Origin of the sequence: Bradyrhizobium viridifuturi, from assembly GCF_001238275.1 — a bacterium.
Classification (GTDB): domain Bacteria; phylum Pseudomonadota; class Alphaproteobacteria; order Rhizobiales; family Xanthobacteraceae; genus Bradyrhizobium; species Bradyrhizobium viridifuturi.
The window spans coordinates 1-93,837 of the sequence record NZ_LGTB01000044.1; the positions used below are offsets into that span (position 1 = coordinate 1).

At 65.1% G+C, this 93,837-nt stretch carries 85 protein-coding genes, 1 tRNA gene and 9 pseudogenes; 65 read left to right on the plus strand and 30 right to left on the minus strand.

Annotation, left to right across the window (positions count from 1 at the left end):
- Positions 1 to 432 (minus strand): acyl-CoA dehydrogenase family protein (locus ALC15_RS43635; RefSeq protein WP_200914714.1); only part of this gene is annotated, 432 nt, incomplete at its 3' end.
- A 101-nt stretch (positions 433 to 533) separates the two neighbouring features.
- On the opposite strand from ALC15_RS43635, the gene ALC15_RS32500 reads away from it, so the two are divergent.
- The 5 genes from ALC15_RS32500 to ALC15_RS32515 all read left to right on the plus strand — a co-directional run bounded on the left by ALC15_RS32500 (position 534) and on the right by ALC15_RS32515 (position 6,588).
- Positions 534 to 2,099, plus strand: coding sequence for a winged helix-turn-helix domain-containing tetratricopeptide repeat protein (locus ALC15_RS32500; RefSeq protein WP_050630822.1), 1,566 nt, complete (start codon positions 534 to 536; stop codon positions 2,097 to 2,099).
- 207 nt (positions 2,100 to 2,306) lie between these two features.
- On the plus strand, positions 2,307 to 2,873 hold the full coding sequence (locus ALC15_RS32505; RefSeq protein ID WP_050630823.1) for a cytochrome b: 567 nt from the start codon (positions 2,307 to 2,309) through the stop codon (positions 2,871 to 2,873).
- Positions 2,870 to 3,037, plus strand: coding sequence for a hypothetical protein (locus ALC15_RS44965; RefSeq protein WP_167350187.1), 168 nt, complete (start codon positions 2,870 to 2,872; stop codon positions 3,035 to 3,037). Before ALC15_RS32505 ends, ALC15_RS44965 begins: the two co-directional genes overlap by 4 nt.
- Complete coding sequence (locus ALC15_RS32510) at positions 3,034 to 5,574, plus strand: cation-translocating P-type ATPase (protein WP_050630824.1); 2,541 nt, start codon at positions 3,034 to 3,036, stop codon at positions 5,572 to 5,574. The genes ALC15_RS44965 and ALC15_RS32510 overlap by 4 nt, the downstream gene beginning before the upstream one ends.
- A gap of 144 nt (positions 5,575 to 5,718) precedes the next feature.
- Complete coding sequence (locus ALC15_RS32515; RefSeq protein WP_050630825.1) at positions 5,719 to 6,588, plus strand: DMT family transporter; 870 nt, start codon at positions 5,719 to 5,721, stop codon at positions 6,586 to 6,588.
- Here the strand turns inward: ALC15_RS32515 and ALC15_RS32520 are convergent.
- Together ALC15_RS32520 and ALC15_RS32525 are read right to left on the minus strand one after the other, a co-directional pair.
- Positions 6,585 to 8,048 carry a cryptochrome/photolyase family protein gene (locus ALC15_RS32520; protein ID WP_050630826.1) on the minus strand — a complete coding sequence of 488 codons (1,464 nt, stop codon included), beginning with the start codon at positions 8,046 to 8,048 and terminating at the stop codon, positions 6,585 to 6,587. The genes ALC15_RS32515 and ALC15_RS32520 overlap by 4 nt on opposite strands.
- A gap of 21 nt (positions 8,049 to 8,069) precedes the next feature.
- Entirely contained in the window at positions 8,070 to 8,729 is a 660-nt protein-coding gene (locus ALC15_RS32525; RefSeq protein WP_050630827.1) for a peroxiredoxin, read from the minus strand.
- A 103-nt stretch (positions 8,730 to 8,832) separates the two neighbouring features.
- Here ALC15_RS32525 and ALC15_RS44305 point away from each other — a divergent pair, with 103 nt between their 5' ends.
- The gene (locus tag ALC15_RS44305) at positions 8,833 to 9,027 is read left to right on the plus strand and encodes a hypothetical protein (protein WP_157860959.1); all 195 of its coding nucleotides are present in this window, start codon (positions 8,833 to 8,835) and stop codon (positions 9,025 to 9,027) included.
- A gap of 90 nt (positions 9,028 to 9,117) precedes the next feature.
- A complete protein-coding gene (locus ALC15_RS32530; protein WP_050630828.1) occupies positions 9,118 to 9,699 on the plus strand; it encodes a hypothetical protein in 582 nt (193 codons plus the stop codon).
- 61 nt (positions 9,700 to 9,760) lie between these two features.
- Here ALC15_RS32530 and ALC15_RS32535 read toward each other — a convergent pair.
- The 5 genes and pseudogenes from ALC15_RS32535 to ALC15_RS32555 all read right to left on the minus strand — a co-directional run bounded on the left by ALC15_RS32535 (position 9,761) and on the right by ALC15_RS32555 (position 16,965).
- Positions 9,761 to 11,601, minus strand: a pseudogene (locus tag ALC15_RS32535) (alkaline phosphatase family protein).
- Between the two features lie 139 nt (positions 11,602 to 11,740).
- Positions 11,741 to 14,965: an efflux RND transporter permease subunit gene (locus tag ALC15_RS32540; protein WP_050630829.1), complete on the minus strand. Its 3,225-nt coding sequence runs from the start codon at positions 14,963 to 14,965 to the stop codon at positions 11,741 to 11,743.
- Positions 14,958 to 16,181 (minus strand): efflux RND transporter periplasmic adaptor subunit, encoded by a 1,224-nt coding sequence (locus ALC15_RS32545; protein WP_050630830.1) that lies wholly within the window; start codon positions 16,179 to 16,181, stop codon positions 14,958 to 14,960. The genes ALC15_RS32540 and ALC15_RS32545 overlap by 8 nt, the downstream gene beginning before the upstream one ends.
- Before the next feature lie 113 nt (positions 16,182 to 16,294).
- Positions 16,295 to 16,663 (minus strand): hypothetical protein, encoded by a 369-nt coding sequence (locus ALC15_RS32550; protein WP_050630831.1) that lies wholly within the window; start codon positions 16,661 to 16,663, stop codon positions 16,295 to 16,297.
- 74 nt (positions 16,664 to 16,737) lie between these two features.
- Positions 16,738 to 16,965, minus strand: coding sequence for a hypothetical protein (locus ALC15_RS32555; RefSeq protein WP_050630832.1), 228 nt, complete (start codon positions 16,963 to 16,965; stop codon positions 16,738 to 16,740).
- A 93-nt stretch (positions 16,966 to 17,058) separates the two neighbouring features.
- Here ALC15_RS32555 and ALC15_RS32560 point away from each other — a divergent pair, with 93 nt between their 5' ends.
- The 4 genes from ALC15_RS32560 to ALC15_RS32575 all read left to right on the plus strand — a co-directional run bounded on the left by ALC15_RS32560 (position 17,059) and on the right by ALC15_RS32575 (position 21,554).
- Entirely contained in the window at positions 17,059 to 17,565 is a 507-nt protein-coding gene (locus tag ALC15_RS32560) for an ArsI/CadI family heavy metal resistance metalloenzyme (RefSeq protein WP_050630882.1), read from the plus strand.
- A 300-nt stretch (positions 17,566 to 17,865) separates the two neighbouring features.
- Entirely contained in the window at positions 17,866 to 18,312 is a 447-nt protein-coding gene (locus ALC15_RS32565) for a hypothetical protein (RefSeq protein WP_128089649.1), read from the plus strand.
- A 113-nt stretch (positions 18,313 to 18,425) separates the two neighbouring features.
- Complete coding sequence (locus ALC15_RS32570; RefSeq protein WP_094194243.1) at positions 18,426 to 21,137, plus strand: bifunctional diguanylate cyclase/phosphodiesterase; 2,712 nt, start codon at positions 18,426 to 18,428, stop codon at positions 21,135 to 21,137.
- 120 nt (positions 21,138 to 21,257) lie between these two features.
- The gene (locus tag ALC15_RS32575) at positions 21,258 to 21,554 is read left to right on the plus strand and encodes a septal ring lytic transglycosylase RlpA family protein (protein ID WP_050630834.1); all 297 of its coding nucleotides are present in this window, start codon (positions 21,258 to 21,260) and stop codon (positions 21,552 to 21,554) included.
- Positions 21,555 to 21,574: 20 nt separating this feature from the next.
- Here ALC15_RS32575 and ALC15_RS32580 read toward each other — a convergent pair whose 3' ends face one another.
- Together ALC15_RS32580 and ALC15_RS32585 are read right to left on the minus strand one after the other, a co-directional pair.
- Complete coding sequence (locus ALC15_RS32580) at positions 21,575 to 24,043, minus strand: PAS domain-containing hybrid sensor histidine kinase/response regulator (RefSeq protein WP_050630835.1); 2,469 nt, start codon at positions 24,041 to 24,043, stop codon at positions 21,575 to 21,577.
- Positions 24,044 to 24,133: 90 nt separating this feature from the next.
- Positions 24,134 to 24,886, minus strand: coding sequence for a thermonuclease family protein (locus ALC15_RS32585; protein WP_430649214.1), 753 nt, complete (start codon positions 24,884 to 24,886; stop codon positions 24,134 to 24,136).
- A gap of 185 nt (positions 24,887 to 25,071) precedes the next feature.
- Here ALC15_RS32585 and ALC15_RS47340 point away from each other — a divergent pair, with 185 nt between their 5' ends.
- From ALC15_RS47340 to ALC15_RS32605, 5 genes are all read left to right on the plus strand, one after another.
- Positions 25,072 to 25,200 (plus strand): hypothetical protein, encoded by a 129-nt coding sequence (locus ALC15_RS47340; RefSeq protein WP_283806324.1) that lies wholly within the window; start codon positions 25,072 to 25,074, stop codon positions 25,198 to 25,200.
- Positions 25,201 to 25,253: 53 nt separating this feature from the next.
- Positions 25,254 to 25,460: a hypothetical protein gene (locus ALC15_RS32590; RefSeq protein WP_050630837.1), complete on the plus strand. Its 207-nt coding sequence runs from the start codon at positions 25,254 to 25,256 to the stop codon at positions 25,458 to 25,460.
- A gap of 177 nt (positions 25,461 to 25,637) precedes the next feature.
- Positions 25,638 to 27,653: an acetyl-CoA carboxylase biotin carboxylase subunit gene (locus ALC15_RS32595; protein WP_050630838.1), complete on the plus strand. Its 2,016-nt coding sequence runs from the start codon at positions 25,638 to 25,640 to the stop codon at positions 27,651 to 27,653.
- Positions 27,654 to 27,756: 103 nt separating this feature from the next.
- The gene (locus tag ALC15_RS32600) at positions 27,757 to 28,623 is read left to right on the plus strand and encodes an isocitrate lyase/PEP mutase family protein (protein ID WP_050630839.1); all 867 of its coding nucleotides are present in this window, start codon (positions 27,757 to 27,759) and stop codon (positions 28,621 to 28,623) included.
- The gene (locus ALC15_RS32605; RefSeq protein WP_050630840.1) at positions 28,620 to 28,919 is read left to right on the plus strand and encodes an acylphosphatase; all 300 of its coding nucleotides are present in this window, start codon (positions 28,620 to 28,622) and stop codon (positions 28,917 to 28,919) included. The genes ALC15_RS32600 and ALC15_RS32605 overlap by 4 nt, the downstream gene beginning before the upstream one ends.
- On the opposite strand, the gene ALC15_RS32610 is transcribed toward ALC15_RS32605, so the two are convergent.
- Positions 28,916 to 29,728 carry a class I SAM-dependent methyltransferase gene (locus ALC15_RS32610; RefSeq protein ID WP_050630884.1) on the minus strand — a complete coding sequence of 271 codons (813 nt, stop codon included), beginning with the start codon at positions 29,726 to 29,728 and terminating at the stop codon, positions 28,916 to 28,918. The genes ALC15_RS32605 and ALC15_RS32610 overlap by 4 nt on opposite strands.
- 175 nt (positions 29,729 to 29,903) lie before the next feature.
- Between ALC15_RS32610 and ALC15_RS32615 the strand changes: the two genes are divergently transcribed.
- The 4 genes and pseudogenes from ALC15_RS32615 to ALC15_RS32630 all read left to right on the plus strand — a co-directional run bounded on the left by ALC15_RS32615 (position 29,904) and on the right by ALC15_RS32630 (position 33,022).
- Positions 29,904 to 30,461: a GbsR/MarR family transcriptional regulator gene (locus ALC15_RS32615; RefSeq protein WP_050421614.1), complete on the plus strand. Its 558-nt coding sequence runs from the start codon at positions 29,904 to 29,906 to the stop codon at positions 30,459 to 30,461.
- Between the two features lie 26 nt (positions 30,462 to 30,487).
- Entirely contained in the window at positions 30,488 to 31,153 is a 666-nt protein-coding gene (locus ALC15_RS32620; RefSeq protein WP_050630841.1) for a DUF4166 domain-containing protein, read from the plus strand.
- Positions 31,150 to 32,585: pseudogene (locus ALC15_RS32625) on the plus strand (TIGR01777 family oxidoreductase). The gene ALC15_RS32620 and the pseudogene ALC15_RS32625 overlap by 4 nt, the downstream one beginning before the upstream one ends.
- 11 nt (positions 32,586 to 32,596) lie before the next feature.
- Entirely contained in the window at positions 32,597 to 33,022 is a 426-nt protein-coding gene (locus ALC15_RS32630; RefSeq protein ID WP_050630842.1) for a hypothetical protein, read from the plus strand.
- An 18-nt stretch (positions 33,023 to 33,040) separates the two neighbouring features.
- Here ALC15_RS32630 and ALC15_RS32635 read toward each other — a convergent pair whose 3' ends face one another.
- A complete protein-coding gene (locus ALC15_RS32635) occupies positions 33,041 to 33,898 on the minus strand; it encodes a LysR family transcriptional regulator (protein WP_050630885.1) in 858 nt (285 codons plus the stop codon).
- Between the two features lie 115 nt (positions 33,899 to 34,013).
- Here ALC15_RS32635 and ALC15_RS32640 point away from each other — a divergent pair, with 115 nt between their 5' ends.
- The gene (locus ALC15_RS32640) at positions 34,014 to 34,439 is read left to right on the plus strand and encodes a tautomerase family protein (protein ID WP_050630843.1); all 426 of its coding nucleotides are present in this window, start codon (positions 34,014 to 34,016) and stop codon (positions 34,437 to 34,439) included.
- Between the two features lie 3 nt (positions 34,440 to 34,442).
- On the opposite strand, the pseudogene lipB reads toward ALC15_RS32640, so the two are convergent.
- Positions 34,443 to 35,169, minus strand: a pseudogene (gene lipB / locus ALC15_RS32645) (lipoyl(octanoyl) transferase LipB).
- Between the two features lie 60 nt (positions 35,170 to 35,229).
- On the opposite strand from lipB, the gene ALC15_RS32650 reads away from it, so the two are divergent.
- The 3 genes from ALC15_RS32650 to ALC15_RS32660 all read left to right on the plus strand — a co-directional run bounded on the left by ALC15_RS32650 (position 35,230) and on the right by ALC15_RS32660 (position 36,278).
- Positions 35,230 to 35,475: a FliM/FliN family flagellar motor switch protein gene (locus ALC15_RS32650; protein ID WP_021080574.1), complete on the plus strand. Its 246-nt coding sequence runs from the start codon at positions 35,230 to 35,232 to the stop codon at positions 35,473 to 35,475.
- 92 nt (positions 35,476 to 35,567) lie between these two features.
- Positions 35,568 to 35,652, plus strand: a tRNA-Leu gene (locus ALC15_RS32655).
- 251 nt (positions 35,653 to 35,903) lie between these two features.
- Positions 35,904 to 36,278 (plus strand): hypothetical protein, encoded by a 375-nt coding sequence (locus ALC15_RS32660; protein ID WP_050630844.1) that lies wholly within the window; start codon positions 35,904 to 35,906, stop codon positions 36,276 to 36,278.
- Between the two features lie 8 nt (positions 36,279 to 36,286).
- Here the strand turns inward: ALC15_RS32660 and ALC15_RS32665 are convergent, their stop codons facing one another.
- Both ALC15_RS32665 and ALC15_RS32670 read right to left on the minus strand, forming a co-directional pair.
- The gene (locus ALC15_RS32665; protein WP_050630845.1) at positions 36,287 to 37,660 is read right to left on the minus strand and encodes a polysaccharide deacetylase family protein; all 1,374 of its coding nucleotides are present in this window, start codon (positions 37,658 to 37,660) and stop codon (positions 36,287 to 36,289) included.
- Between the two features lie 96 nt (positions 37,661 to 37,756).
- Positions 37,757 to 38,572: a polysaccharide deacetylase family protein gene (locus tag ALC15_RS32670; RefSeq protein ID WP_094194246.1), complete on the minus strand. Its 816-nt coding sequence runs from the start codon at positions 38,570 to 38,572 to the stop codon at positions 37,757 to 37,759.
- An 83-nt stretch (positions 38,573 to 38,655) separates the two neighbouring features.
- On the opposite strand from ALC15_RS32670, the gene mgtE reads away from it, so the two are divergent.
- Positions 38,656 to 40,077, plus strand: coding sequence for a magnesium transporter (mgtE, locus tag ALC15_RS32675; protein ID WP_050630846.1), 1,422 nt, complete (start codon positions 38,656 to 38,658; stop codon positions 40,075 to 40,077).
- Between the two features lie 94 nt (positions 40,078 to 40,171).
- On the plus strand, positions 40,172 to 40,492 hold the full coding sequence (locus ALC15_RS32680; protein WP_050630847.1) for a helix-turn-helix domain-containing protein: 321 nt from the start codon (positions 40,172 to 40,174) through the stop codon (positions 40,490 to 40,492).
- A 130-nt stretch (positions 40,493 to 40,622) separates the two neighbouring features.
- Here ALC15_RS32680 and ALC15_RS32685 read toward each other — a convergent pair whose 3' ends face one another.
- Positions 40,623 to 41,150 (minus strand): DUF6428 family protein, encoded by a 528-nt coding sequence (locus ALC15_RS32685; protein ID WP_050630848.1) that lies wholly within the window; start codon positions 41,148 to 41,150, stop codon positions 40,623 to 40,625.
- A gap of 49 nt (positions 41,151 to 41,199) precedes the next feature.
- Here ALC15_RS32685 and ALC15_RS32690 point away from each other — a divergent pair, with 49 nt between their 5' ends.
- The 6 genes and pseudogenes from ALC15_RS32690 to ALC15_RS32715 all read left to right on the plus strand — a co-directional run bounded on the left by ALC15_RS32690 (position 41,200) and on the right by ALC15_RS32715 (position 44,665).
- A complete protein-coding gene (locus ALC15_RS32690) occupies positions 41,200 to 41,559 on the plus strand; it encodes an ArsR/SmtB family transcription factor (RefSeq protein ID WP_050630849.1) in 360 nt (119 codons plus the stop codon).
- A pseudogene (locus tag ALC15_RS32695) lies at positions 41,559 to 42,244 on the plus strand (aquaporin). Before ALC15_RS32690 ends, ALC15_RS32695 begins: the two are co-directional and overlap by 1 nt.
- Complete coding sequence (arsC, locus tag ALC15_RS32700) at positions 42,241 to 42,663, plus strand: arsenate reductase (glutaredoxin) (RefSeq protein ID WP_050630850.1); 423 nt, start codon at positions 42,241 to 42,243, stop codon at positions 42,661 to 42,663. Before ALC15_RS32695 ends, arsC begins: the two are co-directional and overlap by 4 nt.
- Entirely contained in the window at positions 42,660 to 43,823 is a 1,164-nt protein-coding gene (locus ALC15_RS32705; protein ID WP_050630851.1) for an MFS transporter, read from the plus strand. The genes arsC and ALC15_RS32705 overlap by 4 nt, the downstream gene beginning before the upstream one ends.
- Before the next feature lie 128 nt (positions 43,824 to 43,951).
- Complete coding sequence (locus ALC15_RS32710) at positions 43,952 to 44,161, plus strand: hypothetical protein (RefSeq protein ID WP_050630852.1); 210 nt, start codon at positions 43,952 to 43,954, stop codon at positions 44,159 to 44,161.
- Positions 44,162 to 44,236: 75 nt separating this feature from the next.
- Positions 44,237 to 44,665 carry a DoxX family protein gene (locus ALC15_RS32715; protein WP_050630853.1) on the plus strand — a complete coding sequence of 143 codons (429 nt, stop codon included), beginning with the start codon at positions 44,237 to 44,239 and terminating at the stop codon, positions 44,663 to 44,665.
- Positions 44,666 to 44,708: 43 nt separating this feature from the next.
- On the opposite strand, the gene ALC15_RS32720 is transcribed toward ALC15_RS32715, so the two are convergent.
- Positions 44,709 to 45,596 carry a LysR substrate-binding domain-containing protein gene (locus tag ALC15_RS32720; RefSeq protein WP_050630854.1) on the minus strand — a complete coding sequence of 296 codons (888 nt, stop codon included), beginning with the start codon at positions 45,594 to 45,596 and terminating at the stop codon, positions 44,709 to 44,711.
- A gap of 80 nt (positions 45,597 to 45,676) precedes the next feature.
- Here ALC15_RS32720 and psrA point away from each other — a divergent pair, with 80 nt between their 5' ends.
- The 17 genes and pseudogenes from psrA to ALC15_RS32795 all read left to right on the plus strand — a co-directional run bounded on the left by psrA (position 45,677) and on the right by ALC15_RS32795 (position 63,943).
- Positions 45,677 to 46,798, plus strand: coding sequence for an iron-containing alcohol dehydrogenase PsrA (gene psrA, locus ALC15_RS32725; protein ID WP_050630887.1), 1,122 nt, complete (start codon positions 45,677 to 45,679; stop codon positions 46,796 to 46,798).
- Positions 46,799 to 46,831: 33 nt separating this feature from the next.
- Positions 46,832 to 48,079: a phosphonoacetate hydrolase gene (phnA, locus tag ALC15_RS32730; protein ID WP_200914716.1), complete on the plus strand. Its 1,248-nt coding sequence runs from the start codon at positions 46,832 to 46,834 to the stop codon at positions 48,077 to 48,079.
- Positions 48,080 to 48,102: 23 nt separating this feature from the next.
- A pseudogene (gene phnY / locus ALC15_RS32735) lies at positions 48,103 to 49,550 on the plus strand (phosphonoacetaldehyde dehydrogenase).
- A 189-nt stretch (positions 49,551 to 49,739) separates the two neighbouring features.
- Positions 49,740 to 49,979, plus strand: a pseudogene (locus tag ALC15_RS47345) (MFS transporter); the annotation flags it as partial.
- 37 nt (positions 49,980 to 50,016) lie between these two features.
- Positions 50,017 to 50,949 (plus strand): MFS transporter, encoded by a 933-nt coding sequence (locus ALC15_RS32740; protein ID WP_283806325.1) that lies wholly within the window; start codon positions 50,017 to 50,019, stop codon positions 50,947 to 50,949.
- Positions 50,950 to 51,326: 377 nt separating this feature from the next.
- Positions 51,327 to 52,631: an MFS transporter gene (locus ALC15_RS32745; RefSeq protein ID WP_050630856.1), complete on the plus strand. Its 1,305-nt coding sequence runs from the start codon at positions 51,327 to 51,329 to the stop codon at positions 52,629 to 52,631.
- Between the two features lie 55 nt (positions 52,632 to 52,686).
- Positions 52,687 to 53,465 (plus strand): annotated as a pseudogene (locus ALC15_RS32750) (maleate cis-trans isomerase family protein).
- A complete protein-coding gene (locus ALC15_RS32755) occupies positions 53,458 to 54,252 on the plus strand; it encodes a GntR family transcriptional regulator (RefSeq protein ID WP_063781904.1) in 795 nt (264 codons plus the stop codon). Before ALC15_RS32750 ends, ALC15_RS32755 begins: the two are co-directional and overlap by 8 nt.
- Entirely contained in the window at positions 54,249 to 55,013 is a 765-nt protein-coding gene (locus ALC15_RS32760; RefSeq protein ID WP_050630857.1) for an aspartate/glutamate racemase family protein, read from the plus strand. The genes ALC15_RS32755 and ALC15_RS32760 overlap by 4 nt, the downstream gene beginning before the upstream one ends.
- Positions 55,013 to 56,425, plus strand: a complete 1,413-nt coding sequence (gene hydA / locus ALC15_RS32765; RefSeq protein WP_200914715.1) for a dihydropyrimidinase — start codon at positions 55,013 to 55,015, stop codon at positions 56,423 to 56,425. The genes ALC15_RS32760 and hydA overlap by 1 nt, the downstream gene beginning before the upstream one ends.
- Before the next feature lie 284 nt (positions 56,426 to 56,709).
- Positions 56,710 to 57,354, plus strand: coding sequence for an alpha/beta fold hydrolase (locus ALC15_RS32770; RefSeq protein ID WP_244486346.1), 645 nt, complete (start codon positions 56,710 to 56,712; stop codon positions 57,352 to 57,354).
- Between the two features lie 152 nt (positions 57,355 to 57,506).
- Complete coding sequence (dapD, locus tag ALC15_RS32775) at positions 57,507 to 58,478, plus strand: 2,3,4,5-tetrahydropyridine-2,6-dicarboxylate N-succinyltransferase (protein ID WP_050630858.1); 972 nt, start codon at positions 57,507 to 57,509, stop codon at positions 58,476 to 58,478.
- A 124-nt stretch (positions 58,479 to 58,602) separates the two neighbouring features.
- Positions 58,603 to 58,791: pseudogene (locus tag ALC15_RS46660) on the plus strand (helix-turn-helix transcriptional regulator); the annotation flags it as partial.
- A 130-nt stretch (positions 58,792 to 58,921) separates the two neighbouring features.
- The gene (locus tag ALC15_RS32780; RefSeq protein WP_050630890.1) at positions 58,922 to 60,622 is read left to right on the plus strand and encodes a phospholipase C; all 1,701 of its coding nucleotides are present in this window, start codon (positions 58,922 to 58,924) and stop codon (positions 60,620 to 60,622) included.
- 78 nt (positions 60,623 to 60,700) lie between these two features.
- Positions 60,701 to 62,017 (plus strand): cytochrome-c peroxidase, encoded by a 1,317-nt coding sequence (locus ALC15_RS32785; protein ID WP_162240530.1) that lies wholly within the window; start codon positions 60,701 to 60,703, stop codon positions 62,015 to 62,017.
- 43 nt (positions 62,018 to 62,060) lie between these two features.
- On the plus strand, positions 62,061 to 62,846 hold the full coding sequence (locus tag ALC15_RS32790; protein ID WP_050630859.1) for an aldo/keto reductase: 786 nt from the start codon (positions 62,061 to 62,063) through the stop codon (positions 62,844 to 62,846).
- A gap of 212 nt (positions 62,847 to 63,058) precedes the next feature.
- Complete coding sequence (locus ALC15_RS32795) at positions 63,059 to 63,943, plus strand: hypothetical protein (RefSeq protein WP_244486347.1); 885 nt, start codon at positions 63,059 to 63,061, stop codon at positions 63,941 to 63,943.
- Between the two features lie 209 nt (positions 63,944 to 64,152).
- Here ALC15_RS32795 and ALC15_RS32800 read toward each other — a convergent pair whose 3' ends face one another.
- Entirely contained in the window at positions 64,153 to 64,830 is a 678-nt protein-coding gene (locus tag ALC15_RS32800; protein WP_050630891.1) for a DUF599 domain-containing protein, read from the minus strand.
- A 121-nt stretch (positions 64,831 to 64,951) separates the two neighbouring features.
- Between ALC15_RS32800 and ALC15_RS32805 the strand changes: the two genes are divergently transcribed.
- From ALC15_RS32805 to ALC15_RS32825, 5 genes are all read left to right on the plus strand, one after another.
- Entirely contained in the window at positions 64,952 to 65,605 is a 654-nt protein-coding gene (locus tag ALC15_RS32805; RefSeq protein WP_050630892.1) for a glutathione S-transferase family protein, read from the plus strand.
- Positions 65,606 to 65,721: 116 nt separating this feature from the next.
- The gene (locus ALC15_RS32810; RefSeq protein ID WP_050630861.1) at positions 65,722 to 66,090 is read left to right on the plus strand and encodes a YidB family protein; all 369 of its coding nucleotides are present in this window, start codon (positions 65,722 to 65,724) and stop codon (positions 66,088 to 66,090) included.
- Positions 66,091 to 66,308: 218 nt separating this feature from the next.
- Positions 66,309 to 66,512, plus strand: coding sequence for a hypothetical protein (locus ALC15_RS32815; protein ID WP_094194249.1), 204 nt, complete (start codon positions 66,309 to 66,311; stop codon positions 66,510 to 66,512).
- 153 nt (positions 66,513 to 66,665) lie between these two features.
- Complete coding sequence (locus tag ALC15_RS32820; RefSeq protein WP_050630862.1) at positions 66,666 to 67,619, plus strand: hypothetical protein; 954 nt, start codon at positions 66,666 to 66,668, stop codon at positions 67,617 to 67,619.
- 130 nt (positions 67,620 to 67,749) lie between these two features.
- Positions 67,750 to 68,190 (plus strand): DUF1489 family protein, encoded by a 441-nt coding sequence (locus ALC15_RS32825; RefSeq protein WP_050630863.1) that lies wholly within the window; start codon positions 67,750 to 67,752, stop codon positions 68,188 to 68,190.
- Positions 68,191 to 68,232: 42 nt separating this feature from the next.
- Here the strand turns inward: ALC15_RS32825 and ALC15_RS32830 are convergent, their stop codons facing one another.
- A complete protein-coding gene (locus tag ALC15_RS32830) occupies positions 68,233 to 68,979 on the minus strand; it encodes a hypothetical protein (protein ID WP_050630864.1) in 747 nt (248 codons plus the stop codon).
- Positions 68,980 to 69,123: 144 nt separating this feature from the next.
- Positions 69,124 to 69,975 carry a pantoate--beta-alanine ligase gene (panC, locus tag ALC15_RS32835; RefSeq protein ID WP_050630865.1) on the minus strand — a complete coding sequence of 284 codons (852 nt, stop codon included), beginning with the start codon at positions 69,973 to 69,975 and terminating at the stop codon, positions 69,124 to 69,126.
- A 274-nt stretch (positions 69,976 to 70,249) separates the two neighbouring features.
- Here panC and ALC15_RS32840 point away from each other — a divergent pair, with 274 nt between their 5' ends.
- Positions 70,250 to 71,173: a division plane positioning ATPase MipZ gene (locus ALC15_RS32840; protein WP_050630866.1), complete on the plus strand. Its 924-nt coding sequence runs from the start codon at positions 70,250 to 70,252 to the stop codon at positions 71,171 to 71,173.
- A 227-nt stretch (positions 71,174 to 71,400) separates the two neighbouring features.
- Here the strand turns inward: ALC15_RS32840 and ALC15_RS32845 are convergent, their stop codons facing one another.
- Positions 71,401 to 72,486: a zinc-binding dehydrogenase gene (locus tag ALC15_RS32845; RefSeq protein ID WP_050630867.1), complete on the minus strand. Its 1,086-nt coding sequence runs from the start codon at positions 72,484 to 72,486 to the stop codon at positions 71,401 to 71,403.
- Positions 72,487 to 72,589: 103 nt separating this feature from the next.
- On the opposite strand from ALC15_RS32845, the gene ALC15_RS32850 reads away from it, so the two are divergent.
- The 3 genes and pseudogenes from ALC15_RS32850 (at position 72,590) to ALC15_RS32860 (ending at position 75,461) form a co-directional block, all read left to right on the plus strand.
- Complete coding sequence (locus ALC15_RS32850; RefSeq protein WP_050630868.1) at positions 72,590 to 73,366, plus strand: helix-turn-helix transcriptional regulator; 777 nt, start codon at positions 72,590 to 72,592, stop codon at positions 73,364 to 73,366.
- A gap of 321 nt (positions 73,367 to 73,687) precedes the next feature.
- Positions 73,688 to 74,632 carry an alpha/beta hydrolase family protein gene (locus ALC15_RS32855; RefSeq protein ID WP_050630869.1) on the plus strand — a complete coding sequence of 315 codons (945 nt, stop codon included), beginning with the start codon at positions 73,688 to 73,690 and terminating at the stop codon, positions 74,630 to 74,632.
- A gap of 89 nt (positions 74,633 to 74,721) precedes the next feature.
- Positions 74,722 to 75,461, plus strand: a pseudogene (locus tag ALC15_RS32860) (vWA domain-containing protein).
- Positions 75,462 to 75,471: 10 nt separating this feature from the next.
- Here ALC15_RS32860 and ALC15_RS32865 read toward each other — a convergent pair.
- Complete coding sequence (locus ALC15_RS32865) at positions 75,472 to 75,783, minus strand: DUF302 domain-containing protein (RefSeq protein ID WP_347336339.1); 312 nt, start codon at positions 75,781 to 75,783, stop codon at positions 75,472 to 75,474.
- 223 nt (positions 75,784 to 76,006) lie between these two features.
- On the opposite strand from ALC15_RS32865, the gene ALC15_RS32870 reads away from it, so the two are divergent.
- The gene (locus tag ALC15_RS32870) at positions 76,007 to 76,726 is read left to right on the plus strand and encodes a DnaJ domain-containing protein (protein WP_050630870.1); all 720 of its coding nucleotides are present in this window, start codon (positions 76,007 to 76,009) and stop codon (positions 76,724 to 76,726) included.
- Between the two features lie 242 nt (positions 76,727 to 76,968).
- On the opposite strand, the gene ALC15_RS32875 is transcribed toward ALC15_RS32870, so the two are convergent.
- A complete protein-coding gene (locus ALC15_RS32875) occupies positions 76,969 to 78,756 on the minus strand; it encodes a D-alanyl-D-alanine carboxypeptidase (protein WP_050630871.1) in 1,788 nt (595 codons plus the stop codon).
- A gap of 422 nt (positions 78,757 to 79,178) precedes the next feature.
- Here ALC15_RS32875 and ALC15_RS32880 point away from each other — a divergent pair, with 422 nt between their 5' ends.
- On the plus strand, positions 79,179 to 79,514 hold the full coding sequence (locus tag ALC15_RS32880; protein WP_021078275.1) for a phasin family protein: 336 nt from the start codon (positions 79,179 to 79,181) through the stop codon (positions 79,512 to 79,514).
- Between the two features lie 73 nt (positions 79,515 to 79,587).
- Here the strand turns inward: ALC15_RS32880 and ALC15_RS32885 are convergent, their stop codons facing one another.
- Together ALC15_RS32885 and ALC15_RS43645 are read right to left on the minus strand one after the other, a co-directional pair.
- A complete protein-coding gene (locus ALC15_RS32885) occupies positions 79,588 to 81,489 on the minus strand; it encodes a TadE/TadG family type IV pilus assembly protein (RefSeq protein WP_050630872.1) in 1,902 nt (633 codons plus the stop codon).
- A 168-nt stretch (positions 81,490 to 81,657) separates the two neighbouring features.
- The gene (locus ALC15_RS43645) at positions 81,658 to 82,023 is read right to left on the minus strand and encodes a hypothetical protein (RefSeq protein ID WP_128089651.1); all 366 of its coding nucleotides are present in this window, start codon (positions 82,021 to 82,023) and stop codon (positions 81,658 to 81,660) included.
- On the opposite strand from ALC15_RS43645, the gene clpS reads away from it, so the two are divergent.
- Both clpS and clpA read left to right on the plus strand, forming a co-directional pair.
- Complete coding sequence (gene clpS, locus ALC15_RS32890) at positions 82,016 to 82,348, plus strand: ATP-dependent Clp protease adapter ClpS (protein ID WP_050630893.1); 333 nt, start codon at positions 82,016 to 82,018, stop codon at positions 82,346 to 82,348. The genes ALC15_RS43645 and clpS overlap by 8 nt on opposite strands.
- Positions 82,349 to 82,608: 260 nt before the next feature.
- On the plus strand, positions 82,609 to 85,017 hold the full coding sequence (gene clpA / locus ALC15_RS32895; RefSeq protein WP_050630873.1) for an ATP-dependent Clp protease ATP-binding subunit ClpA: 2,409 nt from the start codon (positions 82,609 to 82,611) through the stop codon (positions 85,015 to 85,017).
- A gap of 87 nt (positions 85,018 to 85,104) precedes the next feature.
- On the opposite strand, the gene ALC15_RS32900 is transcribed toward clpA, so the two are convergent.
- From ALC15_RS32900 to ALC15_RS32910, 3 genes are all read right to left on the minus strand, one after another.
- A complete protein-coding gene (locus ALC15_RS32900) occupies positions 85,105 to 86,526 on the minus strand; it encodes an MFS transporter (RefSeq protein ID WP_050630874.1) in 1,422 nt (473 codons plus the stop codon).
- Between the two features lie 162 nt (positions 86,527 to 86,688).
- Positions 86,689 to 87,042, minus strand: coding sequence for a PilZ domain-containing protein (locus tag ALC15_RS32905; protein ID WP_050630875.1), 354 nt, complete (start codon positions 87,040 to 87,042; stop codon positions 86,689 to 86,691).
- Between the two features lie 232 nt (positions 87,043 to 87,274).
- Complete coding sequence (locus ALC15_RS32910; protein ID WP_050630876.1) at positions 87,275 to 88,231, minus strand: AraC-like ligand-binding domain-containing protein; 957 nt, start codon at positions 88,229 to 88,231, stop codon at positions 87,275 to 87,277.
- A 208-nt stretch (positions 88,232 to 88,439) separates the two neighbouring features.
- On the opposite strand from ALC15_RS32910, the gene ALC15_RS32915 reads away from it, so the two are divergent.
- Together ALC15_RS32915 and ALC15_RS32920 are read left to right on the plus strand one after the other, a co-directional pair.
- The gene (locus ALC15_RS32915; protein ID WP_050630877.1) at positions 88,440 to 89,450 is read left to right on the plus strand and encodes a carbon-nitrogen hydrolase family protein; all 1,011 of its coding nucleotides are present in this window, start codon (positions 88,440 to 88,442) and stop codon (positions 89,448 to 89,450) included.
- A 36-nt stretch (positions 89,451 to 89,486) separates the two neighbouring features.
- Positions 89,487 to 90,539 (plus strand): phenylacetaldoxime dehydratase family protein, encoded by a 1,053-nt coding sequence (locus ALC15_RS32920; protein WP_050630878.1) that lies wholly within the window; start codon positions 89,487 to 89,489, stop codon positions 90,537 to 90,539.
- Between the two features lie 113 nt (positions 90,540 to 90,652).
- Here ALC15_RS32920 and ALC15_RS32925 read toward each other — a convergent pair whose 3' ends face one another.
- Entirely contained in the window at positions 90,653 to 91,504 is an 852-nt protein-coding gene (locus ALC15_RS32925; protein ID WP_050630879.1) for a LysR family transcriptional regulator, read from the minus strand.
- 102 nt (positions 91,505 to 91,606) lie between these two features.
- Between ALC15_RS32925 and ALC15_RS32930 the strand changes: the two genes are divergently transcribed.
- Positions 91,607 to 92,611 (plus strand): bile acid:sodium symporter family protein, encoded by a 1,005-nt coding sequence (locus tag ALC15_RS32930; protein ID WP_050630880.1) that lies wholly within the window; start codon positions 91,607 to 91,609, stop codon positions 92,609 to 92,611.
- Between the two features lie 154 nt (positions 92,612 to 92,765).
- Here the strand turns inward: ALC15_RS32930 and ALC15_RS32935 are convergent, their stop codons facing one another.
- The gene (locus ALC15_RS32935; protein WP_050630881.1) at positions 92,766 to 93,695 is read right to left on the minus strand and encodes a glycine/sarcosine/betaine reductase selenoprotein B family protein; all 930 of its coding nucleotides are present in this window, start codon (positions 93,693 to 93,695) and stop codon (positions 92,766 to 92,768) included.
- Between the last annotated feature and the right edge of the window lie 142 nt (positions 93,696 to 93,837).

A 93,837-nucleotide genomic window follows, 5' to 3' on the forward strand; every position in this document is an offset into this window, starting at 1 on the left:
CGTGCCGACCGCTCCGGTCGCGCTTGCGACAAAGGCGCGCGGGTCGGCATACCACTCGCGTGCAATGGCCTCATCGAGGTAACCTCCGATCCGGCTCATTCCGGCGCCGTTGCCGACCAGCCAGCCGACCGAGCCATCGATCGCCGAGGCGGCTTCGACGACGCGCGCGAACGCGAAAGGAGACAGCTCGGGCCCGCCGAGCGCTTGCGGCAACCACAGGCGGAACAGGCCGGCATCGGCCAGCGCGGTGAAAACCGCGTCCGGCAACCGCCGTTCGCGGTCGAACGCGTTGCGTTGCGCGGCGATCAGCGGGGCCAGCGCCTCGACGGCTTCGAGCTCGCGGCAAGCTCGGTCCGAAGCACCGGCCATCACGCTCGAGCCGGGGCGGGTCGTCGTCTCGTCCGTCTCAAGCGCACGGGATGAATCGCGCATCGCGCAGTCCTCGATATTGTTCGGACCGCAGCATGATCGTCCGTTTTCCAGAGGTCCTGAATCCATTCCGAAAAAGTTGCAAAAATGTAGTGTCCGGAGCCATGGCGACCATCCACCAGTTCGGTCCCTTCCGCCTCGACGCTGGGGCCGAGACGCTGTTCCGGGAGGCCGAGCCGGTCGCGCTCGGACGGCGCGCCGTGGTGCTGCTTCGGCTGCTCGTCGAGCATGCCGGATCGCCGGTTGCCAAGGATGCGCTGATGGAGGCGGCCTGGCCGGGGCTCGCGATCGAGGAAAGTAACCTGACGGTGCAGATCGCCGCCTTGCGGCGCGCATTCGCCGATCTCGACGGAGGCGCGGCCTGGATCGAGACGTTGCCACGCCGCGGCTATCGCTATGTCGGGCCCCCGGTTGTGAGTGCGTCCGAACCAAGCTCAACCGTATCGTCAGCGCCGGCATTGCCCGACAAGCCGTCGCTTGCGGTGCTGCCGTTGTCCAATCTCAGCGGCGATCTCGCGCAGGATTACTTTTCCGACGGGATCACGGGAGACATCATCGCCGAACTGTCGCGGTTCAGGTCGCTGTTCGTCGTCGCCCGTCACTCCAGCTTCGCCTACAAGGGCAGGGCACCCGAGATCAAGCGGGTTGGCCGCGAGCTCGGCGTCCGCTACGTGGCGGAAGGCAGCGTGCGCACGATCGGTAGCCGGATGCGGGTGATCATCCAGCTGCTCGATGCCGCGAGCGGCTACAGTCTCTGGACCGAACGCTACGACCGCGAGCTCGAGGACATCTTCGCTTTGCAGGACGAGATTGTCCGGGCGATCGTCGCGGCCCTGCCGGGCCGGATGGAGGACGCCGGTCGCGAGATCGCAAGACGCAAGCCGACCTCCAGCATTACCGCCTACGATCTGGTCCTGCTCGGTAACGAGCGATGGCGTCAGTTGACCGTGACGGCGATGGCGCAGGCCAGGGACTATTTTCGACGCGCCGTCGCGCTCGATCCGCAATATGCGCGCGCCCACGTCAACATCGCTTGGACCATCATCTGTGACGTGTTTCTCGAATCGCCCGCCACCGCGACGATCGAGGAGGCGCGGAGCGAGATCGAGACCGCGCTCGATATCGAGGATGGCGATGCCTGGTCTCATGGCGTATTCGCGCAGCTATTGTTCCTGCTGAAGGACGACGCCAAGGCCGAAATCCATTTCAGCCGCGCGCTTGCGCTCAATCCAAACGATGCCGACGTCGCTGCGGTCCTCGCCAACATCCTGGTCTACTGGGGACGCTGGCGCGAGGCGCTGACGTGGATCGGGACGGCCAAGCGGCTCAATCCCTTTCCGCCCAATTTGTACCATTGGTATCACGCGCTCGCCCTGTATTCGGGACGCGACTACGAGCAGGCGGTCAAGGCGGTGATGGAGGCACGGTCTTTCGACCGGTGGTCGCACGGGCTCCTTGCCGCCTGCTATGCGCAGATGGGACGGCTCGGCGAGGCGCAGGCCGAGGCTGAGACGTTCGTCAGCCAGCGATGCCGCGAACTGCATGCGAATGGCCACGCTGCACCTGCGAGAACTCTCGACCTCGCGCGGGCCAGGGCCGACAGATACCGCAATCCCTGCGACCGCGAACATTTCCTCGACGGATTGCGCAAAGCGGGTCTCACCGGTTGACGGCTTGCGGCCGCTCGCGTCTCGAATCCGCAACTCGACGTGCGCGTTTCTAGGCGCGCAGATGTCGCGCGTATCACACAATTCCTTCGATTGCTGGAGAAGCATCGGCCGGTAGGGCGGAAGGGGCCGGCCACAGCGCTGGTTTGATCCGCATCAAGTTCTAGGCCGGCGGAACGGCCTAGGCTTACTTCTGAAGGGTGAGTCGTGATGCGAGCGCGTGACGAATACGGTCCGGTGGCCAAGACTCTGCACTGGGTAACCGTGCTCCTGGTGGTCATCACTTGGACCTTGGGCATTTTCAACGACGATGCAACCCGGCCACTGGGCCTGCTAACTCATATCTGCGTCGGACTGAGCATTCTGGTGCTGGCAGTGGTGAGAATTCCGTGGCGAATTGCCAATCCACCGCCCAAGATCGTTCCTACCGAGTTTGGCAGGTGGCTGATCGAGTGGACCGACCCGGTGTCCTGGGTGATGCACTACGCGCTCTACAGTTTACTGCTGGCAGTACCGGCCTTCGGTATCGCGTTGCAGTTTGCAAAAGGCCACCCGCTGCCGCTGTTTGGTCTCGGAGAAATAGCTTCACCATGGCATGCCGACCAAGCACTCGCTCACAACATCAAGGAAATTCACGAAGTTCTGGCTAATCTCCTGGTGATCCTCGCAACGATCCACATGACTGCTACGCTTTTGCATCACTTGGTGTTCGGCGACGACACCCTGAAGCGAATCCTGCCGGGCGCCGGCAAGCAGACGGAACGCGGGGCGCAATGAGTATCATCCTTCGCATCCTCTTCGTCATTGCGGGAGCGATCGTCGCCTTGTTCGTCGCGCGCGACAGCCTGCACTTCGACTTGATCCAGACGTGGGTGTCCATTGTGCTCGTCGTCGTGGTGGCAGGCATTGCAAGCCTCTGGGCACGACGGCGCAAGGCGTGAGCACACAGGCTTCGCGAACCGGGCTGAGTCAGGCCGAGGCCGAGGCCAGGTTGATCGGGGAAGGCTACAACGAGCTGCCCCGGGCTCAACGCCGCACGCCGCTTCGAATTCTGGTGGAAGTATTGCGCGAACCCATGCTCGCGCTTCTGGCTTGCGGCGGGCTGATCTACCTCTTGCTTGGCGATCTCCAGGAAGCGGTCCTGCTCCTGGTATTCGGCGCCATGTCCATTCTCATCACGGTGGTGCAGGAAGCGCGAACCGAGCGCGTGTTAGAGTCACTGCGTGACTTGACCAGTCCGCGCGCGCTCGTCATTCGCGACGGCGAACGTCGGCGTATCGCGGGCCGGGAGGTGACGCGGGGTGATCTCGTGGTGCTGGTCGAGGGGGATCGAGTCCCGGCCGACGCCATGCTCGCCGATTGCAGGGATCTGCAGGTGGATGAGTCGCTGCTCACTGGCGAGTCAGTGCCGGTACGCAAGCAGGTGGCTGGAGCACCGGCAGAGGATCGCGGGCCGGGTGGTGATGATCAGCCTTTCGTCTATTCGGGCTCGCTCGTGGTGCGAGGTGAAGGCATCGCGGTGGTTACTGCGACCGGACCTCGCAGCGAGATTGGCAAGATCGGACAAACGCTGCAGGCCTTGCAGGCGGAGCAGCCGCGCCTGAAGCAGCAAATGGCACGCTTGGTGCGACTTTGCGCCATTGGCGGTGCCGCGGTCAGCCTTGCCGCGGTCGTGCTTTACGGGACGTTGCGCGGCGAATGGTTGCAGGCTGTCCTGGCCGGTATCGCGATCGGCATGTCGATGCTTCCGGAAGAATTTCCCGTCGTACTGACCGTGTTCATGGCGATGGGTGCGTGGCGAATTTCAAAAGCTCGCGTGCTGACCCGGCGTGCGGCTGCAATTGAAACGTTGGGCGCGGCCACCGTATTGTGCACGGACAAGACCGGTACTCTCACCCAAAATCAGATGTCGGTCGCGGAACTTCGGCTTGCCGACGGAACTTGTCTGCGGACCTCGTCGATTGAGCCGGCCCACATCGAACCGAATGTCGTCGAGTTGGTACGATGTGCTGCCATGGCGAGCTCGCCCGAGCCATTCGACCCGATGGAAAAGGCCTTTCATGACCTTGTCCGCGCGTGGCCGACCAATGATAGGGCGTCCTCCGGATGGAGGCTGACCCGCAGCTATGGACTGCGGCCGGAATTGCTCGCCATGACGCAGCTCTGGGATAACGTCGATGCGCCCGGATATCTTGCTGCAGCCAAGGGAGCACCAGAGGCGATCGCCCGCCTGTGCAAATTGTCCGAGTCGGATCAGGCATCCATGCGGGAGAACGTCGACGTCATGGCCGGGAACGGATTGCGTGTGCTGGCGATCGCCATTGCCGACCATGACGGGGAAGCGCTTCCTTCATCCCAGGAAGGCTTTGCCTTTCGATTCCTCGGTTTGATCGGCATTGCCGACCCCATCCGCAAGAGTGTGGCAGCCGCCGTACGCGAGTGCCGTTCGGCCGGAATTCGCATTACTATGATCACGGGGGACTATCCCGCCACCGCGCGGGCCATCGCGAGCGAAGCGGGGCTGGAGGCTTCCAGCGTGTTGACGGGTGCACAGATCGCAGCCATGGACGATGTGGAGTTGGGCAAGTTTACGAAGAGCGTGAATGTGTTTGCGCGGATCACACCTGATCAGAAGCTACGCATTGTCCAGGCAATGAAGGCCGATGGCGAGACCGTCGCGATGACGGGTGATGGCGTGAACGATGCGCCATCCCTGAAGGCCGCCCACATCGGAATCGCGATGGGCGCGCGCGGGACGGATGTGGCGCGCGAGGCATCGTCAATCGTTCTGCTCGACGACGACTTTGGATCGATTGTCTCGGCCATTCGCCTTGGCCGACGCATCTATGACAATCTGCGCAAGGCGATGACGTTCATCTTTGCGGTGCACGTGCCTATCGCCGGGCTGGCGCTGTTTCCGCTCGCGTTCGGGCTGCCTCTGATCCTCAGTCCGGTGCACATCGCTTTTCTGGAGCTGATCATCGATCCTGTTTGCTCGCTTGTCTTCGAGGCGGAGCGGGAGGAGCGTGATGTGATGAGCCGTCCGCCGCGGCGCGCGGATGCTCCGCTGTTCACGTGGGCTCTGATCTGCTGGAGCGTTCTGCAAGGCTTGGTGGCATTCGCCCTGGTGGCGTTGACATTCGCAATTGCGCTTCGTGGCGGTATGCCACCGGACGAGGCTCGCGCACTTGCGTTCTTTTCCCTGGTCCTGTGTATCGTTGGTCTCGTCCTCGTCAACCGATCCTTCAGCGCTTCGTTTGCCTCAGCACTCTTTCGTCCGAATGCTGCGCTGGTCTGGATCTTGTCGGCCGTCGCCGCCATTCTCGCCACTTCGCTGCTATGGGGACCGGCATCTGCGCTGTTCCGTTTCGGGCCTTTGCACATGGATGACCTGACCGTGACGCTCGGCGCGGGATTGGTGCTGCTGGTTCTGCTCGAACTGCTAAAGCCGATCTGGGCCGCACGTCTCCGTTCCTAGCGCCCCGACGGCAACGCAGCACTTGCTGCGGTGTATGGGTCCCTGTGTTCGCGGGGACGACAGCGTGGATGGGGCACCAGCGCAGCAACCCCACCGAAATTCGCGATTGCCGGCTGCCTCATCTTCAGGCAATGACGGCCCGCAATGAACAAGAGCTTCGAGGAAACTGCCGCTCGTCTGGCGCCGGCGATCTTTGTCGGGCTGTGGAGCACGGGATTCATCGGCACCAAATACGTCATCAACAATGCGGAGCCGCTGACCTATCTCGCGATCCGGATGGCGTTCGTGGTGGTGGTGATGGCGGTCATCGCCGCGGTCGTGCGGCCGAAATGGCCGGACCGGACCGGCGTTTTCCACAGCGCGGTGGCCGGCATCCTGGTGCACGGCTTCTATCTCGGGGGCACCGCGATTGCGATCGCGCATTCGATTCCCGCAGGGCTCTCGGCACTGATCCCGGGGCTGCAACCGATCCTGACCTCGACCATCGCCAACCGCTGGTTAGGGGAGCGCGTCACGCCGCTGCAATGGGGCGGGCTGCTGCTCGGGCTCGCCGGCGTCGTCCTGATCCTGCACGGGCGGCCGATGACCGGCGACGCGGGCTGGGGCTGGCTGGCCTCAGGTGTCTCGCTGATCAGCATCACCCTTGGCACGCTCTATCAGCGCCGCTACTGCAACCAGATCGACTGGCGCGCCGGCAACCTCGTGCAGTACGTCGCGGTGACCATCTTCTTCGGCATCGGCGCCTATCTGTTCGAGACCAACGTGGTGCACTGGACCACCGAGTTCGTGCTCGCGGTCGCCTGGCTGGTGTTCGCGCTGTCGGTCGGCTCGATCGGGCTGCTGTACTGGCTGATCCGCCACCATGCCGCGACCTCGGTGGCGAGCCTGTTCTATCTGGTGCCGGCAACGACCGCGCTGATGGCCTATGTGCTGTTTGGCGAGAAGCTCGACTATGTCGCGATTGCCGGCATGGCGGCCTGCGCCGGGGCGGTGCTGCTGGTCAACCGCCGCTAATCCTTGCCGCGGATTTTCGCGTAGGCCGCAAGCGCGCGTTCGCGGCCCTGCTTGTGGTCGACGATCGGCTGCGGATAGCTCGTCCCGAGCGCGATACCGGCGCTGGCGAGCTCGAGCGGCGTCGCCGTCCAGGGCTGATGGATCAGCTCGTCGGGCAGTTGTGCGAGCTCCGGCACCCAGCGCCTGACATAGGCGCCGTCCGGATCGAACTTCTCGCCCTGCAGGATCGGATTGAACACGCGGAAATAGGGCGCAGCATCGGCGCCGGAGCCGGCGACCCATTGCCAGTTGGCAGGGTTGGAGCCGGCGTCGGCATCGACCAGCGTGTCCCAGAACCAATGTTCGCCGGCGCGCCAGTCGATCAGCAGATGCTTGACCAGGAACGAGGCGACCACCATGCGCACCCGGTTGTGCATCACGCCGGTGTGCCAGAGCTCGCGCATGCCGGCATCGACGATCGGATAGCCGGTCAGGCCGCGCTGCCAGGCTTTTAGCGCCCGCGCATCGCGCTTCCACGGAAAGGCATCGAAGTGCTCCTGCAGATTTCGCATCGCGAGGTCGGGAACGTCGAACAGCAGGTGGCGGCAGAACTCGCGCCAGCCGAGCTCGCTCAGGAACTTGTCGACGTCGCCGGCAAGGCGCGGATGCTCGGCGGCGGCGAAGCGGGCTGCGTACCAGACCTGCCGCGGGCTGATCTCGCCGAAGCGCAGATGCGGCGACAGGCGCGAGGTGCCGTCGCGGTCCGGCCGGTCGCGGTCGTCGGTGTAGCCGCGGATGGTCTCGTCGAGGAACGCCTTCAGCCGGGCCTGGGCCGCGGCTTCGCCCGGCGTCCAGCTCTCGCGCAGCCCGCCGGCCCAATCCGGCCGGGTCGGCTCGAGCTTCCAATCGTCGAGGTCTTCGCTCGCGATACCGCGGACAGAGGTGAGCTGCTTCGGTGTGGGTAATGGCTTCGGCGGATCGCCGAGACCCTGCACGCGTCGCCAGAATGGCGTGAACACACGCAGGCCGCGGTTCTCCTTGTTGCGAATCGCCTTCGGCTCGACCAGCAGGTCGCCTGGGAAAATTGCCGAGGCCACGCCGTCCTTTGCGAGCGCGGCTTCAACATCGGCGGCAACCGCCTGATGCGGTGCTTGCGCGATGTCGTTCCAGAACACCGTGCCTGCATTGGTTTCGCGCGCCACGGCTGCGATCACGGAGGCGGTCGGTCCGGTGCGCAGCACCAGCGTTCCGCCGATCGCCTCAAGACTCTTGCGGAGCGAGCGCAGCGATTGCGCCAGCCACCAGCGCGTCGCGCCCCCCAGGGGGCGCGCGGCTGGAGGTTTCAGGGCGCGGCTGTGTTCGTCGCGGACATAGAGGCCAACCACGGGCGCGCCGCGGCTGGCTGCTTCGTGCAGAGCCGGGTGGTCCGACAGCCGCAGATCGTCGCGGAACCAGACGATGACAGGCTGTGCGCTTGCCACTCGACCTCGTCGTTCCGGCCGTTACTTCGGCTGCGGCACGATACGGATATAGGGCTTCGGTTCCTTCCAGCCCTGCGGGTAGATCGTCTTGGCCTCGTCGTTGTTGACCGAGCCGGCGATGATCACATCCTCGCCCTGCTTCCAGTCGGCGGGGGTGGCGACGCGGTGCTTGGCGGTGAGCTGCAGCGAGTCGATGACGCGCAGGATCTCCTGGAAGTTCCGGCCCGTGGTCATCGGGTAGACCAGCACCAGCTTGATCTTCTTGTCGGGGCCGATGATGAAAACGTTGCGGACGGTCTGATTGTCCGCCGGCGTACGGGTGAGGGGATCGCCCGAGGTCGAGGCCGGCAGCATGTCGTACAGCTTCGACACGTTGTAGTCGGTGTCGCCGATCATCGGATAGTTCGGCGCCGCGCCCTGGGTCTCCTTGATGTCCTCGGACCATTTGGCGTGGCGGTCGACCGGATCGACCGACAGGCCCATAAGCTTCACGCCGCGCTTGTCGAATTCCGGCTTCAGCCGGGCGAGGGTGCCGAGCTCGGTGGTGCAGACCGGGGTGAAGTCCTTGGGATGAGAGAACAAAAGCGCCCAGCTGCTGCCGATCCAGTCGTGGAACTTGACCTTGCCTTCGGTGGTCTCGGCTTCGAAGTCGGGAGCGACGGCGCCAATCTGAAGTGCCATGATTTTACCTCATCTCTTTGAAGTTTCAGAAGAATTTGTAATTGAGGTGGTCTGTTCCAGTATAGGACCGGAAAGGGCTTAAGTGAACGGGTTCTGAAAAAAGGTGAAACATTTCTCCTCGAGCGTGGAATTCCAAGCAACTTGTTTTGATCCAAGCCCCTGCGGCGAAATATCAGATGCGGCACAAAAGCTTGGAAATGCCCAGATAAAGCCGCTTATCGCCGTCATCACGCCGGCCCCGGCTGCTACAGGACTGAACCGTGACAACTTCCAAAGCGACCAAATAGCAACCATCTAAAAATCTCGGAACCCAAGTTCCGAATCATTAACCACTCGTTTACGCCCGCATGGAAAAGCTGGCCTGAGATAGGAATTGAAAGCCCCCACAATGTCTACCCCAAGTACCAAGACCGCTGAGGCTCTCAGCGGTGCGTTGCATCCGTCCTGCCGCAAGACCGCCGCCCACGCGCTGACCATCGTCCGCGACGGCGTCATCACCGGCGAAGGCCCGACCACCAAGGGCCGTATCCATTTCTCCCGGTCACTCGATGCCGATGACGCTGCCTGGTGTGCGCGCATCCTGATGGCGGCCGCGGTCGAGCATCAGCCGGTCAGCCGGGCCGAGATCGAGGCGCTGCTTTCGATCAACGAGGCGGCTGCCGAGCGCAGCGATGGCGGCCGGTTCGACGACCTGCTCGCCAAGGCGATCGCCCACCATGCTGCGTCCGAGTCCGGCCTGCCGGTGCCTCCGCGCACGGTAGCGCTGTCGCCCGAGACCGACATCGGTCGCTGGGCGCCGACGCAGGGTACCAAGATGGACACCAAGGTTCTGGAGTGGATTGCCGGCCGCATGCGCGGTCAGCGCCGCACCGGCCGTGCGCTGGCGGCGATGGTTGCGACGCTGGTCGGCGCGACCGCGCTGCCGCTCGCAGCGCAGCTGCCCAACGTGTTCGACATCGGGATGATGTGAGCATCCGGGGCGATGCCCTGCATCGTCCCGAACGAAAAGCTTCAAGCGAGAGCGGCGGGGATTACTTCCCCGCCGTTTTCTGTTTGCCACTGGTCTCCTCGAGCCCCAGCGTCCGCCCCGGGAACCCGGCGACGTCGAAATAGCGGGTCGAGAGCACGCGCTGGAATTTCAGCACCGTGCGCAGCCCGTTGGCCGACGCCTTCTTCGACATCAGGGTGCCCTCGGCCATCTTCGGCACGATGCCGTTCGGTAGCGCTTCCGACATCACCCGGCCGATCAGCCCGCCATTGTTCGGCGCGCGCAGGCCGAGCAGTTGCGCCGCGGTCATGCCGACATCGGCGTTGCTGACTGGCAGCGGATCGACATAGCCGGCCTTGAAGTCGGGGCCGATCGCCGCGGTGAAGTTGTAGGTGTCGCCGCGGCTGAAGCTGCCATGCATGCCCTGGCCCTGACGCAGCACGGTGTCGGCGATCTGCACCGAGCAGTTGGTCGGGATCTCGCAGCCGCTCGACCAGGAGCGGAAGTTGACTACGATCGACGGGTTCGGCGTCACCGCCTTGCCCTTTAGATTGAGGTTCGACATCGGAAGCGTGCCGGGGAAGTTGCCGAGCTTGTCGTCGACGAACAGGCCGCTGACATAGTCCTGCTCGAGCAACGCCTTGATGGCGCGGTCGGCAAGCTTCTTGTCGCGGTTCGGCAGATAGATCAGGTCCGAGCCGCCGTTGGTCGCGACCACGACATCAGGCTTCGCCGGGTCCTGGCCGAGCACGCCGTTGCCGGCCTCGGGTGGGCGTTGTCGGCGACCTTGGCGTTCTTGTCGTTGGGGTCGAACAGCGGCAGGTTCAACGCCTTGGCGAGATCGATCGCCAGGAAACCCATCGGCAGGAAATCCTTCGGCGTGTCGTCATAGGCGATCTTGGCCGAGGGGCTGGTCTTGCTCTCCTTCGAGATCGTCGAGAAGCCGTGGTCGGAGGAGACCATGATGTTGGTGGTGGCGGACAGGCCGAGCTCGTCGAGCGCCTTGCGGAGCTGGGCGAGGTTGTTGTCGGCGTTCTTGATCCCGGCCATCGAGGTCGGGCCGTTGATGCCGGGGGTGATGGTGTTGAGGCTGTCGCCGGTGTTGTGCTGGCTGCCGTCCGGGTCGCGCGACCAGAACACCAGCACGAACGGCTTGTTGCGCGCCTTGAACATCGGCAGCACGACCTTGGTCGCGACATCGGCCATGTAGGCCTGTTGCGCGACGTTGGCGACCGTGGTGCCCGGCGTCTTGGCGTCGCCCGCCTTGGCATTGTCGCCACGGCTCGGGGTTGCGAGCGGCAGGCCGGCCTTGGTCAGTGCCTCCTTCATCTCGTCGGAGAGCGGCACACCGGTCTTGCCGCCGGTGGAATCGTCGACAACGATCGTGTTCTTGCCACGATCGGTGTGGTCGAACAGCAGGGTCGGACCGACCTTGCCGATGGCGGCGGTGCTGAAGCCCTGGCCGCGCGCCATCTTCAGCAGCGTCTCCTCATTGAGGTAGTCGCCACTGAAGTGATCGTCGATGTCGGCGAGCACCGCGTCGTTCTCGATGAAGGGGACAACGGTGTCGCCGGCCGGCACCGAGGTGTAGCCGGTGTAGATGGTGTTGGAGAAGGTACCGGTGTCGCCGAGATAATGGCCGGTCGAGAGCGCCGAGCTGTTCGCCATCGTGAAGGTCGGAAACAGCGAATGCGAATTCTTGAAGTGGACGCCCTTGTCGCGGATCTCGGCCATCGCAGGCGCCGTCTCCGGCGTCACGATGCCGCCGCGCAGGCCGTCGGGGACGAACAGGATCAAGTTACGGGGTTTTGCGTTTTGCGCGGAAGCGGCGCCGGCTGTGAGCGCGATCATGCTCGCGGACAACAATGTAATGGCACGACGCATTTCGTTATTCCCCCTGGTGAAACCTCGCGGCAGCCCGCCGCCGCCTTCGTTTAGTTTTGCCATATGACAGAAATGTTACAGCGCCGGTTCGGCGCTGCAACTGTCTGGTTTTTCCTGCGGACTATCGGTCAACACACCGTCATTCCGCTGGCTGAATCGCGGTTTTCTCACTGCGCGCAGCACTGCCGGCATGCCCGTACCGTGCATAGAGCGCGGGCAGCACGGCGAGCGTGAGCAGGGTCGCGCTGATCAGGCCGCCGATCACGACGGTGGCGAGCGGTTTCTGTACCTCGGCGCCGGTGCCGGTGGCGAAGGCCATCGGCACGAAACCGAGCGAGGCCACCAGCGCGGTCATCACCACGGGTCGGAAGCGGGTGAGGGCGCCTTGCTCGATCGCCTCCCGCATCGGCACGCCTTGCTCGCGCAACTGCCTGACGAAGCTCAGCATCACGAGCCCGTTCAGCACCGCAACGCCCGACAGTGCGATGAAGCCGACCGCCGCCGAGATCGAGAACGGCATGCCGCGCAGCCACAGTGCCGCGATGCCGCCGGTCAGCGCCAGCGGCACCGCGCTGAACACCAGCAGCGCATCGCGGGCCGATCCCATCGCGGCCAGCAGCAGCAGGAAGATCATCGCAAAACAGGCGGGAACCACGACCGTTAGGCGCTGGCGCGCCGCGGCGAGGTTCTCGGACTGGCCGCCCCAGGTCATCCAGTAACCCGGCGGCAGCTGCACCGATTGCCCGACCATGGCCTGCGCTTCCTCGACCACCGAGCCGAGATCGCGGCCGCGGACATTGGCGGTCACCACGATGCGGCGCTTGCCGTTCTCGCGGCTGATCTGGTTCGGCCCTTCGGTGAAGGAGAATTGCGCGACGCGGTTGAGCGGCAGGCTTTGCACCGGAGAACTCGGCGCCGCCTTCGGCAGTGCGACCGGCAGATTGCTCAGGGCTTCGAGATCGGAGCGCACGCTTTCCGGCAATCGCACCACGATGTCGAAGCTGCGGTCACCCTCATACACGACGCCGGCATCCTGACCGCCGACCGCGGCACCGATCACGTCCTGGACTTCGGAGGCGCTGAGGCCTCGCCGGGCGATCGCCGCCTTGTCGACCTTGATCTCGAGCACGGGCAGGCCGCCGGCCTGTTCGACCTTGACGTCGGTCGCGCCCGGTACGCCGCGCAGCACTGCGGCGATCTGGTTGGCGGCCTTCTGCATCGGTTCGAACTCGTCGCCGAACACCTTGACCGCGATGTCGCCGCGAACGCCGGCGAGCAGTTCGTTGAAGCGCATCTGGATCGGCTGGGTGAACTCATAGACGTTGCCGGGCAGCCGGCCGACCGCCTTCGAGATGTCCTCGATCAGTTGCTCCTTGGTCAATGATGGATCCGGCCATTGATCGCGCGGCTTCAGGATGATGAAGGTGTCGGACGCGTTCGGCGGCATCGGGTCGCTCGCCACCTCCGCAGTGCCGGTCTTGGAGAACACGTACGACACCTGCGGAAAGCGGCTGACAGCCTTCTCGACCGACAGCTGCATCGCCTGCGACTGCGACAGCGCCGTGCTCGGAATCCTGAGCGCATGCATGGCAATGTTCTTCTCGTCGAGCGAGGGGATGAACTCCTGGCCGAGGCGGAAGAACCCGAACAGGGCGGTGGCGAACAGCACGACCGCGACCGCTATGACCGGTACGGGCGTTGCAACCGCGCGCCGCAGCAGCGGGCTGTACCAGCGCTTCAGGGCGGCCACGAGCCAGTTTTCCTTCTCCTGCACGCGGCCGTTGATGCCGATCGCGATCAGCGCCGGGACCAGCGTCAGAGACAGCACGAAGGCGGCCGCGAGCGCGAGGATCACGGTCAGCGCCATCGGCTCGAACATCTTGCCTTCGACGCCGGTGAAGGTGAGGAGCGGCACATAGACCAGCAGGATGATGGCCTGGCCGTAAAGGCTCGGCTGCACCATTTCCACGGCCGATGCCCGCACCGTCGCCAGCCGTTCGTCGCGCATCAGTACGCGGCCGAGGGCGTGCTGCTTCTCGGCGAGGTGACGCAGGCTGTTCTCGGTGATGATGACCGCGCCGTCGACGATCAGGCCGAAATCCAGCGCGCCGAGGCTCATCAGATTGGCGCTGATACGCCCCTGCCACATGCCGATGGCGGTCATCAGCATCGCGATCGGGATCACCAGCGCGGTGATCAGCGCCGCCCTGAAATTGCCGAGCAGCACGAACAGCACCGCGATCACGAGCAGCGCGCCCTCAGAGAGATTGCGCGCCACGGTGCCGATGGTCGCATCGACCAACTGAGTGCGATCCAGCACCGTCTCGACCTTGACGCCCGCCGGCAGGGACGGCGTGATCGCCTGCAGCTTGGCATCGACCGCGGCCGACACGGTGCGGCTGTTGGCGCCGATCAGCATCAATGCGGTGCCGACCACGACCTCACGGCCGTTCTCACTGGCGCTGCCGGTGCGGGTCTCGCCGCCGATCGAGAGCGTCGCGAGGTCGCGGATCCGGACCGGGACGCCGCCGCGGGTGGTGACGACGACGGCGCCGAGTTCCTCCATGGTTTCGAGGCGACCGCCGGACCGCACCACGAAGCCTTCGCCGTTGCGCTCGATGTAGCGCGCGCCGCGGCTGACATTGTTGGCTTCGATCGCCTTGGCGACGTCGGCAAAGGTGAGGCCGAGCGCGATCAGCTTCGCCGCATCGGGATGGACCTGGTATTGCTTGAGGTAACCGCCGATCGAGTCGACGCCGGCGACACCCGGCACCATCTTGATCTGCGGCTTGATGATCCAGTCCTGCACCGTGCGCAGATAGGCGTCCTTCTCGACCTCGCTTTGCAGCACCTGGCCATCCGCCGTCAGGAAGCGGCCGTCGCTTTGCAGGCCCGGTTCGCCGTCGGTCCGTACCTTCTCGCCGGAGTAATGGACGGTCCACATGTAGATTTCGCCAAGGCCGGTCGAGGTCGGGCCGATCCGCGGCTCGATGCCCTGCGGCAGGCGCGCCCGAACTTCGGTCAGGCGTTCGCCGACCTGCTGGCGGGCGAAATAGATGTCGGTGGCTTCGCTGAATACCGCCGTGATCTGCGAGAAGCCGTTGCGCGAGAGAGAACGCGTGCTCTCCAGCCCCGGCGCACCCGCCAATGCCGTTTCGATCGGGAAGGTGATCTGCTTCTCGATCTCCGCCGGCGACAGCGCCGGGGCTACGGTGTTGATCTGGACCTGCTTGTTGGTGATGTCGGGCACCGCGTCGATCGGCAGTTTCGTCAATGCGAAGCCGCCGATGAACATCAGGATCGCCGCCAGGGAGACGACGACCCAGCGCCGCTGGATTGCCAGACCGATGATGCGCTCAATCATGGCCGTGCTCCGCCTCGTCCTTCTCGACCTCGGCCTTCAGCGTAAAAGTATTCTGCACTGCGATGGTCTCGCCGGCGGCGAGACCCGAAACGATCTCGACATCGTCGTCGTCCTCGCGGCCGGTCCGCACCGACCGCGCCTCGAAGCCGTCGGCATCGCGCACGAACACGGTCGGCGTCCCCTTGATGGTTTGAATGGCCTTCTTCGAGACGATCACGGTCGACGGCGCGCCCGACAGCGGGACCTCAGCGGTCACGAACGTACCCGGCTTCCAGCGGTGATTCTTGTTGGGCATGGTCGCGATCACCCGGGCGTTGCGGGTCTCGCGGTCGAGCAGGGGGCTGACGAAGATCACGTCGGCATTGGCTTCATCCCCGGTACCGATGGCGCGGATTTTCACCGCAACGCCTTCGCGGACCGCGCCGATGTCCTCCGGCGAAACCGCGAGATCAACCCAGATGTCGTCGAGGTTGACGATGACATAGAGCTCGCTTTCTTGACCTTCGCGCCCGATCAATCCGCCGAGATCGACGCGGCGTTCGGAGACCCGGCCGCTGATCGGCGCACGCAGGAACTGGGTGCGCAGGCTTTCGGGCGGCTGGTTGGGCAGATCGGCGATCTCGCTTTCCGACAGGCCCAGCGCAAACAGTTTCTGTCGCGCGCCGTCGAGCTTGATCTGCGCGTCGTTCGCGGTCAGCCGCGTGCGCAGGAACTCGTTTTCCGACACGATCCGGGTCTCGACCAGCGTCTTCTGCCGTGCGTAGAGGGTCTGCTGCAGATCGTTGGTCAGCCTGGCTGCGAGGTATTCGCTCTTGGCGTCGGCGACCTCGCGGCTTTCGATGGCCGCGACGATCTCGCCCTTCTCGACGACGTCGCCGAGACGCTTGCGCAGTTCCGTCACCGTCGCGAGCACGCGCACCGAGACGCGGCCGATATGGTCGGCATCGGGGATCAGCGATCCCGGCGCGAGGAAGTGCCGCTTCAGCATGCCGCCGCCGGACTGCGTGAGCGTGATGCCGGCCTCACGAATCTGGTCTTCGCTCAGCTCGACATGGCCGGGGGCCTCATGCTTGGCCTCGGCTTTCTCTGGACCTGCGATCGCAGTCTCCCGCGCGGTGGCCGGGAACTTGACCGGCCAACCGATCCATCCGGCAGCCAGAAAGATCAGCGTAATGCCGGCGGCGACGCCGGCGAAAAATAGAGCAACCCGTTTCATATGCGCCTCTCCGCAGCGCATGCCGATGGCCCTGCGCTGTCGCGACATTGGTCTGTGCGGAAGCGTGCGCGCGGCCCCATGGCAGCGGCGCACGGCCGGTCATGCCGACCGGGTCAGGCGCGGGGTGGTTTGAACGGAGACAGTCGCTCGGCCGACGCCGGCAACTCGATGCTGCTGTCGCCATAGCTGTGCGGCGCATAGGCGATCGGGAACGCGGTTTCCTGCGGAGCTACCGACACGACGTGGGTCAGGCAATGATCGCCGTGCAGCGAGGCCGGATGCGACGGAGCCTTGCCGCCGGTGTCGTTGATCGACTGTGCGATCGGGGCGACGGGAGCTGCGTCGTCATCACGGTCGAAGGTCCAGCCGTGGAAGAACGACAGCACCAGCGCAAGCGAGATCAGTCCCGCAAGCAGGCTGCGCCAGCGGCGCGGTCTCGTTGCGTGAGCGGAAGACTGAATCATGGTGCGCGAAGCGGCCATCAGGCCTACTTAGCGCCGCGACCGCGCGCATTCAAGTTCGGCGCCGCGACAGATTGGCCGTGGATACTATAACGTTACACGCTCTCAGCGGCTCGGCGCATCAGCCAGCGGCGCGCTGCGACGACGGCCCAGATCGCCTCAACCAGACCGAACGGCCAGGCGCCCTGCAGGAAGCCATAGGCGGAGCCGAGCGCGCAAGAAACCGCGAAGGCCAGGATGAACCAGGGACTGCGATCTTCGGCCGCGTAGCAGACGAGCATCATGGTCACGGCGAACAGTCCGAACAGCGTCAGCGCATCCATTCCGCAGCAGAACTCCCCTTGTAAGGCTGTTGATATCTGAGCACGCTTGGGATGGAATATCCATCCAGCGTCGCCGCCCGAAAGGACTGCACCATGAAGCGCATGCATGTTCACGTCGCCGTCAAGGACATCCCGCAATCGGTCGGCTTCTACTCGGCGCTGTTCGGCGCCGAGCCGACGGTCGTGAAATCCGATTATGCCAAGTGGATGCTCGACGATCCCCGGGTCAACTTCGCGATCTCGACCCGCGGCCGCGAGCCGGGCCTCGATCATCTCGGCATTCAGGTCGAGAGTGCCGAAGAACTCGGTGAGGTCTACGGACGGCTTCGCAAGGCCGGCGGCGAGGTCATCGAGCAGGGCCAGACGGTGTGCTGCTATGCCAAGTCCGAGAAGTCGTGGATCGACGATCCCGCAGGCATCGCATGGGAGACCTTTCATACGACGGGCGAGAGCATCGTCTATGGCGACGGCACCGGCGAGCGGACCGCGCGCGTCGCGCACGAGAAGCCGGAGGAGAAACCGGAGGGTAAGCCAAGCGCCTGTTGCGCGCCGCAGCCGCAGGCGGCAGCGCCTGAGGCTTCGGCTTGCTGCAGATCGTAACCGATCGCGCATCTTTTAGCCCGGATGATGCGCGGCGAAATTCGGGACGTCGCCGGCCGCTGAACTGCGCTGCGCTGCGCTTCGTCCGCAGTACGCATCGCCGGTGGAGCCGTTACGTCGACGCAACCGGTTACCGCTGTAAGCAAAGGCTTAATGCCTGCGACATAGTATCGCTCCGATCAAAGCCTTCCCGCTAACCGCCCGGTAACTATGCGGCTCCTGCCAATCAAGGATCCAGAGCGATCCTGGCGTCATAGCAAGGCACAATGGAAGAAGGACGCTGAAGGCGTCGGAGAGGATTTGGCCGCTTTCGGCGGCATCGCCGCGTTCGAAACGCTGACCGCCAGGGAGGGTGACAACCAGGGTCTGTATCACCTGACCGACGGAGAGCGGGTCCACGCGGTTTGCCAGGTCCGGCGTCTGTTGATGAGCCGATATACCGCGCCCGCCCTCAGTGCGCGTTTCGTCAACGTGTCTCCGATTTACGATCTCGGCCTCGCCGATATCGCCGATTACGCGCAAATGCTCGTCGCGTTGTTCTCCGGCGTCGTCTGGCTGTCGCGCGACGCATTGTCGGCCAACCACATCCGGTTTCTCCTGAAGAGCCCAGGTGACTCGCAGTTCTTCGCCGCGCTGAAGGCCGTGACGCCATTCTCGCCATTCTCGAAATTCACCATTGAAGGCGCGTTGATCGAGTGCAGCCTGAAGGAGGCGACGGCGTCGTCGCCCGCAGCGGCGGTCTCCTGACGATCTTCGCGCCGATCGCGTTCTCTGCGTTCCCCTTAACCGTCCGATAACTGATTTTCCTAACGACCCCTTGGGTTGTGTTCCCGTAGAAGGGCACGCGCAGGGGCAGGAAAATGTCGGTTGTCTCAACGAACAGCGTGAAGCCGGAGGATCGGCGGCTGTCGATCAAGGACGTGTTGCGCGCGATCAGGATGGGCGCCATTCAGTGGCTCGTCCTGAGTGCCGCGCTGCTGGTGCTCGCGATCACCCTTGGCACCGGCTATCTCGCGCTGCAGTTTCGCGAACGCACGCTGGAGACGTCAGAACGCGAGCTCAACAACACCGCGCTGCTGCTGTCGCGGCATTTCGACCAGCAACTCAGCGATCTCCAGCACGTCCACGACGACATCGTGAATTATCTGCGCTCGGAGCAGGTCGATACCGCCGACCAGTTCGAGAAGAACATGTCGCTCTTGAGCGCGCACGAGATGCTGCGCACCCGGCTCGCGGCGCTGCCGCATGTCGGCGGACTCAATCTGTTCAACGCCAAGGGATGGCTGATCAACTCGTCCGAGATGTGGCCGGTGCCCGATATCAGCATTGCGGACCGGCGCTATTTCCAGGAATTCACCTCGGGGCGGCCGACATCGCCCGTGATCGTCGAGCCCGCGATGAGCAAGGTGACCGGAAACTGGACCACGATCTTTGCGCGCAAGATCACCGGGCGCAACGGCGAGATCATCGGCTTTGCGAGCCGCGGCGTCGAGCCCAGCCATTTCGAGGATTTCGTGGCCTCGCTGGCGCTGAACGGCGACACCGTGATCTCGATGATTCATCGCGACGGCACCATCATCGCGCGTTATCCGCAGGATTCCGGTTTGGTCGGCCGCAACATCAGCGACCAGCCGCTGTTCCGGAAGGTCATCGGCCTGGGCGGCAACACGTCGGGCCGGTTCGTCGGTGCAGCCGGCGAGGAGAATGTCGGCGCGGTCAGATCGCTGTCGCACTTTCCGATCATGATACTTGCCACCACCAGAACCTCCAGCGCGCTGGAGGACTGGCGCGCCCAGACCAAGCTGCAGTTCTGCGCCGCGGTGCTCGCGGTGCTGATTGTCGTCATGACCATCTTCCGGATCGTCCGTCAGTTGCAGCGGCAGCACGACGCAGCGCAGCGGCGGCTGTCCGAGAAGAGCCAGCACCTCGACACCGCGATCAACACCATGACGCAGGGGCTGCTGCTGTTCGATGCCTCGGCGCGGCTCGTGATCTGCAACGAGCGATACATCGACATGTTCGGCCTGTCGGCCGATGTCGCCAAGCCCGGGTGTCATCTGCGCGATCTGATCCTGCATCGCCAGGCGATCGGCTCGTTCGTCGGCGATGTCGATGAATACTGCGCCCGCTTCACCGATCCCAGGGGCGACGAGGTGCGGGACTCCGTGATCATGACGCCCGACGGCCGCAGCATCCGCCTGATCTACAAGCGCGCGCCTGACGGCGGCTGGGCCACGACGCTCGAGGACGTCACCGACGGGCGGCGGGCACAGGCCCGGATCGAATATCTCGCGCATTACGATGCCCTGACCAATCTGCCGAACCGGACGCTGTTCCAGCGTCACGCCGAGGAATTGCTGCGCGAGACCACCGGACGTGAGTTCGCGATCCACTATATCGACATCGACGAGTTCAAGCGGATCAACGACACGTTGGGTCACCCGATCGGCGATGAATTCCTCCGCCGCGTGGCCGAGAAGCTGCGCCAGTCGGTCGGATTGAACGACTTCATTGCCCGCCTCGGCGGCGACGAATTCGCGATCGTCCAGCATGACATCACCTCGGACGATGACGTCAGCGATTTGGTCGCGCGCATCTATCAGTCGCTGAGGACGCCGTTCGACTGCCTCGGCCACTGGCTGTCGAGCGACGCCAGCATCGGCATCGCGATCGCGCCGCGCCACGGCTCCGACCTGTTCGGCCTGCTCAAATGCGCCGATCTTGCGATGTACGCGGCAAAGGCTGCCGGCCGCAGGACCTATCGTTTCTTCGATCCGGCGATGGAGAAGCAGGCCAATCTGCGCCGCGCGCTGGAGGCCGATCTGCGAAGCGCGTTGTCCGAGGGCGGCTTTGAGTTGCACTACCAGCCGCTGGTCGACCTGCGCAGCGACGAGGTGACCGGCTGCGAGGCGCTGCTGCGCTGGCGGCATCCGGTGCGCGGCATGATCTCGCCGGCGGAGTTCATACCGGTCGCCGAGGAGACCGGGCTGATCGAGGAGATCGGGCAGTGGGTGTTGCGCACCGCCTGCATCGAGGCCGCGGCGTGGCCGGCGCATGTGCGGCTTGCCGTCAATGTGTCGCCGGTCCAGTTCAAGTCGGAGACGCTGGCGCTCAAGGTAGCGAACGCGCTCGCCGAGAGCGGGCTCGATCCGCGCCGGCTCGAGCTCGAGATCACCGAGGCGGTGCTGATCGCCGATGACGATGCGGCGCTGGTCACGCTCGGCCAGCTCCGTGCGCTCGGCGTCCACATCGCGCTGGACGATTTCGGCACCGGCTACTCGTCGCTGCAGTATCTGCAGCGCTTCCCGTTCGACAAGATCAAGATCGACCGCAGCTTCGTCAAGGAAGTCACCCGCAACTCAGGCTCGGCCTCGATCATCCGTGCGGTGGTGTCGATCGCCGCCGACCGCAACATGATCACGACAGCCGAGGGCGTCGAGACCGATCAGCAGCGCGACACCGTGCAGATGCTCGGCTGCACGCAGATGCAGGGCTATCTGTTCAGCAGGCCGGTTCCCGCACAGGACGTCCGGACGCTGCTCGCGGCCGAGGGGGTCGAGGACGCCGCCTGAGGGCTGCCCTGACGCCGGTCTCCGCAGAAAATTCCCTGAAATCGACCGGCCGACGCGACCGACCCGGAACCGAAACCGTGGAACCGCGTTCCCTTGCGGGGCTCGACCGGCAGGCGACCAATGAAGACCGCAATAACGTCCGCGGCCATGCTGCTGTTTACCTCGTGCATGGCGAACGCAGAGAGTGGCCTTGCGTCCTACTATCACGGCATCGGCAAGAGCGGCGAGATGACCTGCGCGCACCGCAGGCGGCCGTTCGGCAGCATGATCACTGTGTCCTATCACGGCAAATCGATCCGCTGCCGGGTCAACGACCGCGGCCCGTTCATTCGCGGGCGGATCATCGATGTCTCGACGACTGCGGCCCGCGCGCTTGGCATCCTGCAGCTCGGCGTCGCGCATGTGGAGATCGAGTAGCGCGCGGCCGGCAGCGGAGGTCAGGGTTTTGAGGCGGTCGCGCGCTGCTCGGCGATCGCCTTGCGGAGCGTGCGTGACAGCGCCTCGACCGAATAGGGCTTCTGGATAAGTTCGAAGCCGCTATGCGCGTTCTCGGCGAGCACGTTGCTGTAGCCGCTGGTCAGCACCACCGGCAGGCCGGGAAAGCGGTCGCGGATCACGCCGGCGAGTTCGACGCCGTTCATGCCGGGCATGATCACGTCGGAGAACACGAGGTCGGCGGCGAACTCGTTCTCGGTGAGGATCGACAGCGCAGCGTTGGCGTTTGCCGCGCGCTTGACCGAATAGCCGAGATCCTCGAGCAGCTCGGTGGAGAACTGGCCGACGTCGTCGTTGTCCTCCACCACGAGGACGCGATAGCCGCGGCCGATCGAGGCCTGCTCGGTGCCCGTGCTGGTCGCGACCTTGGCGTCGACCGGGCGCATCGCCTGCGGCAGATAGATTGTGAAGGTCGCGCCTTGCCCCGGCGTTGAGGTGACCTCGATGTCGCCGTCGGATTGCTTGACAAAGCCGAACGCCTGGCTCAGTCCGAGACCCGTTCCCTTGCCGACCTCCTTGGTCGTGAAGAACGGTTCGAAGATCGCGTCGAGATTTTCCGGCGAGATTCCGGTACCGGTATCCTGGATCGAGACCGTGACGAAATCGCCGCTGCGCGAGGCCTGCGCGCGCAGGGCAGGGATGTGCTTGACCTTCCGCACGCCGATGGTCAGCTGGCCTTCGCCGTTCATGGCATCGCGGCCGTTGACCGCAAGGTTGATCATCGCGGTCTCGAACTGGCCGATATCGGCGATCGCAAAACAGTCGGGATCCTCGATCCGGACCTCGATATGGATCCGCGCGCCGACCAGCGGCCGGATCAGCTGCACCACGCTGTCGACCTGGGTCCCGACATTGAACACTTCGGGATTGAGCGGCTGCCGGCGCGCGAATGCCAGCAGTTGCGCGGTCAGCTTGGAGGCGCGCTCGACGGTCTCGGCGATCGCGTCGATATAGCGGCGGCGACGTTCATCGGGCAGCTCGCGGCGGCGCAGGAAGTCGGTCGCAGAGCGGATGATGGTGAGCAGATTGTTGAAGTCGTGCGCGACGCCGCCGGTGAGCTGGCCGACCGCTTCCATTTTCTGCGATTGCCGCAGGGCCTCCTCGCCGCGGCGCCGCTCGGTGATATCGACGGCCTCCGGCACCGCGCCGACGATCGTGCCGTGCTGATCGCGCAGCGGCCGCATCTCGAAGTCGAAATGGCGCTCGCCGATCGGCAGTCGCAGCGGCAGTTCGGATTTGACGTCCTCGCCGCGCATTGCCGTGGCGAAGGCATTCTTGATCGTTTCCGCCGCGCCTTCGGTCGCGCTGAACCAGGGAGTCTCCCAGAAAAGCTTTCCAACGACATCGGCGGCGCGGGCGCGAATGCCGGCCAGTGCGGTCCGGTTGGCGTAAAGCAACTCGCCGTCCTGGTTGAGCAGCCCCTGATGTTGATGGCTGGTCTCCAGGATCGCGCGCATCTGCGCCTCGCTGGACTCGAGCTGCGCGGTCCGTTCGATGATGCGCCGCTCCAGCGACTCGTTGAGCTTGCGCAGCTCGATCTCGGCTTCCTTGGCGGCTGTGATGTCGTGGGCGACGCCGATGAAGCCGATATGCCTGCCATTCGGGTCCCAGCGCGGCTGCGACTCCGAACGTAGCCAGCGCCAGTCGCCTGCGGCGTTCCGGTAGCGAGCCTCGAGCACGAACGGCTTGAGCGATAATTCGCCGGTGATCTGCTCCTGCAGGATCTTCGGCAGGTCGTCGGGATGCAGCGCCTTGCGCCAATCGAACACGATCGCTTCCTCGAACGGCAGCCCGAGGAAGTCGAGATAGGCCTGGTTGGCGAAGGAGCGGGTGCGGTCGAGCTTGGTCACCCAGATCGGCACCGGCGCGCTGTCGGCGATCAGGCGGAAGCGTTCCTCGCTCTCGCGCAGGGTTTCCTGCGCCAGCATCTGATCGGTGACGTCGAGATCGGCGCCGACCAGCCGCAGCGCGCGGCCGCTGCGGTCGCGGTCGATCTTGGCGACAACACGAATCCAGCGGCTCTCGCCGTCGTTCGGCCGGATGATGCGGTACTCGGCGGTGTAATCCTCGCCGCCGGCCTTGAGCACATCGAACAGGTGCTTGATGGTTCGCTCGCGATCGTCGGGGTGGATGCGCGCGACCCAGTTCTCATAGGTCTCGTTGATCTCTTCGGGCGGCAGCCCATGCACCAGCAGATATTCGGGGGAGCGGCGGTTGTGCACGCCGTCGCGGAAATCGATCTCGAGCCCGCCGACCCGCGCAATGCGCTGGATCCGCGCCAGCTCGGCCTCGCGCTCCTGAAGCTCGCGATGGGCGCGATCACGTTCGCGCGCGATCTCCTCGAGGTGCTGCCGCAGCCTTTCGGCTGCCGCAGCTTCGGGTAGCACATCAGAGGGATCGGGAGGGGTCATTCGCGCCGGCAACCTCTTGGCGCAGTCTCACACAGGACGTGGCGGCTTTGCCAGCGTGATTTGTCGCATCGCCGCTCCTTCGCTTGCCCGTCACTTGCTCTTGGGCGGGCGGCAATTATAGGCCCTGCGGAACCCGGCGGCCTGTGCATCCTCCTCGGAGCAGAACCAACGATCCGGATTGCCGAGGCCCGGGTAACTGCGGCAGGCCTGCAAATGATAGATGCCGATATTGCCGGTGACCCGGGCGCGCACGGCGTACTTGCCCTTGATGTTGCAGCTTGCCGGCATCGGCAGGTCCGCGGGGAAGAGCGCGTCGCGGATCTGGGTGTCGCGATCGGCCGGGCAGGCGTTTCCGAGCAGGGCGCCATCCTTCCTGGCGGTGCGGAAATCGCGCGGTGCCACGAAGCAGCCTTTCCACAGCCCGGCGCGATTGTCCCTGGCGGTGGCTTCGTCCGGCTTGAATCGGCCAGTGGCCGACGTCTCGACGTTGAGGGCATATCCCTTCTGCACCAGCACCTGGCTGAGGCTGGTCGGGTCACCCTCGATCTTGCAGACGCCGAGGCGGCGCTTCTTGAAGGTCGGATCGACGCCGATATCGTCGCAATGAACAGGCTTGCCGCCGATCAGCTTGGTGAGTTGGTCAAGCGCTTCCATGCCGCAGGTCCATACGTCGGCGTGCTCGTCGATGCAGAGCTGGTCGACCGCCGGCGCGTCGATGCCGTCGAGCCGGTAGGTCGTGTTGCCGAGCTGAACCGTGCCGGCGTCCTTGATGACCGCAGTGGTCGCGGGGCCCGCCGTCGCTGACGGGACGGGGCTCGCGGACAGGCATGTCAGGAGAAGCATCGTGATGACCGGATGTCGAAACCGCATTTTCTCACTTCAGATATCTGGCGGGCAACCGGACTTCTAGCACAGCCCGGTACGATCCAACCAAGGACTGTTCGCGAAAGCTGCGTGCGCGCCGTCACATCGCGATCGGTGTTCCGCGGCGTAGAACTGCCGGACATTGCGATGGGAGAGATGCAGGCATGGCCGAATTTATCGTCAACGTCCTCGTCGAGATCGTCACCGACATCTGGACCCTGCAATATCTCGCGCGCCGGCGCCGGAAGAAAGCGGCGGCGCAGGAGGCCACGTCCGATCAAAGATCCAATTGACTTGATGAGAACAAAATAGGAACATGACGCGTCACCTAAATCCCGGATACCTGATGATGTCTGCACGGCCCGAATTTGACGACGATGACGGGCTGGAAGCGGCTGTCGATCAGGCCATTTCCGCCTGCGGAGGGAATCTGCGCGCGACTATCCGGGCGCTGATCGTGGCCAATGAATTCCTGGAGAACGAGGTCAGCGAGCTGATGAAGGCCGTTGCCAAGGCTCACTCCCGCGGCCGCTTCAAGACCTATACGGGCTGAACTCCCCCTCGGGCTACCGTCAGAGACCGGCCAAGGGCCGGGCAGGGATCGCATTCAACCGTTGCCTCCGGGGCAATTTGCTGTACCAACGGAGTGGCCCGTGCCGGATTGCGCGGGGAGGAATCCTGCCAAAAGCCCAAATCCGAAGAAGCCAGTTTTAAGAAGCCCAAGAAGAGCATGTTCAAACGAATCCTGATCGCCAACCGCGGCGAGATTGCCTGCCGAGTCATCAAGACTGCGCGCCGTATGGGGATTGAGACGGTCGCCGTCTACTCCGAGGCCGACCGCGACGCGCTGCATGTCGAGATGGCCGATGACGCCGTGCTGATCGGGCCGCCTGCCGCGGCCGAGAGCTATCTCCTGATCGACAAGATCGTCGAGGCCTGTCGCAAGACTGGCGCGCAGGCCGTGCATCCCGGCTACGGCTTCCTGTCCGAGCGCGAGGCGTTTCCGCGTGCGCTGGAAGCCGCCGGTATCGTCTTCATCGGCCCGAATCCCGGCGCCATCGCCGCGATGGGCGACAAGATCGAATCCAAGAAGGCGGCTGCGAAGGCCAAGGTCTCGACCGTGCCGGGCCATCTCGGCGTCATCGAGGACGACAAGCACGCCGTCCAGATCGCCGACGAGATCGGCTACCCCGTGATGATCAAGGCTTCCGCCGGCGGCGGCGGCAAGGGCATGCGTATCGCGCATTCCAAGTCGGAGGTCGCCGAGGGCTTCAACCTCGCCAAGGCCGAGGCGAAGTCGTCGTTCGGCGACGACCGCGTCTTCATCGAGAAGTTCATCGTCGATCCCCGGCACATCGAGATCCAGGTGCTCGGCGACAAGCATGGCAACGTGATCTATCTCGGCGAGCGCGAGTGCTCGATCCAGCGCCGCAACCAGAAGGTCATCGAGGAGGCGCCGTCGCCGCTGCTCGACGAGCAGACCCGCCGCAAGATGGGCGAGCAGGCCGTCGCGCTGGCCAAGGCGGTCAACTACGATTCCGCCGGCACGGTGGAATTCGTCGCCGGCCAGGACAAGAGCTTCTACTTCCTGGAGATGAACACCCGCCTGCAGGTCGAGCATCCCGTCACCGAGCTGATCACCGGCGTCGACCTCGTCGAGCAGATGATCCGCGTCGCCGCCGGCGAGAAGCTTGCGCTGGCGCAGAAGGACGTCACGCTGACCGGCTGGGCGGTGGAATCCCGCGTCTATGCCGAGGATCCGTTCCGCAACTTCCTGCCGTCGATCGGCCGCCTGGTGAAATACCGTCCGCCGGCCGAAGCCAGCCATGACGGCATTACCATCCGCAACGACACCGGCGTGCAGGAAGGCGGCGAGATCTCGATCCACTACGATCCGATGATCGCCAAGCTCGTCACCCACGCGCCGTCGCGCGCCGCTGCGATTGAGGCACAGGCGACCGCGCTCGACGCCTTCTATGTCGACGGCATCAGGCACAACATCCCGTTCCTGTCGGCGCTGATGAACCATCCGCGCTGGCGCGAGGGCCGGCTCTCGACCGGCTTCATCGCGGAGGAATTCCCGAAAGGATTTTCCGCGCGTGTGCCCGAGGGCGAGATCGCGCGGCGGCTGGCCGCTGTCGGCGCCGCCATCGATCATGTGCTGGGCGAACGCAAGCGGCAGATCTCCGGCCAGATGGGCGGCCGCGTGGTGCAGCGCGAGCGCCGCCGCGCGGTGTGGCTCGATCGCGCCGAGATTGCGCTCGACGTCGCGCGTGAGGATGACGCCATCGCGGTGCGCTTCATCGGCACTGACGGGCTGCCCGGCAATCCGCACAATCTGGTGTCGAGCTGGGCGCCGGGCGAGCCGGTCTGGCAGGGCACCATCGACGGCAATTTCGTCGCCGTGCAGGTGCGGGCGATCAACAACGGCTTCCGCCTCGCGCATCAGGGCTTTGAGGTGCCGGTCTATGTCTTCACCGAGACCGAGGCGACCTCGGCGCGGCTGATGCCGGTGGTCTCGGCCGCCGACACCGGCAAGAAGCTGCTGTGCCCGATGCCCGGGCTCGTGGTGTCGATCGCGGTGACCGAGGGCCAGGAGGTCAAGGCCGGCGAGACGCTCGCGGTGGTCGAAGCCATGAAGATGCAGAACGTGCTGCGCGCCGAGCGCGACGGCACGGTGAAGAAGATCCACGCCGCCGCCGGCGCCACGCTCGCGGTCGATGCGCTGATCCTGGAGTTCGCGTAGCACCGTCATTCCGGGGCGCGCGGCACGCGCGAACCCGGAATATCGAGATTCCGGGTTCGATGCTTTGCATCGCCCCGGAATGACGTTGAGAAAGGGTGTCCTTATGGCCTTCCGCAAACGCCGCGAAGCGCTGCGATCCATCCTCAACGGATCGGGCTGTATTCGTCCGGGCTCGGTCTATGACGCGACCTCGATCCGGATTGCGGAGGACCTCGGCTTCGAGCTCGGCATGTTCGGAGGCTCGGTGGCCTCGCTCGCCGTGCTCGGCGATCCCGACATCGCGCTGATCACGCTCACCGAATTCGTCGAGCAGATACGCCGCATGTCGCGCGCGTCGACCCTGCCGGTGCTGGTCGATGCCGACCACGGCTACGGCAACGCGCTCAATGTCCGCCGCACGGTCCAGGAGGTGGAAGCCGCCGGTGCCGCCGGCCTCACCATCGAGGATACGCTGCTGCCGCAGGCGTTCGGCCAGGCCAAGACGCAGCTGATCTCGCTCGAGGAAGGCGTCGGCAAGATGAAGGCCGCGCTCGACGGGCGCAGCGATCCGTCGCTCGTCATTCTGGGCCGGACCGGCGCGGTCTCGATCACTGATCTCGATGATGCGGTCGCGCGCGCCAAGGCCTACGAGGCGGTCGGCGTCGATGGACTGTTCTTCACCGGCACCAAATCGCGTGCCGAGCTGGAGGCATTGTCGGCCGCGACCTCGCTGCCGATCGTGCTCGGCGGCGCGCCTGAGGAGATGGCCGCGCTGGACTATCTGGCTGGTCAGCGCGTCAGGATCGCGTTGCAGGGCCATGCGCCGTTCGCAGCCGCAACCCAGGCGGTCTATGAGACCCTGAAGGCACTGCGCGAAGGCACCTCGCCGAAGAACCTCAAGGGCATCGCGTCGTCCGATCTGACCAGCCGCGTGATGCGCGAAGCGGAGATCAAGACGCGCAGCGGCGAGTTTCTCGGCCTGAAGAAATGAGCGGCGTGATCCGCCACGTCACGATCACCGGACGCGTCCAGGGTGTCGGCTATCGCGCCTGGGTTCACGAACATGCGAACGCGCGCAGCCTCGAAGGCTGGGTCCGCAACCGCCGTGATGGCAGCGTCGAGGCCGTGTTCGCCGGCTCCGAAGACATTGTTGCCGACATGATCAAAGCGTGCGGGCGCGGCCCAATCTCGGCGCGCGTCGACCGCGTGCAGACCGATGACGGCACATCAGACCTTTTGAACCTGCGCGGGGCAGGCGAGCGGTTCGTATTCCTGCCGACGGTCTAGGCGGCCGAGATCACCAGCGCCTGAATCTTGCCGTCCAGAGGACCGTTGCCGAAGCGGTGCGCCAAGGCCTCCGCCACGCGCTGCGTTGCGGCCTCGAGCGCAGATTGACCCTGCGCCTCGATCTCGCCGCGCATCGGCGTGCCCTGGCAATAGGCGATGGCGACATCCTCCGGTGAAGCGGCGGGACTGCGAAGGGTGACCACCTCGATGGCGATGTCGCGAAAGCCTGCGGCGACCAGGTCGGCGCGAATGCGTGCCGGATCATGGTAACCGTGCGGTGTCCGCGCCATGAATTGCGGCGTGTTGCTTGGGAACACCTGGAACATCGTTTGCTGCATCACGTCGGCGAAATCATTCGCCTCGATCTTGTCCCAGACGTTGAAGAAGTACCGTCCGCCGGGCCTGGCCACACGCCGCGCTTCGGCGAAACCCTTGACGCGGTCGGGGAAGAACATCGCGCCGAACTGGCAGGCGACGATGTCGAAACTCGCGTCGGCAAACGGCAGCGACAGCGCGTCGGCCTGCTGCCATCGGATGTTCGGCTGGTCCGCGAGGCGCGTCTTCGCCTGCGCCAGCATCGGCTCGTTGAGGTCGGTCGCGGTAATATTTGTCTCGGGCAATTCCGTAGCCAGCACGGTGGTGACGGCCCCGGTGCCGGCTGCGATCTCCAGCAGGTCGCGCGGCCGATGGCCTTTGATGCGCTGCGCGAGGTCACTGGCGTACGGCGCAAAGATCATTGGCACCATCAGACGGTCGTAGAGCTGCGGGACCGATCCCGCGAATACCTTGTCGGAAAGGGGCGCCGTCATCATGCATTCCTTTGCAAAAAAGCAGATGGCCGTCCTGGCCGTCACGGACAGTAGCTGCCTCCGAAGTATGGACCAGCGGTTCGTCCGCGCCAACGCCTCGAATGGCGCCGTAACCCCCTCCGCGGCAGCGGTCGCGGCTCTTGACTTCTGCTCCGAATAATCTGATATTTCTGTCATGACAGAAATAACTGCCAAGAGAAAGCTTCCCGCCGTCGTCGAGCGCTTCATCCTGCATTGGGGTGACATGGGCGACGAGTGGGGCGTCAACCGCTCGGTCAGCCAGATCCACGGGCTCCTCTATCTCGCCGAGGCGCCGATGACGGCGGAGGACATTGCCGACACGCTCGGCATGGCGCGCTCCAACGTCTCCAACTCGATCAAGGAGCTGCTGTCCTGGGGCTTGATCCGGCGGGTGCCGATCCTCGGCGACCGTCGCGATCATTTCGAGGCCGAGACCGACATCTGGGAGGTCGCCGCCAAGATCGCGGCCGGGCGCAAGGAGCGCGAGATCGATCCCGCGCTTGCAGCGCTGCGCGCCTGCGTCTCCGACGCGGCCGACGATCCCGCGATCAGTCCGCTCGCCAGCAAGCGGCTGAAGGAGATGCTGACATTCACCGAGCTTGTCGACCGCTGGTACACGCAGATGCTGAACGTGCCGCGGCCGCGTTTGGTCGCGCTGATCAAGCTCGGCGAGAAGATCGTTAGTTTCCTGCCAACGGGCAGAGCCAAATAGGGGCATCGGCGTAACGGGAGTGTGCGATGACGTCAGCAAGGATATCCACCTTAAAGACAGCGCCGGCTTCCGATACCAAACTGCTCGACGATCATCGCTTCCGCGCGTTGCTGCCGGACGAGGATTGGGGCCGGCTGCCGGTCGCGATCTGGCGCCGCTTCTCGAAGCGGTTCGAGGACGGCAATACTGTCGTCTATGTCGGCGAGGTCGAGGAAGCCGCAAGCAGCCGCGCCGGCTGGTGGCTGGCACAAGCTGCGCGGCTGATTGGCGGGCCGCTTCCGACCGGAAGCGAGACGCGCGTGCCGATGATCGTCACGGTCACCGAGGACGCCGCCAGCGGCGGCCAGATCTGGACCCGCATCTGCGCGCGGCGCGACGGCTTCCCGCAGGTGATTCATTCCGCCAAGCGTTTTGCCGGGCCGACCGGACTTGAGGAGTATGTCGGCTTCGGCCTCAGCATGGCGCTGACGATCGCGGTCGAGCACGAGGCGCTGGTGTTTCGTAGCGTCGGCTATTCGCTGCAGCTCGGTCCATTCCGGCTGTTGCTGCCCGAATGGCTCACCCCCGGCGATCTCACCGTGACCCATTCCGATCTCGGCTGCGGCGACTTCCGCTTCACCTTGGAGATCATCCACCCGCGTTTCGGCCGGCTGATCCGTCAGTCCGCCGTGTTCAGGGAGGCTTCGTTATGACGCCGTTACTGTGGATCCTGGTCGCCATCCAGATCGCGATGGGCGCGTTCGATACCTTCTATCACCACGAATTCACCGAGCGGCTCGCATGGCGTCCCTCGCAGCGCCATGAGCTGCAGCTGCACAGCGTGCGCAACATGCTTTATGCGCTGCTGTTCCTGGTGCTCGGCTGGCTCGAGGTCCACGGCATTCTTGCGATCGCCATCATGGCCGTGCTGGTCGTCGAGGTCGTGATCACGCTGATGGACTTTGTCGAGGAGGATTTGAGCCGGAAGCTGCCGCCGAGCGAGCGGATCAATCACACGCTGCTGGCGATCAATTACGGCGCGATCCTCGTGCTGCTGGTGCCCGTGCTGATCGGCTGGGCGATGCTGCCGACTGCCGTCGCGCCGGCCTTTGCAGGGCTCCTGAGCCTGTTCGCGACGCCGCGGCCTTTGGAGCTGCGCTATTCGGCGCACGAGACTTTGCTGCGGCCACGCGCCTCGCACGGATGGCGAGCCGGCCGGCCGCGACGCTGGTCGAGAAGTTGCCAGCGGGGCAGACCGTGCTGGTGACCGGCGCGACCGGCTTCATCGGCAGCCGCCTGGTCGCAAGCCTCACCGCGTCGGGCCATCAGGTAATCGCGCTGATCCGCAATCCGGCGAAGGCCGAGATGCTGCCGCCACCGGTGACGTTGATCACGAGCCTCGATCAGTTGCCAGCCGAGACCAGGATCGACGCCATCGTCAATCTCGCGGGCGAGCCGATTGGCAACGGGCTTTGGACCGAGGCCAAGCGCCGCAGGATCATCGCCTCGCGGATCGATATGACGGCCGATGTCGTCAAGCTGATCGCGCGGCTCGAGCGCAAGCCGCAGGTCTTGGTGAGCGGCTCCGCGATCGGCTGGTACGGGCTTTGGCAGGACCAGGTGCTCACGGAGTCGGCGAAGTCCCATGCCTGCTTCAGTCACGAGCTGTGCGAGGCCTGGGAGAATGCGGCGAAGCCCACCGCCGACCACGGCGTGCGCGTGGCGTATTTGCGGATCGGCCTCGTGGTCGGTACCGATGGCGGCTTCATCACGCGGATGCTGACGCCGTTCGAATTCGGTCTCGGCGGGCCGCTCGGCTCCGGCAGGCAGTGGATGTCGTGGATCGAGCGCGACGATCTGGTGCGCCTGATCGCCCATGTGATCGCGAAGCCTGAGTTTTCGGGACCGGTCAACGCAACCGCGCCGATCCCGGTGACCAACACGAAATTCACCGAGGAGCTGGGACGTCGCCTGCACCGGCCCACGATCTTTCGCGTGCCGGCCGCGCTGCTCCGTGCCGTCGGCGGCGATTTCGCCAATGAGCTCTTGCTCGGCGGCCAGCGCGTGTTGCCAAACAAGGCGCTGAGCAACGGTTTCGTGTTCCGGCACGAGACGCTACGCAGCGCGTTCGACGCGATCTTGTAGAGGAGGGGCGTATGTCCAGCACGTGTTGTCGTTCAATCGGCGGCTGGCTCGCGGGCTGCGGCGCCGCGACCGCGGTTCTTTCCGGTGTCGTCCAGACCATTCTGATGATCACGTCGGGTGGCAACATAACGAGATTGTTGGGCGGCATCGTCGTGCTGCTGCTTCCGTCGGCCGTGGTCTTCGTCATCACCTGTCTGCTCACCGCAATTCCCGCGGCGTTGGTCGTCTGGCTCGCCGAGGAATTCCAGATCCGGGCTGCCGGCTTCTTCGCTTGCGCCGGCGCTGCAATCGGCGCGTTGAGCATCAGCGTGCTCGTTCGCTCGCCGGCCGTCTGGACTTCAGGGCTTGTTGGTCTGTTCATCGCGGCCGGATGTATCGCGGGCCTGACCTACTGGTTCGTCATGAGCGAACTGGCGGCCCGCGAGGACTCGATGTGACCCATGGTGTTGCTTGCACTATGTCGCGGCCGCCACGCTCCGAAACGTCGCAGCCAACGTCCGTAACGCCGCGAGCTTGGCGGGATCGCTGACCTTCGAATGCAGCATTACCTTTGACGCACCGAGCCGCGGGAGCTTGTGGGGTGTTCCGATATCGATCAAACCCGGCGGCGCGATGCGGCGGACGAGGGGTGCGACTGCAAGCCCTGCGAGCGCCGCTGCGACCACCGCGGTGACGCCGCCGCCGACGAAGCTTTCGGTCCAGGCGATGCCGGCCTTGTCGAGTGCGCGGACGGCCAATGCACGCACGCCGCATGGTGGCGCGAGTGTTGCCAGCGGCAAGGCATCGCCGCGCGGCCAGACGAAGCGCTTGGCGGCGAACCAGCCGAATTCATCCTCGGTCAGTTTCTCGCCGCCGCGCCGGCTGCCTTCCTGGCGCACGATGACCGCGTCGAGCTCGCCGGAATCGTAGTCATCGAGCATCTCGCGCGAGAAGCCGATGGTCACGGAGAGTGCTAGCTGCGAGGCCATCGCGTGCAGCCGCTCCAGCAGCGGCACCAGCTCGGGGCCGGCGGCGTGATCGCTGATCCCGAGCGTGAGTTGCTGCCGCGCCGGCTTCTCGCCCGACAATGCGCGATCATGCACCTCGATCAGCGCGCGGGCGTGCTGCAGGAAGGCGGCACCGTCGGCGGTCAGCCGCACCGCGCGCGGCGACCGCTCGACCAGCCGCTTGCCGAGCACGGTTTCGAGCCGCTGCAATTTCATGCTGATCGCCGCCTGCGTGGTGCCGAGCGCCTCGGCGGCGCGGGTGAAGCCCTGCAGCTCGGCGACGAGGAGGAAGGCCTGCACGGTATCGATGTCGAGCGTGGCGGTCATGATCAATGATCGTTATCATTACTATCCATATAGATAAGATACCAAGATGATACGCAAAGGTCTAGCTAGAGGAGGCGCGATTGACCCGCGCCCACCGAACTCAAGGAGACCGATCATGCCGCTCATCACCGTCACTTATGCAACCTCCCGCGAGAGGCCGTCGCTGAAGTCCGACATCGCGGGCGCCGTGTCGGAGCTGACCGCCGGGATTCTGCACAAGGACCCCAAGGTCACCGCCATTATCGTGAAGTCCGCAGATGCCGCCGACTGGTTCGCCGGCGGCAAGTCGCTCGCCGAGCAGGGGCTGGCAAGCTACTGGCTCGACGTCCATGTCAGCGAAGGCACCAACACCAAGGACGAGAAGGCGGCCTATCTCGCCGCGCTGTTCAAGCGGATGGGCGAGTTGCTCGGGCCGCTCCACACCGAGAGCTACGCTCATGTCGACGAAGTGAGGGGCGATGCCTACGGTTTCGGCGGCCTGACCCAGGAGCGCCGCTACATCGCCGGCAAGCTCGAAGTCGCGCCGCAGAAGGCGGCGTAGATCCTACGCCGTCGCTTCCGGCAGGCGCGCCGCGGTGTCGCCGAACACCTCGATAAACGCCTGCCGGAGCGCGAGGTCGACATCGGCCATCGTGACCGGCAGGCCGAGATCGACCAGCGAGGTGACTCCGTAGCGCGGATCGACCACGCCGCAGGGGACGATCGCCTGGAAGTGGGAGAGGTCGGGCTCGACATTAATCGCGATGCCGTGGAACGAGACCCAGCGGCGCAGCCGTACGCCGATCGCGGCGATCTTGTCCTCGTGGCCCGGCCCCTTGTCCGGGCGCTTCACCCAGACGCCGACGCGGTCTTCGCGGCGCTCACCGCGGACGTGAAGGCGGCGAGGGTGCGGATGATCCATTCTTCCAGTGAGGCGACATAGGCACGCACATCCGGCCGCCGCCGCTTGAGGTCGAGCATCACGTAAGCCACGCGCTGGCCCGGGCGTGATAGGTGACCTGGCCGCCGCGGCCGCTCTGGAAGGTCGGAAAGCGCGGGTCGAGCAGGTCGTCCGCCTTGCCGCTGGTGCCGGAAGTGTAGAGCGGCGGGTGCTCCAGCAGCCACACCAGTTCCGCTGCCTCGCCCGTGGCGATCGCGGCAACTCGTGCGTCCATCGCAGCGAGAGAATCGGGGTAGGGCACCGGACGATCCGAAATCCGCCATTCGACGGCTTCGCCGCCCGCAGGGCGCGCAAAGGTCGTCAAATCGAGGCTTTGGCGGTCGTTAACCATTAGCTAACCCTAACGTGGTCAGGTGAACCCACAATTTAGTTCCCGTTCGGCGGTTCAGAAGTGCCCACCCTCGATAAAGTCAGTGTTGATCTCATGGTGGTCCTTGGCACCACCACGATGCCGATTCACCAGGTGATGCGGCTCTCCCGCGGCGCCATCATCGAACTGGATGCCACCGAGGCCGACGAGGTCAAGATCCTCGCCAACAACCTGCCGGTGGCCAGTGGCGTGGTCCTGGTCGACCGCAACCGGATTGCGGTCGAGGTCAAGCAAATGCTGCCGAAATCTCCCGGGGTTCGCAGTTAATTCAAGCATCAAGCGGCTTGTCCCTGCATCCGTGATTTGTTACATGGCCCCGTCGATGCGGCGGCGCCTTAGGGTTCCATCCGACATCCTTAGCGCTCGTGGCGGAATTGGTAGACGCGCTGCCTTGAGGTGGCAGTGGGTAACACCGTGGGGGTTCGAGTCCCTCCGAGCGCACCACCCCTCAGCTGATCCTTGAAATCGCTGGATTTTTCGATGCAGGGCCGGTCGCCGGCGGTGCCGGTCCTATACTCGCCGGGCAGCTCCCGGCGAGGGCCGGCTGCGGCGCTGAGGTGCCGCTCGATGCGCTCCTGTAACACCGGTCAGATAGATTCGCGGTTGCGTGGCCTGCCGGTTCGGCGCCGCCGATCGGAGGGGCAGCCGCTTTTCCTCAGCGCGCCGCCGCAAGCCTGCCCCACCCGGAGCTCCCGATGATCTTTGCTAGCTACGCCTACCGTGCCGTCTCCAATTTCGTGTTCCTGGGGCTGGTCTATTTCACGCTGAACCTGCTGGAAAAATACGAGCAGCGCGCGACGGTCGCGATCCTGGTCCTGGTCTATGCGGTGATGCATGCGCTTTCCGGTCTGCGCTCGTTCTATTTCTTTCAGCGCATCGAGCGCCTCGAAGGCGAGACGCGGCGGCTGGCCGCAGCGGCCGGCGAGGGGCCCAATGCGAGCGCCTCGCGCAAGAAGATCGTCGCCGATGTCACCGAGCTCAGGCATGCCGGCGAGATCAAGTCCTACATCGACATCTTCTTCCTGGCGCTGGTGATCCTGCTCTGCGTCGCCAAGATCGTCGCCAGCTAGATCGCGCGCTAGTCCTGCACGCGCTTGCCGGCCGCCGAGGCTTCGGCGCGCGGGGTGCGCTTGGCGACGTGAATCGATGCGTTGCTTGCAGCTGGCGGCGCGACGTGCATGGGCCCGCCGCGGCCTTTGCCATGAGCCGCCGCAGGGATCTGATGCGCGGCTTGCTTCGGATGCCTCGCCTGCCGCGCCGAGATCGCCTGTGCGCGCGGTGTGCCGGCGGCTGGAGCAGCCGCGCGCTGCGCGAGGCGTCGATTCGTCGCCGAGCGGGCCGCGAGCAGGGTCAGGTCCAGCGCTTCGGGAACGCGAAACACGTCGGCCGCCGGGATCGGCAATGTCGAGACCGGCGCGAGCTGCGCGACCTGCGGCTGCGGCCATGCCGTGCGGACCGGCACGCCGATCCGGGCGCGCTGGGCATGGTCGAGGATGTCGGCGTCACGCCAATCCAGATCGGCAAAGACAGGTGCCGGCAGCATCCGCGTCGCGGTGAAGACGAAGTTGGGGATTCTCGGCCAGCGCGTGGTCGCCACCGTCTCGGTCGGCGGATGCATGAACCATTGCTGTGGCTCAGTTGGCGTCGCCGGACGGTCAGGTTTCGCCGGCACGACGTGGACGATGCGGTAGCCGCGCTCTTTCAGCGTGTTGAGGATGCGCGGCAGCGCCGCCACCGTGCGCGGCTGGATGTCGTGCAGCAGCAGGATGCCCTTGTGCTTGGCTTCGATGCGCTGGATCGCGAGGTCGTAGACCCGCTGCGGCGAGATGTGGCGCCAGTCGTCGGCCGGGAAGTCGGCGCTCCAGACCTGGATGCCCTGCGACGCCAGATAGGCTTCCGGGATCTCGGCGCGCATCAGGCCGGGAATCCGGAAGAACGGCGCGAGCTTGCTCTTGTCACCGTTGAGCGCGGCGAGCGTCGAGGCGATGCCGTCGTCGACCTCCTGCTTCACCCGCTCGAGCGGCATCTTGTTCATCGTCAGCGGATGGTTCTGGCTGTGCGTGCCGACGGTATGGCCAGCCGCGATCAGCTTGCGCACGCCCTCCGGATTGAACCGGGCCTGGGAGCCGATCGTGAAGAAGGTCGCCTTGACGCACTGGCTGGCGAGGATGGCCAGCACCTGGTTGCTGTATTTCGGCAACGGCCCGTCGTCGAAGGTCAGCACCACCTCGTGATCGGCGAGCGGCAGCGTCTCCGGATACTGCATGGTGCCGATCCGCGGATGCTCCTTGGGATCGACGACGATGGTCCGCGAGGTGCCGAGCGCGTTGGGGTTACCTGGGCAGTCCGCAGCTAGGGCGGCCTGCGGCGTCATGAAGGAGCAGCCCAGCAGTGCCGCGCCGATCACGGTCCGCGACCGCTTCTGGATCATCACCAGGACGTTTGCAATCATCGCATCTCGGCCGCATTCCAAACGCACTGACGAATCCTTAAGGGCGGCCCCATGAATGCCGCCTTAACGGTCTGTAATCCAGCTTGGGTGCCGGGTTCAACGTGTCCGGTCAGACACGGTCTTCATCGCCGCCGGGACGATGTGGACGATGTGATAATTATGCTCCTGCAGGTACCTTAGAAAGGCCGGAAGCATCTCGGCGGTCCGCATTTGCGGGTCATGCAGCAGGATAATTCCCTTGCGGTGGCCTTCGAGCCGCCCGGTGAGCAGCTTGAGTTCCTCCTCGGGGGTCATCTTGTTCCAATCGCTGGCCCAGAAATCGGCTCCGAACACCGCGATACCGCGCTTTTCCAGGCGCCCGAGCAGCGCAGGTGTCGACTCGAAATAGGGGAACCGGAAGAACGGCGTGCTCGGGACCGTGCTGGCGGTGCCGCGCAGGGCCATCTGGACCGCTTCGATCCCTCGGTTGATGTTCGCCTCGGCCTGATCGAGCGGCATCTTGTTGAGATGCGGATGGTCCCAGGTGTGGTAGCCGATAGTGTGGCCGAGGCGGGCGATCTTGCGCACCATGTCGGGGTGATCAGCCGCGTTGCGGCCGACCATGAAGAAGGTGGCCTGCACGCATTCGGCGGCCAGCGCCGTCAGCACCTTGTCGGTGACACCGGGCGTCGGTCCGTCGTCGAAGGTCAGCACGACCTCGCCATCCCTGAGCGGCAGGGTCTGCGGGAAGCTCTTCAGCCCGACGCGCGGATAGGTCGCAGGATCGACCTCGAGCACACGCGAGGTGCCGAGCGCATCCTTGCGAAGGCATTCGGCGGCGTGCGCCGTGCCGAACAGCGCACAAGGCGCGAGTGCGAGCAACGTCGCGATGACGTTCAGGATCGGTCGTGGTGCGCTCGACATATTTCTCATTGCACTGGCCCCCGCCGATTAGGTAATCCGGTCCGCATCAATCAAGCAGTTTTTCACCTCCTGTCAAACCGGCGAAACACGGCATGGCCGAGAATATCGACGTTGCCGAACCCGCCGAGGCCGACCCGCTCGCCCGGATGCCGATGCGGGACGAGGAGGGCCAGCTCCGCCCGGAATTCGTCGAGGAGATCACCCGGGCGATCCATGCCGCCGACCGGCCGCTGCTGTGCGAGGTCGTGGCGGAACTGCACGAGGCGGACCTCGGCGACCTGATTGCGGCGCTGGAGCCGGACGACCGCGTCACCCTGGTCGAGATCACGGGCACCGATTTCGACTTCTCGGCGCTCAACGAGGTCGACGAGACGGTCCGCGAGGAAATCCTTGAGGAACTCGAGCCGGAGACGGTCGCGGAGGGCGTCCGCGAGCTCGAATCCGATGACGCCGTCGAGCTCCTGGAAAGCCTCGACGAGGAGGACCAGGAAGAGATCCTGGAAAAGCTGCCGGCGGCCGAGCGCGAGGACATCGAGCGCAGCCTGCTGTATCCGGAGAATTCCGCCGGCCGGCGGATGCAGACCGAGTTCATCGCAGTCCCGCCGGACTGGAAGGTCGGGCAGGCGATCGACTACATGCGCGATACGCCCGATCTGCCCGATCGATTTTACGAGATCTATGTGGTCGATGCCGACAAGCATCTGCTGGGCGCGGTGCCGCTCGACGTGCTGCTGCGCACGCGCCGCCCGGTTCCGATCGCGGACCTGATCGACGAGGACCGTCGCCGGGTCTCCGCGCTGGAGGACCAGGAAGAAGTCGCGCGGATGTTCGGCAAGTACAATCTGGTCGCAGCGCCCGTGGTCGACACCATTGACCGGCTGGTCGGCGTGATCACCATCGACGACGTCGTCGACGTGATCGAGGAGGAGGCCGACGAGGACCTCAAGGCGCTCGGCGGCGTCACCCATCCCGAAGAGCTGTCCGACACGGTCTGGACCATCGCCCGCGGCCGCTTCAACTGGCTGCTGGTCAATCTCGCCACCGCGTTCCTGGCCTCGTCGGTGCTCGGCCTGTTCGAAGGCCAGCTCGAGAAAATGGTGGCGCTCGCGGTGCTGGCGCCGATCGTGGCGAGCCAGGGCGGCAATGCCGCGACCCAGACCATGACGGTCGCGGTGCGCGCGCTCGCCACCCGCGAGCTCGGTGCGTTCAACGCCATGCGCGTGGTGCTGCGCGAGACCATGGTCGGTCTCGTCAACGGCATCGCCTTTGCGGTGATCACCGGCATCGCCGCGGTGGCCTGGTTCAAGATCCCGGGCCTTGGCGTCGTGATCGGGCTTGCGATCATCTGCAACCTGGTTGCCGGCGCGCTCGGCGGCATCCTGATTCCGATGGTGCTGGAACGGGTGCGCGCCGATCCTGCGGTCGCCTCCGGCACCTTCGTCACGACCGTCACCGACGTGGTCGGCTTCTTCTCGTTTCTCGGCATCGCCACGTTGTGGTTCGGGCTGAAATAGGCCGGCGCCCGAGGGCCGGTTTATCGTTAATCGCGCCTTAACGGGGTTGGCGGATGATGCTCCTATCTCCAAAGGGGCCATCACGGGGGCCATCATGCAGCGGTTGCGGCTCAAGGCGGACGGACGGATCGTCGAATTGCGCGACGGGCAGGAAATCCCGCTCGTGCCCGCACACCCGGCCGAGGTGGCGATGCACCCTGCGGTCGCGCGACCCGCGGTGCGGGATCTGCGCCGCCGCGCCCAGCTCACCCAGCTCGAATTCGCCGCCAAGCTCGGCGTACCCGTGGAAACCATCCGCAACTGGGAGCAGGGCAAGCGCGCGCCGCGGGGACCCGCTCGCGCGCTGCTCGCCGTGATCGCGCATTCGCCGGAAACCGTGTTCGCCGCTCTGTCGAGCGAGCCGACCGCCGCTTGAGCGGGTAGGGCGTTCTTCGCCATCATTGTCAGCGAATAGATCGCGCCAACGCGCCACATTCGCCGCCGTCGTCCTGGCGAAAGCCAGGATCGATAACCATGCAGGGGACAGCGGCCCCAGTGATCGGCGTTCAGCCGCAGCAAGGCTGCTTGGCCTTTGGAGCGCAGCAGGATTGCTGTTCCTGCAGCCACCGGTCGCGGGGCTTGCAGCTCGACGGACGCGCCGAGAGATAGACGCAGATCGCGGTGTCGCCGACGTCCATGCGCTCCGCGCGATAGATTTGCATCGGCCGCACGCCGTCGCTCACCTCAAAGGTCAGCTTGGCCTGCGGATCGAAGCCGACCGCTTCGTCGACCTTGCGGATGATTGCGAGGAACTTGCCGGCCGGCATATGGCCGCGGTTTTCCTCCTCGATGTCCCAGAGTTGAATGAAGGTCTCGCTCCAGCTCTCGGGGTTCGCGCCGCAATCGAGTCCTCTGAACGAACCGGTCTTGACCTCGGTCACGTGGTAGCTGGGGCGGACGTCCCGGCCGTCGTAGCTGAAGATCAGCTGCTTTTCCTTGTGCGCCTCGAGGCCGGAAAGCAGCGCTTCGGATGAGAGCTCGTCTACCGGAAGCAGGGCGCCGACGATCGATCGGGTATTGGCAAGCGTGTTCACGGCTGCTATCCTCATTTCAATGATTATTGAATTGTAGGATTATCGAAAGATGGACGAGCGTCAAGCCCGAACCGCCTTCGCCGCGCTGTCGCAGGAAACGCGGCTGCGGATCGTGCGGTTGCTGGTGCAGGCGGGTCCCGACGGAATGGCGGCAGGGGCGATCGCCGAGGCGGTCGCAGCGTCGCCGTCCAACGTGTCCTTTCATCTGAAGGACCTCGAGCATGCCGGCTTGATCGCGCCGCGCCGTGAGGCGCGTTCGATCATCTATTCGGCGGATTTCACCGGCTTGAGCGATCTCATCGCCTTCCTGATGAAGGATTGCTGCGCCGGCCACCCGGAAATCTGCGTTCCGGCGCTCGCCGATGCCCAGTGCCGGCCCTCCACGGCCAAGAAGAAGGCGCGGGCCTGATGAGGGAGTTCGACCTGCCACGACGCCTTGCGGCCGAGGGCTTGGTACGTTGCTGCTGGTCGCGACCGTCGTCGGCTCCGGCATCATGGCCGAGACCCTGACCAAGGACGTCGCATTGGCGCTGCTCGGCAACACGCTTCCGACCGGCGCCATTCTGGTGGTGCTGATCACGATCCTTGGGCCGGTATCCGGTGCGCACTTCAATCCGGCGGTCACGCTGGTGTTCACGCTCAAGGGCGAGCTTCGTCCGCCGCACGCCGCGCAGTACATCGCGGCACAAGTGCTCGGGGGAATCCTGGGCGCAATCATCGCACATGCCATGTTCGGCCTGCCCCTCCTGGAGTTCTCCGCAAAGGCAAGGACGGGATTTCCGCAGTGGTTTGCGGAATTCGTTGCAGCGTTCGGACTGGTCGCAACGATCATCGGTGGCCTCCGCTTTCGCGAGGCCGCGATTCCATGGCTGGTCGGGCTCTATATCACTGCCGCATACTGGTTCACCGCATCAACATCCTTCGCCAATCCGGCGGTCGCGATCGCGCGATCATTCACCGACACGTTTTCCGGCATCCGCGCGCAGGACCTGCCGGGCTTCATCGTCGCCGAAGTTTTGGGAGCGATCGTCGCGCTCGCATTCATGACGTGGCTCCTGCGGGGCGCGGAACCGACAAAGGAAGCAATCCGATGACGATCACGATCTATCACAATCCCGATTGCGGGACCTCGCGTAACACCCTGGCGATGATCCGACAGAGCGGGGAGGAGCCCGAGATCGTCGAATATCTCAAGAATCCTCCCTCGCGCGACAAGCTTGTCTCGCTGATCGCTGCCATGGGCATGACACCGCGTGCGCTGCTCCGCGAGAAGGGCACGCCCTTCGCCGCGCTCGATCTCGGCAATCCGAAATGGAGCGACGACGAGCTGATCGATTTCATGATGGCGCATCCGATCCTGATCAACCGGCCGATCGTGGTCTCGCCGAAGGGCGCGAAACTGTGCCGGCCGTCCGAAGCTGTCCTTGACCTTCTCGCCACCGATATCGGCCAGTTCGTCAAGGAAGACGGCGAAGTGGTATCGCCCAAGACGCCGGGTGCGCGCGCCGGATGAGCCGCCGCGCCGATAACCTGCTGATCGTCGCGCTCGGCACCACGCAAACCCTTGCCTGGGCGTCGAGCTACTATCTGCCCGCGATTCTCGCGGACCCGATCGCGCGAGATCTCGGCATATCGACGAACTGGCTGTTCGCCGCGTTTTCGATGGCGCTGGTGATTTCCGGATTGCTCGGTCCGCGCGTCGGCCGCCAGATCGACCGCATGGGCGGGCGCGAAGTGCTCTGCGCGTCCAACCTTATTCTGGCGTCCGGGCTGATCCTGCTTGGGCTTGCGCAGGGCGGTGTGCTGATGGCAGTGAGCTGGCTACTGCTCGGCGTCGGCATGGGCCTTGGTCTGTACGATGCGGCCTTCGCTGCGCTCGGGCGCATCTATGGCGACACCGCGCGCCGCTCCATCACCGGCATCACCTTGATCGCAGGGTTTGCCAGCACGATCGGCTGGCCGCTCAGCGCGTGGGGCCTCTCAACCATCGGCTGGCGCTGGACCTGCTTCGGCTGGGCGGCTGCACATGTTCTGATTTGCTTGCCGCTCAATGGCCTCCTGATCCCCAGGCTGAAGCGAGAACACCGGATCACGGCGGATGCAGCCAACCCGCATATCCCGATCGACCGTGCGATGGTGTTGCTTGCCTTTGCCTTCGCGGCGGCCTGGAGCGTCACGTCGGCGATGGCCGTGCATTTGCCCCGCATTCTGGAATCACTCGGCGCGACGCAGCCGCAGGCGATCGCGGCGGGCGCATTGATCGGCCCGGCGCAGGTGGCGGCGCGGATTGTCGAAGCGAGCCTGCTCAAGCGCTTCCACCCGCTGTGGTCGGCGAGATTGGCCTGCATCACGCATCCGCTGGGTGCGTGCGTCATCGGCCTGTTTGGCGGTGGCTTCGCGGGAGTCTTCGCTCTGTTGCACGGTGCCGGAAATGGAATCCTGACGATTGCGCGCGGCACGCTGCCGCTGGCGATCTTCGGTCCGAAGGACTACGGCTACCGCCTGGGGCTGCTCGGTGCACCGTCGCGGCTGTCCCAGGCCATCGCACCGCTGGTTTTCGGTTTCCTGATCTCGCCGCTCGGCGGCTACACGCTGGCAGTCACATCGGCACTCAGCGTGGCCGCGCTTCTGGCGCTGTTCGCACTCAAGGCCGAGCCGAAGACCCCATCATAGATCTCCACCATGCGACCGCGGCGGCGCGAGCGAGCTTCCGGCACAGCGTCATGGGGCTTGCCAGGATAGCCATTTAGCCGTTTTAATCGAGGGATTGCAGCACGCTATTTTTGAACCGTGGATTTCCAATGAACGCCATCGAGCAGATCATTGCCGGCTATGTATCGTTGAAGAACCGTCAAGCGCTGCAGGACCTCAGGGACCACCGCCAACGGCTGTTGGACGGTGTTCAAGCACACAGCGTCCCAGGCTTCAGGCCATCGGTCGTGAATGACACGCTCCGCGAGGAGATCGAGCTCATCGAGGCCGCCTTGGCTCGCTTCGACGAGGACGCATAGTTTGCGACCGCGGCGCAAGCCCGGCTGATCATCACTATTCTGGGATTGCGACAGACGACTCCTTGGGAGGTGCTCATGATCGATCAGAGAACTGCCCCTTATGCTGCCTTGCTGTTGCGCGTGACGATTGCGGGGCTGTTCATCGCGCATCTCTACGGCAAGTGCGTGCTCAAGCCGATCAGCCTGTGGTGGAACGGCCTTGCCAAGCTCGGTTATCCCGAATGGGTTCTTGGCTATGCCTTGAGCGCCGAATTCGGCGCGGCGGTTCTGCTGCTGCTTGGCATCTATACGCGCTGGATCAGTATCTACGCGATCCCGATGATGCTCGGCGCAACCCAGTTCTGGATGCAGCGGAAAGGCTATTGGTTCACGGAAGCGGGCTGGGAGCTGCCGTTCGTCTGGGCGATCATGCTGGCCGTGCAGGCGCTGCTCGGCGATGGCGCGTTTGCAGTGAAGGTTCCGAGGCTGCCCTGGGAGCGCCGACTTCAAGCAGCCGCGGCCTGACGGTCGCAATTGGATTGGCGCATGCGTGCGGCGCGCGAGCGCTTTACCTGCTGCGGCCGCTGCCCTTCATCCGCCGAACCGTATCGATGAACGCCTTGATGATCGGGGAGTGGCTGCGCCCGCTGTGATGGGCGATGCTGTACTGGGTCTTGATGGTGCGGTCGCTGATTTCGAGCGCGCGCAGGTTCGGATGCGGCACGAATTCGAAGTCGGCGACGACGCTGATGCCGAGCCCGCGCTCAACCGCCTTCCAGACGCCTTCGCGGCTTTCGATCTCGAATACCGGCTCGATGCTGATGCCCTCGGCCTGCATCGTCGCCTCGAAGGCGCGCCGGGTGGTTGAGCCGCGTTCGCGCAACACGATCGGCTGGTCGGCAAGTTCGCGCAGCCTGACCGACTTGCGCTTGAACCAGGGGTGATCGCGATTGACGAACACGATCACGCGGTGGGTGCGGTACGGGATCATGGTGACGCGCGGGTCTTCGGGCACCTCGGCCAGGATCGCGACGTCGGCCTCGAAGTCGACGATGTGGCGGAAGGTGCGCTCGGAATTGCCGAGCAGGGTCGAGATCTGCACCTCCGGGTGATCGCGCTTGAAGGCGGCGATGATCTCGGTGGCATGGAACGGCCCGACGGTCGCGACCCTGAGATGGCCCTTGGTCGCCTTGCCGTGCGCGGCCAACAGGTCGTGGGCCTCATCGCAGAACGTCATGATGCCGCGGGTGATCTCGAACAGCGCGGCTCCGGCCTCGGTGAGCTCGGTATGCCTGGGCTTCCGGATCAGAAGCTCGACGCCGTAGGTCTCCTCCAGCTCCTTGACCTGGATGGTCAGCGTCGGCTGCCCGACATGGAGCACACGCGAGGCCGCGGTGAAGCCGCCATGGGCCGCGACCGCATGGAAGGCGCGCAGCTGGCTGAACACTATTGACATAATCAATAGAACGCATCCGTAGAATGAATTTGTCAATAGCAGCCGGTGCCGTAGCTTCGCGCCAAATGGAGGACGCGCGGATGGACTGGACTTATTCCAACCCGGTAAGGATCGAATTCGGGGCCGGCCGCTTCGACAAGCTGCCGGCGCTGATCGGCAAGCGCGCCTACGCACTCGTCACCTATGGCGAGCCGTTCTTCGACGAACTCGAGCGCCGGCTGCGCGCCGCGGCGGGGCCTTCGATCTTGACAATCCGCGACGTCGCGCCCAATCCGGACTACCGGCTGCTCACGGCACAGACCGCGCGCTTTGCCGGGCTTGCGAAACAGCCGGAAGTGATCGTCGCGCTCGGCGGCGGCTCGGTGATCGACTCCGCAAAAGTGTTCGCTGCCGCCGGCGGCGACTTCGCGACCGTGAAGACCTATCTGGAGACGCAACAGGGCGCCGAACGGCTTGCGGCGATCCCGATCATCGCGGTGCCGACCACCGCGGGCACCGGCAGCGAGGTGACGTGCTGGGGCACGGTGTGGGACGAGGCCAACGGCAAGAAATACTCGCTGGCGCGTCCCTCGCTCTATCCGACCCATGCGGTGATCGATCCGCGCCTGATGCTCGGCAAGCCGCAGCTTCTCACCATCAGCACCGGGCTCGACGCGCTGTCGCATGCGCTGGAGAGTATCTGGAACGTCAACAACAATCCGGTGTCGGCCAACCACGCTGTGGCGGCGGCGCGCGGTGTCCTCGACGTGCTGCCGAAGCTCGCCAACGATCTCGGCAATCTCGAGCTGCGCAGCCGCATGGCGCAGGCGGCACTGTTTGCAGGGCTGGCGTTCTCCAACACCAAGACCGCGATTGCGCATTCGCTGTCCTATCCCATCACGCTGCGCCACGGCGTGCAGCACGGCATCGCCTGCTCGTTCTCGCTGCCGATGGTGCTGCGCAGCGTGAAGGGGGCAGGCGGGCTTTGCGAGGACAGCCTCAGGCAGATCTTCGGCACCGACCTGGCGCGCGCCGCGGACGATCTCGAGGACTTCATGGCGCGGCTCGGCATCTCCTGCAATCCGGCCGCCTACAGGATCGAGCGTGCGGAATGGCACGCGCTGATCGCGGACTCGCTCGAAGGAGAGCGCGGCCGCAACTTCCTGGGATCGAAGGAGCGGTTGATCGAGGCAGCGCAGACCCAGCGCATGCCGACGCCGTGAGCGCGTGACGACGGCGCAGTGACAAGGAGACGCATAATGCAAGACAATCGCAAAACCATCACCGTCAACGGGCGCGACTACCAGGCGCCGACGCGGCCGACGGTCGTGATCTGCCTCGACGGTTCGGAGCCCGGCTACATCGAGCGAGCCATCGAGGCGGGCGTCGCGCCGACCTTCGCGCGCTTCATGAAGGAGGGCGCGCATGTCCATGCCGCCAGCGTGATCCCGAGCTTCACCAATCCGAACAACCTCTCGATCATCACCGGACGACCGCCTGCGGTGCACGGCATCGCCGGCAATTATTTCTACGACACGGCGAGCAACGCCGAGGTCATGATGAACGATCCGAAATTCCTGCGCGCACCGACCATCCTCGCCGGGGTCCATGACGCGGGCTACAAGGTCGCTGCCGTTACCGCCAAGGACAAGCTGCGCACCTTGCTGGCCTACGGGCTCGACTATGCGAGCGGCCGCGCCATCGCGTTCTCGTCGGAGAAAGCCGACCAGGCCACCAAGGCCAATAACGGCATCGATAACGTGCTCGATTTCGTCGGCCTTCCGCTGCCGGAAGTCTACTCGGCCGATCTGTCGCGTTTCGTGTTCGCCGCCGGCGTCAAGCTGGTCGAGCGCCATCGTCCGGATTTGATGTACCTGTCGACCACCGACTACATCCAGCACAAGGTCGGGCTCGGCACCAAGATCGCCAATGACTTCTACGCGATGATCGACGGCTATCTTGCCAGGCTGGATGCACTCGGCTGCAACATCGTGGCGACCGCCGACCATGGCATGAACGACAAGTTCTTGCCGGACGGCAAGCCCGACGTGATCTACCTCCAGGACGTCATGGACGACTGGACGGGGGCGGGCGCCGCGCGCGTGATCCTGCCGATCACCGATCCCTATGTTGCCCATCACGGCTCGCTCGGCTCGTTCGCCACGATCTACACGCCCGAGGGCGCCGACGTCGGCACGCTGCTGATGCGGCTGCGCGACACCAAGGGCATCGAGGTCGCGCTGACCCGCAAGGACGCCTGCGCCAGGTTCGAGCTGCCGCCGGACCGGATCGGCGACATCGTGGTGATCTCGACCAGGCACAAGGTGCTCGGCACCAGCGAGTCTCGCCACGATCTCTCAGGCCTCACCGAGCCGCTGCGCTCGCATGGCGGGCTGACCGAGGAGCGGGTGCCGCTGATCGCCAACCGCAAGATTGCGCTGCCGGCCGGTCACGCCCTGCGCAATTTCGACGCCTTCGACGTCGCGCTCAACCGCATCCAGTGACATCCGGACTTGAGGACACCAACATGAACATCCAGAGCGCTGCCGCTCGCCATGAGCAGATGCGGATCGCGGGCAGCCTCGTCGACACCGACGAGCATGTCGAGGTTTTCAATCCCTACACCAACAAGGTGGTGGGCACGGTTCGGCCGCGCGGCCGGAGCATGTGCGCAGCGCCTTCGCCAAGGCGGCGGCGTTCAAGCCGAAGCTGACCCGCTACGAGCGCCAGCGCATCCTGCTGCGCACCGCCGAGATACTCGCAAGCCGCAAGGAGGAGTTCGCGCGGCTGATCACCGCCGAATCCGGCCTGTGCTGGAAGGATTCGCTCTACGAGGCAGGCCGCGCCTACGACGTCTACTCCTTTGCCGGCCAGCTCGCGATCCAGGACGACGGCGAGACCTTCTCCTGCGACATCAGCCCGCAGGGCAAGGCGCGCAAGATCTACACGACGCGCACGCCGCTGCTCGGCGCGATCTCGGCGATCACACCGTTCAACCATCCACTCAACATGGTGAGCCACAAGATCGCACCGGCGATCGCCACCAACAACCGCGTGGTGCTGAAGCCGACCGAGCTGACGCCACTGACCGCGCTCGCGCTCGCCGACGTGCTGTACGAGGCCGGGCTGCCGCCGGAGATGCTGTCGGTGGTCACAGGCAATCCGCATTCGATGGGCGATGCGATGATCACCGATCCGGACGCGGATCTCGTGACATTCACCGGCTCGGTGAGGGTCGGCAAGCACATCGCCACCAGGGCAGGCTACAAGCGCCTGGTGCTTGAGCTCGGCGGCAACGATCCCCTGATCGTGATGGAAGACGCCGACCTCGAGAAGGCGGCGGAGCTTGCGGTCACCGGCGCGACCAAGAACTCCGGCCAGCGCTGCACCGCCGTCAAACGCATCCTCTGTGTCGAGGCGGTGGCCGACGATTTCGCTGCCCTCGTTTTGAAGAAGGCGCGCAAGCTGAAGTGCGGCGATCCGATGGACCCGACGGTCGATGTCGGCACCGTCATCCATGAGGGCGCGGCCAAGGAATTCGAGCGGCGCGTCAACGCGGCGGTCGCCGACGGTGCCGAACTGTTGCACGGCAACGGCCGCGACGGCGCGCTGTATCCGCCGACGGTGGTCGACCGGATTCCTCACACCAGTGAGCTGGTGATGCAGGAAACCTTCGGTCCGGTGATCCCGATCATCCGGGTGCCCAACGACATCGACAGCGTGATCCGGATCTCGAATTCGACCGCGTTCGGCCTGTCGTCCGGCGTCTGCACCAACCGGCTCGACTACATCACGCGGTTCGTCAACGAGCTCGATGTCGGCACCGTCAACATCTGGGAAGTGCCGGGCTACCGGATCGAGATGTCGCCGTTCGGCGGGATCAAGGACTCCGGCCTTGGCTACAAGGAAGGCGTGCAGGAGGCGATCAAGAGCTTCACCAACGTCAAGACCTACTCACTGCCCTGGCCGGTCTAGAGCAGCGCCGACGAGGGGCCGCACGCACAGAACAACAACATCGCGGCGGCCGACAGAATCAACCAAAACAAAGGGGAGGCCTCAATGTCGATTACGTTCAGTCCGTCGAGCGTCGGCTCGGTCGGGGTGCAGAATCCGGAGCTTGCGACGTCGTTCCGCCGCGCGCAGTGGCGGATGCTGTTCGCGGCGATGTTCTGCTATCTGTTCTTCTACACCGGGCGGCAAACCTTCGGCTTCGCCATTCCCGGCATCCAGGCCGAGTTCGGCGTCACCAAGGAGGCGCTGGGTTGGGCCAGTGCGGCGCTGCTCTGGTGCTACGCCGTCGGGCAGGCGATCAACGGCAACCTCGGTGACAAGTTCGGCGGCCGCCGCGTGATGAGCGCAGGCGCGATCCTCTCCTTCATCATGAACTGGGCGACCAGCCTGTCGACGGGCATCGTCAGCCTGACCGCGTTCTGGGGCATCAATGGCTATTTCCAGTCGATGGGATGCGCCCGGCAGCCGGCTGCTGTCGAACTGGTGGGGTCGGCACGAGCGCGGCACGGTCTACGGGCTTTACACATTCGCGGCCGGTCTCGCCTCGGTGCTGTCGTTCGTCACCTCGCTGGTCGTAGTCGGCTATTTCCAGCTCGACTGGCGCTGGATCTTCCGCATCCCCGTCGTGTTGCTGCTGCTCGGCGGCATCGCGTTCTATCTGATCGCGCGCGAGAAGCCGGAGGACATGGGCTTTGCCTCGCCGCATGACGAGGCCGACGATGTCACAGCAACGGAAGCCGCGGTCGACGCCAATGAGGGCTCGCTGGCGCGGTACAAGGCCGTGCTGTCGAACTGGCGCCTGCTGGTGGCGGGCGTCTCGATCGGCTTCCAGAACGCGGCGCGCTATGGGCTGCTGGTGTGGGTGCCGGTGCACTTCCTCGGCAGCAACTGGGCCAAGGCCGGCGCCACTTCGGCGGTCGATCCGCGCTGGATCAGCATCGCGCTGCCGGTCGGCATGGCGGTGGGTGCGTTCAGCAATGGCTGGATTTCGGACAAGGTGTTCGGCTCGCGGCGTTACCTTGCCATCGTGCTTTACATGGTGCTGGCCGCTGTCACCGCGCTCTGCATGTATGCGATCCCGACGTCCGACATCTATCTCGGCATGACGGTGCTGTTCCTGTGCGGCTTCTTCACCTATGGCCCGCAATCCTCGTTCTGGGCGCTGTGCCCGGACCTGGTCGGCCACAAGCGGGCAGGGACCGCAACCGGGGTGATGAACTCCTTCGCCTACCTGTTCGCGGGTCTCGGCGAGCCCATCATCGGTCATGTCATGGACAAGCATAACCAGACCTCGCTGGTGTTCCTCGTCGTCGCGATCTGCGCGACCTCCAGCGCGGTGGTGGCGGCTTTCATCCGCCGCTGACGAGCGGCCCGCATCAGCGGCTCCAAGACAGGTCCGCGCTTCCACGGGAAGCGCGGACCGCTGTTTTTTGGAAAGCGCGGAGCACCGATCTGCGCGACCGCCGGAGCCGCAACGCCGGGCCAAGGCCCCGAAAAATCCCGCGCGGGCAAGCGAACCGGCGCCCAATTCCTCGCCATGACCTGATTAATGTCAAGGCTAGATAGCGATAATATAACGCAATATCAGTATGATACAAAAAGTTGTATGCAGAATACAAAATGTGCTTGTCGCCTCGACCGCCTTGAAGCAGACTTCTCGCCGGGCAGGAGAGGCCAACGACCTTCGATGACGAGGGTCACGCCAGGGCAAGAAACAATCTGCCGGCAGAGGAGCGAGCAATGAGCGATCAGGTGTCCACCATCGCAATGGCAGATGTGGCGAAGCCTTCCGGCGTGCGCTGGAAGATCTTCCTGCTGATGCTGTTCCTGATCTCGATCAACTATATCGATCGCGCTTCGTTGTCGGTCGCGATGCCCGTCATCGCCAAGGAGTTCGACATCGATCCGGCGATGCAGGGCCTGATCCTGAGCTCGTTCTTCTGGACCTACGCGCTGATGCAAGTGCCGGGCGGCATGCTGGCCGATCGCTTCAAGCCGCGCATCGTGATCGCGCTCGCGACATTGTTCTGGGGCTTCTTCCAGGCGCTGGCGGCGCTGTCCACCAGCTGGACGCTGCTGCTCATGACCCGGCTCGGGCTCGGCGCGTCGGAAGCGCCGATCTATCCGGCCGGAGGCAAGCTCAATGCGATCTGGATGACGCAAACCGAACGCGGCCGCGGCGCCACGCTGCTCGACGGCGGGGCACCGCTTGGCGCGGCGCTCGGCTCGATCGTGATCGCCTGGCTGATGGCGGCGTTCAGCTCCTGGCGCGTCGCCTTCGTCGTCGCCGGCATCGGCACCATGCTGTGCGGGCTGTGGGCCTGGTACTACATTCGCAACGTGCCGCGCGAGCATCCGTCGGTCAACGAAGCCGAGGCGCGCTATCTCGAGGAGGCTCATGCGATCGAGGACGCAGCGACGCCGCCGTCATCCGGCGCAAGCTGGATGGCCTATTTCCGCTTCCGCTCGGTGTGGTGCATGTGCCTCGGCTGGATGTTCTTCAACACCACCTTCTACGGGCTGCTGACCTGGATGCCGACCTATCTGTTCAAGGTGCACGGCTTCGACATCAAGGCGCTCGGCGGCGCGTCCTTCATCATCTTCTTCGCGGGCTTCGTCGGCGAACTGGTCGGCGGCTGGATCGGCGATAGCTGGCGCGAGCGGGGCGGAGCGCCCAACACCGTGTTCCGCACCCTGTTCGGCATCGCTGCGATCATGGCGACGGTGTCGATCTTCCTCGTCGCCTACGTCACCAATGCGGTTGCGGTGGTGGTGCTGCTGTCGACGACGCTGTTCTTCCTGCGCTGGTGCGGCATGTACTGGGCGATCCCCTCGGCGCTGGCGGGCCGCGGCAAGTCCGGCTTCCTCGGCGGCTGCATGAATCTCGGCGGCAACATCGCCGGCATCACGACGCCCTTGATCGTCGGCTTCATCGTGCAGGCCACCGGTTCCTACTTCCTGGCCCTGATGTATTTCGCCGCCGCGGGCATTGCGCTGTTGATCTGCTCGACCCTGATCGATTACAGCCGCAAACTCCCGGTCTAGAATCGAAGTGCGGCCGAGCCCGTCAAGGGTTCGGCCGGTTGATGAGGCCTCGCGAATGATACGTCCCATCCGGCTCGGCATGCTGACGCCGTCGTCAAATACCGCACTCGAGCCGATCACCTGCGCGATGCTGGCCGGGATCGACGACGTCTCGGCGCATTTCTCGCGCTTCAAGGTGACGGAGATCGCGCTGTCGGAGCAGGCGCTGCGCCAGTTCGATGCCAGCGAGATTCTGCGCGCAGCGGAATTGCTTGCCCATGCCAAGGTCGACGTGATCGCCTGGAACGGCACTTCGGCAAGCTGGCTCGGCTTCGATCGCGACGAGAGCCTGTGCGAGCAGATCACGGCGGCAACCGGGATCAAGGCCTGCACCACGGTGCTGGCCTATCGCGACCTGCTGCGGCGGATCGGCGCCAAACGCATCGGATTGGTGACGCCGTATCGCCGGGACGTGCAGGACAAGATCATCGCCAACTGGAATTCGGAAGGGCTGCACTGCTTCGCCGAGCGGCATTTGTCGTTGCAGGATAATTTCTCCTTTGCCGAGGTCAGCGAGGCTGAGATTGCGGGTATGATCGAGCAGGTGGTGCACGAGGCTGCGATGCCGCCGTCGTGCTATGCACCAACATGCGCGGCGCCGGCGCCGCCGAACGGCTGGAGCGCCGATTTGGCGTGCCTGTGCTAGACTCGATTGCGGTGACGCTGTGGGCGTGCCTCACGGCTGTAGGCTGCGATCCGTCGCGCGTGCATGGCTGGGGCAGCCTGTTCACGAACCCCGATCTGCGGGCGGCTGCCGCGATCTCCAATCATGAAATGAAGGCTAGCGGTGACTGAAGCCAAGGTGACCAGGCGCAACAAGGAACCCAAGCGGGCGATGACGGCGCTGCAACGGCGTCGTCTGCGCGTGCCGCGGGTCGGGCTGCACGAGCAGGCGGCGGCGCGGCTGCGCACCATGATCGTGCGCGGCGAGCTGGCGCCGGGACAATCGCTGGGCGAGGCGGATCTGTCCGACGCGCTCGGCATTTCGCGCACCCCGCTGCGCGAAGCGCTGAAGCAACTGGCGAACGAGGGCCTGGTCGAGCTTAGGCTCAACCACAGCGCCGTGATCACGCCGTTCCGCCGCGCCGAGCTGACCGAGTTGTTCGAGGCCGTCAGCGGCATCGAGCGTTGCGCTGCCGAGCTCGCCGCACTCCGCATGGAGGAGGCCGATTTCGAGCGGCTCGAGGCGCTGCAAGACAAGATCGAGTGGCATCACGGCCGCGGCGAGCTGCGCGACTATTTCCAGGCCAACCAGCAGATCCATTCGGCGATCGTCGGCTTCGCGCGCAACGCGGTGCTGAGGGCGACGCACGAGGCGCTGCTGGCGCGGGCCGAGCGCGCGCGCTTCTTCGCGCTCACGGTGCTCGGGCGCTGGGATGAATCGGTGCGCGAGCACCAGGAAATCTTGGCCGCGCTTCGGGCCCGCGCCGGGCAGATCCTGGCCCACCATGTGCGCCGCACCGGCGAGATCGTCGCCGAGACGCTGGATGGAAAGGCGCTGGATGGCAAGGCGGACGCCGCCGCAGCAGCGCACCTGACCGCCACGCCGCGCGGCCGCAAGACGAAGAAAGTTGCGCCATGAAGATCCTGCTGCTCAATCCCAACACGACGGCTGATGTGACCGATCTGCTCCATGCTGCCGGCAGCAAGGCGGCCTCGGCCGGCACCGAGCTGGTGCCGATGACCGCCGCGCGCGGCGTGCCCTATATCGCGACCCGCGCCGAGGCACAGATCGGCGGTGCGATCGCGCTTGAGATGCTGGCCGAGGCCGGCCCCGGCATCGATGCTGCCATCATCGCCGCGTTCGGCGATCCCGGCCTGTTCGGCGCGCGCGAGCTGTTCTCCTATCCCGTGGTGGGATTGGCCGAGGCCGCGATGCTGACCGCCTGCATGCTCGGCCGGCGGTTTGCGATCGTGACCTTTGCCGGCGCGCTGGCGCCCTGGTACGAGGAATGCGTCGCGATGCATGGGCTGAGCGGACGCTGCGCCGGCATCCGCACGCTCGACGGCAGCTTCCGGTCGATCTCCGAGGTGCAGGCCGAGAAGGAAGAGCTGCTGGTCGCGCTCGCCAACCGGGCGGTCGAACAGGACGGCGCCGACGTCGTCATCCTGTCGGGCGCGCCGCTTGCCGGGCTTGCGGCGAAAGTGCGCGAACGCATTCCGGTGCCCGTGGTCGATCCGGTTGCTGCGGCTGTGCGCCAGGCGGAGACGCTCGCCGTGCTCAAGCCGCGCAAGGCGGTCGCCGGCACCTTCCGCCGCCCCGATCCGAAACCGACGCGCGGGCTGGCCGAGCCGCTCGCCGCCATCATCGAACATCGCGCACCGAAGGAGGGGACAAGCTGATGTCCTTCGACACCATCATCCGCGGCGGCACCGTCGTCACCGCCGCCGACACCTTTGCCTGCGACGTCGGCATCCGCGACGGCAAGATCACCGCGCTCGGCCATGATCTCGGCCCGGCAACCGCCATCATCGATGCGACCGACCGGCTGGTGCTGCCCGGCGGCATCGATAGCCACGTCCATTTCGCCCAGCCGTCCGGCGACGGCATCGTGATGGCCGATGGCTTCGCCTCCGGCACCCGCTCGGCGGCGTTCGGCGGCAACACCACGGTGCTGCCGTTCTGCCTGCAGGAGAAAGGCCAGACACTGCGCGAGGCGCTGAAGCACTATCATTCGCTGGCGGATGGCGAATGCCATGTCGACGTCGCCTTCCATCTCATCGTCACCGATCCGACCGAGCATGTGCTGGGCCAGGAGCTGCCGGCGCTGGTCGAGGACGGCTACACTTCGCTCAAGGTCTTCATGACCTATGAGGGGCTGGCGCTGTCGGATCGCGAGCTGCTCGAGACCATGTCGGTGGCGCGCGAGACCGGCGCGATGCTGATGGTGCATGCGGAAAACTTCGACGCCATCCGCTTCCTGACCGATCGGCTCGAACGCGCCGGCAACACTGCGCCGCGCTTCCACGCGACCTCGCGGCCGATCCCGGTCGAACGCGAGGCCACCCACCGCGCCATTTCGCTGTCGGAGCTCGTCGACGTGCCGATCATGATCGTGCACGTCTCGAACCGCGAGGCGATGGAGGAGATCCGGCGGGCGCAGCAGCGCGGCCTGCGCGTGATGGGCGAGACCTGTCCGCAATACCTGATGCTGACAGAGAAGGATCTCGACCAGCTCAACATGGAAGGCGCAAAATACGTCTGCTCGCCGCCGCCGCGCGACGTCGCGAGCCAGCAGGCGTGCTGGGAAGGCCTGCAACAGAAGGTGTTCTCGGTGTTCTCGTCGGACCATTGTCCGTTCCGCTACGACGACCCGCAAGGCAAGCTCGCGCCCAAGGGGCGCACCAGCTTCCGCTGGGTGCCGAACGGAATCCCCGGCGTCGCGACGCGGTTGCCGATCCTGTTCTCCGAGGGCGTGGTGAAGGGCCGTATCGACCTCAACAGCTTTGTCGCCTTCAGCGCCACCAACCACGCCAAGATCTACGGCCTCTATCCGCGCAAGGGCACTATCGCGGTCGGCTCGGATGCCGACATCGCGCTGTGGGACCCCAAGCGCAAGGTTACGGTCCGTCACGAGCTGATCCACGACGGCGCGGACTACACGCCCTATGAAGGCCTCGAGGTCACCGGCTGGCCGGTGCTGACCATGGTACGCGGCAAGGTGGTCGTCGATGACGGCACCCTTGTCGGCAGCAAGGAGCACGGCACATATTTGCCGCGTGCCAAGCCTCCGACGGGAGCGACCATCCCGTAATACGCCAAGGAAGTAACCCGCAAAACAAGAAGGCAGGAGACCACCATGCCCTATGCGACAACCGATGACGGCGTACGGCTCTATTTCGAGGAGACAGGATCCGGTCATCCGGTGATCCTGGTGCACGAGTTCGCCGGTGACCTGCGCAGCTACGAGCCGCAGATGCGGCATTTCGGCAAGCGCTTCCGCACCATCGCCTACAATGCCCGCGGCTTTCCGCCGTCGGACGTGCCGGAGCAGGTCTCGTCCTACTCACAGGCGCGCGCGCCGACGATATCCTCGCGGTGCTCGATCACATCGGCGCGCCGAAGGCGCATATCGTCGGCCTGTCGATGGGCGGCTTCGCGACCTTGCATTTCGGCATCCGCCACCCGGCGCGGGCGCTGTCGCTCTGCATCGGCGGCTGCGGCTACGGCGCCGAGCTCGACAAGCGCGAGACGTTCCGCGCCGAGGCTGATGTGATCGCCGCCACGATCCGCAAGGAGGGCATGCCGGCCTTCGCCGAGCGCTATGCCTACGGGCCGACGCGCGTGCAATATGAGAACAAGGATCCGCGCGGCCACGCCGAGTTCAAGCGCATGCTGGCCGAGCACTCGGCGGTGGGATCGGCAAACACCCAGCAGGGCGTGCAGAAGGAGCGTCCTTCGCTCTATACGCTGGTCGACGAGATGAAGCGGATCAATGTGCCGACCCTGATCATCACCGGCGACGAGGACTGGCCGTGCCTGCAGCCGGGCATCCTGATGAAGCAGAGCATCCCTTCGGCCGCGCTCGCGGTGATGCCGAATTGCGGCCATGCCATCAACATCGAGGAGCCCGACGAATACAACCGCATTGTCGGCGAATTCCTGTCACAGGTCGAAAGTGGCCGCTGGCCGCGACGCGATCCCCGGGCGCTGAGCGCCTCGATCACGGGAATGAAAGACTAGCTCCGCGGGACGCTGACTTATCAAGACGCCGCGATCGCCTGTGGCCACCTCGAAAATGAACCGAAGCGGACGTGTTTGAGGCGCCGGAAGTTGTGTTGCCACCAGAACCCGCGTATGCACCAGGTGTAGGGAACGCAGTGTGAGAAACTCAAATGGCGATGGAATTGAGGGGCGCGAGCGGGGAGGGATTTGCGACGATCGCCGCTGATGGTCGCGTGCTGGATTCCTGGTTTCTCCGGGTCAGCCTGGTTGCAGAGGCCGGCAAAGCAGAAACGCTGCGGCTGGCGAGCGAGGAGATCAGCCGATCGTTGGGTGAGTCAGCAGGCGGATATGCGCGGCACGATGACATCCGCAATGTCGACATCGTTCCCATCCATACCAAAATTGACTCCCTTGCGTCTGCGCCGGCCGACGTGCACGACGCATATCTTCGGCTCCATCTGCTGAGCCACCGGCTCGTTCAGCCGAATTGCCTGAACCTTGACGGAATTTTCGGGCTGCTGCCCAACGTCGCCTGGACGACGCTCGGTCCCTGCGAATGCTCGCGTGTCGCGGAAGCGCGAATCCTGGCGCGGAAGCGCGGTGTCGCGTTCGAGGTGACAGGCGTCGATAAGTTTCCGCGCATGACTGATTATGTGACGCCTGAAGACGTGAGAATTGCAGATGCGGATCGCGTCAGGCTCGGAGCCTATCTGGCGCCGGGCACAACCGTCATGCATGAAGGATTCTGCAATTTTAACGCGGGTACGCTCGGTCCCTGCATGGTCGAAGGCCGGATCAGCGCCGGTGTGGTTGTGGGAAGCGGCAGCGACGTCGGTGGCGGAGCGTCGATCATGGGCACCCTGTCCGGAGGGGGCAAAGAGCGAAATTCGGTTGGGGAACGCTGCCTGATCGGAGCCAACGCCGGTATCGGCATTTCACTGGGTGACGACTGCATCGTCGAAGCAGGCTGTTATGTCACGGCAGGCGCGCGCATCCTTTTGGAAGATGGCCGGGTCCTGAAAGCCAAGGAGCTCTCGGGCCAGAACGGCCTGCTCTTTCGCCGGAATTCCCAGAGCGGCGCTCTCGAGGCAAGCAGACGCACACCAAATTGGGGCGGCCTCAACGCACAGCTTCACGGCTAGGCGGTTCGCTCGAAAGCGTGGGCGGCGACAATTGTGGAGCGGATCATGGCGCTCCACCATGTTATGCATCACCGCGCATCCAGGTCGGTGATCTCGTCGGGAATCGCACCGGTAGAACGAAAGCGGCAGTGCCGAGATCGCCGAGCGCGTCGGCTACGGCTCCGCAAGCGCATTCAGCGTCGCATTCACCCGTCATGCCGGACTGTCGCCGACGCAATATGCGCTTGAGCGATTGTCGCGTGACGCACATGCCGGCGTCATCCCGATAGAAATCAATCCAGCATCTTTCGCAAGCGGTGCAACCAATGCGTGAAAACGAACGCGTGATGATGAATCGTGGTGATGATGCGTCGCGCGCACAAAACTTACACAGCGCTGTCATCGGCGATGGCTAACTTGTCGCACGTCGACGTCACAAATCCTTTAAAAAAATGGGGCATCAGGTGAAGGCGAAATTCCTTTCAACGGTCGGATTCTGTGTGATCGCCGCGGCGATCGCGAGCAGCGCGCCCGCCGCGCAGGACGATCACGACCGCGATCATCGTCATCCGCACGACATCCACACCGCAACGCCAATCAAGCATCTCGTCGTCATCTTCAACGAGAACCGCTCGTTCGATCATTACTTCGCGACCTATCCGAACGCAGCCAACCCGACCGGCTCCATTCCGTTCAAGGCGAAGCCGCATACGCCGAAGGTCAACAACCTCGCCAACGCCAATCTGCTGACCAACAACCCGAACCTCAACCCGGCCAACGGCACCGGCGCGACCAATCCGTTCCGTCTCGACCGCACCCAGGCCAACACGCGCTCGCAGAACCACGCCTACACGCCTGAGCAGCAGGCGGTCGACAACGGCAACGAAGACCTGTTTCCGAAGTTTACCGGCCGCGGCACCGCCGGCGGCGTCGGCGCGTTCGGCACCAACGGGCAGGTGATGGGTTATTTCGACGGCAACACCGTCACCGCGTTCTGGAATTACGCCCAGAACTTCGCCATGAGCGACAATACCTGGACCGACACCTTTGGTCCGTCGACGCCCGGCGCGCTCGAGGTGGTCGCCGGCCAGACCAACGGTGCGCAGAACATCGTCGGCACGACGTCGTCGATCGCCGACGGGCAGGGCGGCCTGACCTTGATCGGCGATACCGACCCTGCCTATGACTCCTGCTCGAGCACGACCAGCCAGGTCCTGATGACCAGCAAGAACATCGGCGACCTGCTCAACGCCGAGCACATCAGCTGGGGCAGCTTCATGGGCGGCTTCGACCTGACGCTCAAGAACAGCAACGGCACCACCAACTGCCTCCGCAGCACCTTCTCGAGCAACGTCAACGGCAGCATCGTTGACTACATCCCGCACCACGCCTGGTTCCAGTACTACAAGTCGACCGCCAACCCGACCCATGCGCGGCCGAGCTCGGTGAACGCGATCGGCCACACCTACGTTCCCGGCAGCAAGACGGTCGATCCGGCCAATCATGCCTACGATCTCGAGGACTTCTATGCCTCGGTGAAGGCCGGCAACTTCCCGGCCGTCTCCTACATCAAGATGCCGGCCTATCAGGACGGCCATCCCGGCAACTCCGATCCGCTCGACGAGCAGGCGGGCAATGTCGAGTTGATCAACTTCCTGCAGACGCAGAAGGAGTGGCGCGAGACCGCGGTCATCATCACCTATGACGACTCCGACGGCTGGTATGACCACCAGTACATCGCACCGACCAGCGCCTCGTATGATGCGACCGCCGACCAGGTCAACGGTCCCGGTCAGTGCGGCCGCGGTATCGGCAAGCAGACGCAGCCGAACGGCCTCAACGGCCAGCCGGTGAACGGCCGCTGCGGTCCCGGCACGCGCATCCCGTTCATCGTGGTCTCGCCCTTCGCCAAGAAGAACTTCGTGAGTCATACCCGCATCTCGCAGGCGTCGGTCGTTCGCTTCATCGAAGACAACTGGCTGCACGGCCAGCGTCTCGGCGGCGGCTCGTTCGATGCCAGCGTCGAATCGATCGGTGACCTGTTCGACTTCGATCATGGTCGCGATCACGACCATGACGGCGACGATCGGCAGACCAAGCTGTTCCTCGATCCGACCGCCGGCACGGTGATCGTCGGCCCGTCTGACGATCATCATCATCACTGACGCATCGGGCGCCCTTGGGATCATTGGACGTCATATGAACGGCCGCATGTTGTGGCTTCTCGGCGCGGCCTGCTTTGCATGGCCGGCGCCGTTGCGGCAGTCGAGACGCAGGGACTTCCCGGTACAAACCCGAACCCGGTGCAGCTCAGGCGTCCGCCGGTGGCCCCGCTTTCCGCAATGGCGCAGCTCGGCCAGAAGATCTTCTTCGACGCCTCGCTGTCGTCGTCAGGCGCGTTGTCATGCGCGTCGTGTCACAGTCCGGACCACGCCTACGGCCCGCCCAATGATGCGGCGGTCATGTTCGGCGGGCCCGCGCAATCCCGGCAGGGGACGCGCGCTGTCCCTGGCCTGACCTATCTCGAGCGTCAGCCAAATTTCAGCATCGGTCCGGAAAAGGACGAAGACGACAACGTCGTCGACTTCGCCCAACTGGCGGCGGTGGGCCAACAGGCCGCGCGCGCCAAGAAGGTCGCGACCGGCACGGCCGCGTCGGCGGTCAACATCGTGCCGCAGGGCGGACTGTTCTGGGACGGCCGCGCCGATACGCTGCAGGACCAGGCGATCTTCCCGCTGCTCGATCCCAACGAGATGGACGGCGGCAGCATCGAGGTGGTGGCGCAGAAGCTGCGCCGCGCGAGCTACGCGCCGCGCTTCGCCGAGTTGTTCGGCGCCGGCGTGTTCGAAAATACACGGCTGCTGGTCGCCGAAGCGATGTTTGCGGTCGCGCGCTATCAGGTCGAGGAGCCGAGCTTCCATCCCTACACCAGCAAGTTCGACTTCTGGCTGGAGGGCAAGGCACGGCTCAGCGAGAGTGAGCTGCGCGGCCTGCAATTGTTCAACGATCCGGACAAGGCCAATTGCGCAGGCTGCCACACGTCGGCGCCGACCCGCGACGGCCTGCCGCCGCTGTTCACCGACCATCAGTATGAAGCGCTCGGCGCGCCGCGCAACGCCGCGCTCGGCAGCAACCGCGATCTCAACCATTTCGATCTCGGGGTCTGCGGCCCGTACCGCACCGACGTTGCCGAGCAGACGCAATATTGCGGAATGTTTCTGACGCCGACCTTGCGCAACACCGCAACGCGCCGGGTGTTCTTCCACAATGGCGTCTTCACCAGCCTCGAGCAGGTGCTCGATTTCTATAATTTCCGCGATACCAATCCGGAGAAGGTCTATCCGCGCGCCGCCGACGGAACGGTGCGGAAATACGACGATCTGCCGGCGAAGTATCACGGCAATGTCGACGTCGCCGATCCGCCGTTCGAGCGCCATCTCGGCGACACGCCCGCGATGACGGCGCAGGACGAAGCCGACATCATCGCCTTCCTGAAGACGCTGACGGACGGTTACCGGCAGGAGCCGGAGGCCGTCGCAACCGTCCCGTCGCGGAACTGATCGGTGAGTTGGCAGCTCCTCGTCATGCGCGCATAATGGGCGCATGCATGTCGTCGAAGGCAACGGCGCAAAAATCCCCGCAATCGGGCTCGGCACATGGGAGCTGCGCGGGCGGACCTGCGCCCGCATCGTGGAGCAGGCGCTGCGCCTGGGCTATCGGCACATCGACACCGCGCAGATCTATGACAATGAGCGTGAGGTCGGCGAGGGGCTGCGCGCCTCCGGCATCAAGCGCAACGATGTGTTCGTGACCACCAAGGTCTGGACCACGCATTTCCAGGCGAAGGATCTCGAACGCTCCGCAAAGGAGAGCCTGGCGCGGCTACGCTTGACCGAGGTCGACCTGCTGCTGTTGCACTGGCCCAATCCGCACGTGCCGCTTGCCGAGACGCTCGGCGCGCTGGCGCGGGTCAGGCAGGCCGGACTGGCGCGGCATATCGGGCTCTCGAACTTCAGCGCGGCGCAGATCGAGGAGGCGGTTGCGGCATGCCCCGAGCCGCTCGGCTGCGATCAGGTCGAGTATCATCCCTATCTCGGCCAGGCCGATGTGATCGAAGCCTGTGCACGCCATGGCATGGCGTTCGTCGCCTACAGCCCGATCGCGAAAGGGCGCGTCAAGGGCGACCGCGCTCTGGCGCGGATCGGCGACCGCTATCGCAAGACGGCTGCCCAAATCTGCCTGCGCTGGCTGGTGCAACAGAATGTCTCGGCGATCCCGCGCACCTCAAAGCTCGAGCGGCTCCAGGAAAATATCGACATCTTCGATTTCGAGCTGTCGGATGAGGACATGCGCGAGATTTCGGCGATGGGGAGCGCGGCCGCGCAGTGAAGGCCCGATGGCACATTGCGACCAGCTTCCGCGCCGCTTCGCGGAAAATGGCTGGGCGCCGGTCCGGATCGTGCTATTGCCCGCTGGCTGATCGCGGTCTTGGATCGCGAATGGGGGATTGAGGCAGGCGGGTTCCAGCCGGTATTGTGGCCGGCGGGGAGACGATACTGATGTGATCGAGTGGGATGAAGTTCCGGCCAAACGCGGATATGATGGCATCGGTGTTCGTGCACCTGATGCTGCTCGCGCTGATTTTCCTGTATTCGGAAGTGCATCAGTTCGATCCGGTCGCCGCTGACACGGTGCCGGTCGAGATCGTGACGCCGCAGGAGATTGCCAAGGCGGAGATTAAGCCCGAGCCCGATCCGGTGCCGAGCCCGTCGCCGACGCCCGAGCTGCGATTGCCCTCGCTCGACAAGCCGATCGACACCGCCAAGCCCGAACCAGCGACTCAGGCACAACCACCGCAGCAGCAGCCGTCCGCGCCGCAGCCGGCGCAGAAGCAGGCGACGCCACCGGCGCCCAAGCCCAGCCCGGCGCCGCAACCTGCCGCGGCCGAGCAGCCGCCCGCGCCGCCGGCGCCCCAGACGCCACCGATGCCGCAGCCGGCGCCGCAGCAACAGGCGGCGGCGTCACCGCCTGCCTATACGCAGCCGGAGCCTGACCTGTCCGTCAAATACAACGTCATGCTTGGCCTGCCGCCCGACATCTCGGTGAAGCCGCCTGCCGGAGCGCCGTCGGGTCCTGGTCCCGGCAAGGATAATTTCGACGCCGCGGCCACCGAGCAGGCCGAAATCGGCTCCAGCGTGGTCGCCGAATTCCGCCGCCACCTGAAGACCTGCCTTAAGCTCCCGGCGACGCTGAGCACGGGCGATGACGTCAGGATCAAGCTGCGGGTGTTCATGAAGCCCGACGGCAAGCTTGCCGCATCGCCTTTGCTGATCGAAGCCACCGCGTCGGAGAAGGGGCCGCTGTTGCTCAAGAGCGCGACCGAGGCGCTGCAGGCCTGCCAGCCCTATGCGATGCTGCCGCGCGATCGCTACGGCGAATGGAAGGTGCTCGACCTCGATTTTACGCCGCGCGATTTCGCGTCGTAGGGCGCCAACAACGACCGCTGTCGTCCCGGCCAAGCGAAGCGCGAGCCGGGACCCATAACCACAAATATTCGTGTTACGCAGCGCTAGGGCCACAGCATCGTGCCGTAGCTGACGGCTGTGGTTATCGGTCCCTGCTTTCGCAGGGAGACGTGAGATCAATTTCGGAAACGCCGTGCGTCGGTACACCGTGGCATCACAAGGCCCAGCGTTCAGCTGCCCATCGCCTGCCAGGCGTTGGAGGCGAACTGCCGGCGCCAGATCACGATCACGACGGCGGCTGTCGTGACGAACAGCACCCAGGGGCTGACGAACCAGCCGAGATAGCCGAGCGCGAAGAAGAACGCGCGCTGGCCGCGGTTGAAGTGCCGGCCGGCGGTCTCGAACAGGCGGGTGGTGCGGATCACATGGGCCTCCGCCTCGGGCGTGTCGCGCTGGCCGGCTGGCGGCATCGCGCCGAACAGGATCGCGACATAGTTGAACAGGCGATAGGCCCAGGCGAATTTGAAGAACGTGTAGATGAAGATCAGGATCAAGCCGATGCACTTGACCTCCCACAAAGCGGGCGAGGGCGTCAGGTTGACCGGCAGCGCACCGAGCACTGCGAGCGCGTCATTAGTCGCGCGCAGCAGCGCCAGCGCGCCGCCGATCGCGATCAGGCTGGTCGAGGCGAAGAACGCGGTGCCGTTCTGCAAGGAGGCCATGATCTGCATGTCGACCATCCGCGCCTCGCGGTGGAGCAGATTCCGCACCCAGATCTCGCGATAGACATGCATGCGCGCCGACAGGCTGTCGCGCCCATAGGCGGTGTGCTCAAGCGTGATGGCGTAGACCAGCCATTCAAGTGCAAAGAAGCCGACGGCCAGGATGTCGACCCAATAGCCGGTCATGGTGCCTTCCTTCATGAACGCGCGGCTGCCCGTCCGCGCCGCGCTGCATCTCGCGTCATGTACAGGTTGAACGCGTGCGATGCACTATGGCAAACTGCGCCGGCAACAGGATTCCCCCGACATGCTCAAGCTCGTCATCGGCAACAAGAACTACTCGTCATGGTCGATGCGGCCCTGGCTGGCGCTGCGCGCCAACGACATCCCGTTCGAGGAGGTCTTCATTCCGCTCTACACGGACCAGGCCGACAAGGACCGCATCCTCGCTTTCAGCAAGGCCGGCAAGGTGCCGACGCTGATCGACGGCGAGGTCACGGTGTGGGATTCGTTGGCGATCATCGAATATCTCGCCGAGAAATTTCCCGAGGCGAAGCTGTGGCCGGCGGATCGCGCCGCGCGCGCGCATGCCCGCGCGATCTCGGCGGAGATGCATTCCGGCTTCGTGCCGTTGCGCAGCGAATGCGGCATGAACCTGCACCGGCCGATCAAGGCCGTCGCGCTATCGAACGACGCGCGCGGCAACGTGGCGCGGATCGAGGAGATCTGGGCCGATTGCCACGCGCGCTATGGCAGGCAGGGGCCGTTCCTGTTCGGGGCATTCTCGGCAGCGGATGCGATGTACGCCCCCGTGGTGCATCGGTTCCGCACCTACGCGATCCCGGTGAAGGCGGCGGCGCAGCATTATGTTGACGCCATGATGGCGCTGCCGGCGTTCCAGGAATGGACCCGCGACGGTCTGGCTGAGACGCTGCGGATCGACCGATTCGAGGACGCCTGACTGGTCCAGCGCTTCCGAATTGTGACGGCGGCTGCAAAGATCGCGGCTTGACGCCGCGCGGCCGAAGGCGTCGAATCCGACAGGCTGGTTTCGCAAGTCGTGAAAGGACTTAGACCATGGGCATTCTGGATTCCCTGGAGAATTCGCCGGAGCTCAAAGGCATGCTCGGCCAGCTCGGCGCGGCCGTGATCCCCGTCGTGCTCGGCGAGGTGATGGGCAATGGCGGGCAGGGCGGCTTGTCCGCGATCGTCGCCAAGCTCGAGCAGGCCGGCCTCGGCGAGCAGGTCAAATCCTGGATCGGCACCGGCCAGAACCTGCCGATCACGGCCGACCAGCTCCAGCAGGTGCTGGGCAGCGACACGGTCAAGCAGCTCGCAGCCAGGTTCAACATCCCCGTCGACCAGCTGTCCAAGGTGCTGGCCCAGCAGCTTCCGGGTGCGGTCGATAGCGCGAGCCCGAACGGCAAGCTGCCGCATACCGCCTGAGCCGGTGGAACCGGGTTCCTGCGGAGGCCCGGCGGGCAATTTCGGGCTGGCACGTAAATTGCTGCCTATCACCCTGAAAAACCTGCAAAAATCGTAGCTTTGCCATGCCCCAATCTTGCTGGATTTGGGGCAGGGCGATGTGCTAGCTTGCCGCAGGGTTCTCAAAATGCCGGCCAGAGCTATCGGGACTGTCAGCCCGGCCAGCAATCTCTAAGAAAATGGAGAGGGCGTTGAAGCATAAGTACTCGATTGGCGAGATCGTCTATTTCACGGCCAGCAACGTGGCGCGCCCCGCTGCGAGCGGCACCTATGAGGTGATCCGCCTGCTGCCGACCGAGGGGGACGACTGCCAGTATCGCATCAAGAGCTCGACTGAAGCTTTCGAACGGGTGGCCAAGGAGAGCCAGCTCGCGCTGTCCTGAACGAGTTGTGCGCAAGCCGGCGGCTGGAGCGGGTTTCCCGCCGCCGCCGTCAAAAGGCCCTGTTCGCAGACCCATTGTGCTGAAGGTTGGACGTCGGGGTGGCGACGTTGGCCGTCGCCGATTGTGCTTACGCTGCGTTGAGGGACATCGCGCATGAATTGGGCTTCCTCGCTGGATCAGATCTGGCGCTCACCGACCTTCCCGATGTGGCTGACGCTGGCCGCAGCGGGGTTCTTTGGGATCGTTGTCCTGGTCACGCTGCTGCGCGCGGAGAAGTCCGTCGCCAATGGTGCGCTGACCGTCATCACGCTGCTGTCGATCGCGGTCGCGGTCGCCGCGACGATCCGCGGCTTCGGGCCGGGCGGGCAGGCGGCGGCGCCGGGCGAGACACGAACCGCGCAATTGACCGGCCAGACGCTGCCGGCGCTGGCCTGCGTCGACGACCTCGCCGGAGACGCCGTGCTCAATGCCTGCGAGAAGGTGCTGTTCGGTTCGTCCGATACGGCCGCGGCCGCGGTCAGCTACGCGGCGGCGCAGATCTCACGCCTGACAGCGCTCGGCGACATCGCAACCGCGGAGCGCAATTCGACCACCGAGTTGCAGGCGCTGCGCCGCGCCATCGAGCATGACCGGTACGGCCTGGTGGCCTATGCGCTGATGGCGCGCGACCACTGCACCCCGACGGCGTGCGCCGCTTTCCGCTCGCTCGGCGACAACCATCAGATCGTCGCCAACATGAACGATCGGACCTACGAGAACCTGATCACCCGCTACGCCGCGTCATGGAACGCGCCGGCCACGGCCGCCCAGGCGTCGGCCGCCGGGCTGGTTGCCGCACTGCCGCCATCGATGCCCACCGGCCGGCCGACCAATGCGGAGTTTCCGAGCTCGGCGGACACCCCGCCGGTCAGCATCATGACGCCCGTACCGGCGAAGCCGGCCGCTGCGGCGCCGCCACCGGCCGCGCGCGCTGCCGCCGCGCCGCCCGCTGCCCCGAAGCGGCCGCCTGCCGCGAAGCGTCCGGTCCAGATCGCGCCGGCCGCTTCTGCGCCGGCGGCGCCGCCACCTGCCGCGGCGAGTGCGCCGGCGGCCGCGAGCCAGGACTGAGCGTCGGCACGAGCGTGATGACGGCGGCCTGAACCGCCGTCATCACATTGTTCCCTGCGCTAATCCCGATATCCACTGCCGCTTTGATCACTCCCTTTCCAAAGCGCGCGCCGGCCGCTACATCCGCCGTATGCCGCTTCATCTCATCAAACTCGCCGTCGGTTGCGACTCGGTCAAGGAACTCAAGGGCTGGGTTGCCGAGCGGATGGCGACCGCCAAGAAAAGGGGCTTGCCGCTCCGTCACGTCCACATCACGAGGATGACGCCGAAGCGCGAGGAGGAGATCCTCGCCGGCGGCTCGCTGTACTGGGTGATCCGCGGCGAGATCGCGGCGCGCGAGAAGATCGTGGCGATCGAGCCGTTCCGCGACAAGGACGGCATCGGACGCTGCCGGCTGCTGATGCAGCCCAAGGTGATCGCGGTCTCGCCGCGGCCGATGCGGCCGTTCCAGGGCTGGCGCTATCTGACCGCGGACTCCGCGCCCGCAGACCTCACCAAATCGAGCGCGGCCAGCGTGGCGTCGATGCCGGAGCCAATGCGCCGCGAGCTGCGCGACCTCGGATTGCTCTGAGCGATCGGATTGCTGTGAGCAGCAAGCGGCGGTTGGCGCGGATCACTGCGTGACGAGATGCAGCCGGCCCCATTCCGATGCCGGGATCTCGACATAGCGGCCGCCCCCGGCATTGCTGACCGCGACGTCGAGCAGCTGGTGATCGATCCCCATCTCGCCGAGGTAGCGGCGAAACTGGTCGGTGAAGATCGAGGTCAGGTTCTCGCGATGCTCGGCCGAGACGTTGGGTGCCAGGCGGTTGTGGATTTCCATGCCGCTCAGCACCACGTGGCTGCCCGCCGGCAGACTGCGATGCACGCCGCCCGACAGCATCAGCACGCAGGCGAGATCGCAGGCAATGGCGGACGGCTTCTCCTTCGCATCCAGCGGGCCGCCGGGCCGCTTCAGTGCAAAGCATTCCTCCTCGGATTTCCCGTTGCAGGCCTCGACCTCGGTCGCCGCGACCACGGCATCGATGCCGCGATCGCGCAGGATGCGGCCGAGGCTCGTGGCGACGTTGAGGTTGGAGTTCCCCTTGATGTTGATCACCACCGGAAGCTTGCGGCCGTTTTGTCGGTCGAGGATCGCCAACAGGCGCTTGTAGGTGTCCCATTGCACGGAGCCTTCGGCGGCGATCCAGTCCGAGCAGCCCGGACCGCAGGCGTCAGGTGCGCCATGCGCGACGTAGAAGATCATCGCGCCGGGTGCCGAATTGACGCCGCCGACCGGTGGCCGGGTCTGCGCCTGCGCCATCCCGGCGGCCAATAGTGCGATGCTGAGAAGAATGCCCTGCCTGAAATACCTGCTCATTCCGACCGCCTGTGAAAGGCGCGATCATCCCCGCGTCGCGCGCGTGGCGCAAGCACGACCCGGCCGCGCGGATGAGGCCGGGGCCCTCATTACAGGTTCGCAGCCTGCTTGCGCGTGAACCGCATCACACTTTCGGATCCGGCTCTAGACCGCGATGTTGTCGATCAGGCGCGTGCTGCCGAGCCTTGCCGCGACCAGCATCCGCATCGGGCCGTCCTTGAGCGAGCCGATCGGCGCCAGGGTGGCGGCGTGGCGAACCTCGAGATAGTCGAGCACGAAGCCGGCCTTGGTGATTTCAGCGGCGCCGGCGGCCATTGCGGTTGCGGTGTCCTCGCCGGCGCGCAGGCGGCCTGCCGCTTGCTTCATCACGCGGTTGAGTTCGGGCGCCGCGCGCCGTTCCTCCGGCGAGAGGTAGACGTTGCGCGAGGACATCGCGAGGCCGTCGCGTTCGCGCACCGTCTTGGATCCGATCACCTTGACGCCGAGGTCGAGGTCCGCGGCCATCTGGGTCACGACCCGGAGCTGCTGAAAGTCCTTTTCGCCGAAGATCGCAATGTCGGGCCGGACCTGGGTGAACAGCTTGCCGACCACGGTGGCGACGCCGCCGAAGAAATGCGGTCGGAAGCGATCCTCGAGCCCGGCGATCGCCGGTCCCTCCGGCACGATCCTGGTGGCGAAGCCGTCCGGATACATCGCCTTCACCTCGGGGTGCCAGATCAGGTCGACGCCCTCGGCGGCGAGCTTGGCGACGTCTTCCTTCCAGGTGCGCGGATACGAGCCGAAGTCTTCAGTGGGAGCAAATTGCGTCGGGTTGACGAAGATCGACACCACGACCCGCTTGGCGCGGCGCTTGGCGAGCCGCACCAGCGACACATGGCCGTCATGGAGCGCACCCATGGTCGGGACCAGCGCGACGGTCGCCTTCTTGGCGCGCAGGGCGTCGACGGCGCGACGAAGGGCGGGGACGGTACGGACAACGGTGGGATTTCTCGGCATCTGGTCTCGACTCGTGGTGCAATGCGGGTGGGATGTCTGGTGTTCGGCAGGTAGCGCAGCTTACCAAGTCCGGGCCGCTATCGGCAAACCGCCGTGCACGCATTACCCGATCTCGAGCGCGCATGGATCACGGGTCTCGTGCCGCCGATCGACGCAGCCGGCCCGCTCGTTCGATTCATCATTAAGGACGGCTGCAATTGATTTCCTCTCGCGGTGATGCATTTCACTTGACCGCAGCCGTGCTCGATTTGAAGATCATCGCGGGGATTGAATCATGTTGGTGCAGGCTAGTCAGGGTCAATCCGGCTCCGCACATGTCGTGGTGCTTGGCAACGAGAAGGGTGGTTCGGGCAAATCGACCACCGCCCTGCATATCGCCGTTGCGCTCCTGAAAGCCGGACAACGCGTCGCCACCATCGATCTCGACTGCCGCCAGCAGAGCTTCACCCGCTACATCGGCAATCGCCAGGCCTGGGCGCGGCGCTCCGGGCTCGATCTCGAACTCCCCGCGCACCACTGCATCAAGTACGGCGAGACGATGCAGATCGAGGAGAACGAGAACGCCGAATTCCAGCAGTTCATGGCCGCGGTGAGCGCGGTCGAACGTGCCTATGATTTCATCGTGATCGATACCCCCGGCTCGGACAGCTACCTGATGCGGCTCGCGCATTCGATGGCCGACACGCTGGTGACGCCGATCAACGACAGCTTCCTCGATTTCGACGTGCTGGGCACCGTCGATCCGGCGACCTATGCGGTGATCGGCGAGAGCCATTACGCCGAGATGGTGCGCGACGTCAGACGCAAGCGCCGCCAGCTCGACGGCGCCTCGACCGACTGGATCGTGGTGCGCAACCGGCTGTCGATGCTCGGCTCGCGCAACAAGCAGCTGGTCGCCGACGGCTTGAAGCAGCTGTCGCTGCGGATCGGGTTCCGGGCGGTGGACGGCTTTGCCGAGCGGGTGGTCTACCGCGAATTCTTCCCGCGCGGGCTGACGGCGCTCGACGACATCGACGAGGCGACGCTCGGCACCCGCCCGAACCTCGGCCACGTCACCGCCCGCGAGGAGGTGATGAGCCTGCTCCGCCAGCTCAAGCTGCCGCTCGACGAGCGCGGCCGCCGCCGCGCCGCCAACCGGGCCGAATGGTTCAGCCAGGTCGACAAGCCGCTCGAAGTCGACGACATCATCGGCAGCTAGCGATCGTGAATTGATAGGGGCCGCTTCCAAATCGCTCGCGCGGGAGGCGGGTGGCCAAAATATCGAAAACAACCCCATGCAAAGCAGCCGAGGCGGCCGGCGTTCGACCAGGTCCGGGCCTTGGGAGTTGAAAGCCGCGATGATCGCGGCAGGGCCGAAATAGCGTATTCGCCTCAGGATCCGCCGCCGCTGATCCTTCCGGCCGCCGGGCTGAATCCGCAGCTCCGCTATCGGTTCGGCGTCAGCACCGTCATCTTGAACGGCCCGCCATTGGCGGCGGCATGCGCCACGGCATCGTTGGCGTGGTCGAGATCGAAGGTCGTGACCTCGAACTGATCGAGCCGCAACAGCCCGGCGCGGGCGAGGTTGACGAGGCCGAAGGTTGCCTCCGGCGGATACATCCAGACGCCGTGAATGCTGATGCATTCGCGCATGATCCAGGGGTAGGGCAGCTCGAGCCCCGGTCCACCCTGCATTCCGACGCCGCCCATCAGGACGACCCGGCCATAGGGACGCACCGTCATGATCGCGGCGCGAACGGTCGGCGTCGTTACCGATGGCGGCATCAGGTCGAGCACGCAGTCGATCGGACCGGGCGCGGCGCGCCGCATGCGTTCACGATCGTCGTCCTCGTTGCCACCGAGCTTCACGGTACGCACGCGCGGTCCGAACCTGCGGACCAGATCGGCCAGCACCTGCTCGTTGCGGCCGGGCGCGACGACGCAGGCCGCGCCCATCGCGAGCGCGACGGCGACGGCGGCGCTGCCGAAATTGCCGGTGGCGCCGCTCACCAGCACCGTCTCGCCCGGCTGCAGGCGCGCCGCCAGGAATCCGCCATAGGGCACAAGGCAGGTGCCGAGCGCGCACCATGCCGGCGCATCGGCCGGGTCGATCGCGCCGATCCGCTTGACGTTCTCGGTCGGCACCAGGGTCTGCTCAGCGAACGAGCCGTGGCGAAAGTGCCGCTGCAGGCGGAGCCCGCCTTCGCCGCGCGCGCTCCAGCCCTGCAGCGTAATGTCCGGCGAGATGCTGTCGTCGCGCGAGCGGAAGGTCGGATCGCAATACACCCAATCGCCGGCGGTGAGGTGGGTTGCGTCCGGACCGACGGCGCGAACCTGTCCGATCGCGCCCGGACCCGGAACGGCCGGCAGCTCCAGCAGGTAGCTGCGCTCGCCGCTAAAGACCTCGTTGGCGTAGGACAGCACGCGCGTCGCGATGACGTCGACGAGGACTTCACCCGTGCCCATCGCGGGTGCGGGGATTTCCTCGATCACGAGCGGTGAGCCGAACGATTTCAGGATTGCTGCTTTCATCTGGTCTTGTCCCCGGTTGAGAGCGGCATCATGCCGCGCGCCGTTGCGCCCAAGAAGACCTGGTATTATCCTAGGACTACCAAACCCACTCAGGAGTCTCCTGATGGCCACTGCGCGGCAAAGCGAACTCGGTGATTTCCTGCGATCGCGGCGGCAGAAGCTGACGCCCAAGCTGACCGGCGCCCAGGCCGTTCGGCGGCGCCGAACGCCCGGCCTGCGCCGCGAGGAGGTGGCCGAGCTCGCCGGCATCGGGGTCGACTGGTACATCCGCCTCGAGCAGGGGCGCTCCGTCAGCCCGTCCGCCACCACGATCGACGCGCTGGCGCGGGCGCTGCGCCTCAGCAAGGCCGAGCACGCGCATCTGCGGGCGCTTGCGAAGGATGGCGACCGCCGACCATTTGCCGCCGAGACCGTGCCGCCCGCGATCCGGCGGGTCGTCGAAAGCCTCAACCAGCCGGCCTATGTCACGGGGCGGCGATGGGACGTGCTGACCTGGAACGCGGCCGCAGAGGAGGTCTTCGCGTTCGGCCGCGTACCCGAGGACGAGCGCAATACGCTGCTCTTCGTGCTGACCAACCCCAAGAGCCGGCAGCTGTTCGGCGCAGGCTGGCCCGAGGAGGCGCGGCGCATCGTGACCCAGTTCCGCCGGACCCACGACCTCTGGGCCGGCGATCCGGCCTTCCTCGATCTGCAGGGGCGGCTTCGCGCAGGCTGTCCGGAGTTCGACGGCTGGTGGGGGACCCACGACGTCAGCGTCAGCGTGGCCGGAAGGAAGGTGCTCAATCACCCCAAGCGCGGTCGCCTGACCTTTGAATACGCCACGTTCCAGGCCAATGACGATCCGGGCCTAAAACTGATCATTTATACCGAAATCGGTTGAAATCCGGGGTTTTCCGGTGATTTTTGTCACAGAGCGGCCAAAAAGCCGGAACAAAGGTGCCGGAATCCGGTTTTCCCCTCAACGTCGATCCAGAGGTCGAACGCAACCTTGGGAACTCACGTCAAAGGGTAAGAGGAGGGCGCAAGCCACCGCGTTGGTGGTGTGCACCTGCACAAACTATAGGTGCAACGCACAACGTTATGCCACCGAAGCCACAATATTTGGACTTCCTGTCACGGCGCTGTGACATATATTCTTAAAAGGGGGCCGAAGAGCCTCCCGCCAAAATAGCCCCGTAAAGGCGGGCACCTCGAGGACGTCATGAAGCGTGGAATTCTCGTTCTGCTTTCGCTCTCCGTGGTGATCACGGGTGCTTATTTCACCGCGAGCAAGTGGGCGATCCGTCACGAAACCATCATGTTCAAGGATCCGACGCGCGACGAGCGGCCGGTCGCGGTCGATGTTGCGGTGCGCTTCGACAAGGAGATGCAGGCCGACGCGGGCATGATCAAGCTTCCGGTTGCGATCCTCAATCATGGTAATACCGTCAAATTCACCGAATATTCCTTCCTCGCGAACGTGTTCGCGGCGCGCGGCTATCTGACCATCAGCATTCAGAACGACCTGCCGTCGGATGGACCGATGGTGACCAAGGTCGGCGAGCTCTATGTCGGCCGTCTGCCGCAGTATCAGCGCGGCATCACCAACATCAAATTCGCCATCGAGGAGATGAAGAAGCGTCAGCCGAACGCGGACTACAGCAAGCTGACGATGGTCGGCCATTCCAATGGCGGCGACATCGCGATGTATTTCGCCAAGCAGTATCCGGACGAGATCAAGAAGGTCGTCACGCTGGACAATCTGCGTGTGCCGTTCATGACCGACGGCAAGTTCAAGATTCTGTCGTTCCGTTCGCATGATCAGCAGTTCAAGCCCGATCCTGGCGTGGTGCCGGATGAGGAGCAGTGCGAGAAGGCCGGCATCACCGTCGTGAACACCAACTTCCAGCACAACGATATGCGCGACACCGGACCCGAGAAGGCCAAGGACTCGATCCAGGCCATGCTCGATAAATTCCTGGCTGACACCGATAGCGCCGTTGCGCCGGTCGACACGCGCAATGCACCGCCGAAGATCCTGGAGCCGGGCCCGGTCTCGCTCTACGTGCCGGTCGAGAAGCCGCCCCAGACCTTCGGCGAGAAGCTCAAGAAGTCGCTCTCGCTGACCAAGACCGAGACCAAGAAGGATCCGTCGGTCACGAATTGACGGTGCCGCTCGCGATCAAGGCGGGCCGCTCACGTTGACCAATCCGATGCCGCGGCCCACATAGTGTTTGCTGTACGAGGCAAGCGCTGATGGCTGGCAAGACGATCAAACCGACATCCGGAAGCGACGTGCGCACGGCCGATACGCCTGGTGTGCCGACATCGAGCGCGAACGACATCGCCGCCTTCGTTGCGAAGCGCGGGCGATGTCGCCGCATCGCGCCGGTGCACGCGGTCGCCTGGTGTTCGCGCTCGACGCCACGATGAGCCGGCAGCCGACATGGGACATGGCGTGCGCACTGCAAGCCGACATGTTCCGCGAGGCCGGCGCGCTCGGCAGCCTCGACATCCGCCTCGTTTATTATCGCGGGTTCAATGAGTGCCGGGCCACCGGCTGGATCTCGGACAGTGCGCAGCTTGCGCGGCTGATGAGCAAGATCGATTGCCAGGGCGGCAATACCCAGATCGGCAAGGTGCTGTCGGAGACACGCCGCGAAGCGGTCGCCTCAGGCGTGCGCGCGTTGGTGTTCGTGGGCGACGCCATGGAGGAGAACGCCGACGCGCTGTGCGCAAGCGCCGGCGAGCTCGGCCTGCTCAAGGTGCCGGTGTTCATGTTCCAGGAGGGCGCGGACGCCACCGCCGAGCAGACGTTTCGCGAGATCGCGCGGCTGACCGGCGGCGCGTGGTGCAGGTTCGATCCCGGCGCGGCGGCGCAACTGCGCGAATTGCTGCGTGCCGCTGCGGCCTATGCCGCCGGCGGCCGCGAGGCGCTGCTGCGACTGGCGAAGACGACGAGCGGCGCGGCCAAGCTGATCGGCCAGATGAAATAGGCTTGCCGGGTCAGGCTTTGCCTGACGTTGCGGCCTTTGCAATCGTGCCGAGCAGCGTCGACATGTTGGCCGTGACCTGTCTGGCCGTTTCGGCGACGCCGTGCCGTTCTGCGAGCCAGGCCGGATCGTTGTAGGAGAGCCAGCAGTCGCCTGCGTCGTCCTGCCAGACCAGCGCCTTGAGCGGCAGATCGATCCCGATCGTCTGGGTAACCTGCATCAACGGTGTGCCGCCCTTCGCATTGCCAAACACGAACAGTTCGGTTGGACGGAGCGCGAGGCCGGCGCTCGCGGCGCCGGCAGCATGATCGATCTGCGCAAACAAGGTCAGCCCACTGGCCTGAAGTTCGGCCTTGAGCCGGTCGCAGTCTCCTTCGGCCCGGCATTGCTGCGAAGGCTGATCAGTCCGTCAATCGCCATGGGGCGTCCTCCAGCGCGGTCGGTGCAGGCTACTCAAGCGCAGCGGGCGACGCCACGCGTGGCGCTTCACGCTCCGGTGAGACGAAGCTTCGCATGCTTTTTGCGGCCGGGCCGCTTATATTCCGCGCATGCCAACTCTGATCGCCGGCGTCGTCGCCGTTGTCGTCCTTTATTCCGCGCTGCAGATGTTTCGTGCGGCCAATCCCGCCGTGCTTGCGCGTGCGATCAAGATCGGCGGCGGGGTGCTCGCGCTGGCGGTGGCGGCCTTTACCGGCGTGCGGGGCGAACTGGCGGTGGCGATCCCGCTCGGCATCTTCGGCGCCGGACTGCTCGGCTGGTCGCCGTTCGGCAACACCGGGCTTCCCAATTTCGGCGGCATGTTCGGCGGTTCGCGCAGCCCCGGGCAAAGCTCGCGGGTGCGCTCGCAATATCTGGACATGAGCCTCGATCACGGCAGCGGCGTGCTCTCCGGGCAGATCGTGGCCGGACCGCAGGCCGGCCGCATGCTCGACGAGTTCGACCTGTCGCAGCTCTTGGCGATGGTCCCTAGCTTCGACGCCGAGAGCGTCGCGCTACTTGAAAGCTATCTGGACCGCCGCTTTCCCGCCTGGCGTCAGGACGCACAGGGCGACCGGACAGGGGGGCAGGGCCGTGCGGCGACGAGCGGCAAAATGACGAACGAGGAGGCCTATCAGATCCTTGGCCTGCAACCGGGGGCGTCGCGTGACGACATCAGCCGGGCTCACCGCACCCTGATGAAGAAACTGCATCCCGACCAGGGGGGCTCGACGTATCTCGCTGCCCGTGTGAACGAGGCCAAGGATACTCTGCTTCGCACGCATCTCTAACTCCGACGCTACCAACGCCACAGCCGAGAGCCGCCTTCCGCTTCTGATTGATGCCCCGTCTGGCCCGCCGCTGTCCGGCGTGGCCGATCGTTGTTTCGGGAAAACTTAACCGTAAAATCTTGACGAGAAGTTTTCATGGCGGCGCCATGCGCGGAAGGACCGCTCGTTCCCGTGCGCCGCCCGCAAAGCAAAAGGGCCGGCGCTTGCGGCGCCGGCCCTTTGCGATCGGTCGATCGAGTCGATCAGTTGCGAACGGTGATGCAGGAGATCTCGGCGCGCTTCAGCGTCTTGCACGCCGCCTCGGCCTGATCGCGCTCGAGACCGGCAAAGCGGGCGCGGTAGAGCTTGCGGTTGTCCTTCGCCACGACCTCGGTGAACGGGTCCGCCTTGCTGAGCAGGCCGCGGGCCGAGCTGCGCGCGAGGTCGATGCGCTTGTTGGCCTCGCCCTCGGATTCCAGCGCGCCGACCTGGATGATCCAGCCGGAATGCGCGGCACCGGGCTTGACGGTGTTGCTCTGCGACGCGGCCTGGAGGCTGCGGGTCGGCTCGATCGAGGCAACGGCCTGCGGTGCCGGGGCGGCGGCGGGGGCATGCACGGACGACGCCGGCAGCACGCCGAGGATGCCGTTGCCGGTGCCGAAATTGGCCGGCTGCGGCGGCATCTCGGGCCTCGAGGTCTCGGCGGCCCGCGCCATCATCGCGTTGGAGGTCTCGGGGATCTCACCGCGCGACGGGATTGTGCTGGTGATCGGCGGTGCGGATTGTGCCGGGCCGGCCGCGGCGAGCTTGATCTGGCCGGCCTTGACCTGAACGGTCTTCACCTTGACCGGCTTCATCGGCTCAGCCGAACCCGGAATCGCCGCGAGCTGCTGGGTCTGGATCACGCCTGAGGTCAGCGGCGCCGGTTCGGGCTTGGCCTGCGGCTCCGGCTTTGCCGGGGGCGGCGGCAGCGCGGCGGCGGCTGCGGCGATCAGCGAAGGCTTGCTGGCCGGGCGCGGTGCCGACAACGGGGCGGGAGCGGGCTCCGACGCGGCAACCGGCGAGCTATCCGCTTCGCGCGCATCGTCGGCATCGGCGACCTGGACGTTGGCGTCGGCCGGGTTGCGCTCGGTGATCGCGGCGACGGTGCGGTTGGTGGCGCCCTTGCCGATATTCTCGGCCAGCAGGTTGCGCATGATGGCGTCGCGGGAGCCGCCGCTGCGGCCGCCGAGCACGACGCCGACCAGGAAGCGATTGCCGCGGTGGATCGAGGTCACGAGGTTGAAGCCGGAGGCGCGGGTGTAGCCGGTCTTGATGCCGTCGACGCCCTCGACGCTGCCGAGCAGGCGATTGTGGCCGGTGATGGTGTGGCCGCGGAAATTGAACGCCGTCGTCGAGAAATAGCGATAATAGCGCGGGAAGCGATCCTGGATGGCGCGGCCGAGCGTCGACTGATCGCGCGCCGTGGTGATCTGCTCGTCGTTGGGCAGGCCCGAGGCGTTGCGATAGGTGGTCCGGCTCATACCGAGCGCGCGGGCCTTGCGGGTCATCATGCGGGCGAAGTCGTCTTCGCTGCCGCCGATCGCCTCGGCGATCACGACTGCCGCGTCATTGGCGGAGCGGGTGACCAGACCCTTGATGGCGTCTTCGACCTTGATGGTCTGGCCGGGCCGCAGGCCGAGCTTGGTCGGGTCCTGCTCGGAGGCGTGCTCGGAAACCGGCATCTCGGTGTCGAGCTTCATCTTTCCGGAATCGAGGCGCTCGAACAGCAGATAGAGCGTCATGATCTTGGTGAGCGAGGCGGGGTGCCGCAGTCCGTCGGGGCTGGTTGAGGTCAGCACCGAGCCGCTATTGCCGTCGACGATGATCGTCGCGAATTGCGGGCTGTAGCTTTCGCGCGCGGCCTCGCTGTGGTGATGACGGGCGGTGTGGCGCCGATGACGGCGCGCCTCCGCGCTATCACTGGTGATCAGGATCGCCGTCGTGACGGTAACGAGCCCAAGAACGCCAACTCGCAGCGCCCGCGAGGAGGCCAAGGTTGTTCGAAGCATCTACTTCCCCGTCCCAATTTCTATCTAGATCACTGGCTCGTGAGGCGAAATTGTGCCCGGCGGCCGTCGATCCTTGCCTGCGCAACAGACCACTTCGGGCAGAACCATCGGCCCTCGTGGCGGCTCAGGTCGCTCTTCTAGCTAAGGTGTTGTTCACAAACAGCTTTCAAGGCTGCCCGTCGGAAGGCGAACAAAGTCCGGGAATCAGGTTAGGCGGACCGAGTTTCCAAAAGATTAAGCAACCGTTGCGTAGTCCCCCGGGGTTTAGCGCAAATGCCCGGGAATCGCGCAGTGTGATTGTGCGTTGCACAATATTTGTTGACTTTATTGTGCAATGCGGTATTCTAATCAAGTCAGGGGGCCGGGAGCTTCCCGGCAATGGGAATTTGCGCCTTCAAGTCTGGGAAAAGGAATTCCAATCCATGGTCAAGATCGAAGACATTCAGAACTACGGCAAAGAGCATTTCGAGTCGGTCACTGCGTCTGCGAACAACCTGCAGAGCGGCGTCCAGGCGATCGCCACCGCCTACGGCGACTACGCCAAGAAGTCGTTTGAAGACACCAAGTCGTTCGTCGAGAAGCTGTCGGGCGTGAAGTCGCTGGACAAGGCGCTCGAGGCGCAGACCGAATACCTGCGCTCGTCCTACGAGACCTTTGTTGCGGAATCGCAGAAGATCGCCGGCCTGTACAGCGACTGCGCCAAGCAGACCTTCAAGCCCTATGAGGGCCTGGTCTCCAAGTTCGCGCCCGCTCAGTAAGCGCTGCCGATCAAGACAAACGAAAAGCCCGGCCGTTTCGGCCGGGCTTTTTTGTTGGGCGGGAGGCGGGCGGTTATTTCGCCAGCCGCAGCTTGCTGAGGGCCGTGCCGATCGTGTTGAACGTGGTCAGGATCTGGGTCGAGCTGGTCAGCATGAAGAATTTGTCGGGGCTGCTGGCGCAGTTCTTCAGGACGGTTGAGGTCGGATCGGCTGGCGAGCTCGTGTTCACCTGGATGGTGTAGATCGTGTACGCCGGGTTTCCACCGGAATCCCTCGCGGCCTGCAGGTTCTGACATTGCAGGGCCTGCCTTGCGTCGATCGGATTGCCCGAGGCCTGCGAGCTGCCGTCGCCGTAGACGGGCCAGCGGTCCTCGGTGTTCAAACCGTCGGACAGCAGGATAATCACCCGATTGTAGGTCGTGTTGGAGTCCTCTGCCGGCGCGTTCAGCGGGCCGTTCACCAGCAGCGACTGCCACGCCCAGGCGAGGCCGACCGACTGGTCGGTGCCGCCGGTCGGCTGCATGGCGTTGACCGCGTTCTTCAGCGCGGTCCAGTCGTAGCTCAGCGGGATCAGCGGTTCGAGCTGCGGCGAGGCGCTGCTGCTGCAATAATACGAGCTGTTCTCGTAATACTCGTTGGCCGGAAACAGCGTGGTGACGTCGGATGTATTCGGCAGCACGCCGGTCGCATCGTTCGGCTGGGTGCGGTCCGTGACGCAGCCGGTCCAGTTGCTGATCGGATTGGTGGATGCTTGCAGCCAGTTGTTCGCGACCGTCGGGAGCTGATTGGTCGACGTCCACTTGTTGTTGGTCCAGCCCACCACGGCGCTGACGCGCGGCTGCGCCAGATTGTGAACGAGGTCCAACGGGCCCGGCTGGGTCCAGTCGTGGGTGTAGAGATTGCCGGAGCAGGACGTGACGCCGCCCGTGGTCGTGCAACTGCAACCAGTGACATTGTTGCCGGACGAATTCTTCGGACAGGAACAGGACGACGACCCCGTGCAGAATACGCCGGTGCCCGCCGGCGTGCTCACCCAGCAGCCGTTGTAGCGGGTGTGAGAGTTATAATCGACGCTCGGGCAGATGTAGCCTGAATAGGTCCCGCTCGACGGGATGTAGTTCGCGTTGGACGTGCTGGTCGGGCTGGTGTTGCAGGTGAAGCCGCCATTGCTGTTGGTCCAGGGGCATTTCGCGCCGGGGCCAACCGCGTGCCAGTTCATCGGGAGGCTCGCCTGCAGGCTCTGGCTGCCGGTCCCCATGCTGCCGTTGTTGGGCTGGGTGGTCGGCGGATTGAGCCAGTCGGTCCAGTCGATCCAGTTCTGGCCGGAATTGTTGGTGCCGACATTGACGACCTTGGCGAACGGAATGACGGAGACATAGACGTCACCATTGTTCTTGCTCAGCGCGCTGAGCTGGTCGATCAGGCCGCCGGATCCGGCCACCGCGTTTCGCAGCGCGGTAATCTTGCCGTCCTGGGCCATCGATCCCGTGTTGTCGAGGGCGAGGGCGACGCGCATCTTGACGTTGCCCCAGGTGGTGGTGGTCGAACTGCTGAAATTCAGCTTTGGAAAACCGGCAAGCTGCATGAAGTCGGTTTTGACGAAGCCGGACCCGCTCAGCAGGATGGTCGCCGCCGCGCTCGAGGTCGGGGTCGTATAAGTGGCCGAGACCGCAAGGCCCTGGCCGTCCTTGTTGGTGTAGAGGCCATTGAAGTAGGACTGGGCCTTGCTCGGGATCTGCGCGGCCGTGATGTTGCCCATGGTGAGGTCCTTGGACAGCATCAGCGCGGTAGAATCGAGCGCCGCCTGCATCGAGGACCGGGCGCTGTTGGCGCGGGTATAGTCGATCGCGGCTCCCACGAAGGCGATAATCGGCAGAATCGCGAGCGTGAAGATAACAGCGACATTGCCGTCCTTTGCCCTGGAAAACCGGCGGGCAGCGGCGCGGCCGCGATTGAAAATGGCTGAGCCCAGCATGACACTCTCATCGAAATTATTGATGGCGCCATCATCTCTACGCGTGCGGCTAAACAGTTGGTGAATCGGGCCAGGGAAACCTGGCAACTGGTACCGGTGGGGCGCAAAAGCAGGGCAAAAGCACGCGCTATCCTCAATGCCGTCTAAATCGGCTGCCCCGATCCTTTGTCAAATCAGGCAGAAATGATTAACCTTCCAAGGGTTGCCGCGCCGGGAATCGGACCGGTGGGCTGCGGCGGGTCTGCGCTTGCGGCAGGGCGTCGCGAGGCCCATATTCGGGAGGTCGATCCGGCCGCCGGATCGGACCGGGAGCGGCAATCTGGAAAGATTGCTGGGGGTTCCGCGATCAGTCTTGCGGCAATCGCGACCACCTTCCAATCGCCATCCGGTTTCCTGCCGGCATCCCTTGGGGAATTCGAACGCCTGAACCATGTTGCGACCCACGTTGACAGTCCCGATCTCCGAGCCGGTTTCGGCCAAGCCGGCGGTGCCCGCCGCGCCGGTGCCGACAACGCCGGTGCCGACAATGAGCAATGACGACAACCGCAGTGGCGCGGGCAGCGGCCCGTCGACCTCGGTCATCACCAAGGTCAAGCCGAAGACCAAGCGCCCGAACCTGTATCGCGTCCTGATCCTGAACGACGACTACACGCCGATGGAGTTCGTCGTTCACGTGCTGGAGCGATTCTTCAACAAGGACGCCGAGGCCGCGACCACGATCATGTTGCACGTTCATCATCACGGGATCGGTGAGTGCGGCGTGTTCACCTACGAGATCGCCGAGACCAAAGTGACACAAGTCATGGACTTCGCGCGCAAGCATCAGCATCCACTGCAATGTGTGATGGAAAAGAAGTAGTTCGCGGGAACGATTGACCCGGCGCGACGAGCGGAACGGGTCTTGCAACGCGTTTTCTGACGGTTGTGAGGGGCGTTCCCGTACGATCACGGGGCGTGGTCGCACGGCGTCCCGGTGCCCCGAATTTAGAAGAAAACCATCACCGCGGGACCGGTCTTTCGCCACGATCCGTCGTAACTATATCAATGGCGATCACGAAGGTTGTTATTGCCTGACCCGGTAATGGCGATCATGATGGCCGGGGGCCATAGAGGACGCGAATGCCAACTTTTTCTCAAAGCCTTGAACAATCGTTGCACCGTGCATTGGCGATCGCGAACGAGCGTCACCATCAGTACGCGACGCTGGAACATCTGCTGTTGTCGCTGATCGACGACTCGGATGCGGCGGCGGTGATGCGGGCCTGCAGCGTCGATCTCGACAAGCTCAGGACCAGCCTCGTCAACTATCTCGAGACCGAATTCGAAAACCTGGTGACGGACGGCGCCGATGATGCGAAGCCGACCGCCGGGTTCCAGCGCGTGATCCAGCGCGCGGTGATTCACGTCCAGTCGTCCGGTCGCGAGGAAGTGACCGGCGCCAATGTCCTGATCGCGATCTTCGCCGAGCGCGAGAGCCACGCCGCGTATTTCCTGCAGGAGCAGGACATGACGCGCTACGACGCCGTGAACTACATCAGCCACGGCATCGCCAAGCGGCCCGGCGTCTCCGAGGCGCGGCCGGTGCGCGGCGTCGACGAGGAGACCGAGACCAAGGGCAACGAGGACTCCAAGAAGAAGGGCGAGGCGCTCGAGACCTATTGCGTCAACCTCAACAAGAAGGCGCGCGACGGCAAGATCGATCCGGTGATCGGGCGCAATGCCGAGATCAACCGTGCGATCCAGGTGCTGTGCCGCCGCCAGAAGAACAACCCGCTGTTTGTCGGCGAAGCCGGCGTCGGCAAGACCGCGATCGCCGAAGGCCTCGCCAAGCGCATCGTCGACAGCGACGTGCCGGAGGTGCTGGCGGCCGCGACCGTGTTCTCGCTCGACATGGGCACGCTGCTTGCGGGCACCCGCTACCGCGGCGATTTCGAGGAGCGGTTGAAGCAGGTCCTGAAGGAGCTGGAGGCGCATCCGAACGCCATCCTGTTCATCGACGAGATTCACACTGTGATCGGCGCCGGCGCCACTTCCGGCGGCGCGATGGATGCGTCCAACCTGCTGAAGCCGGCGTTGGCTTCGGGCACGATCCGCTGCATGGGCTCGACCACCTACAAGGAATACCGTCAGCACTTCGAGAAGGACCGCGCGCTGGTGCGGCGCTTCCAGAAGATCGACGTCAACGAGCCGACGGTGGAAGACGCCATTGCGATCCTCAAGGGCCTGAAGCCCTATTTCGAGGATTACCATCGGCTGAAATACACCAATGAGGCGATCGAGGCGGCGGTGCAGCTGTCGTCGCGCTACATCCACGACCGCAAGCTGCCCGACAAGGCGATCGACGTGATCGACGAGTCCGGCGCGGCGCAGATGCTGGTCGCCGAGAGCAAGCGCAAGAAGACGATCGGCATCAAGGAGATCGAGACCACGATCGCGACCATGGCGCGGATTCCGCCGAAGAGCGTGTCGAAGGACGATGCCGAGGTGTTGAAGCATCTCGAGCAGACCCTGAAGCGCACGGTGTTCGGCCAGGACAAGGCGATCGAGTCGCTGGCAGCGTCGATCAAGCTGGCGCGAGCCGGCTTGCGCGAGCCGGAGAAGCCGATCGGCAGCTATCTGTTCTCGGGTCCGACCGGCGTCGGCAAGACCGAGGTGGCCAAGCAACTCGCCGCGTCGCTCGGTGTCGAGCTGCTGCGCTTCGACATGTCCGAATACATGGAGCGGCACACCGTGTCGCGCCTGATCGGCGCGCCTCCCGGCTATGTCGGCTTCGACCAGGGCGGCCTGCTCACCGATGGCGTGGACCAGCATCCGCATTGCGTCGTGCTGCTCGACGAGATCGAGAAGGCGCATCCGGATCTGTACAACGTGCTGCTGCAGATCATGGACCATGGCCGGCTCACCGACCACAACGGCAAGCAGGTCAACTTCCGCAACGTGATCCTGATCATGACCACGAATGCGGGCGCGGCCGATCTCGCGCGGCAGGCCTTCGGCTTCACCCGCTCGAAGCGGGAAGGCGACGACCACGAGGCGATCAACCGGCAGTTCGCGCCGGAGTTCCGCAACCGGCTGGACGCGATCGTGTCCTTCGCTCACCTCAATGCCGAGGTGATCGGCATGGTGGTCGAGAAGTTCGTGCTGCAGCTCGAGGCGCAACTCGCCGACCGCGACGTTACGATCGAGCTGTCCGAGCCCGCCAAGGCCTGGCTGATCGAGCACGGCTATGACGAGCAGATGGGCGCGCGTCCGATGGCGCGCATCATCCAGGAGCACATCAAGAAGCCACTCGCGGATGAAGTGCTGTTCGGCCACCTCAAGGGCGGCGGACATGTCCGCGTCGTGCTGGTCAAGGACGAGGCTGCTGCCAAGGACAAGATCGGCTTCGAATATGTCGAGGGCCCGGTCACGCCGAAGCCCGAGAACCTGCCGCCGCGCAAGCGCAAGCCGCCGAAGGGTGGTCCGAACAACGGTGGCGGAGGCGGCACCAAGGGGCCGGCCTCCAAGGGGCCGATGGTCAAGGCCTGAGGCGAAAGCAAGTGATCAAATGAAAAAGGGCCGGCTGAACAGCCGGCCTTTTTGTTTGCGCCGTCGAGTCTTACGTCACGTGCAGCCTCACTCCCCCTTCAATCGCTGCCCCTCCTGAACCCGTACCCGCTCGGCGCCGCGGCTGCCGGCGGAGGATAGCCGCAGCGTGCTGAGGACGGCGCCGACGACGGCAAAGCCGACGCCGACCATCAGCGAGATCCTCGTACCGTCGGCCGGATAGCGCGCCAGCAGCATCGCCACCAGCGCGGCACCGATGGTCTGTCCGAGCAGGCGCGCGGTGCCCAGCATGCCGCTGGCGCCGCCGGAGCGCTCGCGCGGCGCGGCGGCGATCATGGTGCGGTTGTTCGGGGTCTGGAACAGGCCGAAGCCGACGCCGGCGAGCGCCATGCGCCAGATCACGTCGATCGGCGCTGCGTTGGCCGGCATCAGCGCCAGCGAGCCCAGTCCGGTCGCGAAGATCAGCAGGCCGATGCCGCCGAGCAGGCCGGCCGGGTAGCGCTCGACCAGCCATCCCGCGAGCGGGGCGGCGAACGCGACCGCGATCGGCCACGGCGTGATCAACAGGCCGATCTGCACCGCCGAATATCCGAAATGGTTTTCGAGGTAGAACGGCATCGCGACGAAGGCCAGCATCTGGCCGCAGAACGAGGCGATCGAGGTGCCGATCGACAGCGCGAAGATCGGAATCCGCAGCAGGTCGACCGGCAGCAGCGGCGAGGGCAAATGCTGCTGGCGCCGGTACAGCAAGTGCGAGGCGACCGCGGCGACCGCGAACTCCAATGCGCAGACATACAGCGCCTCGCCATGGCCGGCGCTGTCGATTGCGCTGATGCCGAACCCGAACGCGATCGCGCTCATCCCAGCGCTTTGCCAGTCGAAGGCATGAACCGCAGGCCTGGTGTGCGGCAGGAACCGCCAGCCCAGCGCCAGCGTCACGACGCCGAGCGGGACGTTGATGGCGAACAGATAGGGCCAGGTCCCGACCGCCAGGATGAACGAGGCGATGGTCGGGCCGACCGCGGCCGAGATCGCGACGACCAGCGCATTGACGCCGATGCCGCGGCCGAGCTGCGAATGCGGATAGATGAAGCGGACGAGAGCGGTGTTGACGCTGAGGATGCCGGCGGCGCCGAACCCCTGCAGGATGCGGGCGATCGTCAGCAGCGGCAGCGTATGCGACAGCGCGCAGAACAGCGACGCCAGCGTGAACAGCAGCAGCCCCGCCAGATAGACGCGGCGATAGCCGATGATCTCGCCGAGCGAGGCCAGCGGCAGCAGCGAGATCGTGATCGCCAGCTGATAGCCGTTGACGATCCAGATCGAGAATGCCGGGCTGGCGTTGAGATCCCGGGCAATGGTCGGCAGCGCGACATTGGCGATCGAGCCGTCGACGACGGCCATCACGAGGCCCAGCGCGATCGTGAGAATGGCCCAATTGCGCTGCGGCTGCGGCAGCCCGTCGGGATGCTCAATAATCGCGGACGACATGTCGTGAGGTTGCTCTCGGTTCCAGCTTGGCGGGCTTACCGGATGCTGGATTAACCTGACCTTTGCAACCCCCGAAATGTCCGCCCCGGGTGCACCGAAACGAGGCTGGGGAACGCCAAGAAGCTCAGCCTCGATGTTAGCCTTGATTGTTAGCCTCGATTGTCAGCCTTGGCCGAGCAGTTCCTTGATGCGCCGCTGCAGCTGCCGCTTCTTGATCTCGCTGCGGCGGACCCGCTCGTCGAGATCGCTTACCGGGTTGTCCGAGGTCATGATCCGGAAGGCGAGGCCGACCTTGTTGGCCTGGCGCCAGATCAGGCGCGCCAGGAACGAGCGGCCCTTGCGCGCGACGTTCAGATTCATCTCCTCGGGCAGACGTGCGGCATCGCCAAATTCGACGCAGGCGCCACGTTCGCTGATGTTGCGGACGACGCAATCCATCGTCGAGCCGCGTTCATTGATCTCCGCAACCGCACCGTAAAACACCTTGTCGCGTGGGCTCTGGCGCCGGTCCTGCATGGGAAATCCTCCTCAAATGAACGGCACAACTGTACCGGTCCGGACCTGCGAAAAGAAGGGTACGAACGGAACCCGTTGCAGTTAGTGTAAATTGTTTGCATCCGTGAAGGCTTGGATTCCCGGCTATTTTGCGCCGCAAAGCGCCGCCGGAGCCTTGTCCTGACGGGTTTTCTTAACGCGAACCGGTACCCATCCCGCGTCAGGTGCGGCACAGGCTTCGCTCGACAACACTTCAGTTCGGCAGCCGGCTGTGCCGCCACTCGCGCGGCGACAGGCCGTAATGATCGCGGAACACGCGGCCGAAATGCGAGAGGTCGTTAAAGCCCCAGGCGAACGCGATCTCGCTGATGTGGCGATGCGCGTGTGCCGGCGAGGCGAGGTCGCGCTTGCAGCGCTCCAGCCGCTCTGCCAGCACGAAGCGCTGGAACGAGGTGTCCTCGTCGGCGAGCAGGCTGTTGACGTAGCGCGGCGAGATGCCGAGCGCCGCGGCGGTTTCGGTGAGGCCGAGCTCGGGATTCGGCAGATGCGCGAGCACATGCGCCTTCAGCCGGTAGAGCAGGGCGGAGCGGTGGGTCGAGGCCGGCAGCGCGGCGCCGCCGACGCGCTCGCTGATCGCCATCGCGAGCAGGTCCGCGGCCTGATCGGCGAGGCGGATCGCGCTGTCCGGATCAAGCCTGTCGGCGATATCGGCGAGCCCCGAGATGAACTGCCAGGCGAGCCGCTGCACCGGGCGATCGGACGTGAATGTCGTCGCCGTCAGACCCTGGGTGCCGGCAAAGCGCCGGTGCAGCATTGCGCGCGGCACCTGGAAGATGCTCTGCGTGAAGTCGTCGTTGAAGCGCAGCTCATAGGGCCGCGTGGTGTCGTAGAACGCGAACTCGCCGGGCTGGATCACGGTCTCGCGGCCGTCCTGCACCACGCCGCCCGAGCCGCTGCGGCCGAGCGCGAACAGAACGAAGTCCTCGCTGGCGCGCGCGATCCGCGACGGTGTGCGCAGCACCCGCTGCCGGCTCGACGAAACGACCGAACACTTCGCCGGCCCCAGTTGCGTGCTGGTGATGGCGCCATGGAAGGCGGTGCCGAGGTCGGACTTGCAGTCGAGCTGCACGAACACGTCGCAGACGATGTCTTGCCAGAGCGCCAGGCGCCGATGCGTGGGCGCGGTGTCCGTGGTGAACAGGGCCGGCATGATTTCCTCCCTTCACGAGTGCAAACGCTGGCCACGCAAACAAAGCAAGCTTCGTACCGGTGACGGCCGGGGGAATCTCCTCCGCAGTCGAATTTTCCTTCCGTTCTGGTCGAACGGCAGGCCCGGTCCCGGGGCAGCATGATGTCAGAGCCCGCTAGGGCCGATCAAGACCGAACCGGCCGGAGCGGCCGGCTGCGAGGAGGACATCATGGGTATCGAACATCCGAAATATCGCGTTGCGGTGGTGCAGGCCGCGCCGGCCTGGCTCGACCTCGACGCCTCCATCGCCAAGAGCATCGCGCTGATCGAGGAGGCAGCCGCCAAGGGGGCCAAACTGATCGCGTTCCCCGAGGCGTTCATCCCCGGCTATCCCTGGTACATCTGGCTGGACTCGCCGGCCTGGGCGATCGGGCGCGGTTTCGTGCAGCGCTATTTCGACAACTCCCTGTCCTACGATAGTCCGCAGGCGGAGAAGTTGCGCCTTGCGGTGAAGAAGGCCGGCATGACCGCGGTGCTCGGCCTGTCCGAGCGCGAGGGCGGCAGCCTCTACCTCGCGCAATGGCTGATCGGACCTGACGGCGAGACCATCGCGAAGCGGCGCAAGCTGCGGCCGACCCACGCCGAGCGCACCGTCTATGGCGAGGGCGACGGCAGCGACCTTGCAGTGCACGACCGCCCCGGCATCGGCCGCCTCGGCGCGCTGTGCTGCTGGGAGCATCTGCAGCCGCTGTCGAAATACGCGATGTATGCCCAGAACGAGCAGGTACATGTCGCGGCCTGGCCGAGCTTCTCGCTGTACGATCCGTTCGCGCCGGCGCTCGGCTGGGAGGTCAACAACGCGGCCTCACGCGTCTATGCCGTCGAGGGCTCGTGCTTCGTGCTGGCGCCCTGTGCCACAGTCTCGCAGGCCATGATCGACGAGATGTGCGACCGCGAGGACAAGCACGCGCTGCTGCATGTCGGCGGCGGACACGCCGCGATCTATGGGCCCGACGGCAGCTCGATCGCTGAGAAGCTGCCGCCCGATCAGGAGGGGCTGCTGTTCGCCGATATCGATCTCGGCGCGATCGGGATCGCCAAGAATGCCGCCGATCCGGCCGGGCATTATTCGCGGCCCGACGTCACGCGTCTGCTGCTGAACAAGAAGCCCTCAAAGCGCGTCGAGCATTTCGCGCTGCCGCTCGACAGCTTCGAGGAGATCGACGCGGCCGCGAGCTGAACGCGTCAGGGCAACATCGAACCGGAGGTGACTGTCATGGAATCCGCGATTCCTCCTCATTTGCAGACGGCGCGCTCCCGTCATCGTCGTGTGCCTGACGACTATGCGCCGCCGTATCCGTCCTTCGTCGCGCGCCACAAGCCCGCGGTCGCAAGCGTGATCATGGCCTATTTCGGCGTGCAGTTTCGCGGCGAGCCGACGGCCGCCGCGACCGGGGCGCTGGCGCAAATCGCAAGGCGCTTTGCCACGGAGAATGGCCCGACCCATTGGGATCGCGCGCAATATGTCGACCAGGCCGGCTTCACCAATGTCGTCTCGGTCGCCTATTGGGACGATGCCGGGCGTTTCGACGCCTGGTTCGGCGGTGCCCGCGAGGCCTGGACCGGCGGCGCCGCCGCCGACGGCGTCGGCCGTTTCATCGAGGTGCTGCGGCCGCAAGTTGCGCGCTACGAGACGCTGTTCTCGTCGCTCGGCCGCCCGGAGGGCGTCGCGGTTCTTGCCGATGGCATGAGCGGCGAGGTGCAGGAGCACGCCTATTGGGGCGGCATGCGCGACCGCATCCCGCTGTCGCAGACCGACGCGATGACGCCCGGTGGCGAGCCGCGCGTCATCCGCGACGGCGCGCGCATCCGCGTGGTCGCGCATGACAATCTCTGCCTGATCCGCTCCGGACAGGACTGGAGCGACACCGAGGCCTCCGAACGCAAGATGTATCTCGACGACGTCGAGCCGGTGCTGCGCGAGGGCATGGATTTTCTGCGCGACGACGGCGTGCCGATCGGCTGCTACGCCAACCGCTACATGCGTGTCGTCGATGCGGATGGAAGAGTGATGGAAAAGTCCTACGGGCAGAGCTGGTGGAAGAGCCTCGCTGCGTTGGAGCGCTGGGCGGAATCGCATCCGACCCATGTCCGGATCTTCGGCGCGGCGATGAAGTATCTGTCCACGTTGGGGCCGTCAGCGAAGCTCAGGCTGTATCACGAGGTCACGGTCGCCGCTGCCGACGAGCAGTTCTTCGAATATCTCGGCTGCCACGACCGCACGGGCATGCTCGGCGCGGTGCAGGTCACGGAAGCGCAGCCCGCCTGACGTTCGACTTGCTCGGATCGCCCGAGCGCTGGCCGCGTTGGAAGTGCATTCCCTCCCCCGCAAGCGGGAGAGGTGCAGCGAGTTTGCCGCGGGACCGATCCACACTGCCGTGACTACGGCCGTAGCCGGCCGCCATGCGCGGTGATGGCCTGCGCCAATTCGACGGCCGGGCCGCGCCTGGTCCGGCGCGCGGTGCGGACCACGAACTCGACGCTGCCGAGCGGCGGCAGGCCTGCCGCCGGCATCGCCTCCAACCCGTCCGGGATCAAGCCTTGCGCCTGCGGCGTGATGCCGAGGCCGGCAAGAGCCGCGGCGCGCAGGCCGCTGAGGCTGCCGCTGGAGCAGACGATGCGCCATGGCCGCCCGAACCGCTCCATCGCCTCCAGCACCACGCTGCGGCTGACGCTCGGCGGCGCGTAGAGGATCAGCGGCAATGGCTGCTCGGGATCGAGCCGCATGCCCGGCGCGCCAGTCCACACCAGGCGGTCCTGCCACACCAGCTGTCCCAGCGCGTCGCCGGGCCGCCGCTTGCCGAGCACGAGGTCGAGCTCGCCGGCGTCGAGCTGCTGGTACAGCACGGCGCTGAGACCGATCGTCAGCTCGAGATCAACCTGCGGATGGCGGCGGACGAAATCGCGCAAAAGATCTGGCAGGCGGGAGCTGGCAAAATCCTCGGCGGCGCCGAACCGAACCTTTCCGCGTACCTGCGACCCCGCGAAGTAGTCGCGGGCGCGCGCATTGGCCTCGAGGATCGGGCGCGCGAAGCCGGTCATCGCCTCGCCGTCGGCGGTGAGCGCCACCGAATGGGTGTCGCGCACGAACAGCCGACGGCCGGCGGCGGCTTCCAGCTTGCGGATGTGCTGGCTGACCGTCGACTGCTTCAGGCCGAGGCGGCGACCGGCCTCGGTGAAGTTCTGGGTCTGCACCACGGTGAGGAAGGTCTCTAACTGGGCGGGGTCGAGCATGGCGGGTCCATCATTACGTAATGTAATGACAATAACAGCGGTAAGTGCGGTTCACAATTGGCCTGAGAGGCGCCACCTTCCGATCAAGGAAAGGAACCTGCCATGACCATCAGCCGCCTGCGATCACTCGTACCCGTCGACCCCTATATCGCTGCCATCGTCGGCATGGTCGGGCTTGCCACGCTGCTGCCGCTGCACGGGCAGGGCACCGTGATCGGCGGCTACGCCACCGACGCTGCGATCGCGCTGCTGTTCTTCCTGCACGGCGCCCGGCTGTCGACCACGGAGGCGCTGGTCGGCGCCCGGCACTGGAAGCTGCATCTCGTGATCTTCCTCTCGACCTTCGGTTTGTTCCCGCTGCTTGGGCTCGCTGCCCATGCGCTGGCGCCGCATCTGCTGACGCCGGCGCTGTGGGCGGGCGTGATCCTGATCTGCATCCTGCCGTCGACCGTGCAGTCCTCGGTCGCCTTCACCTCGATCGCGCATGGCAATGTGTCGGCGGCGCTGTGCTCGGCGACCGCCTCCAATCTGCTCGGCATCGTCGCGACGCCGCTGCTGGCGGGCGTGCTGCTCTCCAGCCATGGCGGGTTCTCCGGCAATGCCGCGCTCGACATCGTCGTGCAGTTGCTGCTGCCGTTCGTGGCGGGGCAATTGTCGCGGCCCCTGATCGGAAGCTGGGTCGCGCGGCACCATGCGATGCTCGGCCTGGTCGATCGAGGCTCGATCCTCCTGATTGTCTACACCGCGTTCAGCGACGGCGTCAGCCACGGCATCTGGCACCAGGTCAATGCGACGCAGATGGCCATCGTGCTTGGCCTCGATGCACTGCTGCTCGCGGTCGTGCTGCTGATCACCAATTTCGGCAGCCAGCTGCTCGGGTTCTCGCGCGCCGACCGCATCGCCATCATGTTCTGCGGCTCGAAGAAGAGCCTGGCGAGCGGATTGCCGATGGCGAGCGTGCTGCTTGCAGGGCAGTCGGTCGGGCTGATCGTGCTGCCGCTGATGCTGTTTCACCAGATCCAGCTGATGACATGTGCGGCGCTGGCGCGGCGTTATGCGGGGGCTGAGGAAGGGACGTCACGTGATGCCGTCCCTGTGCACGCGTAGGCGTTTCACCACCAGTGTCGTCCCCCGGCTTGACCGGGGGACCCAGTACGCCGCGGCTTCTCCGTCTTCACAAACGTCTCTGGAGTACTGGATCGCCCGGTCGAGCCGGGCGATGACACCGTTAGCTTAGTGAGCGTGGACGCAACGCCCGGCGCTACGCGACGCGCAGGCCCTTGGCGATTTCCTTCTGCGCGTCGAACTCACGACGCAGCCGTGCCAGCTCCTCGGCGCTCAGCGCCTCGGCATTGCTGTAGTCGCGCTTCCAGGACGCATCCGCGTTCCAGCGCAGCGGCGATTGCACGGTGGTCTGCGGGCCGGGCGCAGACTCCAGCACGCGCAGCGCGAGCTCCAGCGTTAAGGCCTGTGAGGCCTCGTCATGTGGCTTGCCGGCCGAATTGCCGAGCGGGAAATCGGAGAACAGGAAGCGCGGCACCGCAGCGTGCTCGACGATGTCCTTGGCGCAGCCCATCACGACGGTCGGGATGCCGTTGGCTTCGAGATGCCGCGCCACCAGGCTGACGGTCTGGTGGCAGACCGGGCAGTTCGGCACCAGCACCGCGGCGTCGACCTTGTCGTCGCGGCAGCGCTTGAGGATTTCGGGCGCGTCGGTCTCGATGGTGACGCGGTGGCTGCGGTTGGTCGGAGCGCCGAAGAAGCGCGGGGCGACTTCGCCGATCGTGCCTGCCGCGGCGAGGCGCTTGAGCTGCGCCAGCGGGAACCAGGTGCCGCTGTCGGTCGCCGTGGTGTGGGTGCGGTCATAGGCGATGTGCGAAATTCGCAGATCGTGCTGCTGCGACGTATCGCCGTCGTAGACAGAATAGAATTTTGCCCCGCCGTTGTATTTCGCGCCCGGACCCTGGTCGCCGCGGGCAGGATCGAACGGCGCCGCCGTCGTGATGATGGCGACGCGGGACTGGCTCAGCGGCTTCGTCAACGGCTGGAACGGGGCCGAAGTGTAGTGCGCCCAGCGGTAGGGGGTGGTGTAGCCGATCGCCGCATAATAATCGCGGGTCCGCTTCATGTAGCCGATCGGGGCGTCGTCGTCGGGGGCAAAGCCGAGTTGATCGTCCGTAGCTGCGGCCATTTTGCGCTCCCTTTTGCGCGCCATCATTTCAGTCCATAGCTAGACCACGAGCTTGCGGTGTCAAGCCGCGCTGCGCGGGAACAGATTTGCGATGCGAACAGGTCGTTGCGCCGCATTGGTTCTGCTTTTGACGCTGGTGCCG

Coding starts and splice junctions, on each gene's coding strand:
- ALC15_RS32500 (WP_050630822.1), top strand. CDS start 534: ATGGCGACCATCCACCAGTTCGGTCCCTTCCGCCTCGACGCTGGGGCC.
- ALC15_RS32505 (WP_050630823.1), top strand. CDS start 2,307: ATGCGAGCGCGTGACGAATACGGTCCGGTGGCCAAGACTCTGCACTGG.
- ALC15_RS44965 (WP_167350187.1), top strand. CDS start 2,870: ATGAGTATCATCCTTCGCATCCTCTTCGTCATTGCGGGAGCGATCGTC.
- ALC15_RS32515 (WP_050630825.1), top strand. CDS start 5,719: ATGAACAAGAGCTTCGAGGAAACTGCCGCTCGTCTGGCGCCGGCGATC.
- ALC15_RS32525 (WP_050630827.1), bottom strand. CDS start 8,729: ATGGCACTTCAGATTGGCGCCGTCGCTCCCGACTTCGAAGCCGAGACC.
- ALC15_RS32530 (WP_050630828.1), top strand. CDS start 9,118: ATGTCTACCCCAAGTACCAAGACCGCTGAGGCTCTCAGCGGTGCGTTG.
- ALC15_RS32540 (WP_050630829.1), bottom strand. CDS start 14,965: ATGATTGAGCGCATCATCGGTCTGGCAATCCAGCGGCGCTGGGTCGTC.
- ALC15_RS32545 (WP_050630830.1), bottom strand. CDS start 16,181: ATGAAACGGGTTGCTCTATTTTTCGCCGGCGTCGCCGCCGGCATTACG.
- ALC15_RS32550 (WP_050630831.1), bottom strand. CDS start 16,663: ATGGCCGCTTCGCGCACCATGATTCAGTCTTCCGCTCACGCAACGAGA.
- ALC15_RS32555 (WP_050630832.1), bottom strand. CDS start 16,965: ATGGATGCGCTGACGCTGTTCGGACTGTTCGCCGTGACCATGATGCTC.
- ALC15_RS32560 (WP_050630882.1), top strand. CDS start 17,059: ATGAAGCGCATGCATGTTCACGTCGCCGTCAAGGACATCCCGCAATCG.
- ALC15_RS32570 (WP_094194243.1), top strand. CDS start 18,426: ATGTCGGTTGTCTCAACGAACAGCGTGAAGCCGGAGGATCGGCGGCTG.
- ALC15_RS32575 (WP_050630834.1), top strand. CDS start 21,258: ATGAAGACCGCAATAACGTCCGCGGCCATGCTGCTGTTTACCTCGTGC.
- ALC15_RS32580 (WP_050630835.1), bottom strand. CDS start 24,043: ATGACCCCTCCCGATCCCTCTGATGTGCTACCCGAAGCTGCGGCAGCC.
- ALC15_RS32585 (WP_430649214.1), bottom strand. CDS start 24,886: ATGCTTCTCCTGACATGCCTGTCCGCGAGCCCCGTCCCGTCAGCGACG.
- ALC15_RS47340 (WP_283806324.1), top strand. CDS start 25,072: ATGGCCGAATTTATCGTCAACGTCCTCGTCGAGATCGTCACCGACATC.
- ALC15_RS32590 (WP_050630837.1), top strand. CDS start 25,254: ATGATGTCTGCACGGCCCGAATTTGACGACGATGACGGGCTGGAAGCG.
- ALC15_RS32595 (WP_050630838.1), top strand. CDS start 25,638: ATGTTCAAACGAATCCTGATCGCCAACCGCGGCGAGATTGCCTGCCGA.
- ALC15_RS32600 (WP_050630839.1), top strand. CDS start 27,757: ATGGCCTTCCGCAAACGCCGCGAAGCGCTGCGATCCATCCTCAACGGA.
- ALC15_RS32605 (WP_050630840.1), top strand. CDS start 28,620: ATGAGCGGCGTGATCCGCCACGTCACGATCACCGGACGCGTCCAGGGT.
- ALC15_RS32610 (WP_050630884.1), bottom strand. CDS start 29,728: ATGACGGCGCCCCTTTCCGACAAGGTATTCGCGGGATCGGTCCCGCAG.
- ALC15_RS32615 (WP_050421614.1), top strand. CDS start 29,904: ATGACAGAAATAACTGCCAAGAGAAAGCTTCCCGCCGTCGTCGAGCGC.
- ALC15_RS32620 (WP_050630841.1), top strand. CDS start 30,488: ATGACGTCAGCAAGGATATCCACCTTAAAGACAGCGCCGGCTTCCGAT.
- ALC15_RS32630 (WP_050630842.1), top strand. CDS start 32,597: ATGTCCAGCACGTGTTGTCGTTCAATCGGCGGCTGGCTCGCGGGCTGC.
- ALC15_RS32635 (WP_050630885.1), bottom strand. CDS start 33,898: ATGACCGCCACGCTCGACATCGATACCGTGCAGGCCTTCCTCCTCGTC.
- ALC15_RS32640 (WP_050630843.1), top strand. CDS start 34,014: ATGCCGCTCATCACCGTCACTTATGCAACCTCCCGCGAGAGGCCGTCG.
- ALC15_RS32660 (WP_050630844.1), top strand. CDS start 35,904: ATGATCTTTGCTAGCTACGCCTACCGTGCCGTCTCCAATTTCGTGTTC.
- ALC15_RS32665 (WP_050630845.1), bottom strand. CDS start 37,660: ATGATTGCAAACGTCCTGGTGATGATCCAGAAGCGGTCGCGGACCGTG.
- ALC15_RS32670 (WP_094194246.1), bottom strand. CDS start 38,572: ATGAGAAATATGTCGAGCGCACCACGACCGATCCTGAACGTCATCGCG.
- mgtE (WP_050630846.1), top strand. CDS start 38,656: ATGGCCGAGAATATCGACGTTGCCGAACCCGCCGAGGCCGACCCGCTC.
- ALC15_RS32680 (WP_050630847.1), top strand. CDS start 40,172: ATGCAGCGGTTGCGGCTCAAGGCGGACGGACGGATCGTCGAATTGCGC.
- ALC15_RS32690 (WP_050630849.1), top strand. CDS start 41,200: ATGGACGAGCGTCAAGCCCGAACCGCCTTCGCCGCGCTGTCGCAGGAA.
- arsC (WP_050630850.1), top strand. CDS start 42,241: ATGACGATCACGATCTATCACAATCCCGATTGCGGGACCTCGCGTAAC.
- ALC15_RS32705 (WP_050630851.1), top strand. CDS start 42,660: ATGAGCCGCCGCGCCGATAACCTGCTGATCGTCGCGCTCGGCACCACG.
- ALC15_RS32710 (WP_050630852.1), top strand. CDS start 43,952: ATGAACGCCATCGAGCAGATCATTGCCGGCTATGTATCGTTGAAGAAC.
- ALC15_RS32715 (WP_050630853.1), top strand. CDS start 44,237: ATGATCGATCAGAGAACTGCCCCTTATGCTGCCTTGCTGTTGCGCGTG.
- ALC15_RS32720 (WP_050630854.1), bottom strand. CDS start 45,596: ATGTCAATAGTGTTCAGCCAGCTGCGCGCCTTCCATGCGGTCGCGGCC.
- psrA (WP_050630887.1), top strand. CDS start 45,677: ATGGACTGGACTTATTCCAACCCGGTAAGGATCGAATTCGGGGCCGGC.
- ALC15_RS32740 (WP_283806325.1), top strand. CDS start 50,017: ATGGCTATTTCCAGTCGATGGGATGCGCCCGGCAGCCGGCTGCTGTCG.
- ALC15_RS32745 (WP_050630856.1), top strand. CDS start 51,327: ATGAGCGATCAGGTGTCCACCATCGCAATGGCAGATGTGGCGAAGCCT.
- ALC15_RS32760 (WP_050630857.1), top strand. CDS start 54,249: ATGAAGATCCTGCTGCTCAATCCCAACACGACGGCTGATGTGACCGAT.
- hydA (WP_200914715.1), top strand. CDS start 55,013: ATGTCCTTCGACACCATCATCCGCGGCGGCACCGTCGTCACCGCCGCC.
- dapD (WP_050630858.1), top strand. CDS start 57,507: ATGGCGATGGAATTGAGGGGCGCGAGCGGGGAGGGATTTGCGACGATC.
- ALC15_RS32785 (WP_162240530.1), top strand. CDS start 60,701: ATGGCCGGCGCCGTTGCGGCAGTCGAGACGCAGGGACTTCCCGGTACA.
- ALC15_RS32790 (WP_050630859.1), top strand. CDS start 62,061: ATGCATGTCGTCGAAGGCAACGGCGCAAAAATCCCCGCAATCGGGCTC.
- ALC15_RS32795 (WP_244486347.1), top strand. CDS start 63,059: ATGGCATCGGTGTTCGTGCACCTGATGCTGCTCGCGCTGATTTTCCTG.
- ALC15_RS32800 (WP_050630891.1), bottom strand. CDS start 64,830: ATGACCGGCTATTGGGTCGACATCCTGGCCGTCGGCTTCTTTGCACTT.
- ALC15_RS32805 (WP_050630892.1), top strand. CDS start 64,952: ATGCTCAAGCTCGTCATCGGCAACAAGAACTACTCGTCATGGTCGATG.
- ALC15_RS32810 (WP_050630861.1), top strand. CDS start 65,722: ATGGGCATTCTGGATTCCCTGGAGAATTCGCCGGAGCTCAAAGGCATG.
- ALC15_RS32815 (WP_094194249.1), top strand. CDS start 66,309: ATGGAGAGGGCGTTGAAGCATAAGTACTCGATTGGCGAGATCGTCTAT.
- ALC15_RS32820 (WP_050630862.1), top strand. CDS start 66,666: ATGAATTGGGCTTCCTCGCTGGATCAGATCTGGCGCTCACCGACCTTC.
- ALC15_RS32825 (WP_050630863.1), top strand. CDS start 67,750: ATGCCGCTTCATCTCATCAAACTCGCCGTCGGTTGCGACTCGGTCAAG.
- ALC15_RS32830 (WP_050630864.1), bottom strand. CDS start 68,979: ATGAGCAGGTATTTCAGGCAGGGCATTCTTCTCAGCATCGCACTATTG.
- panC (WP_050630865.1), bottom strand. CDS start 69,975: ATGCCGAGAAATCCCACCGTTGTCCGTACCGTCCCCGCCCTTCGTCGC.
- ALC15_RS32840 (WP_050630866.1), top strand. CDS start 70,250: ATGTTGGTGCAGGCTAGTCAGGGTCAATCCGGCTCCGCACATGTCGTG.
- ALC15_RS32845 (WP_050630867.1), bottom strand. CDS start 72,486: ATGAAAGCAGCAATCCTGAAATCGTTCGGCTCACCGCTCGTGATCGAG.
- ALC15_RS32850 (WP_050630868.1), top strand. CDS start 72,590: ATGGCCACTGCGCGGCAAAGCGAACTCGGTGATTTCCTGCGATCGCGG.
- ALC15_RS32855 (WP_050630869.1), top strand. CDS start 73,688: ATGAAGCGTGGAATTCTCGTTCTGCTTTCGCTCTCCGTGGTGATCACG.
- ALC15_RS32870 (WP_050630870.1), top strand. CDS start 76,007: ATGCCAACTCTGATCGCCGGCGTCGTCGCCGTTGTCGTCCTTTATTCC.
- ALC15_RS32875 (WP_050630871.1), bottom strand. CDS start 78,756: ATGCTTCGAACAACCTTGGCCTCCTCGCGGGCGCTGCGAGTTGGCGTT.
- ALC15_RS32880 (WP_021078275.1), top strand. CDS start 79,179: ATGGTCAAGATCGAAGACATTCAGAACTACGGCAAAGAGCATTTCGAG.
- ALC15_RS32885 (WP_050630872.1), bottom strand. CDS start 81,489: ATGCTGGGCTCAGCCATTTTCAATCGCGGCCGCGCCGCTGCCCGCCGG.
- clpS (WP_050630893.1), top strand. CDS start 82,016: ATGAGCAATGACGACAACCGCAGTGGCGCGGGCAGCGGCCCGTCGACC.
- clpA (WP_050630873.1), top strand. CDS start 82,609: ATGCCAACTTTTTCTCAAAGCCTTGAACAATCGTTGCACCGTGCATTG.
- ALC15_RS32900 (WP_050630874.1), bottom strand. CDS start 86,526: ATGTCGTCCGCGATTATTGAGCATCCCGACGGGCTGCCGCAGCCGCAG.
- ALC15_RS32905 (WP_050630875.1), bottom strand. CDS start 87,042: ATGCAGGACCGGCGCCAGAGCCCACGCGACAAGGTGTTTTACGGTGCG.
- ALC15_RS32910 (WP_050630876.1), bottom strand. CDS start 88,231: ATGCCGGCCCTGTTCACCACGGACACCGCGCCCACGCATCGGCGCCTG.
- ALC15_RS32915 (WP_050630877.1), top strand. CDS start 88,440: ATGGGTATCGAACATCCGAAATATCGCGTTGCGGTGGTGCAGGCCGCG.
- ALC15_RS32920 (WP_050630878.1), top strand. CDS start 89,487: ATGGAATCCGCGATTCCTCCTCATTTGCAGACGGCGCGCTCCCGTCAT.
- ALC15_RS32925 (WP_050630879.1), bottom strand. CDS start 91,504: ATGCTCGACCCCGCCCAGTTAGAGACCTTCCTCACCGTGGTGCAGACC.
- ALC15_RS32930 (WP_050630880.1), top strand. CDS start 91,607: ATGACCATCAGCCGCCTGCGATCACTCGTACCCGTCGACCCCTATATC.
- ALC15_RS32935 (WP_050630881.1), bottom strand. CDS start 93,695: ATGGCCGCAGCTACGGACGATCAACTCGGCTTTGCCCCCGACGACGAC.